Source organism: Nocardioides sp. Z38_18 (genome assembly GCF_058215695.1).
The window spans coordinates 615,504-730,846 of record NZ_JBZAJE010000001.1 but is presented as its reverse complement, the minus strand read 5'-3'; the positions used below and the strand labels follow the sequence as shown (position 1 = coordinate 730,846).

The 115,343-nt window shown below is 71.2% G+C and carries 97 protein-coding genes and 1 tRNA gene (2 of these 98 cut by a window edge); 38 read left to right on the top strand and 60 right to left on the bottom strand.

Annotation, left to right across the window (positions count from 1 at the left end; all coding sequences use genetic code 11):
- A protein-coding gene (locus tag AC4BGC_RS03525) for a vWA domain-containing protein (protein WP_490554339.1) crosses the window boundary here: on the top strand, positions 1-1,205 show its 3' portion. The gene continues 709 nt to the left of window position 1, outside the view; only the last 1,205 of its 1,914 coding nucleotides appear in the window; its start codon lies beyond the left edge, outside the window; its stop codon occupies positions 1,203-1,205.
- A 6-nt stretch (positions 1,206-1,211) separates the two neighbouring features.
- On the opposite strand, the gene AC4BGC_RS03520 is transcribed toward AC4BGC_RS03525, so the two are convergent.
- From AC4BGC_RS03520 to AC4BGC_RS03495, 6 genes are all read right to left on the bottom strand, one after another.
- Positions 1,212-1,910 carry a GNAT family N-acetyltransferase gene (locus AC4BGC_RS03520; RefSeq protein WP_490554338.1) on the bottom strand — a complete coding sequence of 233 codons (699 nt, stop codon included), beginning with the start codon at positions 1,908-1,910 and terminating at the stop codon, positions 1,212-1,214.
- Between the two features lie 17 nt (positions 1,911-1,927).
- Positions 1,928-2,509 (bottom strand): regulatory protein RecX, encoded by a 582-nt coding sequence (locus AC4BGC_RS03515; RefSeq protein ID WP_490554337.1) that lies wholly within the window; start codon positions 2,507-2,509, stop codon positions 1,928-1,930.
- A gap of 153 nt (positions 2,510-2,662) precedes the next feature.
- Positions 2,663-3,745 (bottom strand): recombinase RecA, encoded by a 1,083-nt coding sequence (recA, locus tag AC4BGC_RS03510; protein ID WP_490546097.1) that lies wholly within the window; start codon positions 3,743-3,745, stop codon positions 2,663-2,665.
- A gap of 186 nt (positions 3,746-3,931) precedes the next feature.
- The gene (locus AC4BGC_RS03505; protein ID WP_490554336.1) at positions 3,932-5,857 is read right to left on the bottom strand and encodes a bifunctional metallophosphatase/5'-nucleotidase; all 1,926 of its coding nucleotides are present in this window, start codon (positions 5,855-5,857) and stop codon (positions 3,932-3,934) included.
- A 101-nt stretch (positions 5,858-5,958) separates the two neighbouring features.
- Positions 5,959-6,153: a DUF3046 domain-containing protein gene (locus AC4BGC_RS03500; RefSeq protein WP_490546099.1), complete on the bottom strand. Its 195-nt coding sequence runs from the start codon at positions 6,151-6,153 to the stop codon at positions 5,959-5,961.
- Entirely contained in the window at positions 6,150-6,725 is a 576-nt protein-coding gene (locus AC4BGC_RS03495) for a DinB family protein (RefSeq protein ID WP_490554335.1), read from the bottom strand. Before AC4BGC_RS03495 ends, AC4BGC_RS03500 begins: the two co-directional genes overlap by 4 nt.
- A 168-nt stretch (positions 6,726-6,893) precedes the next feature.
- On the opposite strand from AC4BGC_RS03495, the gene AC4BGC_RS03490 reads away from it, so the two are divergent.
- On the top strand, positions 6,894-7,250 hold the full coding sequence (locus tag AC4BGC_RS03490) for a hypothetical protein (protein WP_490546103.1): 357 nt from the start codon (positions 6,894-6,896) through the stop codon (positions 7,248-7,250).
- Here AC4BGC_RS03490 and AC4BGC_RS03485 read toward each other — a convergent pair.
- The 5 genes from AC4BGC_RS03485 to AC4BGC_RS03465 are packed head-to-tail and all read right to left on the bottom strand — an operon-like array spanning position 7,236 to position 10,816.
- Positions 7,236-7,670: a hypothetical protein gene (locus AC4BGC_RS03485; RefSeq protein WP_490554334.1), complete on the bottom strand. Its 435-nt coding sequence runs from the start codon at positions 7,668-7,670 to the stop codon at positions 7,236-7,238. The two genes, AC4BGC_RS03490 and AC4BGC_RS03485, sit on opposite strands and share 15 nt — an antisense overlap.
- Complete coding sequence (locus AC4BGC_RS03480; RefSeq protein ID WP_490554332.1) at positions 7,667-8,833, bottom strand: molybdopterin-dependent oxidoreductase; 1,167 nt, start codon at positions 8,831-8,833, stop codon at positions 7,667-7,669. The genes AC4BGC_RS03485 and AC4BGC_RS03480 overlap by 4 nt, the downstream gene beginning before the upstream one ends.
- Positions 8,830-9,507 carry a class I SAM-dependent DNA methyltransferase gene (locus AC4BGC_RS03475; RefSeq protein WP_490554331.1) on the bottom strand — a complete coding sequence of 226 codons (678 nt, stop codon included), beginning with the start codon at positions 9,505-9,507 and terminating at the stop codon, positions 8,830-8,832. The genes AC4BGC_RS03480 and AC4BGC_RS03475 overlap by 4 nt, the downstream gene beginning before the upstream one ends.
- The gene (locus AC4BGC_RS03470) at positions 9,504-10,157 is read right to left on the bottom strand and encodes a TIGR04282 family arsenosugar biosynthesis glycosyltransferase (protein WP_490554330.1); all 654 of its coding nucleotides are present in this window, start codon (positions 10,155-10,157) and stop codon (positions 9,504-9,506) included. The genes AC4BGC_RS03475 and AC4BGC_RS03470 overlap by 4 nt, the downstream gene beginning before the upstream one ends.
- A complete protein-coding gene (locus AC4BGC_RS03465) occupies positions 10,154-10,816 on the bottom strand; it encodes a glycosyltransferase family 2 protein (protein ID WP_490554328.1) in 663 nt (220 codons plus the stop codon). The genes AC4BGC_RS03470 and AC4BGC_RS03465 overlap by 4 nt, the downstream gene beginning before the upstream one ends.
- Positions 10,817-10,897: 81 nt before the next feature.
- On the opposite strand from AC4BGC_RS03465, the gene AC4BGC_RS03460 reads away from it, so the two are divergent.
- The gene (locus tag AC4BGC_RS03460) at positions 10,898-12,253 is read left to right on the top strand and encodes a hypothetical protein (RefSeq protein WP_490554327.1); all 1,356 of its coding nucleotides are present in this window, start codon (positions 10,898-10,900) and stop codon (positions 12,251-12,253) included.
- Between the two features lie 12 nt (positions 12,254-12,265).
- Here AC4BGC_RS03460 and AC4BGC_RS03455 read toward each other — a convergent pair whose 3' ends face one another.
- Positions 12,266-13,318, bottom strand: a complete 1,053-nt coding sequence (locus tag AC4BGC_RS03455; RefSeq protein ID WP_490554325.1) for an NAD-dependent epimerase/dehydratase family protein — start codon at positions 13,316-13,318, stop codon at positions 12,266-12,268.
- Positions 13,315-14,184 carry an S-methyl-5'-thioadenosine phosphorylase gene (locus tag AC4BGC_RS03450; protein WP_490554324.1) on the bottom strand — a complete coding sequence of 290 codons (870 nt, stop codon included), beginning with the start codon at positions 14,182-14,184 and terminating at the stop codon, positions 13,315-13,317. Before AC4BGC_RS03450 ends, AC4BGC_RS03455 begins: the two co-directional genes overlap by 4 nt.
- A gap of 48 nt (positions 14,185-14,232) precedes the next feature.
- Between AC4BGC_RS03450 and AC4BGC_RS03445 the strand changes: the two genes are divergently transcribed.
- From AC4BGC_RS03445 to AC4BGC_RS03435, 3 genes are read left to right on the top strand one after another with little or no spacing between them, the layout of a single operon-like run.
- On the top strand, positions 14,233-15,129 hold the full coding sequence (locus tag AC4BGC_RS03445; protein WP_490554323.1) for a sterol desaturase family protein: 897 nt from the start codon (positions 14,233-14,235) through the stop codon (positions 15,127-15,129).
- A gap of 52 nt (positions 15,130-15,181) precedes the next feature.
- Positions 15,182-19,843, top strand: a complete 4,662-nt coding sequence (locus AC4BGC_RS03440; protein WP_490554322.1) for an Lhr family helicase — start codon at positions 15,182-15,184, stop codon at positions 19,841-19,843.
- A complete protein-coding gene (locus AC4BGC_RS03435) occupies positions 19,843-20,628 on the top strand; it encodes an Fpg/Nei family DNA glycosylase (RefSeq protein ID WP_490554321.1) in 786 nt (261 codons plus the stop codon). Before AC4BGC_RS03440 ends, AC4BGC_RS03435 begins: the two co-directional genes overlap by 1 nt.
- Before the next feature lie 72 nt (positions 20,629-20,700).
- Here the strand turns inward: AC4BGC_RS03435 and AC4BGC_RS03430 are convergent, their stop codons facing one another.
- On the bottom strand, positions 20,701-21,714 hold the full coding sequence (locus AC4BGC_RS03430) for a helix-turn-helix transcriptional regulator (protein WP_490554320.1): 1,014 nt from the start codon (positions 21,712-21,714) through the stop codon (positions 20,701-20,703).
- A 103-nt stretch (positions 21,715-21,817) separates the two neighbouring features.
- Here AC4BGC_RS03430 and AC4BGC_RS03425 point away from each other — a divergent pair, with 103 nt between their 5' ends.
- The 3 genes from AC4BGC_RS03425 (at position 21,818) to AC4BGC_RS03415 (ending at position 24,868) form a co-directional block, all read left to right on the top strand.
- Positions 21,818-22,249, top strand: a complete 432-nt coding sequence (locus AC4BGC_RS03425) for a VOC family protein (protein ID WP_490554319.1) — start codon at positions 21,818-21,820, stop codon at positions 22,247-22,249.
- Between the two features lie 87 nt (positions 22,250-22,336).
- Positions 22,337-23,851 carry a spermidine synthase gene (locus AC4BGC_RS03420; RefSeq protein WP_490554318.1) on the top strand — a complete coding sequence of 505 codons (1,515 nt, stop codon included), beginning with the start codon at positions 22,337-22,339 and terminating at the stop codon, positions 23,849-23,851.
- Between the two features lie 24 nt (positions 23,852-23,875).
- Entirely contained in the window at positions 23,876-24,868 is a 993-nt protein-coding gene (locus AC4BGC_RS03415) for a hypothetical protein (protein ID WP_490554317.1), read from the top strand.
- 33 nt (positions 24,869-24,901) lie between these two features.
- Here AC4BGC_RS03415 and AC4BGC_RS03410 read toward each other — a convergent pair whose 3' ends face one another.
- Both AC4BGC_RS03410 and AC4BGC_RS03405 read right to left on the bottom strand, forming a co-directional pair.
- On the bottom strand, positions 24,902-25,561 hold the full coding sequence (locus AC4BGC_RS03410; protein WP_490554316.1) for a LuxR C-terminal-related transcriptional regulator: 660 nt from the start codon (positions 25,559-25,561) through the stop codon (positions 24,902-24,904).
- Entirely contained in the window at positions 25,558-26,886 is a 1,329-nt protein-coding gene (locus AC4BGC_RS03405; RefSeq protein ID WP_490546132.1) for an ATP-binding protein, read from the bottom strand. Before AC4BGC_RS03405 ends, AC4BGC_RS03410 begins: the two co-directional genes overlap by 4 nt.
- Before the next feature lie 124 nt (positions 26,887-27,010).
- Between AC4BGC_RS03405 and AC4BGC_RS03400 the strand changes: the two genes are divergently transcribed.
- Genes AC4BGC_RS03400 through AC4BGC_RS03390 form a run of 3 tightly spaced genes read left to right on the top strand, consistent with a single transcriptional unit; the run spans position 27,011 to position 29,021 of the window.
- Complete coding sequence (locus tag AC4BGC_RS03400; RefSeq protein ID WP_490554315.1) at positions 27,011-28,357, top strand: PspC domain-containing protein; 1,347 nt, start codon at positions 27,011-27,013, stop codon at positions 28,355-28,357.
- A gap of 56 nt (positions 28,358-28,413) precedes the next feature.
- Positions 28,414-28,764: a hypothetical protein gene (locus AC4BGC_RS03395; protein WP_490554313.1), complete on the top strand. Its 351-nt coding sequence runs from the start codon at positions 28,414-28,416 to the stop codon at positions 28,762-28,764.
- Positions 28,761-29,021, top strand: coding sequence for a PspC domain-containing protein (locus AC4BGC_RS03390; protein ID WP_490554312.1), 261 nt, complete (start codon positions 28,761-28,763; stop codon positions 29,019-29,021). The genes AC4BGC_RS03395 and AC4BGC_RS03390 overlap by 4 nt, the downstream gene beginning before the upstream one ends.
- A gap of 6 nt (positions 29,022-29,027) precedes the next feature.
- Here AC4BGC_RS03390 and AC4BGC_RS03385 read toward each other — a convergent pair whose 3' ends face one another.
- On the bottom strand, positions 29,028-29,792 hold the full coding sequence (locus AC4BGC_RS03385) for a MerR family transcriptional regulator (protein WP_490546139.1): 765 nt from the start codon (positions 29,790-29,792) through the stop codon (positions 29,028-29,030).
- 142 nt (positions 29,793-29,934) lie between these two features.
- Here AC4BGC_RS03385 and AC4BGC_RS03380 point away from each other — a divergent pair, with 142 nt between their 5' ends.
- The 4 genes from AC4BGC_RS03380 (at position 29,935) to AC4BGC_RS03365 (ending at position 35,204) form a co-directional block, all read left to right on the top strand.
- A complete protein-coding gene (locus AC4BGC_RS03380; RefSeq protein ID WP_490546141.1) occupies positions 29,935-31,074 on the top strand; it encodes an acyl-CoA dehydrogenase family protein in 1,140 nt (379 codons plus the stop codon).
- Between the two features lie 3 nt (positions 31,075-31,077).
- Complete coding sequence (locus tag AC4BGC_RS03375) at positions 31,078-32,256, top strand: acyl-CoA dehydrogenase family protein (RefSeq protein ID WP_490546142.1); 1,179 nt, start codon at positions 31,078-31,080, stop codon at positions 32,254-32,256.
- Positions 32,257-32,306: 50 nt separating this feature from the next.
- Positions 32,307-34,160, top strand: a complete 1,854-nt coding sequence (locus AC4BGC_RS03370) for an AMP-dependent synthetase/ligase (RefSeq protein WP_490554311.1) — start codon at positions 32,307-32,309, stop codon at positions 34,158-34,160.
- 222 nt (positions 34,161-34,382) lie between these two features.
- Entirely contained in the window at positions 34,383-35,204 is an 822-nt protein-coding gene (locus tag AC4BGC_RS03365; protein WP_490554310.1) for a sigma-70 family RNA polymerase sigma factor, read from the top strand.
- Positions 35,205-35,250: 46 nt separating this feature from the next.
- On the opposite strand, the gene AC4BGC_RS03360 is transcribed toward AC4BGC_RS03365, so the two are convergent.
- Positions 35,251-36,138, bottom strand: a complete 888-nt coding sequence (locus tag AC4BGC_RS03360; protein WP_490554309.1) for a glycerophosphodiester phosphodiesterase family protein — start codon at positions 36,136-36,138, stop codon at positions 35,251-35,253.
- Positions 36,139-36,247: 109 nt separating this feature from the next.
- Between AC4BGC_RS03360 and AC4BGC_RS03355 the strand changes: the two genes are divergently transcribed.
- The 7 genes from AC4BGC_RS03355 (at position 36,248) to AC4BGC_RS03325 (ending at position 46,535) form a co-directional block, all read left to right on the top strand.
- Positions 36,248-36,796: a YbaK/EbsC family protein gene (locus AC4BGC_RS03355; protein ID WP_490554308.1), complete on the top strand. Its 549-nt coding sequence runs from the start codon at positions 36,248-36,250 to the stop codon at positions 36,794-36,796.
- Between the two features lie 102 nt (positions 36,797-36,898).
- Entirely contained in the window at positions 36,899-39,025 is a 2,127-nt protein-coding gene (locus tag AC4BGC_RS03350; protein ID WP_490554307.1) for an MMPL family transporter, read from the top strand.
- Positions 39,026-39,078: 53 nt separating this feature from the next.
- Entirely contained in the window at positions 39,079-40,110 is a 1,032-nt protein-coding gene (locus AC4BGC_RS03345) for an LLM class F420-dependent oxidoreductase (protein ID WP_490546149.1), read from the top strand.
- Between the two features lie 85 nt (positions 40,111-40,195).
- Positions 40,196-42,742, top strand: coding sequence for a bifunctional FO biosynthesis protein CofGH (locus tag AC4BGC_RS03340; protein ID WP_490554306.1), 2,547 nt, complete (start codon positions 40,196-40,198; stop codon positions 42,740-42,742).
- 51 nt (positions 42,743-42,793) lie between these two features.
- Complete coding sequence (gene xylB / locus AC4BGC_RS03335) at positions 42,794-44,203, top strand: xylulokinase (RefSeq protein WP_490554305.1); 1,410 nt, start codon at positions 42,794-42,796, stop codon at positions 44,201-44,203.
- Positions 44,200-45,363: a xylose isomerase gene (gene xylA, locus AC4BGC_RS03330; RefSeq protein WP_490554304.1), complete on the top strand. Its 1,164-nt coding sequence runs from the start codon at positions 44,200-44,202 to the stop codon at positions 45,361-45,363. Before xylB ends, xylA begins: the two co-directional genes overlap by 4 nt.
- A 2-nt stretch (positions 45,364-45,365) precedes the next feature.
- A complete protein-coding gene (locus tag AC4BGC_RS03325; RefSeq protein WP_490554303.1) occupies positions 45,366-46,535 on the top strand; it encodes an ROK family protein in 1,170 nt (389 codons plus the stop codon).
- Positions 46,536-46,864: 329 nt separating this feature from the next.
- On the opposite strand, the gene AC4BGC_RS03320 is transcribed toward AC4BGC_RS03325, so the two are convergent.
- The 10 genes from AC4BGC_RS03320 to AC4BGC_RS03275 form a co-directional block, all read right to left on the bottom strand.
- Positions 46,865-48,097 (bottom strand): ROK family protein, encoded by a 1,233-nt coding sequence (locus AC4BGC_RS03320; protein WP_490554302.1) that lies wholly within the window; start codon positions 48,095-48,097, stop codon positions 46,865-46,867.
- Positions 48,098-48,099: 2 nt separating this feature from the next.
- On the bottom strand, positions 48,100-49,389 hold the full coding sequence (locus tag AC4BGC_RS03315) for a sugar ABC transporter permease (protein ID WP_490546155.1): 1,290 nt from the start codon (positions 49,387-49,389) through the stop codon (positions 48,100-48,102).
- A gap of 7 nt (positions 49,390-49,396) precedes the next feature.
- Entirely contained in the window at positions 49,397-50,176 is a 780-nt protein-coding gene (locus AC4BGC_RS03310; protein WP_490546156.1) for an ATP-binding cassette domain-containing protein, read from the bottom strand.
- A 108-nt stretch (positions 50,177-50,284) separates the two neighbouring features.
- Complete coding sequence (locus tag AC4BGC_RS03305) at positions 50,285-51,400, bottom strand: sugar ABC transporter substrate-binding protein (RefSeq protein WP_490554301.1); 1,116 nt, start codon at positions 51,398-51,400, stop codon at positions 50,285-50,287.
- Between the two features lie 158 nt (positions 51,401-51,558).
- A complete protein-coding gene (locus AC4BGC_RS03300) occupies positions 51,559-52,581 on the bottom strand; it encodes a zinc-dependent alcohol dehydrogenase family protein (protein ID WP_490554299.1) in 1,023 nt (340 codons plus the stop codon).
- Positions 52,581-53,450: a sugar phosphate isomerase/epimerase family protein gene (locus AC4BGC_RS03295; RefSeq protein ID WP_490554297.1), complete on the bottom strand. Its 870-nt coding sequence runs from the start codon at positions 53,448-53,450 to the stop codon at positions 52,581-52,583. The genes AC4BGC_RS03300 and AC4BGC_RS03295 overlap by 1 nt, the downstream gene beginning before the upstream one ends.
- Before the next feature lie 32 nt (positions 53,451-53,482).
- Positions 53,483-54,469: an NAD(P)-dependent alcohol dehydrogenase gene (locus AC4BGC_RS03290; RefSeq protein WP_490554296.1), complete on the bottom strand. Its 987-nt coding sequence runs from the start codon at positions 54,467-54,469 to the stop codon at positions 53,483-53,485.
- A gap of 59 nt (positions 54,470-54,528) precedes the next feature.
- Entirely contained in the window at positions 54,529-55,770 is a 1,242-nt protein-coding gene (locus AC4BGC_RS03285; protein ID WP_490546161.1) for a sugar ABC transporter permease, read from the bottom strand.
- Positions 55,767-56,600: an ATP-binding cassette domain-containing protein gene (locus AC4BGC_RS03280; RefSeq protein WP_490554294.1), complete on the bottom strand. Its 834-nt coding sequence runs from the start codon at positions 56,598-56,600 to the stop codon at positions 55,767-55,769. Before AC4BGC_RS03280 ends, AC4BGC_RS03285 begins: the two co-directional genes overlap by 4 nt.
- A 76-nt stretch (positions 56,601-56,676) precedes the next feature.
- On the bottom strand, positions 56,677-57,753 hold the full coding sequence (locus AC4BGC_RS03275) for an ABC transporter substrate-binding protein (RefSeq protein WP_490554292.1): 1,077 nt from the start codon (positions 57,751-57,753) through the stop codon (positions 56,677-56,679).
- 148 nt (positions 57,754-57,901) lie between these two features.
- On the opposite strand from AC4BGC_RS03275, the gene AC4BGC_RS03270 reads away from it, so the two are divergent.
- On the top strand, positions 57,902-58,951 hold the full coding sequence (locus AC4BGC_RS03270; protein WP_490554290.1) for a LacI family DNA-binding transcriptional regulator: 1,050 nt from the start codon (positions 57,902-57,904) through the stop codon (positions 58,949-58,951).
- Positions 58,948-60,450 (top strand): FGGY-family carbohydrate kinase, encoded by a 1,503-nt coding sequence (locus AC4BGC_RS03265; protein ID WP_490554288.1) that lies wholly within the window; start codon positions 58,948-58,950, stop codon positions 60,448-60,450. Before AC4BGC_RS03270 ends, AC4BGC_RS03265 begins: the two co-directional genes overlap by 4 nt.
- 22 nt (positions 60,451-60,472) lie before the next feature.
- Here AC4BGC_RS03265 and AC4BGC_RS03260 read toward each other — a convergent pair whose 3' ends face one another.
- The 4 genes from AC4BGC_RS03260 to AC4BGC_RS03245 all read right to left on the bottom strand — a co-directional run bounded on the left by AC4BGC_RS03260 (position 60,473) and on the right by AC4BGC_RS03245 (position 67,023).
- Complete coding sequence (locus AC4BGC_RS03260) at positions 60,473-61,744, bottom strand: cytochrome P450 (RefSeq protein ID WP_490546166.1); 1,272 nt, start codon at positions 61,742-61,744, stop codon at positions 60,473-60,475.
- Positions 61,745-61,870: 126 nt separating this feature from the next.
- On the bottom strand, positions 61,871-63,442 hold the full coding sequence (guaA, locus tag AC4BGC_RS03255; protein ID WP_490554287.1) for a glutamine-hydrolyzing GMP synthase: 1,572 nt from the start codon (positions 63,440-63,442) through the stop codon (positions 61,871-61,873).
- A gap of 234 nt (positions 63,443-63,676) precedes the next feature.
- Positions 63,677-65,407, bottom strand: a complete 1,731-nt coding sequence (locus AC4BGC_RS03250) for a GMC family oxidoreductase N-terminal domain-containing protein (protein ID WP_490554286.1) — start codon at positions 65,405-65,407, stop codon at positions 63,677-63,679.
- Positions 65,404-67,023 (bottom strand): succinic semialdehyde dehydrogenase, encoded by a 1,620-nt coding sequence (locus AC4BGC_RS03245; protein ID WP_490554285.1) that lies wholly within the window; start codon positions 67,021-67,023, stop codon positions 65,404-65,406. The genes AC4BGC_RS03250 and AC4BGC_RS03245 overlap by 4 nt, the downstream gene beginning before the upstream one ends.
- Before the next feature lie 184 nt (positions 67,024-67,207).
- Here AC4BGC_RS03245 and AC4BGC_RS03240 point away from each other — a divergent pair, with 184 nt between their 5' ends.
- Both AC4BGC_RS03240 and AC4BGC_RS03235 read left to right on the top strand, forming a co-directional pair.
- On the top strand, positions 67,208-70,108 hold the full coding sequence (locus tag AC4BGC_RS03240; RefSeq protein ID WP_490554283.1) for a metallophosphoesterase: 2,901 nt from the start codon (positions 67,208-67,210) through the stop codon (positions 70,106-70,108).
- Between the two features lie 159 nt (positions 70,109-70,267).
- Positions 70,268-71,824: a glycoside hydrolase family 16 protein gene (locus tag AC4BGC_RS03235; protein WP_490554282.1), complete on the top strand. Its 1,557-nt coding sequence runs from the start codon at positions 70,268-70,270 to the stop codon at positions 71,822-71,824.
- A 10-nt stretch (positions 71,825-71,834) separates the two neighbouring features.
- Here AC4BGC_RS03235 and AC4BGC_RS03230 read toward each other — a convergent pair whose 3' ends face one another.
- From AC4BGC_RS03230 to AC4BGC_RS03220, 3 genes are read right to left on the bottom strand one after another with little or no spacing between them, the layout of a single operon-like run.
- Positions 71,835-72,731, bottom strand: coding sequence for a hypothetical protein (locus tag AC4BGC_RS03230; protein WP_490546172.1), 897 nt, complete (start codon positions 72,729-72,731; stop codon positions 71,835-71,837).
- The gene (locus tag AC4BGC_RS03225; RefSeq protein WP_490554280.1) at positions 72,728-73,897 is read right to left on the bottom strand and encodes a Gfo/Idh/MocA family protein; all 1,170 of its coding nucleotides are present in this window, start codon (positions 73,895-73,897) and stop codon (positions 72,728-72,730) included. Before AC4BGC_RS03225 ends, AC4BGC_RS03230 begins: the two co-directional genes overlap by 4 nt.
- Positions 73,894-74,610 carry a Wzz/FepE/Etk N-terminal domain-containing protein gene (locus tag AC4BGC_RS03220; protein WP_490554278.1) on the bottom strand — a complete coding sequence of 239 codons (717 nt, stop codon included), beginning with the start codon at positions 74,608-74,610 and terminating at the stop codon, positions 73,894-73,896. The genes AC4BGC_RS03225 and AC4BGC_RS03220 overlap by 4 nt, the downstream gene beginning before the upstream one ends.
- A gap of 108 nt (positions 74,611-74,718) precedes the next feature.
- On the opposite strand from AC4BGC_RS03220, the gene AC4BGC_RS03215 reads away from it, so the two are divergent.
- From AC4BGC_RS03215 to AC4BGC_RS03200, 4 genes are read left to right on the top strand one after another with little or no spacing between them, the layout of a single operon-like run.
- Complete coding sequence (locus tag AC4BGC_RS03215; RefSeq protein ID WP_490554276.1) at positions 74,719-75,633, top strand: glycosyltransferase family 2 protein; 915 nt, start codon at positions 74,719-74,721, stop codon at positions 75,631-75,633.
- Positions 75,634-76,083 carry a UDP-N-acetylglucosamine--LPS N-acetylglucosamine transferase gene (locus AC4BGC_RS03210; RefSeq protein WP_490546176.1) on the top strand — a complete coding sequence of 150 codons (450 nt, stop codon included), beginning with the start codon at positions 75,634-75,636 and terminating at the stop codon, positions 76,081-76,083. It begins immediately after the preceding gene.
- Positions 76,080-76,658, top strand: coding sequence for a glycosyltransferase (locus AC4BGC_RS03205; RefSeq protein ID WP_490554274.1), 579 nt, complete (start codon positions 76,080-76,082; stop codon positions 76,656-76,658). The genes AC4BGC_RS03210 and AC4BGC_RS03205 overlap by 4 nt, the downstream gene beginning before the upstream one ends.
- 7 nt (positions 76,659-76,665) lie before the next feature.
- On the top strand, positions 76,666-78,006 hold the full coding sequence (locus AC4BGC_RS03200; RefSeq protein ID WP_490554272.1) for a phenylacetate--CoA ligase family protein: 1,341 nt from the start codon (positions 76,666-76,668) through the stop codon (positions 78,004-78,006).
- Here AC4BGC_RS03200 and AC4BGC_RS03195 read toward each other — a convergent pair.
- From AC4BGC_RS03195 to AC4BGC_RS03175, 5 genes are all read right to left on the bottom strand, one after another.
- On the bottom strand, positions 77,992-79,515 hold the full coding sequence (locus tag AC4BGC_RS03195; RefSeq protein ID WP_490554271.1) for a lipopolysaccharide biosynthesis protein: 1,524 nt from the start codon (positions 79,513-79,515) through the stop codon (positions 77,992-77,994). The two genes, AC4BGC_RS03200 and AC4BGC_RS03195, sit on opposite strands and share 15 nt — an antisense overlap.
- A complete protein-coding gene (locus AC4BGC_RS03190; protein ID WP_490554270.1) occupies positions 79,512-80,879 on the bottom strand; it encodes an O-antigen ligase family protein in 1,368 nt (455 codons plus the stop codon). Before AC4BGC_RS03190 ends, AC4BGC_RS03195 begins: the two co-directional genes overlap by 4 nt.
- Positions 80,876-81,652 carry a CDP-alcohol phosphatidyltransferase family protein gene (locus AC4BGC_RS03185; protein WP_490554269.1) on the bottom strand — a complete coding sequence of 259 codons (777 nt, stop codon included), beginning with the start codon at positions 81,650-81,652 and terminating at the stop codon, positions 80,876-80,878. The genes AC4BGC_RS03190 and AC4BGC_RS03185 overlap by 4 nt, the downstream gene beginning before the upstream one ends.
- A gap of 65 nt (positions 81,653-81,717) precedes the next feature.
- Positions 81,718-84,762, bottom strand: a complete 3,045-nt coding sequence (locus AC4BGC_RS03180; protein ID WP_490554268.1) for a fibrinogen-like YCDxxxxGGGW domain-containing protein — start codon at positions 84,760-84,762, stop codon at positions 81,718-81,720.
- A gap of 178 nt (positions 84,763-84,940) precedes the next feature.
- Complete coding sequence (locus AC4BGC_RS03175) at positions 84,941-85,636, bottom strand: hypothetical protein (RefSeq protein WP_490546183.1); 696 nt, start codon at positions 85,634-85,636, stop codon at positions 84,941-84,943.
- Between the two features lie 326 nt (positions 85,637-85,962).
- Between AC4BGC_RS03175 and AC4BGC_RS03170 the strand changes: the two genes are divergently transcribed.
- Entirely contained in the window at positions 85,963-86,400 is a 438-nt protein-coding gene (locus tag AC4BGC_RS03170; protein ID WP_490546184.1) for an FAD synthase family protein, read from the top strand.
- A 19-nt stretch (positions 86,401-86,419) separates the two neighbouring features.
- Here the strand turns inward: AC4BGC_RS03170 and ligD are convergent, their stop codons facing one another.
- The 8 genes from ligD to AC4BGC_RS03130 all read right to left on the bottom strand — a co-directional run bounded on the left by ligD (position 86,420) and on the right by AC4BGC_RS03130 (position 93,886).
- On the bottom strand, positions 86,420-87,376 hold the full coding sequence (gene ligD, locus AC4BGC_RS03165) for a non-homologous end-joining DNA ligase (protein ID WP_490554267.1): 957 nt from the start codon (positions 87,374-87,376) through the stop codon (positions 86,420-86,422).
- A gap of 10 nt (positions 87,377-87,386) precedes the next feature.
- The gene (locus AC4BGC_RS03160) at positions 87,387-88,172 is read right to left on the bottom strand and encodes a 3'(2'),5'-bisphosphate nucleotidase CysQ (RefSeq protein WP_490554266.1); all 786 of its coding nucleotides are present in this window, start codon (positions 88,170-88,172) and stop codon (positions 87,387-87,389) included.
- A 42-nt stretch (positions 88,173-88,214) separates the two neighbouring features.
- The gene (pth, locus tag AC4BGC_RS03155; RefSeq protein WP_490546187.1) at positions 88,215-88,826 is read right to left on the bottom strand and encodes an aminoacyl-tRNA hydrolase; all 612 of its coding nucleotides are present in this window, start codon (positions 88,824-88,826) and stop codon (positions 88,215-88,217) included.
- 10 nt (positions 88,827-88,836) lie between these two features.
- Positions 88,837-89,529 (bottom strand): 50S ribosomal protein L25/general stress protein Ctc, encoded by a 693-nt coding sequence (locus AC4BGC_RS03150; RefSeq protein WP_490546188.1) that lies wholly within the window; start codon positions 89,527-89,529, stop codon positions 88,837-88,839.
- A 206-nt stretch (positions 89,530-89,735) separates the two neighbouring features.
- Entirely contained in the window at positions 89,736-90,707 is a 972-nt protein-coding gene (locus tag AC4BGC_RS03145) for a ribose-phosphate diphosphokinase (protein ID WP_490546798.1), read from the bottom strand.
- Between the two features lie 91 nt (positions 90,708-90,798).
- Entirely contained in the window at positions 90,799-92,256 is a 1,458-nt protein-coding gene (gene glmU / locus AC4BGC_RS03140; protein ID WP_490554265.1) for a bifunctional UDP-N-acetylglucosamine diphosphorylase/glucosamine-1-phosphate N-acetyltransferase GlmU, read from the bottom strand.
- A gap of 1 nt (position 92,257) precedes the next feature.
- Positions 92,258-92,336: transfer RNA gene (locus AC4BGC_RS03135), tRNA-Gln, on the bottom strand.
- 68 nt (positions 92,337-92,404) lie between these two features.
- Positions 92,405-93,886 (bottom strand): sensor histidine kinase, encoded by a 1,482-nt coding sequence (locus AC4BGC_RS03130; RefSeq protein WP_490554262.1) that lies wholly within the window; start codon positions 93,884-93,886, stop codon positions 92,405-92,407.
- A 163-nt stretch (positions 93,887-94,049) separates the two neighbouring features.
- Between AC4BGC_RS03130 and AC4BGC_RS03125 the strand changes: the two genes are divergently transcribed.
- On the top strand, positions 94,050-94,538 hold the full coding sequence (locus AC4BGC_RS03125) for a MarR family winged helix-turn-helix transcriptional regulator (protein WP_490546191.1): 489 nt from the start codon (positions 94,050-94,052) through the stop codon (positions 94,536-94,538).
- A 20-nt stretch (positions 94,539-94,558) separates the two neighbouring features.
- Here AC4BGC_RS03125 and AC4BGC_RS03120 read toward each other — a convergent pair whose 3' ends face one another.
- The 7 genes from AC4BGC_RS03120 to rsmI all read right to left on the bottom strand — a co-directional run bounded on the left by AC4BGC_RS03120 (position 94,559) and on the right by rsmI (position 102,144).
- Positions 94,559-95,407 (bottom strand): acyl-CoA thioesterase domain-containing protein, encoded by an 849-nt coding sequence (locus AC4BGC_RS03120; RefSeq protein WP_490546192.1) that lies wholly within the window; start codon positions 95,405-95,407, stop codon positions 94,559-94,561.
- A 29-nt stretch (positions 95,408-95,436) separates the two neighbouring features.
- Positions 95,437-97,260, bottom strand: coding sequence for an ABC-F family ATP-binding cassette domain-containing protein (locus tag AC4BGC_RS03115; protein WP_490554261.1), 1,824 nt, complete (start codon positions 97,258-97,260; stop codon positions 95,437-95,439).
- Positions 97,260-98,171, bottom strand: a complete 912-nt coding sequence (locus AC4BGC_RS03110; protein WP_490546194.1) for a 4-(cytidine 5'-diphospho)-2-C-methyl-D-erythritol kinase — start codon at positions 98,169-98,171, stop codon at positions 97,260-97,262. The genes AC4BGC_RS03115 and AC4BGC_RS03110 overlap by 1 nt, the downstream gene beginning before the upstream one ends.
- A complete protein-coding gene (rsmA, locus tag AC4BGC_RS03105) occupies positions 98,168-99,055 on the bottom strand; it encodes a 16S rRNA (adenine(1518)-N(6)/adenine(1519)-N(6))-dimethyltransferase RsmA (protein WP_490554260.1) in 888 nt (295 codons plus the stop codon). Before rsmA ends, AC4BGC_RS03110 begins: the two co-directional genes overlap by 4 nt.
- A 22-nt stretch (positions 99,056-99,077) precedes the next feature.
- Positions 99,078-100,181 (bottom strand): resuscitation-promoting factor, encoded by a 1,104-nt coding sequence (locus tag AC4BGC_RS03100; RefSeq protein ID WP_490554258.1) that lies wholly within the window; start codon positions 100,179-100,181, stop codon positions 99,078-99,080.
- 266 nt (positions 100,182-100,447) lie between these two features.
- Entirely contained in the window at positions 100,448-101,326 is an 879-nt protein-coding gene (locus tag AC4BGC_RS03095) for a TatD family hydrolase (RefSeq protein WP_490554257.1), read from the bottom strand.
- On the bottom strand, positions 101,323-102,144 hold the full coding sequence (rsmI, locus tag AC4BGC_RS03090; RefSeq protein WP_490555709.1) for a 16S rRNA (cytidine(1402)-2'-O)-methyltransferase: 822 nt from the start codon (positions 102,142-102,144) through the stop codon (positions 101,323-101,325). The genes AC4BGC_RS03095 and rsmI overlap by 4 nt, the downstream gene beginning before the upstream one ends.
- Before the next feature lie 111 nt (positions 102,145-102,255).
- On the opposite strand from rsmI, the gene AC4BGC_RS03085 reads away from it, so the two are divergent.
- Complete coding sequence (locus tag AC4BGC_RS03085) at positions 102,256-103,911, top strand: dolichyl-phosphate-mannose--protein mannosyltransferase (protein ID WP_490554255.1); 1,656 nt, start codon at positions 102,256-102,258, stop codon at positions 103,909-103,911.
- Between the two features lie 14 nt (positions 103,912-103,925).
- Here the strand turns inward: AC4BGC_RS03085 and AC4BGC_RS03080 are convergent, their stop codons facing one another.
- Positions 103,926-104,084 (bottom strand): hypothetical protein, encoded by a 159-nt coding sequence (locus AC4BGC_RS03080; protein WP_490546199.1) that lies wholly within the window; start codon positions 104,082-104,084, stop codon positions 103,926-103,928.
- A 364-nt stretch (positions 104,085-104,448) separates the two neighbouring features.
- Between AC4BGC_RS03080 and AC4BGC_RS03075 the strand changes: the two genes are divergently transcribed.
- The gene (locus AC4BGC_RS03075) at positions 104,449-106,599 is read left to right on the top strand and encodes an MMPL family transporter (RefSeq protein WP_490554254.1); all 2,151 of its coding nucleotides are present in this window, start codon (positions 104,449-104,451) and stop codon (positions 106,597-106,599) included.
- Between the two features lie 19 nt (positions 106,600-106,618).
- Here AC4BGC_RS03075 and AC4BGC_RS03070 read toward each other — a convergent pair whose 3' ends face one another.
- Together AC4BGC_RS03070 and AC4BGC_RS03065 are read right to left on the bottom strand one after the other, a co-directional pair.
- Positions 106,619-108,052 (bottom strand): sugar porter family MFS transporter, encoded by a 1,434-nt coding sequence (locus AC4BGC_RS03070; protein WP_490554253.1) that lies wholly within the window; start codon positions 108,050-108,052, stop codon positions 106,619-106,621.
- Between the two features lie 73 nt (positions 108,053-108,125).
- On the bottom strand, positions 108,126-108,596 hold the full coding sequence (locus tag AC4BGC_RS03065; protein ID WP_490554251.1) for an SRPBCC family protein: 471 nt from the start codon (positions 108,594-108,596) through the stop codon (positions 108,126-108,128).
- A 92-nt stretch (positions 108,597-108,688) separates the two neighbouring features.
- On the opposite strand from AC4BGC_RS03065, the gene AC4BGC_RS03060 reads away from it, so the two are divergent.
- Entirely contained in the window at positions 108,689-109,279 is a 591-nt protein-coding gene (locus AC4BGC_RS03060) for a TetR family transcriptional regulator (RefSeq protein WP_490546203.1), read from the top strand.
- A gap of 66 nt (positions 109,280-109,345) precedes the next feature.
- Positions 109,346-111,670, top strand: a complete 2,325-nt coding sequence (locus AC4BGC_RS03055; RefSeq protein ID WP_490554250.1) for an MMPL family transporter — start codon at positions 109,346-109,348, stop codon at positions 111,668-111,670.
- Here AC4BGC_RS03055 and AC4BGC_RS03050 read toward each other — a convergent pair.
- Positions 111,660-113,618: a S9 family peptidase gene (locus tag AC4BGC_RS03050; protein WP_490554249.1), complete on the bottom strand. Its 1,959-nt coding sequence runs from the start codon at positions 113,616-113,618 to the stop codon at positions 111,660-111,662. The genes AC4BGC_RS03055 and AC4BGC_RS03050 overlap by 11 nt on opposite strands.
- 245 nt (positions 113,619-113,863) lie before the next feature.
- On the opposite strand from AC4BGC_RS03050, the gene AC4BGC_RS03045 reads away from it, so the two are divergent.
- Positions 113,864-115,096, top strand: a complete 1,233-nt coding sequence (locus AC4BGC_RS03045) for a TerC family protein (protein ID WP_490546206.1) — start codon at positions 113,864-113,866, stop codon at positions 115,094-115,096.
- A 50-nt stretch (positions 115,097-115,146) separates the two neighbouring features.
- Here the strand turns inward: AC4BGC_RS03045 and AC4BGC_RS03040 are convergent, their stop codons facing one another.
- On the bottom strand, positions 115,147-115,343 hold the 3' portion of the coding sequence (locus tag AC4BGC_RS03040) for a glycosyltransferase family 2 protein (protein WP_490554248.1). Its footprint extends 1,711 nt past the window's final position; the window shows 197 of its 1,908 coding nt (coding positions 1,712-1,908); the start codon falls outside the window, past its right edge; it ends in the stop codon at positions 115,147-115,149.

Sequence of the window (115,343 nt, the reverse complement as noted above, 5' to 3'; positions counted from 1 at the left end):
TCGTCGGTGGGACCAGCACCGCCGACCCTGCCGAGGTCGAGCCCGGCGACTACGTGGACACCACCCTGGCCGACAAGGCCCCGAAGTACTACCTCGTCGACGTGCCCGAGAAGGGCGCTGTCAGCGCCTCGATGGTGGCCCGCCCGGAGAACGGCAGCACGGTCGACTCCGGCACGGTGACCCTGATGACCCCGGACGGGACCCGGTGCAGCTACGGCATGGGGCAGAAGGCGAACGTCCTGGGCCTGCGCTCGATCATGGGGATGACCGCCTACTACGGCGCGGCCACCGACCGCACCACCAGCAAACCCTGCGCGGAGGCCGAGCAGATGCTCGTCTCGGTGAGCTTCAACGGCCCGCCGAGCCCGTTCTCGCTGCGGGTGCGGACCTATCCGGAGATCGAGAACTTCGAGGAGCTGCCGGGACCGGTCGACTCGAAGGACGAGGACACCTGGCAGCGCCCGGTCGCGCTCACCGGCACCGGCACCCCGGTGACCGGCGGTGCGAGCTTCGAGGACGCGCCCACCCTCGAGCCCGGCACCACCTACTCCGACACGCTGCGGCCCCGCGAGCAGCTGATCTACAAGGTGCCCGTCGGTTGGGGCCAGTCCCCGCGGTTCACCGCGCGCCTCGAGACCGACCCCACCGCCGACAAGCTCCAGGGCATCATCGGCATCCAGGTGACCTCGACCGCGTTCAACCCGCTGGGCCACGAGCTGCAGAAGACCTTCAACACCGACACCGGCATGGTGCCGTCCGGGCGCTACAACGGCTCCGAGCCGATCACGGTGGGCGCGGCGTACCCGCCGGTGCGGCTGCGCAACCTCGAGCCCTACGACCACGAGGTGAACCAGAACTCCCAGGCAGGCGACTACTACTTCACCCTGGAGATGGGTGGCGACCCGAACCGCGCCGACGAGCAGTTCGCCGCACCGGTTCGGCTGGCGGTCGCCGTGGACGGTGAGGTGTCCGGGGAGCCGAAGTACGCCGGCGAGGTCGAGGGCGCCCCTGAGGAGGCCGAGCCGGCCGAGGACTCCGAGACCTCGAAGGCGGCGGACGCAGCCGAGGACGCGAAGGCGGTGGACTCCAGCGCCGGCCTCGTGGTGGCGCCGTGGATGCTGGTGGTCGGCGGCGTCCTCGTGCTCGCCCTGGTGGCCGCCGCGGTGCTGGCCGGGCTCAGGGCCGGTCGCCGCCGGGCTGGCTGAGCCGGCTCACCCGGCGTGGCCGCGGAGCACCGTGGCGACGTCGATGCTGCACCCGATCACGGTGTCGACCCGGCCACCGGCCTGCGGTTCGTCGAACCACAGCCCCTGGGTGGCGCCCAGCTTCTCCAGCACCCTCAGCGAGCGCGCGTTTCGGTGATCGGGTGCCGCGAACAGCTCGCCCACTCCTTCTCCGGCCCCGTCGTACGCCGGGACCACGATGTCGCGCAGGAAGGTCCACAGCAGGCTGGTGCCGAGCCCGCGGTCGACGAAGGCAGCTTCCCCGATCACGTAGTCGAACCCGACCGCGTCGGGACGCCCGCACAGCAGCGCGAACTCGGGGTGGTCGGCGATCCGGTAGTCCTGGCAGAACCCGACCGAGCGGCCGTTGACCTCCCAGACCCAGTAGCGCACCGCGTCCTCCCCGCGGATCCCTGGCCCGTAGTTGGCGGCCACCTGCTCCGGTGAGCGGTTCTCGTCCCACCAGCGCGCCACGTGCGGGGCGTTCACCCAGCGGGTGACGTCGCCGAGGTCCCCCATGGTCATAGGGCGCACGGCGAACCGGTCGTGCTCGGGGACCCGGAACCGAAGCGGGTCACCGGAAAGGTCGACGGCGAGCACCGGCCCCCGACCACCTGCACGTCGGTCCGCCGCCTGTGCCCACGACTCCCCCGGCAACACCTCGGAGCGGGGGACCTCGATCTGCACGACCCCATTGTGAGGGATCAGCCGAGGTCCTCGTGTAGCTCCAGGTCGGACTGGAGATCGGCTTGGAGCTCCTCCTTGACCACGCGGAAGGCCACCGAGCTGGAGTGACCCTTGCGGGCCAGCATCCCGACGAGGCGGCGCACCGCCTTGTCCTGGTCGAGGTTGCGGACCGAGCGCAGCTTGGCCTGCACCAGCCTCCGGGCGGCCTCGACCTCGTCGTCGGGATCGATCTCGTCGATCACTTCCTTGGCGAGCTCGTCGTCGATGCCCTTGCGGCGCAGCTCCTGGGCCAGCGCCCGCGAGGCCAGCCCGCGACCGGACTGGCGCTGGGCCACCCACTCGCGGGCGAACCCGGCGTCGTCGATCAGGCCGACCTCCTCGAACCGGTCGAGCAGCCGGGTGGCGACCTCGTCCGGGACGTCGCGGGAGGCCAGCTTGTCGGCCAGCTCGGAGCGGGTCCGCGCCCGCCCGGTCAGCTGGTCCAGCAGGATCTTGCGGGCCACCGACTCCGGATCGGCGTCAGGCCCCGTGTCCAGCCCCTCGGCCGGCTCCGCAGCCTTCGGCGCGGGCCAGCGGCTGCGCCCCCGCGTCACATGCACCCCGCGTTCACTCGCATCGACCCACTCACAGCCACGCGCCGTGTCGCGTCAAACCGCGGTAGTGGCAAGGCGAAGGAGGGAAGGCGGCCTTTGAGCGAAGCGGGCCGTCGACCGACGACAACGCCGCCAATGCCGTGGTTTCACGCGTCACGGTCAGAAGTCGATGCCGTCGGGGTCAATGCCGGGAGCATCGGCTGCGAAGCCGTCGGCCGGCTTGTCGACCTCCGGGCCGATGCCGAGCTTCTCCAGGATCCGCTTCTCCAGCTCGTTGGCGAGGTCGGGGTTGTCCCGCAGGAAGGTGCGGGCGTTCTCCTTGCCCTGGCCGAGCTGGTCGCCCTCGTAGGTGTACCAAGCACCGGCCTTGCGGACCAGACCGGCCTCGACGCCGACGTCGATCAGGCCACCCTCGCGGCTGATCCCGAGGCCGTACATGATGTCGAACTCGGCCTGCTTGAACGGCGGCGCGACCTTGTTCTTGACCACCTTGACGCGGGTGCGGTTGCCGACCATCTCGGTGCCGTCCTTGAGCGTCTCGATCCGGCGCACGTCGAGCCGCACGGAGGAGTAGAACTTCAGCGCCTTGCCACCGGTGGTGGTCTCGGGCGAGCCGAACATCACGCCGATCTTCTCGCGCAGCTGGTTGATGAAGATCGCGGTGGTGCGGGAGTTGCTCAGCGCACCGGTCATCTTGCGCAGCGCCTGGCTCATCAGCCGGGCCTGGAGGCCGACGTGGCTGTCGCCCATCTCGCCCTCGATCTCCGCGCGCGGCACCAGGGCGGCGACGGAGTCGATCACGATCAGGTCCAGGGCGCCGGAGCGGATCAGCATGTCCGCGATCTCGAGGGCCTGCTCACCGGAGTCGGGCTGGGAGACCAGGAGCGCGTCGGTGTCGACACCGAGCCGCGCGGCGTAGTCGGGGTCCAGCGCGTGCTCGGCGTCGATGAAGGCAACGATGCCGCCGGCCGCCTGGGCGTTGGCCACCGCGTGCAGCGCCACGGTCGTCTTTCCGGAGGACTCCGGACCGTAGATCTCCACGACCCGGCCGCGCGGCAGGCCGCCGAGGCCCAGGGCGATGTCCAGGGAGATCGCTCCCGTCGGGATCACCTCGAGCGGGACGCGGACCTCGTCACCGAGGCGCATCACCGAGCCCTTGCCGAACTGCTTGTCGATGTTGGCGAGCGCTACGTCGAGCGCCTTGTCCCGGTTGTTCTCGCGGTTGTTCCCGGCTGAAGCCATGGTCTTGGTCCCTCACGTCTCTGGTGCGCCTGACTGGTGTCTGGTCAGACGTTAGGTGTCGGCACCGACAACCACTCCGGCTGCGCTCCCCGCCTGTGGAGAACCCGGTGTCGACCCCTGCCTGTGCACCCGACGGTAGTACGAACACCTGTTCGATGCGAACCCCGACACGCCGGGCCCCGGGGACTACCGGGTGATCCGGTCCTGCGGCCCCGGCGTGTACGGCGAGGAATTGGTCAGGAACGTGGTGAAGGCATCGATGTCCAGACCACCGAAGTACCTCGCCGTGCCGCTCGTGAACGCGGGGAAGCTGTCCCCGCCGTCGGCGAGGAAGTTGTTGGTCACGATCCGGTAGCTGGCGGCCTTGTCGATCGGGGCGCCGTTGAGCTGCACGCTGCCGTCGACCGGGCCGGTGGCCCCGAGCCGGTAGCTGAACCCCTCGGAGACCTGCAGCACCTTGGGCGCGGCCGCGTTCGGCCCGGTCACCTGCTGGGTGAGCACGTCGTAGATCTGCTGGCCGGTGAGGTTCATGGAGACGAGGTAGTTGTTGAACGGCTGGACGGTGAAGGCCTCCTCGTAGGTGATCTCCCCCGGGGCCTCGCCGTACGCCGAGCTGGCGAAGCTGAGGTCGGCGCGGATCCCGCCCGGGTTCATGAACGCGATCACCGGGATCTGGCCGCCGGTCACCACCGAGGGGTCGGCCAGCTGTGCGTCGGCCACGAGGTCACCGAGCGGGGTCTCGCCGGCCGGGTTGGCGTCGCGGGTGACGTCGGAGGTGACGCGTCCCACGACCTTGCTCGCGATCGGGCGCACCAGCTCCTTGTAGGAGTCGATCAGCGCGGTCTGGGCGCGGTCGGGCACCACGTTGCGCGTCACCTGGACGTTGGAGCCCTTGACCGAGCTGCGGACGATGTCGCGGGTGCGCCGGTCGTAGGTCAGGTGGGTCTCGGTGAACAGCCGGCCGAAGGAGGACGCCGAGGTCAGCAGCCGGGAGCGGCCCGCCGGGTCCTTGACGTCGCACACGTAGGGCTGGTGGGTGTGCCCCGAGACCACCATGTCGATGGCCGGGTCGAGGTTGGCCGCGATCGGGAGGATCGGCGAGCTCGCCGGGATCAGGCTGCCGCCCCCGCCGCAGGTGTAGTCGTAGCGCGGGTTGACCGCGTAGGCCTTGCCGGTGGCCGGGTCCGTCCACTGCTCCTTGTCGGAGTTGCCGCCCTGGTGGATGAGCACGACGATCGCGTTGACGCCCTCGCGCCGCAGCTCGGGCACGAGCGCGTTCGCGGTCTGCACCTCGTCGGCGAAGTCGAGCCCGGCCACGCCGCTGGCGGTGACGATGCTCGGGGTGTCCTTCAGGGTCATCCCGATGAAGCCGATCCGGGCACCGTTGAGGTTCTTGATCGAGTACGACGGCAGGATCGACTGCTTGGTGCCGGCGTAGCGCACGTTGGCGGCGAGGTAGTCGAACTTCGCGCCGCGGAAGGTGTGCGCTGCGCAGGAGTTCTGGTTGTCCGCCCCGTCGCCGTCCTCGATGCAGCCGCCGTCGGCCATCCGCTGGAGCTCCTTGTAGCCCTCGTCGAACTCGTGGTTGCCCACCGAGGCGACGTCGAGGCCGAGCTTGTTCATCGACTCGATGCTGGGCTCGTCGTGGAAGGCGGCCGAGAGCAGCGGCGAGGCGCCGATCAGGTCACCCGCGGCCACGGTGAGGGTGTTGCGGTGGCCCTTGCGGGCCTGCGCGAGGTGGGTGGCGAGGTAGGCGGCGCCGCCGGCGTCGGCGGTCACGTCGGCCGGCAGGCCCGTCGCGGGGTCGATGCGGTGCCCGACCACGTTGCGGCCCGAGGAACCGCTGGGCGGCTCGAGGTTGCCGTGGAAGTCGTTGAACGACAGCAGCTGGACGGGCATCAGCGGGCCGTGCCTGTCCTTGGGCCGGTGCTTCTTGGGCCCGTTCTTAGACCCGTGCACCTGGCTGAGGTCGGGACGCTGGCCCGGCTTGAGGCCCGCCCGGTCGTCGGGGGCGGCGGTGGCGGGCGCGATCGCGGTCGCACCGGTGGTGACCAGCGCCACTGCGCAGGCGGCGGCACCGAGGAGAAGGGCGGGGCGCTTCTTCGAGTGCATGGCTGCTCCAGATCCTCCGAGTCGGATCACGGCAGGCTAGTACGGCTCACGGCAGGTCCGATACCCGTCGAAGGTCACTATCGGGTGACGAACCGGAACAATCACCGTTCGCGTGCAGGCAGGCCGAGCTCGGCCCAGACCGCGCGCCACACGGTCTTCGGCGCCTCGCCGTCCTCCAGCGACTCCTCGACCGTGCGCTCCCCCAGCGACCCGAGCACGTGCTGCTGGGCCCACATCCGGGCGTACGCCGGGCCGAGGGCCTGCTCCATCCGCACCCAGAACTCGGTGTGCCTCACCCGGCGACTCCCTGACCGTCCGCCTGGTCGTCCTCGTTGACCGGTCCCGAGGGAGTGACGCTCACGTCCCACAGGTGGTGCACCACGTCGTGCAGGTGGTAGCGACCCAGGGTCTCCACGGTGAAGCGCGACCCGTTGCTGCGGTGCCCGGGCCGCTGCCACTGCTCACCGGAGACGCCGGCGTAGAGCGCCGCGACCTGTGCGGCGTTCTCGACGAGGTCGGCCCCGACGTCACCGGCGTCCTGCAGGCCGTACTCCTCCTGCTCGGCGGTCGCGTCCTGGTCCCAGTTCTCGAAGGCGGGGTCGTCCTGCTCCAGCAGCAGCCGGACCCGCTCGGCGAAGATGCGGTGGACGTCGCGGACGTGGCAGGCGTACTCCAGCCGCGACCACACGTGCGGCGCCGGCCGGACGGCGAAGTCGGCGTCGAGGAGCACGTCGTACCAGCCCCGGGTGTTCTCGTGGAGCCGGTCGGGGAGCTCCTCGGGCCGCACCTCGCGGGGGTCGAACCCACACGCCTCGCAGGGCTCCTCGACGACCCAGGTCCAGTCCTTGGTGTCCGGCTCGATGCTCACGTGGCGATTGTGCCCACCTCCTGCGCATGCATGCGAATCGGCGTCTCGCCGGCCGCGCGGCCCCTCTCCCGGACCGGCGTCGAGACCACGATGCGACGCGACTGGCACGAATCGTGTAAACGTAGGCACGCCGACCCACCCCGGGCGGCGATGACAAGAAGGCTCCCCATGTCCTTGGGCTCGATCCTGCTGTTCGCACTGGCCGTGGTCCTGGGGGTCTCTGCGGCCCTGCTGGCGCGCGCCAGCAGCCGCGCGCCCTGGCCGGCGATCGTGGTCGCGGCCCTGACCTCCGCGGTCTGCTACACCGTCGGCGGCGAGTCCAGCATGGACTCCGCCGGCCCGAGCATCGCCACCGTGACCGGATCGATCGCCGGGCTGCTCAGCGTGGTCGCTGCGATCATGACGCTGGTGCCCTCGCGGTCCCGCTCCGAGGACGGGGAGGCCTCGCGCACTCCCATCCTGCTCAGCAGCGGTGGCATCGCGATCGGCGCCGTCGGCCTGCTGATCACCTCAGTGATCAGCTGACCCGGGCCCTCCCCGGCCCCGGACCCGCCAGAGGCCGGCTGCCACCCCGGCCAGCACGCCCACCGCGACAAGGACCACCAGCACCAGCCAGCCGCCCACGTAGTCACGGTCCAGGAGCGTGGGGTTGTCGGGGCGCGCCCCGAAGCTGCCGAGCACGGGGATCGCGCTGACGGTGACGGTCCCCAGCACCACCAGCACGACCAGCGCGGCGGTCCGCAGCCGCGTGGGCAGCACCCGGCCCAGCAGCACACCCACAGCGACGGTCAGCGGGGCGAGGACCGCGTCGTGCAGGATCACGCCGCCGGCGAGCCAGGCCGCCGCGTCCACCAGGTCGGGACGGTCGAGCTGGAGCAGGCGGAGCACGCCGTAGCCCGCGGCCAGGGTCCCGATCGCGCCGAGGAGCAGGCGGGCCACCCTCATCTGCGCACCTCCAGCCGCGTGACCCACTTGGTCTGGAAGACGCCGGGCCGGTTGGGGGCGATCAGGCGGCACGGGAAGCCGTGGTCGAGGGAGAGCTCCTCGCCGTTGAGCCGCAGCGCGAGCAGGGTCAGCGGGTCGTGGGCGAACGGGGCGGGGATCTCGGTCACCGCGAACGCCCCCCGGCGCTGCATCGAGCGCACGCGTACGGCGGCGTCGCGGGGTGCGTCGACAAGTGCGAGCAGGTCCCCGAGGCGTACGCCGGTCCAGCGGCCGCTGGCGCTCCAGCCTTCGACGCAGGCGATCGGCAGCCGGTGGGTGCGCTGGGTCATCGTCTCGAGGTCCGAGCGGCTCAGCACCACCTCCCGGTCGCCGTCGGCCACGGTGAGCCGGAACGCGTCACCGGTGACGGCCGTGGTGACCCCCGCCGCGACCGCCGACCGGTTGATCGGCACACCCTGGGGCCCCTCTCCGGTGCGTACGGCGAGCACGGAGACCTTGCGCAGGAACGGCACCGTCCCGCCGGCGACGGCGAGCACCGCGACCCCCGAGGACAGCAGCGCGGTGCGCAGGACGGCCCGGCGGTCTGGGCCGACGGCCTCGAGGGGTTCGGCTCCGGTCGCGGATGCGGGCCCGGTCAGCGGTTCGGCGTACGCCCTCCTGATCACCGGGAGCTTGACCGCGACGTGCACCACCAGCGCACCGATGGCGATCCACGCGACGGCGTAGTGGGTCGGCCGGAAGGAGAACGCCCACGGGTACCACTGCGCGGAGTTGGCCAGGCCGGTGGCGAGCTGGAAGATCGACGCCGCGACGAGCACGGCGATCGAGACCTTCTCGGCTGCGGCGAGGAGAAGCGCACGCAGGTTGCCGAACGGGATCGTGGCGAACAGCCGCGGGTAGACGCTCCAGAGCTTGACCAGCAGCAGCGGCACCGCCGCGGTGCCCGCGAGGACGTGCAGGCCCTGGGTGACCCGGTAGCCCCAGACGGGACGGACCGGCGGGAGGATCGGCACGTCGTCGAGGTAGTACCAGTGGCTGACCATGCCGGTGGCGAAGCAGATCGCGAAGGCGACGCCGACCCACGAGCCGATCCTCGCCGTGAGCGTGGCGTCGCGCAGCGGCGAGGTGAACGACGCCTCGGTGGGGACCGGGAGGCGTCTCATCGGGTCAGGACCGCGAAGCAGCGCCGGCGACTCTCCCCGAGGTGCTCCACGCGCAGGCCGGCCTCCGCCGCGAGCGCGCCGATCGCGTCCGGACCGACGCGGGCCCAGGGGAAGGTGGGCGACCTCCGCCGGTGCGAGACCAGTCGGGCGGCGTGGACCCGGAGCCCGGTCCCGGGCTCGTCGAGGTCGCACACCACCCGGCCTCCGTCCTCCACCAGCTCGGCGGCGCGGGCGAGCAGCGCGCCCGGGGCGCCGCCGATGCCGATGTTGCCGTCGGCGAGCAGCACCGTGTCCCAGGACCCCTCGCCGGGCACCGGGTCGAAGACGTTGCGGCGCAGGGCGGGCACCCCTCGTCGACGGGTCTGCTCGACGGCCTCCTGCACCACGTCGACCCCGAGCACGAGGTGTCCGTGCAGGGCGAGGTGCGCGCTCATCCGTCCCGGGCCGCAGCCCACGTCGAGGGTGGCGCCCCGGCAGTGGTCGAGCAGCAGCCGGTCGGAGTGGCTGGCCGGTCGCAGCCACTCCCCCATCGGCATCGGCTGGTCCTCGGCGCCGAGCCCGCGCACCGAGACCGGGACCCCGCGCAGCGCGTCGCTGAAGAGCTCGGTGAAGGACCCGTGCAGTGACTCGCGGACCCGGTCGTCGAAGGCGCCGGCGAACTCGGCCGTGCTCATCGCCAGCTCCTCGCGAACCGGGTCCCGGGAGCGGCCGCGGCGACGAGCTCCGCGTCGGCCACCTCGTCGACGTCGCGCAGGGGGGCCACGTCGCTGACCACGGCGCCGGCACGGACCAGCGCCGCACGGGTCAGCTCCCCGGTCGCGGGCGTGGACATCGGCACTTCGCGCAGGTGGGCGAGCAGGTGCGGTCCCCCGACTCCGACGAGCCACCAGCCGCCGTCGTACGCCGGGCCGAGCACCGCGGAGTCCCGCGTGGTCAGGAGCCCTGCGGCCTCGACCAGGGCCTGCGCCGGCAGGTGCGGGGTATCCATCCCGACCTGCACGACCGGTGCCCCGGAGAACGCCGCGGCGTCCTCGTGGGCGTGGACCAGCCGGTCGGCGAAGTCCAGCCCGCGCTGGGGGTGCACCGTCCACGCGGCGGTCGCCTCCAGCAGCTCGTCGGCGCGCTCACCGTGGGCGAGGACGCCGTCGAGCGACAGGTGACAGCGGGCCGGGCCGTACGCCGCCGCGCAGGCCGCCACCGTATCGAGCAGGGCGGCCGCGGCCAGGTCGGCGGCGCGACGCATCCCCACCTCGCGACCCAGCCTGGTCTTCACCCGGCCCGGGACCGGCGACTTCGCCACGACCAGGACGACCGCCGGTCTCACGAGAGCACCCGGGCGAAGTCGCGGGCCGCGCGGATCGTGCCGATCATCGAGCCCGAGACCTTGGACCTCGTCCCGGCGGCTCGCGGGTGGTAGCCGATGTCGCGCTCGACCAGGCGCCACCGGGCCGCCGTCGCGCGTTGGAGCAGCTCGACCGGGTACCCGAAGCGCCGGTCCTCCACGCCGAGGGCCAGGAGGTCCGCCCGGCGGGCGACCCGCATCGGGGCGATGTCGTGCAGCGTCATCCCGATCCGGCGTCGCAGCCACCACAGCACCACCGCGTTCCCGGCGCGGGCGTGCCAGGGCCACACCCCCCGGGCGCTGGGCCGGCGGCGGCCCACGGCGAGGTCGCCACGCCCGGAACTCACGTCCTCGAGCAGCGGCACCAGCTCGGTGGGGTCCATCGAGCCGTCGCCGTCCATCACCGCGACGTACTGCGCCGTGGCCGCCTCCAGGCCTGCGTGCACGGCCGCGCCGTAGCCGGCACGGGGCTCGCTGACCACGGTGGCGCCGAGGCGCCGGGCGACGTCGGCGGTGGCGTCGCGGGAACCGTTGTCCACCACGATCGCGTGGAAGCCCTCGGGCAGCCTGGCCAGCAGGTCCGGCAGCGCGGGTGCCTCGTCGCGGCAGGGGATCACCACCTCGCACCTGGTCGCCGCCATCCCACCACCGGGGGACCCGCCGGGGCCGGGAGGTGTCGCTTCGGTCGAGAAACGGATGTGAACTCCTACTGTGGGGGGCCCATGAGACTCTCCGGACGCCCGCGTGCAGCGCCCTTCATCGGGTTGTTCGTCGCCGTGGGGCTCGCCGGATTGGCGATGGCCCTTCCCGCGGTGGCCGACTGGGACGTCCATGTCCGGTCCTTCCCGCCGCTGCACGCGGAATGGGACCCGCGGATCGGGATCGGCACCCTCCCCGCGGTGCTCCTCGGCGGGCTCGGGGCGTGGTTCTCCGTGGGCCTGGCCCAGCGGCTGTCCTGGCGCGCGCTGCTCCTCTCGACGTACGCCGCGGGGGTGGCCTGGCTGTTCGCCCTCGCGCTCGTCGACGGCGCGAAGCTGGGGATCGGCACGATCCTCGACGACGAGTACGAGTACATGCGGACCGCGCGCGCCACCGACGACCTCCCAGCCACGCTGCGCGAGTACGTCTCCCGGATCCCCTACGACGGCCTCCCGGACGACATCGCGAACGCGAACTGGCCGGTGCACATCGCCGGCCACCCGCCGGGGGCGCTGAGCTTCTTCGTGCTGCTGGACCGGATCGGCCTCGGCAGCGGGATGCAGGCGGGGGTCGTCGTCGTCCTGGTCGCGGCCTCCACCGCCGTGGCGGTGCTGGTCACCCTGCGGCTGCTGGGCGCGGAGCCGGTCGCCCGCCGGGCCGCGCCGTTCCTGGTCCTCGGGCCGGCGGCGATCTGGCAGGCGGTGAGCGCGGACGCCATGTTCGCCGCCGTCGCCGCGTGGGGCATCACCGCGCTGGCCGCGGCCGCCGTACGCCGTAGCCCGGTGTGGTCCGTCGTCTGGGCCGTGGTCGCGGGGCTGCTCCTGGGGTACGCCGTGATGCTCTCCTACGGGCTCCCCCTGCTCGGGCTGCTTGCCGTCGCGGTGCTGGTGGTCGCCCGCAACTGGCGGCCGCTGCCGTGGGCAGTCCTCGCGGCGCTGGCCGTGGTGCTGACCTACGCCGCGCTCGGGTTCCGGTGGTGGGAGGCGCTGCCGGTGCTCCAGGAGCGCTACTGGGACGGGGTGGCCCGCAACCGCCCCAAGGAGTACTGGATGTGGGGCAACCTCGCCGCCCTGGTGTTCTGCGCCGGGCCGATGATCGGCGCCGGACTGACCACGCTGTGGCAGCGGGCGCGTGACCTCGAGGTCGGCGCGGACGCGGCCCGGGCAGCGAGGTGGCTGGTCGGTGCGGGCTTGGCGATGGTGCTCGTCGCCGACCTCTCCCAGATGAGCAAGGCCGAGGTGGAACGGATCTGGCTGCCGTTCGTGCCGTGGCTGCTGGTCTCCTGCGCGCTGCTGCCCGGACGTTGGCGCCGGGCCGGGGTCGCGGTCCAGGTGGTGTCGGCGCTGGTGGTCCAGCACCTGCTGTTCACGGGCTGGTGAGCCTCGGCGTGCTCAGCGCACGGAGTCACGCAGTGGAGCCGTCGCGAACGCCGCGACGCCGCGCTCGGGAGGGATCTGCGCGGTGAACCCGAGCTCCGAGGTCGCCAGTGCCGGCGAGGCCACGACGTGGCGCACGTCGCCGACGCGGTAGTCCCCGGTCACCTCGGGGACCGGCCCGCCGGCGGCCTGCGAGAGGAGCTCGGCGACCCGCAGGATCGGCACCGGCGAGCCCGAGCAGACGTTGTACGCCGACCACGACTCGGCGGGACGGTCCGAGACGGCGTCGATCGCCAGCACGTTGGCGCGGGCGACGTCGTGGACGTGCACGAAGTCGCGCATCTGGCCCCCGTCCTCGAAGACCCGCGGTGCCCTCCCTGCCTCCAGGGAGGAGCGGAAGATCGCCGCCACCCCGGAGTACGGGGTGTCGCGCGGCATCCCGGGACCGTAGACGTTGTGGTACCTCAGCCCGATCGCCCGACCCGGCGCCTGCCGGGCCCACGCCAGCGCGTAGTGCTCCTGGGCCAGCTTGCTCGCGGCATAGCTGCTGCGCGGGTCCAGCCGCGCGCCCTCGGGCACCAGCTCCCACTGCAGCGGCCCTGCGCAGCGGGGGCAGTGGTTCTCGAAGTCGCCGCTTTCCAGGGCGGTGCGGCTGCGAGCCGGCGGGGCCTGCTCGCCGTGCTCCGCGCATGCGTAGCGGCCCTCGCCGTAGACGACCATCGAGCTGGCCAGCACGAGTGCGTCCACGCCGCGGGTGTGCATCGCGGCGAGGAGCACGGCGGTGCCCAGGTCGTTGTGCCCGGCGTACGACGGGAGGTCGGCCACCGTGACGCCCGCCCCGACCATCGCCGCCTGGTGGCAGACCACGTCGACACCGTCGAGCAGGTCGGCCCACTGGTCGGCGGCGCGCACGTCGAGCAGGTGCAGGTCCGGGTCGGCGTAGCGGTGGGGTCCGTGGGCCTCGGGGATCAGCGCGTCCACCCGGACGACCTCGTCGCCGCGGGCGGCGAGCTGCTCGGCGATCTGGGTCCCGATGAAACCGGCGGCGCCGGTCAGCAGGACCTTCACGCGGGCGCCGTGCTCGGCCCGGGGAGCACGAAGGGCAGGGTCACGTCGGCGTGCCAGTCGGCGCAGCCACAGGGTCTCGACTGGGCTCGACCACCATCGGACTGGGCTCGACCACCTTCGGGCCTCAGCCCCGCGACCACCTGCGCCAGCAGCTCCTTGAGCCGGCCGATGTGCTTCTCGAACAGCGCGAAGACCTGTGCCTGGTCGACCGAGTCCTCGGCGCTGACGCCGGCGTCGAGGTCGGTGACCAGGGCGATCGTGGCGTAGCAGAGGCCGAGCTCGCGGGCGAGGACCGCCTCGGGGTGACCGGTCATGTTCACCACGGTCCAGCCGGCCTGCGCATAGCTCTGCGACTCGGCGCGGGTGGAGAACCGCGGCCCCTCGATCACGACCATCGTCCCGCCGTCGATCGTCCCCTCGCCTGCGGCGCCGAGGAGCGCCGCGCGCAGGTCGGGGCAGTAGGGATCCGCGAACGGCGCGTGCACCGCCCCGGAGTCGATGAAGGTCTGCGTCCGGCCGTAGGTGCGGTCCACCACCTGGTCGGGCACCACCAGCGTTCCCGGCTGGGTCTCCGGCTGCAGGCCGCCCACCGCGCAGGGGGCGAGCACCTGCTGCACCCCGAGGCTGCGCAGGGCCCAGATGTTCGCCTGGTAGGGGATCAGGTGCGGCGGGTACCGGTGACCCTTGCCGTGCCGCGGCAGGAACGCCACCGGCGTACCCCCGACCTCGCCGACGGAGATCGGCGCCGAGGGCTCGCCGTAGGGGGTGGACACGAACACCTCGCGCGGGTCGTCGAGGAACTCATAGAAGCCGCTGCCGCCGATCACGGCGACGCGCGGGTGCTCGGCGCCGGGGAGGTCCGTCATGCAGGCAGTCTGCCAGCGCCCCGGCCGTGGGTCCTCTATCGTCCGCCCATGCAGATGCTCGCCGACCTCTGGAACGCCGTTCCCGAGCCGTTGCAGGACCCGGTGGCGCTGGCCATCCCGGTGTTCCTGGTGATGCTGGCGCTGGAGTCGACCGCGGCCGTGGTCCTGGAGGAGCACGAGTCCCGCCCCGGCAGGGGTGCCTACGAGCGCCGCGACGCCCTCGCGAGCATCTCGATGGGCCTGGTCTCGATCCTGACGATGACCGCCTGGAAGCTCGGGGCACTGGTCGGGTACGCCGCGCTGTTCGCCTACGTCGCGCCCTGGCAGCTCGACCCGCGCCACTGGACGACCTGGGTGATCGCGATCGTGGGCGTGGACCTGCTGTTCTACGCCGCCCACCGCCTCGCCCACCGGGTCCGGATCGTCTGGGCGACCCACCAGGCGCACCACTCCAGCGAGTACTTCAACTTCGCCACCGCCCTGCGACAGAAGTGGAACAACTCCGCCGAGATCGTGATGTGGCTGCCGCTGCCCCTGCTCGGGGTGCCGCCGTGGATGGTGTTCACCGGGTTCTCGATCAGCCTCGTCTACCAGTTCTTCGTGCACACCGAGCGGGTCGACAAGCTGTGGCGGCCGATCGAGCTGGTCTTCAACACCCCCTCGCACCACCGGGTGCACCACGGCTCGGACCCGGAGTACCTCGACAGGAACTACGGCGGCATCCTGATCGTCTGGGACCGGATGTTCGGGAGCTTCCAGCCCGAGCTGCACCGCCCGACGTACGGCCTGACCCAGCCGGTGGGCACCCACAACATCGTCCGGCTGCAGACCCACGAGTACGCCGCGATCGCCCGCGACGTACGCCGTGCGCCCGACCTCCGCACCCTGTTGGGCCACCTGTTCGGCCCGCCCGGCTGGCGGCCGCCCGCGCCCGGGACCGACTGAGGTCCCCTCCCACCGGCCCGGACCTGTCGGTGCCGTCGGGCAGGATGTTGCGGTGCACCAGTTCAGTGAGGCCACGCGCACGTGGTTCGCCGCTGCGTTCGCCGAGCCCACGCCGGCCCAGGTGGGTGCCTGGGACGCGATCGCGGCCGGCCGGCACGCCCTGGTGGTGGCCCCGACTGGCTCGGGCAAGACCCTCTCGGCGTTCCTGTGGTCCATCGACCAGCTCGCCACCCAGCCGGTGCCGGAGAAGACCAAGCGCTGCCGGGTGCTCTACGTCTCCCCGCTCAAGGCGCTTGCCGTGGACGTGGAGCGCAACCTGCGGGCGCCGCTGGTCGGGATCCGCCAGACGGCCGAGCGGCTCGGCACCGCGGTGCCCGAGATCCGGGTCGGGGTGCGCTCCGGGGACACCACGCCCCAGGAGCGGCGCCGGATCCAGAGCACCCCGCCCGACATCTTGATCACCACCCCCGAGTCGCTGTTCCTGATGCTCACCTCGCGCGCCCGGGAGTCCCTGGCCGGGGTGGACACCGTGATCATCGACGAGGTGCACGCGGTCGCCGGGACCAAGCGGGGCGCCCACCTCGCGCTCTCCCTGGAGCGGCTCGACGAGCTGCTGGACCGGCCGGCCCAGCGGATCGGCCTCTCCGCCACGGTGCGACCCGTCGACGAGGTCGCGCGCTTCCTCGGCGGCTCCGCGCCGGTGGAGGTGGTCTCGCCGCCCTCGGAGAAGGAGTGGGACCTCAAGGTCGTGGTCCCGGTCGAGGACATGACCGAGCTCGGCGAGGAGGGCGACGACGGTCCCCGCGCTGGTTCGATGTGGCCCCACGTGGAGAGCCGCGTCCTCGACCTGATCGAGCAGCACCGCTCCACCATCGTGTTCGCCAACTCCCGCCGTCTCGCCGAGCGCCTCACCGCGAGACTGAACGAGCTGGCCGGGGAGCGGCTGGCGCTGGCTGAGGGATCCGCGACCGAAGTGAGCGGCCCACCCGGCGGTCGAGCAGCGAACGAACTGAGCGGCCCACCCGGCGGTCGAGCAGCGAACGAACTGAGCGGCCCACCCGGCGGTCGAGCAGCGAACGAAGTGAGCGGTCAGTCGAGACTCCCCTCGGAGATGGCCGGGCAGAGCGGCACCGCCGAAGGAGCCGCCCCCGTGGTTGCCAGAGCCCATCACGGTTCGGTCTCCAAGGAGCAGCGATCCGTGATCGAGGACGACCTCAAGCGGGGCCGGCTGCCCTGCGTGGTCGCGACCAGCAGCCTCGAGCTGGGCATCGACATGGGTGCGGTCGACCTGGTCATCCAGATCGAGTCACCGCCGTCGGTGGCCAGCGCGCTGCAGCGGGTCGGGCGCGCCGGTCACCAGGTCGGGGAGGTCTCCCGCGGCGTGCTGTTCCCCAAGCACCGCGGCGACCTGGTCCCCTCGGCGGTCACGGTCGAACGGATGCGCACCGGCGGCATCGAGGCGCTGCACGTGCCGGCCAGCCCCCTCGATGTCCTCGCCCAGCACGTCGTGGCGGCCACCTCGATGGACGCGTGGAACGCCGAGGCGCTCTTCGACGTCGTACGCCGCTCGGCACCCTTCGCCACCCTGCCCCGCAGCGCCTACGACGCCACGCTCGACCTGCTCGCCGGCCGCTACCCCAGCGACGAGTTCGCAGAGCTGCGGCCCCGGCTGGTCTGGGACCGCGTCTCCGGCGAGCTCACCGGGCGCCCGGGGGCCCAGCGGCTCGCGGTCACCAGCGGCGGCACCATCCCCGACCGTGGCCTGTTCGGGGTGTTCCTCGTCGGCGAGAAGCAATCCCGGGTGGGCGAGCTCGACGAGGAGATGGTCTACGAGTCCCGCGTCGGGGACGTGTTCACCCTCGGCACCACCAGCTGGCGGATCGAGGACATCACCCACGACCGCGTCCTGGTCTCGCCGGCCCCCGGCCAGCCCGGCCGGCTGCCGTTCTGGACCGGCGACACCCTCGGACGGCCCGCGGAGCTCGGCGCCGCGATCGGGAAGTTCACCCGCGAGATCGCGGCGATGACCCACGACCAGGCCATCGCCCGGGCCACCGGCGCCGGGCTCGACGAGTGGGCGGCGCGCAACCTGGTCGGGCTCGTCGAGGAGCAGCGCGAGGCGACCCAGGCAGTGCCCAACGACCAGCAGCTGGTGGTCGAGCGGTTCCGCGACGAGCTCGGCGACTGGCGGATCGTGGTGCACTCCCCCTTCGGCACCCCGGTGCACTCGCCGTGGGCGCTGGCGATCAACGCCCGGCTGCGCGAGCGCTACGGCGTGGACGCCCAGGCGATGGCCACCGACGACGGCATCGTGCTGCGGATCCCCGAGACCGACCAGGACCCGCCGGGCGCCGAGCTGATCGCCTTCGAGCCCGACGAGCTCGAGCAGATCGTCACCACCGAGGTGGGCGGATCCGCGCTGTTCGCGTCGCGGTTCCGGGAGTGCGCCGCGCGCGCACTGCTGCTACCCCGCCGCGACCCCGGCCGCCGGGCTCCGCTGTGGCAGCAGCGGCAGCGGTCGGCGCAGCTGCTCGAGGTGGCGGCGCGCTACCCCTCGTTCCCGATCATCCTGGAGACGGTGCGCGAGGTCCTCCAGGACGTCTACGACCTCCCCGCCCTGGTGGCGCTGCACCGCAGGATCTCCGAGCGGCGGCTCCGCCTGCTCGACGTGAGCACCCAGCGGCCGTCCCCGTTCGCGCAGTCGCTGCTGTTCGGCTACGTCGCGGCGTTCATGTACGAGGGCGACTCCCCCATCGCCGAGCGCCGCGCCGCCGCCCTGACCCTCGACCAGGGCCTGCTCGCCGAGCTGCTCGGCCGCGCCGAGCTGCGCGAACTGCTCGACCCCGACGTGCTCGCCGAGGTGGAGTCCGAGCTGCAGCGGCTGGCCGAGGACCGGCGGGTGCGCGACAGCGAGGGGATCGCGGACCTGCTGCGGCTACTGGGTCCGCTGTCGGCCGAGGAGGTCCAGGCGCGGTGCGTCAGCCCCGACGAGGTCCCCGGCTGGCTCGCGCTGCTCACCGACTCGCGCCGGGTCGTGCCGGTCTTGATGAGCGGCATCGAGCGCTGGGCGGTGGTCGAGGACGTCGCCCGGCTCCGCGACGGGCTGGGCGTGCCCGTGCCTCCCGGCGTCCCGGACGTGTTCACCGAGCCGGTCGAGGACCCGCTCGGGGACCTCGTGGGTCGCTACGCCCGCACCCACGGGCCGTTCCTGGCCGCGGAGGTCGCCGACCGGCTCGGGCTCGGCGTCGCCGTGGTGCAGCAGACCCTGTCCCGGCTCGGGGCCCAGGGCCGTGTCCTCGAGGGTGAGTTCCGGCCGCAGGGATCGGGCTCGGAGTGGTGCGACGCCGAGGTGCTGCGCTCGCTGCGCCGGCGCTCGCTCGCCCGGCTGCGGCACGAGGTCGAGCCGGTCGAGCCGGTGGCCCTGGGACGGTTCCTGCCGGCGTGGCAGAACGTGACTCCCTCCGGCAGTGGGGCGCGAGCCCGTCTCCGCGGCGTGGACGGGGTCCTCACCGTGGTCGAGCAGCTCGCCGGGTGCGCCGTACCCGCCTCGGCGCTGGAGACCCTCGTGCTCCCCTGCCGGGTCGGGGACTACGCGCCCGCCATGCTCGACGAGCTCACCGCGGGCGGTGAGGTCCTCTGGGCCGGCCACGGGGGGCTGCCCGGCTCCGACGGGTGGGTCTCGCTGCACCTGGCCGACACGGCACCCCTCACCTTGCCCGAGCACGGCGAGCTGGAGCTCTCCGTCGACCACCAGGCGGTGCTCGACGCACTGGCCGGTGGCGGCGCCTACTTCTTCCGCCAGCTCGCCACCTCCGCGGGGACGCGCGACGACAAGGCCCTCTCGGCGGCCCTGTGGGACCTCGCCTGGTCCGGCCGCGTGGGCAACGACACCCTGGCTCCGCTGCGCGCCCTGACCCGCACCGGACGCAGCGCGCACCGCGTCAAGCGGGGACCGACGCGCGTGCGCAGCGCCCGGCCGCGGTTGACCGGGGCGGCACTGCGCGGGTCGCCCCCCGACGTGGCCGGGCGCTGGTTCCTGCTCCCGGAGCGGGAGAAGGACCCGACCAAGCGCGCGCACGCCACGGCCGAGAGCCTGCTCGAGCGGCACGGCGTGGTCACCCGTGGAGCGGTGGTCAGCGAGCGCACGCCGGGCGGGTTCGCCGCGACGTACCGCGTGCTGGCCGCGTTCGAGGAGACCGGGCGCTGCCGGCGCGGCTACTTCATCGAGGGCCTCGGGGCCGCCCAGTTCGGCACCTCGGGGGCCGTCGACCGGTTGCGCACCTTCCAGCAGCCGGTGCCGCAGGGCCGCGGTGAGGGCGACCAGGTCGCGGTCGCCCTGGCAGCGACGGACCCGGCGAACCCCTACGGCGCGGCCCTGCCGTGGCCCACCTCGACCGGGTCCGACGGCACCGGCCACCGTCCCGGTCGCAAGGCCGGCGCCATCGTCGCGCTCGTCGACGGGGAGCTCGTGCTCTACGTGGAGCGCGGCGGCAAGACGCTGCTCACCTTCACCGACGACGAGAACTGCCTCGCGACCGGCATCGACGCCCTGGGCCGCGTCGTGCGCGAGGGCGCGCTCGGCCGGCTCACCGTGGAGAAGGCCGACGGCACCAGCATCCTGGGCGAGGACTCCGAGGTGCTCCGGCGCGCGATGGAGTCCGCCGGGTTCGTGGCCACCCCGAGGGGGCTGCGCCTGCGGCAGGGGGTGAGCTAGTGCCCGAGGGCGACACCGTGCACCGCACGGCCCGCAGGCTGGACCGGGCGCTGACCGGGCAGACCCTGGTCGCCAGCGACTTCCGGATCCCCTCGCTCGCGACCAGCGACCTCGCCGGCGCCTCCGTGCTGGGCACCGTCGCACGCGGCAAGCACCTGCTCACCCGCTTCGACACCGGCGCGACGCTGCACACCCACCTGAAGATGGAGGGCAGCTGGTCGGTGCACCCGGTCGGCACCAGGTGGAACAAGCCCTGGCACACCGCCCGGGTCGTGCTGCGCACGGCGACCACCGAGGCGGTCGGCTTCCAGGTGGTGCTCGACCTCGTCCGCACCGACCAGGAGGAGACCCTGGTCGGGCACCTCGGCCCCGACCTGCTCGGCCCCGACTGGGACCCCGACGAGGCACTGGCCCGGCTCCTGTCCCGACCGGAGGTCCCCATCGGCGACGCCCTGCTGGAGCAGCGCAACCTCGCCGGGGTCGGCAACGTGTTCAAGTCCGAGCTCTGCTTCATCGGCCGCGTCGACCCGCTCACCCCCGTCGGCGAGGTCCCCGACCTCCCCGCGATGGTCGCCAAGGCCAAGCAGCTCCTCGAGGTGAACAAGGACCGCCCCACCCGGATCACCACCGCCGACACCCGCCGCGGCTACCAGCTGTGGGTCTACGGCCGCCGGGGCCCCTGCCTGCGCTGCGGCACCCGGATCGCCAAGGCCGACCAGGGTCCCCCCGGCCAGGAGCGCCCCACCTACTGGTGCCCTCGCTGCCAGGTCCGGTTTCCCAGGTGATGAACCCGTACTGCCTCTTCACACACCTCACGCCGTGTGTGAAGAGGCAATTCGGCGGGTGAGGTCGCCGCGTCAGGCAGGACGTACGCCGCCTGCTCGGCCGGCTCGTCGCGCCAGAACAGCGAACGCCTCGCTGAGCTCCGGAGGCCCGACCACCTCGACGTCGGCGTCGAACCGGCACAAGGAGGCGGCCAGCGCCGGCCAGGACCACGACCCCTGGACCAACCTGGTCCGGCTGGGCCCCACCGGCTCGGCGATCCCGTCGCCGGCGAAGGGACGCACCTCGTCCAGGGGAAGGTCGAGCACCACCTCCCCTGTGCACGGCCACCCGCCAGCACCCTCGGAGCCGCGGAACCGCCCCGCGACGAACGCGGCGGCGTCGCCACCGGGGAGCTCCCGGCGTGTGAACCGGGGTCCAGCCGGGATGCGGGGAGTGATCCGGTCGGCCCGGAGGGTGCGCCAGTCGCCCCGGTCGAGGTCCCAGGCGAGGAGGTACCAGCGGCCGCCCCGAAGGACCAGCTCGTGGGGCTCGACCTTGCGCGGCGCAACCGGGTCGCGCCCGGGACCGTTCTCGAAGCCGTCTCCGTGCTCGCTCGCGTAGTCAAGGCGCAGCACCTCGCGGGCGTGGACTGCCGCACCGAGGGAACGGAGCAGGTCGGGTGCGACCTCGGTCTGCCCCGTCCCCGATCGTTCCACCACGGTCACGGACATCCGGTCGAGTCGGTGGCGCAGCCGCGACGGCAGCACCTGCCGGACGGTGGTGAGGGCGCGCACCGCCGCCTCGCCCACCGACGGCGCGAGGCCGAGCCCGTTCCCGGCGGCGACCTGGAGGGCCACGGCCAGGGCGACCGCCTGGTCGTCGTCGAAGAGCAGCGGCGGAAGGTCGGTACCGGCGTCCAGGCGGTAGCCGCCGTCGGGGCCCTTGAACGTGGCGATGCGGTATCCGAGCTCGCGCAGCCGGTCGATGTCGCGGCGTACGGTCCGCGGGCTCACGGCCAGGCGTTGCGCCAGCACCTCTCCCGGCCAGTCCCGGCGCGACTGCAACAAGGACAGCAGTGTCAGCAGGCGGCCGGAAGTGGTGGGCATGCGCTCCATCATGCCCGAGTAGAGGACACTTCCTGTCCTCTATCTGTTCGAGACTGGGCGAGCGGCCGCCGGCCGACGTCTGTCCACAGAACAGAGGAGAACCATGTCCATCACCACCGTCACCCATGTCAACCTGCGCGGGACCGCACGCGAAGCGCTCGAGTTCTATCGCTCGGTCTTCGGCGGCGAGGTCACCGCCGTCACCTACCGCGACGCCCACAGCGTCACCGACGAGACCGAGGCCGACCAGGTGATGTGGGGCCAGGTCGCCTCCCCGGACGGCTTCCACGTGATGGCGTACGACGTGCCCGCCACCCGGCCGCTGGAGTCCGGCATCGCGCCGTACTTCGTCTCGGTCCGTGGCAGCGACACCGAGGAGATCAGTGGCTACTGGGAGAGGCTGACCGCCGTGTCCGCCGGCACCACCACCGTGATCCCGCTCGGCCCCGCCGGCTGGGCTCCGCTCTACGGCATGGCCACCGACCGATTCGGGGTGACCTGGGTCCTCGACGTCCTCCCGCCCTACAGCGGTTGAGCTCTGCGTCGCCTGCCACGTACGCCGCAGCACCCCTCCCGATGACCGCCCATGGGCCGTTCTTGGGGGTCCCTATATGTTTCCGGCGTGACTGCACCTGTACGGGATCGTCCCCGCTACCTGCTCGAGCTCGTTGTCTTCGCTGTCGGCATGTCCAGCCTGGGGGCCGAGATCGCGGCGGCCCGGCTGCTGGCGCCGTGGTTCGGGGACAGCACCATCGTGTGGGCCAACACGATCGCCACGGTTCTGGTGGCGCTCTCGATCGGCTACGCGATCGGCGGCCGGCTGGCCGACCGCAACCCCACGATGGCGGGGATGGCGCGCTGGGTGCTCGCGGCCGCGGCGCTGCTCGCGCTGGTGCCGTTCGTCGCCGGCCCGTTCCTGCGCCTGTCGACCAAGGCGTTCGCCGACCTGTCCGGTGGGCTGTTCGTCGGGTCGCTGGTCGGCGTGGGCGTGATGATCGCGGTGCCCGTGCTGCTGCTCGGCATCGTCTCGCCGTACGCCGTGCGGCTGAAGGTGGACATCGTCGAGGACGCCGGCCGGGTCGCCGGCCGGCTCTACGCGATCGGCACGCTCGGCTCGCTCGCCGGCACCTTCGGCGCCTCGCTGCTGCTGATCCCGCTGGTCGGCAGCCGCCGCACGTTCCTGATCTTCGCGCTGATGTTGGCGATCTCGGTGATCCCCGCGTTCGGCCGCAAGTGGGTCGTCGGCGCCGCGGTGGCCGCCGTGATCGCCGTGCTGATCGCCCTGCCGGTGGGGTCCACCAAGACCGTGACCAGCGGCGGCAAGGTGATCTGGGAGAAGGACACGGAGTACCAGTACGCGCGGGTCATCGAGGACGCTGACGGCGATCGCGTCCTGGAGCTCAACGAGGGCCAGGCCGTGCACTCGGTCTACCGCCCGGGCGAGTACCTCATGGGCGGGTACTGGGACTCGATGCTCACCCTGTCGTTCGCCGGTGAGCGCGAGCCCGAGCACATCGTCAACCTCGGCAGCGCTGCCGGCACGGTGGCCCGCGGGCTGACCCACTACTTCCCCGACATGAAGATCGACGCCGTCGAGCTGGACCCGGAGGTGACCAAGGTCGGCCAGGAGCTCTTCGACTACACCGGCGAGAACATCACCACGCACACCGCCGACGCCCGTCCCTGGCTGCAGTCGCGCGAGGACAAGTTCGACTCAATCCTGGTCGACGCCTACCGACAGCCCTACATCCCGTTCTACCTGACCACCAAGGAGTTCTTCGAGGTCGCGCTGGACCGGCTCTCCCCCGGCGGCACCGTCTCGGTCAACGTGGGTCACGTGCCCGGCAACGACGACCTGGAGAAGGTGCTCACCGCCACGATGCGCTCGGTCTTCGGCGAGGGCCGCGTCTGGCGCGACCCGGTGGACGAGACCAACACCGTGCTGCTGGCCACCAAGGGCGACTTCGACCCCAGGGTCAACCTGCGCAACGCCGAGATGCCGGCAGAGGTGCGGGCGGTGGCCGACGAGGCCGCTGACCGCCTCGAGCCCGGCCTGCGCGGCGGCAAGGTCTACACCGACGACCGCGCCCCGGTGGAGTGGCTGATCGACGCCTCGCTCGCGAAGGTGGCCGAGTAGCCCTCCGCGGTTCACAATGGCTCGATGCTGCCAGACGCCCTGCCCGACCCCGAGGAGCTGTGGTGGTCCTGGGTCGTGCTCGCGGCCTCGCACCGCGCTGCGGGCGACGACCGGTGCTGGTATGACGCCCGGCAGGGCACCTTGTGCCTCGAGCTCGACTCCGGTGAGTGGCTGCGGATGCAGCGAGTGCGCGGCACCCGCTTCTCGCTGTGGGGCCGGTCCCGCGTGGCGCCGAGCACCGCGCCGGACCCTCGGCAGCTCGCCCCTGAGTGGGCGGTGACCGAGGCGACCCTGGAGGACCACCCCTCCTTCGTCGGCTGGCACGCCCACGGGGAGTGGGACACCAGCTCTCCGGGCACCGACGAGGGCGCCCCGCACCTGATCCGTCCGCTGCTCACCGTCGACCCGCGGGCAGTGACCGCGGTTCGTGAGGGGCGCACCGACCCCCAGACGCTCTCCACCTGGATCAACGGCGAGGACCTCACGGGGGCGGTCGACGTGGTGCTGCTCGCCACCGGAGCCGCCCCGGCCGCCGCGACCACGGGAGCGGTGAGCGCCCGGTTGCGCGCCCAGGTTCACGACCAGATGCACGATGCCGCCGAGCGCGAACGGCCCGTGGTCCAGCGGCCACCGGCCCTGGTGCGGTGGCTGCGCGTCAACACACCCCCCATCCCCTTCGAGTACGCCGTGATGGCGCGCCGTGAGCAGCTGCTCCCCGCCCCGCGGAACACCCCGCTCACCGAGCCGGCCCGGCGGAGCCTGACCAACGTGCTCGCGACCCTCCACCGCGACGAGGCCAACGAGGAGTCCGGCGCCTGGCTCTTCGCCCGGGTCACCTCCAGCGACGGGGTCAACGTGCGCTTCCAGCGCGCCTTCGACAGCTGGCCCGCGTGGTACCGGCTGCACGCCGGCGAAGCGGCCCCCACGCTGGAGGACCTCGCCTGGGAGATGCACCAGCGCATCCCCGCCTGGCGTCCACTGTGGGCCAGCCTGCTGCCGGCGGTCCCCCCGACCTGAGCGGCGCCTCGGCAGTGTCCGGCGCTCCTGCCCTCAGAGCAGCCTGCGGTCCGATGCCCAGCGGGTCAGCTCGTGACGCGAGGAGAGCTGCAGCTTGCGCAGCACCGAGGACATGTGGGTCTCCACGGTCTTGATCGAGATGAACAGCTCGGCCCCCACCTCCCGGTAGGAGTAGCCGCGCGCGATCAGCCGCATCACCTCGCGCTCGCGCTCGGTGAGCCGGTCGAGGTCCTCGTCGACCGCTGCCACCTCGACGGTCCCGGCGAACGCGTCCAGCACGAAGCCGGCCAGGCGCGGGGAGAACACCGCGTCGCCCGAGGCCACCCGGTCGATGGCCGCCACCAGCTCGGGGCCGGTGATCGTCTTGGTGACGTAGCCGCGAGCCCCGGCCCGGATGGTCCCGATCACGTCCTCGGCCGCGTCGGAGACCGACAGCGCCAGGAACTGGGTCGGTGGGCCCTGGGTCTCCCGCCGCGGGGAGGCGGCCACCCGGCGCATCACCTCGGCCCCGCCACCGCCGGGCAGGTGCACGTCGAGCAGCACCACCTCGGGCTGGTGCGCGAGGACGGCGGCGACCGCCTCGTCGACGTCGGCCGCCTCCCCCACCACGTCCACGGCCGAGCCGAGCTCGGCCCGGACCCCGGTACGGAACATCGCGTGGTCGTCGACGATGACGACGGTGTGCAGGCTCATGGGCTGGACTCCTTGTTGCGTTGGCCGTGCGGCATGGACAGGCGGACCTCGGTGCCGGAACCCGGCACGCTGCGCACCGACGCGGTGCCGCCGTGGCGCTCCATCCGGCCGATGATGCTGCTGCGCACGCCCTGACGGTCGGGGGCGACCTGCGCCGGGTCGAAGCCGGTTCCGCGGTCGCGGACGAACACCTCGACGCCGGCCGGGGTGGCCTCGCCGTACACGTCGACGGCGCCGGCCCCGGAGTGCAGCGCCGCGTTCGCGATCGCCTCCCGGGTGGCGAGCACCAGCGGACGGTCACCCTCGGCGAGGGTCGCGTCGCCCACGCAGACCACCTCGACCGGTACGCCGAGACTGTCCTCCACCTCCGCAGCCACGCCCCTGAGCGCGTCGGCGAACGTGGCCGGCCCGGCGGTGTCGGGGTCAAAGAGCCACGAGCGGAGGTCTCGCTCCTGCGCGCGGGCGAGGCGGGAGACCGTCGCGGGATCACCGGCGGAGCGCTGGATCAGCGCCAGGGTCTGCAGCACCGAGTCGTGCAGGTGCGCGGCCACGTCCGCGCGCTCCTGGGACCTGACCCGGGCCTCGCGCTCCTCGCTGAGGTCCGAGGAGAGCCGCAGCAGCCACGGCCCGACCATGAACCCGAGCCCCACGATCCCGAAGGCGGCGGCCAGCCCGACGTTGAGCGCGACGGTGAGGTTGCCCGAGCGCAGCGAGAACAAGGTGACGGCGGCGATCAGCAGGAGCAGGCCGACGCCGATGCGCAGGTAGGACCGCCAGCCGCCCTCGCCCACGAGCGCTCCCACGGGACCCAGCCGGCCCCCGGGGTTGCGCCACCGGCCCTGCTGGGCCTCGTCGGCCTGGTGCCAGAGCAGCGCCACCCCGCAGCCCGCGAGCAGCAGCGGCCCCTGGGCCAGGGTCTGGCCGGTGACCATGGCGAGGGCGATCAGGATCCCGATCGCGATGGCGCCGACCGCGACCAGCGGCCCGTAGTCGGCCAGCCGTTGCTGCGGTCGCGCGCCGCGTCGGCCCTGCCGGGTGGCGGCGTCCAGGCCGGGTGAGCGCGACTCGGTGTGGCGTTGGGCGGGCAGGAACATCCACAGGGCGCCGTAGAGCACCACACCGAAGCCGCCGAACGCGACCAGGGCCAGCATGGCCATCCGCACCCACAGCACCGGCAGCCCGAGGTGCTCCGCGAGGCCCGATGCGACACCGCCGATCCAGCGGTCGTCGGTGGAGCGGAACGCGCGCCGGGGCCCGTCCGGGGCGGCGCCGGGCGGCACCGGGCCTGGGCCGGCGGGCAGTGGAGGGGGCAGGGGGCGGCTCATTTCCAGGTCATCGTGTCACCGCGCACCCCCGAGCCACATCAGGTATGACCCCTGAGCCGGTGCGCCGGGGTTTCAGGGTCGTCCCCGATGGTGCCGCTCGCCAGGCACCGCCACGATGGATGACATGAACCAGTACGGCGCCACCACCGACCCCTCCGGCACCTCGCCGGGTGACTCCCCGGACAACTCTCTGGGATCCGAGGAGTCCGGGCAGCACGGCGGTCCCCGCGTCACCGCCGAGCAGCTGCGCGACATCGACCGCCTGCGCCGCAGCACCAGCGACCGCTACATCGCAGGTGTCGCGGGCGGACTGGGCCGCTACCTCGACGTCGACCCCACCGTGATCCGCGTGGTCCTCGGGGTGCTCACCTTCTTCGGCGGGGCAGGTGTCCTGTTCTACGCCGTGGCCTGGCTCGTCCTTCCCGAGGATGGACAGCAGCAGGCCACCGTCGACCTGCCTCCCGACGTACGCCGGGTGGTCCTGCTCGTGGTCGGGGTGGTGGCCCTCGCGGCCGTCCTCGGCACCCCGTTCATCGGCGACAACTGGGGCACGAACTTCCCGTTCCCCCTGGTCGCACTCGCCCTGGTCGCCGTGGCCCTGTTCGCCACCCGCGGCCGCCGCCGGGCCGACCGCGTCCCGCCGGCCCCCTGGGGCAGCGTCCCCACATCCCCCGCCCCGACCCCCGACCCGAGAGGCACCACCATGTCGTCCACCCAGAGCGCGCCCGTCGAGGAGACCCGCCCGATCCACGCGCCCGGCACCGAGGCGGGTTGGATGCCGCCGCAGAACCCCCCGCAGCACCCGGCCCAGGGCCCGCCGCCGGCTTACCTGCCGCCGCTCCCGCCCCGGCCACGGCGCACCGGGATGGTGCTGTTCTGGCCCACGCTGGCGCTGATCGCGATCGCCCTGGGCACCCTGGGCATCTTCGACGTCTCGGCGACGGTGAGCCCCTCGGCGTACTTCGCCCTCGCCCTGGCCGTGACGGGCGTGATGCTCCTGGTCGGCGCCTTCGTGGGCCGGCCCGGCGGCCTGATCGCCCTGGGACTGATGACCAGCCTCGCCCTGGGCGTGGCGAGCACCATCGAGGCCACCACCGACTGGGAGACCAGCGGTGAATCGATGCGCGCCCAGCCGACCAGCGCCCAGGCGGTCCAGGACAGCTACCGGGTCCCCAACGGCTCGATCGACCTCGACCTCACCGGCGTCCGCGACCTCGCGGCCCTGGACGGCCGCACCATCGAGGTCGGCCTCAACGCCGGCGACATCACGGTGGTCCTCCCCCGCGGCCTGAACGCGATCGTCGACGCCGACCTGCGCTTCGTCGGGAACATCACCATCGGCAGCAGCAGTCGCGGGGGCTTCGAGCAGTCACTCACCCGGACGCTCACCGGATCGACCGATCCGACGGCTCCCACGATCACCCTGGACATCGACGCCCGCGCAGCCGGCATCGACGTCCAGCAGGAGTGATCCCCCGGTGACCACACGCCCGTCCCCGACACGTCCCCCGACTTCAAGGAGCACCAATGTCCGCCCCCCAGCCCCCCGCTGAGCGCCGCGTCAAGATCCCCCACCTCGTCTTCGCCCTGCTCTTCCTCGGCCTCGTCGTCATCTGGTCCCTGGGTACCAGCGGGGTGCTGCGAGGCGAGTCCCTGACCATCCTGGGCCCCGCCGTGCTCGTCGCCGCCGGCGTCATCGGGCTCGGCGCCAGCCTCGCCGGCAGCCGCAGCCGCAACCGCGACGCCACCCTTGCCGAGCCCTTTACCGAGCCCTTTACTGGGCTCTCTTCCGAGGGCGAGGAAGCAGGTCGTTACGGGTACGACCACGATGAGTACGACCAGCCCGTGCCGTCCGACGACACCGAGGAGCTCCGATGACCGACCAGCCGAACGATCCCTACATGCAGCCCCCCGGGCAGCCGCCCGTGCAGCCCCCGCCGCCGCCGCGGCCGGTCAAGCGGCTCACCCGCAGCTCGGTGGACTCCCCGGTGAGCGGGGTCTGCGGCGGCATCGCGGAGTACGTCGGGATCGACGCCACCGTCGTCCGCGTGCTCGCGGTCCTCGCGATGGTGTTCACGTTCCCGGTGGGCCCGCTGGTCTACGTCGTGCTGTGGGCGATCATCCCCAAGCAGTGAGACGCCTCAGTCCCGCGAGGAGTCCGAGAGCGACCGGGTGATCACCTGGTTGGAGGCCCGCTGGAAGCCGCCGACGACCGCCTCGAGCGTGAGCTGGCGCAGCTGCGAGACCTTCTGCTCGAACGCGGCCTTGTCGGCCTCGCTGTGCGGCTGGCCCCGGAACGGGGCGAGGACCCGCGTGCGCAGGATGTGGGTGAGCTCGTCGGCCAGCGCGTCCATGTGCCGGGTGATCGCCTCGGCGGCCTCCTCCACGGAGTCGACCGGGATGTCGAGCTCGACCAGCTTCAGCGCGGAGTCGAAGGACGGCAGCGGCTCGTAGCGGTCGCCGTCGACGCGGACCGCGTAGATCCTCACCAGCCGGTCGATGTCCTCGTCGTCGAGGGTGCGCCCGGCGCGGCTCTCCAGCTCGCGCCGGGTCACCGACTCCCGCGGCCCCGCGCTCCACGAGGTGAGCAGCGCACGCTGCAGGGTGAGGTCCTCCACGGAGGCGTCGGCCGGGACCCGGGCGAGGTACTTCTCGATCGCGGCCAGGGTGAAGCCGTGGTCCTGCAGGGCCCGGATCAGGTCGAGGCGGGCGCGGTGCGCCGGGGTGTAGTACGCCATCCGCCCGCGGCGCGCCGGCGGTGGCAACAGCCCTAGGCCCGCGTAGTAGCGGGTGGTGCGCACCGTCATCCCGCTGGCTGCGGCGAGCTCGTCCACGGTGTAGAGCTGCTCCCCGGGCCCGGCTCCGGCCCCGGGTCCAACTGCGGGTGACCCTGGCTCGTCCGACACCCCTCGACCGTAACAGTCCTACTGGCACAGTGCCGCCTCCGCGTCTCATTGGCAGGCGGGTGCAGCCGCGTCGGCCTTGAAGCGTGACAGTTTTGCTGTAACAGTGAGAACGTCATCCTCACCCTGCCGACTGGAGCCCTTCATGCCCGACCTGTACACCGCTGAGCACGAGGACTTCCGGAAGAGCGCCCGGACCTTCTACGAGCGCGAGGTCGTGCCGTTCCACGACCAGTGGGAGCAGGACGGGATCGTGCCGCGCGAGCTGTGGCTCAAGGCCGGCGAGGCCGGGCTGCTGTGCTTCGACGTGCCCGAGGAGTACGACGGCCCCGGCGTCGACGACTTCCGCTACAACGTGATCGTCTCCGAGGAGCAGACCCGCGCAGGAGTCAGCGGCCCCGGGTTCTCGGTGCACACCGACATCATCGTTCCCTACATCACCAGCCTCGGGACCGAGGAGCAGAAGCAGCGCTGGCTGCCCGGCACCGTCTCGGGCGAGATCGTCACCGCGATCGCGATGACCGAGCCGGGCGCGGGCAGCGACCTGCAGGGCATCCGGACCACCGCGGTCGACAAGGGTGACCACTACCTGCTCAACGGCTCCAAGACCTTCATCAGCAACGGCATCCACGCCGACCTCGTGATCGTGGTCGCCCGGACCGACCCCGAGGCCGGCCACAAGGGGATCAGCCTGCTGGTCGTCGAGCGCGGCATGGAGGGCTTCGAGCGTGGTCGCAACCTCGACAAGATCGGGCTGCACGCGCAGGACACCTCCGAGCTGTCCTTCACCGACGTCGTGGTGCCCAAGGAGAACCTCCTCGGCGAGGAGGGACAGGGCTTCATCTACCTGATGATGAACCTCCCCCAGGAGCGGCTGATCATCGCGGCCCAGGCCGTCGCCGCCGCCGAGGCAGTCGTGGAGATGTGCATCGACTACGCCAAGACCCGCGAGGCGTTCGGCAAGCCGATCGGCAAGTTCCAGCACAACCGGTTCCTGGTCGCCGAGATGGCCACCGAGGTCCGGGTCGCCCGCGCGTTCCTCAACGAGTGCCTCACCAAGCACCTCGCGGGCGAGCTCACCGCTGTGGACGCGTCGATGGCGAAGTACTACTGCACCGAGCTGCAGAACAAGCTGGTCAACCAGGGCGTCCAGCTCCACGGCGGCTACGGCTACATGATGGAGTACCCCATCGCCAAGGCCTACCTGGACAGCCGGATCTCCACGATCTACGGGGGCACGACGGAGATCCAGAAGGAGATCATCGGCCGGAGCCTGGGTCTCTAGGCGATGGACTTCGACCTTCCCGAGTCCGCCGTCGCCGTACGCGCGGGTGTCGCTGCCGTCGCAGCGAAGTACGACCACGCCTACTGGTCGCGGTGCGAGGAGAACCACCGCTATCCCGAGGAGCTCTACCGAGACCTCGCCGACGGCGGCTGGCTCGGCCTCAGCGTCCCCGAGGAGTACGGCGGCGGCGGGCAGGGACTGCTCGAGACGGCGATCGCCTGCGAGACCCTGTGCGCCTCCGGGGGCACGGCGGGCTCGTTCATCTACGTGCTCAACCCGGGCTTCGGCGTCACGACGCTGGCCCGGCACGGCACCCAGGAGCAGAAGCAGGAGATCCTCCCGGGCCTGGCCACCGGCGACCTCCAGTTCAGCTTCGGGCTCACCGAGCCCGACGCCGGCTCCAACGCCATCGAGATCACCACCAGCGCCCGCCCCGACGGGGACGACTTCCTGATCAAGGGCCAGAAGGTGTGGATCTCCAACGTCGAGCGGGCCGACTGGATGGTCGTGGTCACCCGTACGATCCCGGCCGCCGAGGCGAGGCCGCGCACGTCCGGCTTCACGCTGTTCCTCCTCGACGTCAAGGAGGCGCTGGCCGCCGGGACGTTGAGCTACACCCCGATCCCGAAGATGGGGTCGAACATCCTGCACTCCAGCCAGGTCTTCCTTGACGACGTCCGGGTCCCCGCCCACCGGGTGCTCGGCGAGGTCGACGAGGGCTTCCGGGTGCTGTGGGACGTGCTCAACCCGGAGCGGATCATCGCTGCTGCCGGTGCCGTGGGCGGTGCCGACGCCGCACTGGACGTCGCCTCCGACTACGCCCGTGAGCGCCAGGTCTTCGGGCGCCCGATCGGGTCGAACCAGTCGATCCAGTTCCCACTGGCCCAGATCAAGGCGAAGGCCGAGCTGGCCCGGCTGATGACCTACAAGGCCGCCTGGCTCTTCGACCGGGGCAGGCCGTGCGGGAGCGAGGCGAACGTCGCCAAGCTGACCGCGGCCCAGGCCTCGTGGGAGGCCGCGGACCAGGCGTTCCAGACCCTCGGCGGGATGGCGTACTCCAAGGAGTACCCGGTGGAGCGGATGTTCCGCGACGCCCGCATCGCCAAGAACATCCCGGTCTCGGAGCAGATGGTGCTCGCCCACATCGGCACCTCGATGCTGAACCTGCCGAAGAGCTATTGACGCTCCCCCGGACTGCGGAGAGACTCCAGACCCCCGACCAGGAGACTCACATGACCGATGTCCTCGCAGACCGGCAGCAGATCGAGGCCCTGATCGCGGGGAGGTCGATCGTGCAGGCGTTCGCGGACACCGTGGCCGAGCAGGGCGACGCCCCGGCGTACTCCGACAAGATCGGGGTCGAGGACCCGGCCGGCTGGCGCACGCTGTCCTGGCGCGAGCTGCGCGAGACCGCCCTGGACGTGGCCGCGGCGCTGGTCGACCTCGGCGTGCAGCCCGGTGACCGGGTCGCGATCATGGCCTCGAACCGGATCGAGCACGTGGTCGCCGACATCGGGGCCCTGCACGCCGGCGCGACGCCGATGTCCATCTACAACACCCTCTCCCCCAGCCAGGTCGGCTACATCGCCGGCCACGCCGCCCCCGCGGTCGTGGTGCTCGAGAGCGCCGACCACCTCGCCCGCTGGGCCGACGCACTGGCCGCCGGCGAGGTCCGGCAGGTCGTGGTGCTCGACCCGGCCGCCGTACAGGGCGGGGCGATCACCTGGGACCAGCTGCTCGAGCGCGGCCGCGCCACCAGGGAGCAGCACGCCGCGGAGGTCGACCGTCGCTGGCAGGCCATCGACCCCGACCAGCCGGCGACGATCCTCTACACCTCCGGCACGACCGGCAACCCCAAGGGCGTGGTGATCACCCACCGCAACGTGCTCTTCGAGGTGGAGAGCAGCACCCGGACCGCCGGGCTCGAGGGCGAGGAGAACATCGGGGTCTCCTACCTGCCCTACGCCCACATCGCCGAGCGGGTGCTGGGCATCTACCTGCCGATGGCCCAGGGCGCCCACCTGCACCTGATCGGTGACCCGGCCCAGCTGGTCGGCGCGCTCGGCCAGGTCCGCCCGACGCGGTTCTTCGGGGTTCCCCGGGTCTGGGAGAAGATCCAGACCGGCATCGGCGGGCTGCTCGCGATGGAGACCGACGCGGCGAAGAAGCAGGCTGTCGCCGACGCGATGGCGGTCGGACTGGAGTACGTCGAGTCGCTGCAGGTCGGTCACCAGACCAGCCCCGAGCTCCAGGCGCGGTACGACGCCGTCGACCAGGCCGTGCTCACCCCGATGAAGTCGATGCTCGGCCTGGAGCGGGTGGCCTGGGCCGGCTCCGCGTCGGCCCCGATGCCGCTGGAGACCGCGCGGTTCTTCGCCGGCCTCGGGTTCGCCATCTTCGACATCTACGGGATGACCGAGACGACCGGCTCGGTCACCGCCTGCGGGCCCGGCCGGTTCAAGCTCGGCACCGTCGGCCAGGCCCAGCCCGGCATCGAGATCGCGATCGCCGAGGACGGCGAGATCCTCACCCGGGGCCCGGTGAACACCTCCGGCTACCTCCAGAACCCCGAGGCCACCGCCGACCTCGTCGACGAGGACGGCTGGGTGCACACCGGCGACATCGGCGAGCTCGACGAGGACGGGTTCTTGAAGGTCGTCGACCGCAAGAAGGAAATGATCATCACCTCGCAGGGCAAGAACATCGCACCCTCGAACATCGAGAACCTCCTCAAGGAGAGCCCCCTGGTCGGGCACGCGCTCGCCTACGGCGACTCCAAGCCCTACGTGGTCGCCATCATGACCCTCGACCCGGACGTCGCACCGGTGGTCGCCGCCAAGCTGGGCCTGGAGTACGCCGACCTCGCCGGCCTCGCGCAGGCACCCGAGATCCTCGCCATGGTGGAGGACGCGGTGGCGAAGGCCAACGAGCGGCTCTCCCGCCCCGAGCAGGTCAAGAAGTGGACCCTGCTGCCGGTGGAGTGGACCGCCGAGACCGCGGAGCTGACCCCGACGCTGAAGGTGAAGCGTCGCGTCGTGCACGCGAATTACGCGGACGCGCTCCAGGGTCTCTACGCCCAGTCGTGAGGCTGGACGCGGGCCTGCCACCCGGGCCCCTTACTTTGTAAACTTTTTGCCCTCGCACCCTTTGTGATGCTCATCTCGTCGGCTACTGTGAAACGACGCGCCGCGCAGATGCGGCGGGCATCTCGTTGAAGCCAACCGGCCGGATGCCGCAGTGCTGTAGGGGAATGGCACTCCTTCCCTCAGCTCTCCCTCGGGGAGCGATTCACAGGTCGGTGAGCACACATGCCTGCACTAGCCCAACCCCAAACGGCCGGTCACCTGGCCCACGAACAGACCCGTCCCGAGAACGCCCGGGCCACCCGGACGCGCGAGCTCTTCACCCTCGCCGGGTGCGCCGGCACGGCCGAGGAGCGACGCGCGCTCCTCGACACCGTGATCGAGATGCACCTCGACCTCGCCCACGCCGAGGCCGGCCGCTACCGCTCGCGGGGCATCCCCGTCGACGACCTGCGCCAGGTCGCCGCTCTCGCGCTGACCAAGGCCACCCGGGGCTACGACGTCGCCACCGGCCACGACTTCCTCTCCTACGCCGTGCCCACCATCCGCGGCGAGCTGCGCAAGTACTTCCGCGACCACGGCTGGATGATCCGGCCGCCTCGCCGGATCCAGGAGCTGCAGGCCCGGATCAACGCCGCCGAGGCCGTGCTGTCCCACCGGCTCGGCCGGTCCCCGCAGCCGGCCGAGATCGCCGAGCACCTCGACGAGCCCCGGGAGTCGGTGATCGAGGCGCTGGCCAGCGACGGCTGCTTCGCGCCGGCCTCCCTGGACCACCCTGCCGGTGGCGACGGGTCCACGACCCTGGGCGAGCTGCTGCCGCTCGACGACGCCGAGCACCGCGCGGCCGACGCGCGGCTGATGCTCAGCCCGGTGCTGAACACGCTCGGCAAGCGCGACCGGCTGATCCTCGACATGCGCTTCCACCAGGGGATGACCCAGCGCGAGATCGCCGCCTGCATCGGGGTCACCCAGATGCAGGTCTCCCGGCTGCTGACCCGCATCCTGGGCCAGCTGCGCAACAGTGTCGGCGAGGTTCACGCGTCCTGAGCCGGGCCGATCCTGAGCCGGGCCGAGGCAGACGGGTCGTCGGCCGCTAGGACGCTGCCACGCCTCGCCCGGAGACCCAGCGGTCCCTGACCGTGACCGTTGCCGCGGGGAAGTCGGTGAGCAGCCCGTCCACCCCGAGGTCGAGCAGCCGGACGATGTCGTCGGGCGTCTCCTTCCTCAGGGTCCACACGAGGACACCGAGGCCCGCCCTCCTGGCCACCTCTACCGTGCGGGCGACGGCGTGCCGCTTGTGCACCCCGATCGAGTTCGCATACCTCGCCTCTCGGTGCAGCATCCGGCGCTTGACCGGCTCCAGGGGCCCCACCAGGCGGACCAGCTCGTTGTCCACGCGGTGCCGCAGCGCCCGCAGCACCGAGGAGTCGAACGACATCACGCTGACCGGTGACAGCGCGCCGGTCAGGCTGCGCCGCCGCAGCAGGTCGAGCAGCGGCTCGTGCATCGGCATCCCGAGACCGGCGAAGACCTCGGGGTGCTTGAGCTCGACGTGCACCCCGAGCCGGCGGCCGGACCGGGCCGACTCGGCCTCCCGCAGGTCGAGCAGCTCCTCGAGGGTGAGCACGTGCCCCTGGCCGTCGTACATCGCGCTGGTGGGTCGCTTGCGCGGCCAGCGCTCGCGCGCCCGGAGCCGCCGCAGCTCGGCGAGGTCGAAGTCCTGCACGAACCAGCCGTGCTGCACCAGGCCGTCGACCACCAGCCGGCGGCGGCGGTGCGCGAACTCGGCATGCTGGGCCACGTCGGTGGTCCTGGCCAGGTCGAGGTCGTGGCGGCAGACCAGCACCCCGTCGCGGGTGCAGACCACATCGGGCTCGACCGACTCGGCGCCCATGCGCCAGGCCAGCCGGTAGGCCATCGAGGTGTGCTCGGGGCGATGACCGCTGGCACCGCGGTGCCCGATCACGAGGGTTCTGGTCACACCCGCGACGCTCCCCGCCGCGAGTGACGGACCGGTGACGTACGCCCCAACGGAGGGCGAGCGTCTGGGGCCGTCTGCGGCCGATCCGGGGTCCCCGTACCTTTCTCGCATGCAGATCGACTCGTTCGGCTCCTTGTCGCTCCGACCGGCCCTCGACCACCCCGAGCTCCTCGCCGCCCCGGTGCGCGAGGCGCTCGCCTCCTGGGAGCACGCGGGCGAGGTCGCCGTGGCCGTGATCGACCCCGAGCTGGCCGACACCGCCGCGATGACCGAGGCGTACGGCGTCTCGCTGGAGGCCAGCGCGAACTGCGTCGTGGTCTCGGGCCGGCGCGACGGCCAGGAGCGCTCGGCGGCCTGCGTGGTGCGCGCGGACACCAAGGCCGACGTCAACGGCGTCATCAAGCGCACCCTCGACGTGCGCAAGGCCTCCTTCCTCAACCACGACCGTGCCGTGACCGAGACCGCCATGGAGTACGGCGGGATCACGCCGGTCGGCATCCCCTCGGACTGGCGCCTGCTCCTCGACCCACGCGTGGTCGAAATCGAGACCGCCATCATCGGCAGCGGCATCCGTGGGTCCAAGCTCGTCCTGCCGGGCCGGCTACTGGTCCAGCTCCCCCGGGCCGAGGTGGTTCCGGAGATGGCTCGCCAGGTCTAGTCTCGAAAACTTGGGGTGGACGATGAGTTCTGGACGCTCCCGGGGTCTGCCTCAGGTCAGTGAGGTGACTCGCGCCTCGCGCCCGTCCCCTGGAGTGGACCCATGCATCGTCAGATCGCCGGAAGGCTGACCGGCCGCGTCACCAAGTGGATCGTGCTCGCCCTGTGGCTGGTCGCCTTCGGCGTCATGGGCAGCTTCGCGGGCAAGCTCACCGACGTACAGAACAACGAGGCCGCCTCCTGGCTGCCGGGGAACGCGGAGTCCACGCGCGCCCTGGACAAGCTGGGGCCGTTCCAGGACCCGAACGCGATCCCGACGACCGTGGTCTACGAGAAGGACTCCGGGTTCACCGCGGCCGACCTCGCCACCCTGCAGAAGCAGGCCGGCGAGCTGCAGGCGATGGACGACGTCGAGGGCAAGGTGATCGGGCCGATCCCCTCCAGGGACGGCAAGGCGGTCCAGACAACCGTGACGTTCGACCTCGGGTCCAACGGGTGGAACCTGATGCCCGACATCGCGAAGGACATCAAGGACATCACGGCGCTCGACGGCACCGAGGTCTACATCGCCGGGGCGGGCGGCTCGGCCGTGGACTCCTTCGAGTCCTTCGAGGGGCTCGACAGCAGCCTGCTGGTCGCGGCCCTCGGCGTGGTCATCGTGCTGCTGTTGCTCACCTACCGCAGCCCGATCCTGTGGATCCTGCCGATCTTCTCCGTGGTGGTCGCGCTGGTCACCTCCCTGGGGGTGATCTACTTCCTGGCGAAGTACGCCGACCTGACCGTCAACGGGCAGAGCCAGGCGATCGTGTCGATCCTGGTGATCGGGGCCGGGACCGACTACGCGTTGCTGCTCGTCGCGCGGTACCGAGAAGAGCTCCGTCGTCACGACGACCGGCACGAGGCGATGGCGGTCGCGCTGCACCGGGCCACCCCGGCCATCATCGCCAGCGGGAGCACGGTGATCGTGGGCATGCTGTGCCTGCTGCTCGCCGAGATGAACTCGACCGCGGGGCTGGGGCCGGTGTGCGCGATCGGCGTGGGGGTCGCGCTGCTGGCGATGATCACGCTGCTGCCCGCCCTGCTGGTGATCTTCGGCCGGTGGATGTTCTGGCCCAAGCGCCCGACGTTCGGCTCCGAGGAGCCGACCAGCCGCGGGCTGTGGGCGCGGGTGGGCCAGTTCATCGCCCCGCGGCCGCGCAGGGTCTGGGTGGTCACCGCGGCCTGCCTCGGGGCCGCAGCGCTCGGCGTACTCACCCTGAACACCAACGGGCTCTCCGCCGAGGACACCTACACCCAGGAGTTCGAGTCGGTCACCGGCCAGCAGGTGCTCACCGAGCACGGCCTCGCGGACGCCTCCACACCGCTGCAGGTGGTCGCAAACGCGGACCGGGCCGACGCAGTGGCGCAGGCCCTGCGCGGCGTGGAGAACCTCGAGCCGCCGAGCCGACCGGTGGTCCAGGACGGGGTCGCGTTCATCAGCTCGAACCTGACCGTCGACTCCACCTCCGACGCAGCCTTCGACACGGTCGACGAGGCACGCGCAGCGGTGCACGGGGTCGACGGGGCGGACGCACTGGTGGGCGGCAGCTCCGCGATCCTCGCCGACATGCTGGAGGCGAACGCCCGGGACTCCCAGGTGATCATCCCGGTGACGCTGCTCGTGGTGCTGCTGATCCTGATGGTGCTGCTCCGAGCCGTCGCCTCGCCGCTGATCCTGATCGCCACGGTGGTGCTCTCCTTCGGCGCCGCCCTCGGCTTGAGCGCCCTGGCGTTCACCTACCTGTTCGACTACCCCGGCGTGGATCCCAGCTTCCCGCTGTTCGTCTTCGTCTTCCTGGTCTCCCTGGGCATCGACTACAACATCTTCTTGATGACCCGGGTGCGCGAGGAGACGATGACCCGCGGGACCCGGGCCGGGTCGCTGGTGGCGCTCTCGGCCACCGGCGGGGTGATCACCTCGGCCGGGCTGGTGCTCGCCGCGACGTTCGCGGTGCTGGCGTCCCTGCCACTGGTGTTCCTGGTCGAGCTCGGCTTCGCGGTCGCGCTCGGGGTCATCCTGGACACGATCATCGTCCGCTCGGTGCTCGTGACCGCGATCAACCTCGACCTCGGCGCGAAGATCTGGTGGCCCAGCGGGCTCGACCGCGCCGGTGGGCACGGCGGGGCGGGGGCGGTCCCCGGCCGATCGTCGGAGCAGAGCGAGCGCAGCGACGTACGCGTGCGGACCTGAGGAGGGCGGCCCCGAGGTGGCGCCACGACCCTGACACCAATACTGTCAGCGTCATGAAGCTCTCCACGATGTTGATGTACGACGGAAACCCGCGCTCCGCCGCCGACCAGGTCGTCGGGCTGGAGAAGGCCGGAATCGACACGGTCTGGGTGGCCGAGGCCTACGGCTTCGACTCCCCCACGCTGATGGGCTACCTGGCCGCCGTGACCGAGACCGTCGAGATCGGCGCCGCGATCCTCAACGTCTACTCGCGCACGCCGACGCTGCTCGCGCAGACCGCCGCTGGCCTCGACAACGTCTCCGGCGGGCGCGCCATCCTCGGCCTCGGCGCCTCGGGCCCGCAGGTCATCGAGGGCTGGCACGGGATGCCGTACAGCAAGCCCCTGGGACGCACCAAGGAGGCGATCGAGATCATCCGCGCCGCCCTGCGCCGCGAGGTGATCGAGTACGACGGGAAGAGCTTCCACCTCCCCCTGCCGCAGGGTGAGGGCACCGGGCTCGGCAAGCCGCTGAAGATGCTGACCCGCCCCGAGCGCAGCAGCGTCCCGATCTACATCGCCGCCCTCGGGCCGAAGTCGGTCGAGGGCGCCGCGGAGTACGCCGACGGCTGGCTGCCGTTCATGTACAGCCCCGAGGGCGCCGCCCAGGTCTGGGGCGACGCGATCGCCGCCGGCACCGCCAAGCGCAGCGAGGACCTGGCGCCACTGGAGATCTCCGCGGGCGGGCTCGTCGCGATCGGCGACGACGTCAAGGGCTTCCTCGACTTCGCCCGCCCGATGGCCGCGCTCTACATCGGCGGCATGGGTGCCCGGGGCAAGAACTTCTACAACGAGCTCGCCTGCAAGTACGGCTACGAGGCCGAGGCCAAGGAGATCCAGGACCTCTACCTCGACGGCAAGAAGAAGGAGGCCGAGGCGGCAGTGCCGCTCGAGCTGCTCGAGCGCACCAACCTCGTCGGCCCCGAGGGCTACATCAAGGAGCGGATCGCGGCCTTCCGCGAGTCCGGCGTGACCAACCTCCAGGTGGCCCCGGCCAGCGACGACCCGGCCGGGCTGGTGCGCCAGCTCAAGGAATGGGTCAGCTGAACCGGCGCCGGTTCGCCGCGCGCGGGCGGGGTCCGACAGCGGGCCCTGCCCGCGTGGGCCCGGCACGCGGCTAGCCTGAAGCACGATGAGCGACCAGCCGGCCACCAGGCCCACCCCCCAGCAGACTCGCCGGGCGATCGCACGCGCCGAGCGCGGCGCCGCCCTGGACCTCGCCGAGGCCGCGGTGCTGCTGGAGGCGCGCGGCGAGGACCTCCAGCGACTGGCCGCCGTGGCCGCACGAGTCCGGGACGCGGGCCTGGTCACCGCGGGCCGGCCGGGGACCGTGACCTACTCCCCGAAGGTGTTCATCCCGGTCACCCGGCTGTGCCGCGACCGCTGCCACTACTGCACGTTCGTCACCACGCCGGGGCACCTCGAGCGCGCCGGCGAGGCGCCCTACCTCTCCCCCGACGAGATCCTCGAGATCGCCCGCCAGGGTGCCGAGCTCGGCTGCGCGGAGGCGCTGTTCACCCTCGGTGACCGGCCCGAGGACCGCTGGCCCGAGGCACAGGCCTGGCTGGACGCGGAGGGTTACGACTCCACCCTGGCCTACGTGCGCGCGATGGCCGTGCGCGTGCTGGAGGAGACCGGGCTGCTGCCCCACCTCAACCCCGGGGTGATGTCGTGGGAGGAGATGAACCGGCTCAAGCCGGTCTCCCCCTCGATGGGGATGATGCTCGAGACCACCTCGCGACGCCTGTTCGAGGTCAAGGGCGAGGCCCACCACGGCTCCCCCGACAAGGACCCGGCCGTGCGCGTGCGCGTGCTCGAGGACGCCGGCCGGCTCGGCGTACCGTTCACGACCGGGCTGCTGATCGGCATCGGCGAGACCGTGACCGAGCGCGCGGAGTCGCTCTTCGAGCTGCGCCGCGTGGCCCGGCAGTACGGCAACGTCCAGGAAGTCATCATCCAGAACTTCCGCGCCAAGCCCGACACCGCGATGCGGCACACCGACGACCTCGCCCTCGAGGAGTACCTCGCCGCGATCGCCGTCTCCCGGATCGTGCTCGGCCCCAAGGTCCGGCTGCAGGCTCCCCCCAACCTCGTCGACCTCGAGGAGTGCACTGCCCTGCTCGGGGCCGGCGTCGACGACTGGGGCGGCGTCTCCCCGCTCACCCCCGACCACGTGAACCCCGAGCGTCCCTGGCCCTCCCTGGAGCGGCTGCGCTCGATCACCGAGTCCGCCGGGTTCACCCTGCGCGGGCGTCTCACCGCGCACCCGGAGTACGTCCTGGCCGGCGAGCCGTGGATCGACCCCCGCGTCTCGGCCCACGTGGCCGCCCTCGCCGACGACGACGGCCTGCTGCGAGACGGCGTACGCCCGGTCGGCCACCCCTGGCAGGAGCCCGACGGCGGCTTCGCGGTCGCCGGCTCCGGCAAGGGCCGCACCGACCTGCACGCCAGCGTCGACACCGAGGGCCGCACCAACGACCGCCGCTCCGACTTCGACGAGATCTACGGGGACTGGGACTCGCTCAAGGAGGGGATAGTCCGAGACAGTCCCGTCGCGGAATCGGTCAGTTCGGGACGGAAACGTCGCGGACTATCCGGTACGGCGGCACTCAAGGCAGCCGAGCGCGATCCCGGCAACCTCAGCGACGAGCACGCGCTCACCCTGATGACTGCCGAGGGCGAGCTGCTCGACCAGGTGTGCAAGCTGGCCGACGACCTGCGGCGGGAGACCGTCGGCGACGACGTCACCTACGTGGTCAACCGGAACATCAACTTCACCAACGTCTGCTACGTCGGCTGCCGGTTCTGCGCGTTCGCGCAGCGGCGTACCGACGCCGATGCCTACTCGCTCTCGCTGAGCCAGGTCGCGGACCGGGCCGAGGAGGCCTGGAACCTCGGCGCCACCGAGGTCTGCATGCAGGGCGGGATCGACCCCGAGCTCCCCGGTACGGCGTACTTCGACCTCGCCGCCGCCGTGAAGCAGCGGGTGCCGCAGATGCACGTACACGCGTTCTCGCCGATGGAGATCGTCAACGGCTCCAGCCGCACCGGGCTGTCCTTCGAGGACTTCCTGATCAAGGCCCGCGAGTCCGGCCTCGACACCATCCCGGGCACCGCGGCCGAGATCCTCGACGACGAGGTCCGCTGGGTGCTCACCAAGGGCAAGCTGCCCACCGCCACCTGGATCGACGTGGTCAGCACCGCACACCGCGTGGGGGTGCGGTCGAGCTCGACGATGATGTACGGGCACGTGGACAACCCGCGGCACTGGGTGCAGCACCTGCGGGTGCTCTCCCGGATCCAGGACGAGACCGGCGGGTTCACCGAGTTCGTGCCGCTGCCGTTCGTGCACACCTCCTCGCCGATCTACCTCGCCGGCGTCGCCCGGCCGGGCCCGAGCCTGCGCGACAACCTCGCGGTGCACGCGATGGCCCGGATCCTGCTGCACGGCCGGATCTCCAACATCCAGACCAGCTGGGTCAAGCTCGGTGTCGAGGGCACCCGGGCGATGCTCCAGGCCGGCGCCAACGACGTCGGCGGCACCCTGATGGAGGAGACGATCTCCCGGATGGCGGGCTCCGAGCACGGGTCGGCCAAGACGGTCGCGGAGCTGGTGGAGATCGGCGCCGGCATCGACCGGCCGGTCGTCGAGCGCACCACGACGTACGCCGCCCGCTAGTCCGCCGCCGCAGGCCCTTGACTTAGTTCAAGAGTCGTATAAAAGTAAGGGATGGCCGACTCACCCCTCGTCCTCGGCATCGACTCCTCGACCCAGTCGACCAAGGCCCTCCTCGTGGACGCCTCCGACGGCACCGTCGTGGAGCAGCGCTCCGCCGCGCACCCGCCCGGCACCTCCGTGGACCCGCGGGCCTGGATCGCGGCGCTGGAGGAGGCCGCGGGACCGCTGCTCCCCCGCGCGGCAGCGGTGGCGGTGGGAGGCCAGCAGCACGGCGCGGTGATGCTCGACGAGTCCGGCGAACCGGTGCGGGACGCACTGCTGTGGAACGACCTCCGCAGTTCCGCGGCCGGCGAGGAGCTGGTCGCGGAGCTCGGCGGCCCCGACGCCTGCGCCGAGCTGACCGGGAGCGTGCTCACCGGCTCCTTCACGGTGACCAAGCTGCGCTGGCTGCGCGACCACGAGCCCGACGCCGCTGCGCGGGTGGACCGGGTGCTGCTCCCCCACGACTACCTCACCTGGCACCTCGCCGGGAGACCCGAGGAAGCGACGACCGACCGCGGGGACGCCTCCGGGACCGGGTACTTCTCCACCCGCGAGGACATCTGGCTCCCCGACGTGCTCGAGCGCGCCCTGGGCCGCGGCGTACGCCTGCCCCGGGTCGCCGCCCCTGCCGAGGTGGTGGCCACCCGGGACGGGGCCGTGATCGCGCCGGGCACCGGCGACAACATGGCCGCGGCTCTCGGCCTGGAGCTGGGTCAGGGCGACGTCGCGGTCTCGATCGGCACCTCCGGCGTCGCCTCCGCGGTGACCACCGAGGCGGTCGCCGACGGCACCGGGCAGGTCTCCGGGTTCGCCGACGCCACCGGGCGGTTCCTGCCGCTCGCGTGCACGATCAACGCCGCCCGCATCCTCGAGCTCGCCGCCCGGCTCCTCGACGTCGACCACGACGGCCTCGCGGAGCTGGCGATGCAGTCCGAGCCCGGCGCCCACGGCCTGACCCTGCTGCCCTACCTCGACGGCGAACGTACGCCGAACCGGCCCGACGCCACCGGCACCCTGCACGGGCTGACCACCGCGACCACGCGCGCCGACCTCGCCCGCGCCCACGTGGAGGGGCTGCTGTTCAGCCTGGCCGACGCGGTGGACGCCCTCGCGGCGGTCTCGGGGGCGACCGCCGAGCGCCTGCTGCTGATCGGCGGGGCGGCGCGCAACCCGGCCGTGCTCGCGTTGGCCCCCCTGGTCCTCGGCGAGCCCGTCGTGGTCCCGGCCCCCGGGGAGTACGTCGCCCTGGGCGCGGCCCGCCAGGCCGCCTGGGCCCTCTCGGGCGCGCCGACACCACCCGTCTGGAAGGTGTCCACCACCGAGCTGCCCACCGGTCGCACCGTCGCCGGTCTCCGCGAGAACTACCACCTGCTGCGCGAACGCACCGCCAACTGGAAACCACGAGAGGCACAGCCATGAGCGACTTCACCCCCACCCCGGAAGACAAGTTCTCCTTCGGTCTCTGGACCGTCCAGTACGGCGGCCGCGACCCGTTCGGGGAGCCCACCCGGCCCCCGATGGACCCGGTACGCGCCGTGCAGAAGCTGGCGGAGATCGGCGCCTACGGGATCAACTTCCACGACGACGACGTGGTCCCCTTCGGCTCCGACGACGCCACCCGCGAGCGGATCCTCGACGGACTGCGCAAGGCCCTCGCCGAGACCGGCCTGGTGGTCACCACCGCCACCACGAACCTGTTCTCCCACCCGGTGTTCAAGGACGGAGCGTTCACCTCCAACAACCGGGAGGTGCGCCGGTTCGCCCTGAAGAAGGTGATGCGCAACATCGACCTCGCCGCCGAGCTCGGCGCCAAGGTCTACGTGGCCTGGGGCGGCCGCGAGGGCGCGGAGTCGGGTGCCTCCAAGGACGTGATCACTGCGCTGGACCGCTACCGCGAGGCGTTCAACATCCTCGGCGACTTCGTCACCGACCGCGGCTACGACCTCCGGTTCGCGATCGAGCCCAAGCCCAACGAGCCCCGTGGCGACATCCTGCTGCCGACCGCCGGGCACGCGATGGCGTTCATCGAGACCCTCGACCGGCCCGAGATGGTCGGGGTCAACCCCGAGGTCGGCCACGAGGAGATGGCCGGGCTCAACGCCGCGGCGGGGTACGCGCAGGCGCTGTGGCAGGGCAAGCTCTTCCACATCGACCTCAACGGCCAGAACGGGCCGAGGTACGACCAGGACCTGCGCTTCGGTGCCGGCAACGTGCGCGGAGCCTTCTGGGTGGTCGACACCCTGCTCGCCGGCGGGTACGACGGCCCGGTGCACTTCGACTTCAAGACCCCCCGCACCGAGGACGACAACGGGGTCTGGGTCGCCGCGCAGGCGTGCATGCGCAACTACCTGATCCTGCGCGAGAAGGCCCTCGCGTTCCGCGCCGACCCGGAGGTGCAGGACGCCCTCAAGCAGGCCCAGCTGCCCGAGCTCGCCGTACCCACCCTGGCCGAGGGCGAGAGCTGGAGCGACCTGGAGGCCGCGGACGTGCCCGACGTCGATGCGCTCGGGGCCCGTGACACGTCCTTCGAGCGGCTCGACCAGCTGGCGCTCGAGCACCTCTACGGGCTGCGCCCCTGAGCGTGCAGGCCGACGCTGGTCCCGCGGCCACCGACGAGGTACGCCGCCGCAACACCGCGCTCGTGCTGCGGCTGCTGCGCGAGGCCGGCTCGTTGAGCCGGGCGGACCTGGCGCGGCGCTCGGGGCTCGCGAAGGCCACGGTCGGGACGATCGTCACGCAGCTCGAGCGTGCCGGGGCGGTGAGCGCGGGCGAGAGCGAGTCGACCGGGCGGGGCCGTCCCAGCACTCCCCTGGCGCTGGCCGGGCGCAACCTGGCCGGGCTCGGGATCGAGGTGAACGTCGACTACATGACCGCCACCGCGCTCGACCTGGCCGGTCGCGAGCTGTTCTTCGAGGAGCGCCCGGTCGAGCCCGGGGCCGCCCGGCTCGGCGACGTGCTGGGGATCGTGCGCGAGCACGTGGAGCGCCTCGCGACCGACGGAGTCTCGCTGCTCGGCCTGACCATCGCGGTCCCGGGGCTGATCGACCACGACCGCGGCGTGGTCGTCGCCGCCCCCAACCTCGGCTGGACCGAGGTCGCGCTCGCCGACGCCGTCCGCGCCGACCTCGGGCCGGGCATCCGCGTCGCCGTCGACAACGACGCGAACTGCGCGGCCCGCGCCGAGCGGGTGCACGGGGTCGCGGCGGGCATCGACGACTTCGTCTACCTGACCGGCACGGTGGGCCTCGGCGCCGGGGTGTTCAGCGGAGGCCGGGTGCTGCGCGGATCCCGCGGACTGGCCGGGGAGGTCGGGCACCTCCGCGTCGGGGACGACCAGCACGTCTGCGCGTGCGGGCGCACCGGCTGCTGGGAGGCTCTCGTCGGTCAGCGCGCACTCGCCCAGGCGACCGGGGTGCCGGTCCGGCCGGGCGAGGACCCGGTGTCTTACGCCGACCGGCTCGTCGCCGCGCCTGATGCCGTCGACGGCCTCGCCGTGGTCGCCGACGCGCTCGGCCGCGGGGTGGCCCAGCTGGCCCTCACCCTGGACCCGCGGATGGTGGTCCTCGGCGGAGCGTTCGTACCGCTCGGCGAGCTCCTGGTCCCCGCAGTCGAGGCCGCCCTGGACGCGAGCTTCACCGGCGCCGGCTGCACCGTCACCCTGAGCACCCTCGGCCTGCATGCCGCCTCCACAGGCGCAGCAGTCGACGCCCTGGACGAGGTCTACGCCGGCACCCGCCCCCTGCCCGCCTGAGGCTGGGGGCACCACAAGGTGGTCGAGCAGCGAGCGGTGGGGCGAGACCACGTGGAGAGCCGGGCGGCGGGCCTACGCCGGGGCACGCGCCCGAAAGGTGGTCGAGCAGCGAGCGCCAGCGAGCGGATAGTCGAGACCACTCAGGGTGACCCGACAAGCAGCCGTACGCCGAAGCACGCGACCACATGGTGGTCGAGCAGCCTGGGTCGCGCGCCCCGGCGTACACCCGCCCCTCGGGGTACTTCTAGCTCCCGGCTCACCTGACGTGGTCTCGACTATCCGCTCGCTTCGCTCGCTGCTCGACCACCTTGGGTCTCGCCCCCAGCCCGTCAGCCGAGGATCTCGGCCACTGCTCCCTGGGAGCGCTCCAGGGACTCGGCCGGGTTGGCGAGGAGGTCGGTGAAGGCGAGCTCGGCGGCTCCGATGATCACGGAGTCGCCGCCCAGCCAGGGGAGGACGATCTGGACCTGTTCGGCGGGCGCGCGCAGGGCCCACTCGTCGAGTGCCTCCAGGACGTCCTCGCGGACCAGGGGGAAGACCCAGCGGAGCACGCCGCCGAGGATGACCATCTCGGGGTTGAACACGTTCACCAGGCCGCCGAGGCCCAGGCCGAGCGAGCGGCCCAGCCGCCGCAGCTCGGGGGACACTCCCGGTCCGGGCTGCAGGTAGTCGGCCAGCCGGTGGATCGCCTCGGGCGGGCAGCCGACCGCCTCGGCGACCGCGTGCGAGCCGATCTCCACCTCCCAGCAGCCGACGTTGCCGCAGCGGCAGGTGTGCCCGCGGGGGTTGAAGGGCTGGTGGCCGATCTCGCCGGCGTACCCGCTGGCTCCCCGCATCGGTGATCCCCCGACGATCACACCGCCACCGACGCCGACGTCGCAGGAGATGAAGATCAGGTCGGACTTGTGCCGCCCGACGCCACGCGTGTGCTCGGAAAGCGCCCCCATCTCGGCGTCGTTGCCCAGGTGTACCGGCACCCGGCCGCCGAGCCTGCTGGAGATCATCGAGCTCAGCGCCACGTCGGTCCAGCCGAGGTTGGGCGCGAACCGGACCAGGCCGACGCGGTCGGTCACCACGGCGGGTACGGCGATGCCGACGCCCACCAGGCGCCCGTCCGGACCCGCGCTCCTCAACGTGGAGCGCATCATCTCCACGAGCGAGTCGAACAGCTCGTCGGGATCGGGATCACTCGGCGTCGCCATGGACACCCGGTCCAGGGGCAGCCCGCCGAGGCCGACCCTGGCGACGTCGACCGTGTCCACGCCCAGCTCGGCGGCCAGCACGAAGACGCCTTCCGGGTTCGGGTTCACGTCGATCGACGGCCGGCCGGCTCCGGCGCGCGGCCCCGCTCCGACGAGCGGGATCGACTGGCGTACGGCGTCGAGGTCCTCGAGCTCGCGGACGAGGTCGGCGATCGTGGACCGGTTCAGCCCCATCCGCTCGGTCAGCTGCGCGCGCGAGATGCCTCCCGAGCGGTGGACATGGCCGAGCAGCGTGCCGAGGTTGTGGCGTCGTACGGCGCCCTGGTTGGTGCCCGCGCCACGACGGGCCCGGTCGGCCACCGTCACGTCCCCGTGGCGGACCGGCGTCGGCGCGTGATCGCGTCGACCGATGCGGCGAGGAGGAGGACGCTGCCGGTGATGATGTAGTTGATGTACGCCGACTGGTTCAGCAGGCCGAGGCCGTTGTCGATCGTGGCGATCACCAGACCGCCGATCACCGCGTCGCGGATCTTGCCCTTGCCGCCGAAGAGGCTGGTTCCGCCGATGACCGCGGCAGCCACGGCGTAGAGGAGCACGTTGCCCCCGCCCGACCCGGGTGAGACCTTTCCGGTGTACGACGCGCTGATGATGCCGCTGAGCACCGCCATGCTCGAGCAGATCACGAACGCGGAGACCTTCAGCCGGTCCACCGGGATGCCGGCTCGCCGCGCCGCCTCGGTGTTGCCGCCGACGGCGTAGATGTGCCGACCGTAAGGGGTACGACTGAAGACCAGCGTCCAGAAGATCAGCAGGGCGCCCACGACGAACACGGCGTACGGGATGCCCTCGATGACGAAGGTCGGGACCCGGCTCCGGTTCTTGCTCAGGACGAACGTCATCCCGAGCAGGACGACGCACAGGGCCACGAACTTGAACGCCACCAGCGAGTTCGGCGGGCGGTGCAGGTTCTTGCTCGCCAGCCGCGCCTGCCGCCAGAACAGCAACGCACCATAGGCCGCCAGCAGTGCGACCATCACGATCCAGCCGGTGAGGACGGGCATCGACTTGATCGTGATTGCTCGCAGCACCTCGTCGCGCACCGGGATCGTGCCGCCGAGCCCGATCAGCTTCAGGATCACACCCTGCAGACCGAGGTAGAACGCGAGGGTCACCACGAACGAGGGGATCCCCAGCTTGGCGACCAGCACCCCGATGGCGAGCCCTACGAGAGCGCCGACGAGGAGCCCGATCAGCACCGCGACCGGCCAGCCGAGGTCGTGCCGGTCGATGGCCACCGCCGTGAAGCCAGCCGCCATGCCACCGGCGACGCCTGCGGACAGGTCGATCTCCCCGAGCAGCAGGACCGGGACCAGCCCCATGGCGAGCACGGAGATGGCGGATGCCTGAACCAGCAGGTTGGCGATGTTCAGGGTGCTGGTGAAGGTGTCCGGGCGCAGGGCGGAGAACACGATGAACAGCACTACCAGGCCCAGGATCGCCGGAAGCATCCCCATGTCGCCGCCGCGGAGCCGGTCACGGTAGGCCCGGAACGAGTCGCTGAGGGAAGCGCTGGCCTGGTCGTCGGCGAAATCCGCCGCGGCGAGGCTCGGCGCGGCGCCGGTGGACGCGGTGTCCTTCGGAGTGGTCGTCACGTCGCTCCTAGGCCGACTCGGCCGCGGTGGCGGCCGAGATGCCGATGTCTCCGGACCGCCCGGCTGTGATCAGCTCGACGATCTGGCTGTGGTTGGTCTCGCTCGTCTTCAGGTCCGCCGCGACCCGGCCCAGGAACAGGGCGGTGACCCGGTCGGAGACCTCGATGACGTCGAGCATGTTGTGGGAGATCAGCACGACGCCGAGCCCGTTGTCCGCGAGGCGCCGGACCAGGTCGAGAACCTGCCGGGTCTGTGCCACTCCCAGCGCCGCGGTCGGCTCGTCGAGGAGCACCACCTTGGAGTTCCACAGCACTGCCTTGGCAATGGCCACGGTCTGGCGCTGGCCGCCGGAGAGCGATGCGACGCTCTGCCGCACCGACTTCACCGTGCGGACCGAGAGCGAGGCCAGGGTGCTGCGCGCGCGATCCTCCATGGTCAGCTCGTCGAGCAGGACTCCCCCGGTCAGGGTCTCGCGACCCAGGAACATGTTCTGGACGATGTCGAGGTTGTCGCACAGCGCGAGGTCCTGGTAGACGACCTCGACACCGAGAGCGGCAGCGTCCTTCGGAGTGTGCAGAGTGACCGGCTTGCCCTCGAAGAGGAACTCACCGGAGTCCGCGCGGTTGATGCCTGCCACGGTCTTGACCAGGGTCGACTTGCCGGCCCCGTTGTCACCCACCAGAGCGGTCACCTGGCCGGGATAGACCTTCAGGCTCACGTCGTGGAGCACCTGGACAGCGCCGAAGCTCTTGTTCACTCCACGCAGTTCGAGCAGGGGTTGGGTCATGACGCCTCCGAGGTCGGTCGGGACGAGAGGTGCGGGAAAGGAGGTCGAGCCACGAGGGCCCGGTCCCGGTGAGGAAGACCGGACCCGACGTGGTGATCGTCTGCCGGGTCAGGAGATCCCGGCCGCCTCGCACTCCTTCTCGAAGCCCTTGCAGACGTCGGCGGCCTTCTGTCCACCGTCGTCGATCACGGCCTTCACGTTCTCCTTGGTCACCGCGACCGGGTCGAGCAGGACCGAGGGGACCTCGCGCTTGCCCTCCGGGTCCTGCGAGGTGCCGTTGGTGTCGCCCTTCTCGCCCTTGGTCAGGCCGATGGCCAGGTCCGCGAGTGCTCCGGACTCTTCCTTGGCGGACTTGTAGACGGTCATGCACTGGGTGCCCCCGAGCACGTCCTGGAGACCCTGGACCGTCGCGTCCTGACCGGTGACCGGGACCTTGCCGGCGACACCGTTCTTCTCCAGGATCGCGATGGCCGAGCCTCCGAGCCCGTCGTTGGCGGCGAGCACGCCGTCGATCTTCCCCTTGTTCTGGGTGAACATCTGCTCGAAGATGTTGCCGGCCTCCTCGTTGTCCCAGCCGGGGACGGCCTGCTCGGCAACCTTCGTGTAGTTCTTGTTCGCGTCCAGCACCGAGTGCGCGCCCTTGGAGAACGAGGTCGCGTTGGAGTCGTCGGGCGAGCCGTTGAGGAAGACGATGTTGGCCTTGGTGTCCTGGCCGAGGCACTTCTGCAGCCCCTCCCCCTGGAGCTGGCCCACCTTCTCGTTGTCGAAGGAGACGTAGTACGCCGCGGAGCCGCCCAGGGTGAGCCGGTCGTAGTCGATCGTCGCGATGCCCTGGTTCTTGGCCTTCTCCTGGATCGCGGCGCCGGAGGCGTTGTCGAGGTTGACGATGGCCAGCACGGTGACGCCGCTGGAGATCATCGAGTCGGCGATCTGGGCCATCTTGTCGGCGTCGCCCTGCGCGTTCTGGATGTCGTAGTCGACGCCGGCCTCCTTGAACGCCGCCTCGAGGGCCGGACGGTCGGCGGTCTCCCAGCGCACCGAGGACTCGGTGTCGGGGAGGATCACCCCGACCTTGGCCTCGGACGCGCCGCTGCTGTCGCCGCTGTCGCTCTTCTTCTCGCTGTCACTGCCGCACGCGCTCAGGGTCAGGGAGAGCCCCAACGCACCAGCGACGAGTAGAACCGGGATCCGCTTCACGCAGATCGCCTCCTTTTGTGAGGTCACCGGCCCACTGCCCATGGTTCCCGTGCGGGTCGGAGAGGTAATAGTTGGTCGCGCCAACGTAACCTTCGTCACATTCCCGGTCTAGTGGTCTCGAACAACAAATGCCCGACGCCTACACCGGTCTAGACAGGTGTGAGGCGCCGGGCATCGCTGTTGAGTCACCGCTGCGGGTCGACGACCGCCTTCAGGCAGGTGGGGTCCGAGGACAGCGCGTCCAGGGCCGCGGCGTACTCCTCGAGCCCGAACCGGTGGGTGACCAGGCCGTCGGTGCGCACTCGTCCCGAGCGCAGCATCGCCAGCGATCGGTCCATGCAGTTCACCTGGGCGAAGGAGCCCTTGACCGCGAGCTGGCGACGGAAGATGTCGTAGGGGCGCCACTGCACCCGGTCCTCCTCCTCGCACATCCCGTAGACGAACACGGTGCCGTTGGCCCGCACGAGATCGGGCAGCAGCTGCACCACCGAGGACGCGCCCGTCACGTCGATCGCGACGTCGAACCCGTCCGGCTGCAGCGCATGCAGGGTCTCGAAGGTGGCCTCGGCGTCGCGGGTGATCTGCACGACCCGGTCCACGCCGTACGACGAGGCCAGCACGAGCTTGAACTCGGTGGGAGCCGCGACCGTTACGCGGCCCGCTCCCCCGTGGACGAGCAGCTGTGCCAGCAGCAGCCCGGTCGTGCCGGACCCGATCATCAGCACGTCGGCACCGGGCTCGAGGCCCAGCACGTCCATCCCGTGCACCGCGCAGGCGAGCGGCTCGGCGAACACCGCGACCTCGTCGGGCAGGTCGTCGATCGGGTAGACCTTGTGCGCCGGGCTGACCAGCGAGTCGGCGAAACCGCCGGGAGCGTTGACGCCCAGGGACAGGAAGCTCTCGCAGAACAGGTGCTGGCCGCGCGAGCACTCAGGACAGCGCCCGCACGCCGAGGCGTTGTCGACCGCGACCCGCTGCCCGGGGACGAGGTGATCCACCCCGGCGCCGACCTCGCGGACGACGCCGACGCTCTCGTGCCCCGGCGTCAGCGGGAACTCCGCGAAGAACCCGCCGGCGTGCAGGTGCAGGTCGGTGCCGCAGACCCCGGCCAGGGTGACGTCGACGACGACCTCACCGGCACCCGCGCGAGGCGTCGGGACCTCCTCGAGGGCGAACTCGCGCGGTGCCGAGTAGACCAAGGCGCGCATCAGTGCAGCTGGACCGAGGCGACGGCGGCGAGCTGGTTGCGGATGTAGGAGTTCGCGTGCCGACCGAGGTCGTCACCGTCCTGCCACAGGTTGCGCCAGATCCCGAGCATGTTGCTCAGGTCCTCGTGCACGACGGCGGAGGAGAACGACTCGAACACGACCGGGCCGTCGAACCCGATCGTGGCGAGGCCACGGAAGAAGCCGTCGAAGTCGACTGTCCCCGAGCCCAGGTAGCCGCGGTGGCTCTCCCCGATGTGCACGTAGCCCAGCCGATCGCCGGCGGCGAGGACCGGGGTGATCATGTCCGGCTCCTCGATGTTCATGTGGTAGGTGTCCAGGTGCACCGAGAGGTTCGAGGAGCCGGTCTCCTCGACGAAGCGCAGCGCCTGCCTGCTGGTGTTCAGCAGGTTCGACTCGTAGCGGTTGACCACCTCGACCCCGACCTTGATCCCCAGGGTGGCGGCGCGCTCGGCGATCCGGCCGATCGCCTCCTGGCTGTGCCGGCGGTTGAGGTCGGTCGCGGGCGCCATGTACTTGCGCATCGCGCTGTAGATCACGCCGACGAGGTGGGTGCCGCCCACCTCGGCGAGGAACTCCAGGCAGCGGCCGAGGAGGTCCTCCCCGGCGGCCACGATCTCCGGATCCTCGCTGGAGAGGTCGGTAAGCTCGGAGAGTCCCAGGGAGGCGGTCGCGGCGAGGCCTGAGTCGGCCAGCACCTTGCGGACCGAGGCCGCGTCGGCCTTGTCCGGATCCATCAACGGGATCTCGATGAGGTCGAAGCCCGCCGCGGCGGTCTTCTCGACCGCGAGCCGCAGGCCCGCGTCGTCGAAGGTTCCAGTCCACACGGAGGCGTGGCACCCGATCTGCATGGTCGTCCTTTCGAGGCCCCGAGAGGGACCGGTCAGAGCTGGGGGTGGATGACGGCCTTGACCGAGTCGGCAACGCGGCTGCCCAGCGTGAGGGCGTCCGCGGTCTCCGCGAGCGGGAAGTGGTGGGTCACCAGCGGCGCGACGTCGATGCGCCCCGAGGAGACCAGCTCGATCGCGAGCGGCCAGGTGTGGTTGTAGCGGTTGACCAGGCTCAGGGTCAGCTCGTTGACGTTGAGCTGCGAGAGAGGCAGGCCGATCGCCTCCTCCTTGGACATCCCGATCATCGCCGCCCGACCCGCGGGACGCAGCCGGCGCATGGCCTCGCCGAGCACCCCCGGAGCGCCCGAGCACTCGAGGAGCACGTCGAAGCGGTCCTCGGTGGGGGCGTCGCTGCGCTCGGTCTCGAAGCCCATGTCGCGGGCGATCCCGAGCCGGAAGTCGGAGAGGTCGGTGACGGTGACCTTGCCGGCGCCCAGGGCGCGCGCGGACGCGGCGGCCAGCAGCCCGACAGGACCGGCGCCGGTGACGAGCACCTCGTCGCCACCCGCGAGACCGGCGCGCTTGCAGCCCCAGATGCCCACCGACAGCGGCTCGAGGAGCGCGCCCTCCTCGTAGGTCATCTCGTCGGGGATCGGGTAGAGGTTGCGCGAGTCGATCGTCATCTTCTCCAGCAGCGCACCGTCGTAGGGCGGCGTCGCGAGGAAGACCAGGTCGGGGCACAGGTGGTAGCGCCCGGCCATGCACTCGTGGCAGTTGCGGCACGGCGTACCCGGCTCGACCGCGACGCGGTCACCGACGGCGACGTTGGTGACGTCGCTGCCGACCGCGATCACCTGGCCGGAGACCTCGTGGCCCAGGATGATCGGGCCGTCGACGACGTAGTCGCCGATGCGCCCCACCTTGTAGTAGGCGGTGTCGGAGCCGCAGACACCCACGGCCTCCACCCGCACCACTGCCTGCTGGGGGGACGGGTCCAGCTCGGGACGCTCCTCGATGACGATGTTCTCGAGCTCGGTCATGACTGCTGCGCGGTTAGCCACGGTGTTGCCTCTCTTGAGGGACGTGCACGTCGGTTGGGTCAGGCCCGGCCGTGTGAGACACGAGACTTGCGGGCCACGGAGTCGATCGCAACCGCGACGGCCAGGACGAGCCCGGTGATCACGAAGCGGTACGACGAGTCCAGGTTGAGCAGGGTGAGGCCGCTGGCGATCGCCGAGATCACCAGTACCCCGAGCAGGGCGGAGAACGCGCTGCCCCGGCCACCGAAGAGGCTGGTGCCACCGATCACGGCGGCGGCGATGGCGTTCAGGTTCACGTCACCCGTGCCGCTGCTGAGGTTCGCGGACGCCAGCCGGCCGGCGGCGAGGAGACCACCGACGCAGGCGAGCAACGAGCACAGCATGAACGCGCTGAGGTAGACGTTGCGGACGTTGATGCCGGACCGGCGAGCGGCCTCGGCGTTGCCGCCCACCGCGAGCAGCGAGCGTCCCCACCGGGTGCGGGTGATCGCGTAGTTGAGCAGCAGCACCAGACCCACGAAGAACACGACCATCCAGCCGACGCCGCGGTCCTGGTTGAGGTACCAGACCACCAGCCCGAGGACGACGACCAGGGCCACCGACCGCAGCACCAGCGTGCTGACCGAACGCGCGGACAGGTTGGCCTTGCGCCGGCGGGTCATGGTCTCGAACCCGGTGAGGAACAGGGCCAGGCCGGCGAGGACCACCAGCACGTAGGAGAGCCAGTGCGGCACGAACGCCAGCTGGGCGAAGTGCACCAGGGTGGAGTCGAAGGGCAGGTTGACCGAGCCCTTGTCACCGAGGATCGCGAGCTGCAGGCCGAGGAACGCGAGCAGGCCGGACAGGGACGCCACGAAGCTGGGCATGCCGAACTTGGTCAGCAGGATGCCGTAGAGCAGCCCGATCGCCAGGGCCACCAGGCAGGCGACGCCGACGGCCAGGATCCAGTTCCAGTCGTGGCGCACGAACAGCACCGCGACGATGGCGCCGGAGAAGCCGCTCACCGAGCCGACCGAGAGGTCGATCTCACCGACGAGCAGGACGCACACGATGCCGAGCGCGATCACGCCCACCGCGCACATGTCGAGGATGAGGTTGACCATGTTGCCGCTGGAGAGGAACACCGGGTTCAGGATCTGGAAGACCGTCCCGATGAACAGCAGCCCGACGATCACGGGAAGCGCGCCCACGTCGCCGGCCTTGACGCTGCGCCAGAAGGTAGCGAGGGATCCCTTGATCCCCTGGCTCTGGCTGAGGCGCTCGTCGCTCTGGTCGAGGTTGGGCAGCTGCGTGGTGCTCATCGGTTCTCCTCCTCGACGGAGCCGTCGGCGACGGCGGGGTGCTCGGTGCCCTGCAACCGGTCACGACGACGCGTGACCACGTTGTCGCTGGCACCGGTGATGGCGGCGACGACCTCCTCGGAGGAGACGGTGCGCGCGTCGAACTCGCCGTTGTTGCGGCCGAGCCGGAGCACCACCACCCGGTCGGCGACCGCGCGGACGTCCTCCATGTTGTGGCTGATCATGATCACGCCGAGCCCGCGCTCGCGGAGCCGCTCGATCAGGTCGAGGACCTCCGCGGTCTGTGCCACACCGAGAGCCGCCGTGGGCTCGTCGAGGATGATGACGCGCGGGTCGCCGAGGAGCGAGCGGGCGATCGCGACCGTCTGTCGCTGGCCGCCCGAGAGCGAGGCGATCGGGATCCGGACGGTGGGGATCTTCGCCGAGAGCTGGCGCAGCAGCTCCCACGACTTGACCTCCATCGCCACCTCGTCGAGCCGGAACGGCGAGAGCTCCTGGCCGAGGAAGAGGTTCTCGACGACGTTGAGGTTCTCGCACAGGGCGAGGTCCTGGAACACGGTGGCGATGCCGAGGCGGATGGCCGAGCTCGGGTCGGAGATCTGCACCTCCGAGCCGTCGAAGGCGATCGCTCCCGAGTTGGCCTGGTGCACGCCCGCGAGCACCTTGACCAGCGTCGACTTGCCGGCGCCGTTGTCGCCGACGATCGCGACCACCTCGCCGGCTCGTACGTCGAGATCGATGTCGGTCAGTGCGTTGACGGCACCGAACGTCTTGCTGACTCCGCGAAGACTCAGCAGCGCGGTCTGCGGCGTGGCGGGTGCAGCATTCATCGCTTCTCCTCAATCAGGTTGTCTCCCCCGAACCGGTCGCCGGGGCCCGCGTGGGGGACGCGGGCCCCGGCGTGGATCAGGAGATGCCGAGCTTGGCGCAGGCTGCGGCGTACTCCTTGGTGCACAGCTCCTTGGCCGTGTTGATCTTCTTGTCGATGATCTCGGCCTTGAAGTTCTCCGCGGTCACCAGCGTGGGCTCGTAGAGCTTGGTCGGGGAGCCGAACAGCTCCTCGGGAGAATCGGGCTTGTCACCGTTGATGAAGTCGGCGACGACCTCGGCCGCGGCTCCGCCGACGATCTCGCTCGGCTTGCTGATGGTGTTGTACTGGTCACCGGAGATGATCAGCTGCAGGCCCGCGACGGTGGCGTCGTTGCCGCTCACCGGAGGGTTGGGGTTCATCCCGGCGGCCTTGAACGCAGCGATCGTGCCGCCGGCGGTGCCGTCGTTGGCAGCGACCACGCCGACGATCTTCTTGCCGAAGCGAGCGATCTGGCCGGCCACCCACTTCTGGGCGTTCTCGGGCTTCCAGTCGATGGTGTCGTACTCCGCCAGGACCTTCAGGCCGCTGTCGTCGACGCCGTTGTGGATGCCCTTCTTGATCAGGCCGGCGGCCGCGTCGGTGGGCGAGCCGTTGACGATCAGGATCCCGGAGCCGGCCGGGACGGGAGCGGTCTTGACCTTCTCGACCAGCGAGGTGGCGATCTGCTCGCCGAGCGCCTCGTTGTCGAAGGAGACGTAGAAGTCCACCTTCGCGTCCGGGATCGGACGGTCGTAGGCGATCACCTTCACGCCCTTGGCGTGGGCCGCGTTGACCATGGTCACCGCCGCGGCGGAGTCGACCGGGTCGAGCACGATCGCCTTGGCGCCCTGCGCCAGCGCGGAGTTGAACTGCTGCTGCTGCTTGTTGGCGTCGCCGTCAGCGTTGTTGTAGAGCGGGGTGCAGTCGTCGCACAGCTCCTTGAGCCTCTTCTCGAAGCCCGGGCGGTCGTGCAGCTCGTAGCGCGTCGAGCCGGTGTCCGGCATCAGGAAGGCCACCTTGGTGGACCCCGATCCCCCGCTGCCACCGTCGTCGCTGCCGCATGCAGCGGCCGTCCCGGCGAGCAGCAGAACGCCTGCTGCCGCAAGGGCCTTCCGTGCGAAATGCCTTGCCATGGTGAGTCTCCCTCGGTGAGTTGTGCCGGCCTCGCGATCACCTTGACCCCGATTTTGAATCGTGTCAAAACTTGCCGGTCCGGCGATGCTAGGGTCCGGCTTGAAACGTGTCAACCATCACAGCCTCGGCCCACGAACCGGAGATCCCATGGACAGCGAGCGCCGCGTCGGCATCAAGGACGTGGCCCGGCACGCCGGCGTCTCGCAGGGCACCGTCTCCAACGTGCTGAACCATCCCGACCGGGTGAGCGGTCCCCGCCGGGAGGCGGTGGAGCAGGCCATCGAGAAGCTCGGCTACGTCCGCCACGAAGCTGCGCGGCACCTGCGTGCCGGGTCCTCCACCACGATCGGGCTGCTGCTGCTGGACGCCTGGAACCCCGGCTTCATCGACATCGCGCGCGGGGTCGAGGACACCACCACCGACCACGGCTGGACCGTGCTGATCTCCAACAGCGCCCGTGACAGCGAGCGGGAGAACGCCTACCTGCGGCTGTTCTCCGAGCGCCGCGTGGCGGGGTTGATCGTGGTCCCCCACGACCGGTTCGCCGAGGGGCTGCACCAGGTCCGGGCGATCGGCCTGCCGGTCGTGGTGGTGGACCGCGACGAGAGCGGCGAGCCCGGCATGTCGGTCGCCGTGGACGACATCGCGGGCGGGGAGCTCGCCGCGCGGCACCTGATCGAGCTCGGGCACCGGCACCTCGGGTTCGTCGGCGACGAGGAGTCCGCCGGCCCGGTGCACGAGCGGCTGGCCGGAGTCCGCAAGGCGGTCGCCGACTCGGCGTACGACGTGCGGCTCGACGTGCTGCCCGCGGACCTCAGCGCGGACGCCGGACGCGTGGTGGGCGACCAGCTGGCCGCGATGCCACCCCTGGAGCGGCCCACGGCCCTGACCGCGGCGATCGACCTGCTCGCCTTCGGGGTCCTCCAGTCGCTGCTGCAGCACGGCATCCGCGTGCCCGAGGACATCTCGCTGATGGGGTACGACGACATCCCGTTCTCCCGCCAGCTCTCGGTGCCCCTCTCGACCGTGCGCCGACCCCACTACGAGATGGGCGTGGCGGCTGCTGAGATGCTCACCGAGACACTGGCTGGTGACCCGCGCGAGGAGCGGCACGTGGTCTTCGAGCCCGAGCTGGTCGTGCGGGACTCGACCACCAGCCCTGCGACCAGACGACCGGAGACGAGGACGAGACGATGAGCGAGCTGCTGCTGGGGATCGACCTCGGGACCGCGAGCAGCAAGGCCGTGCTGACCACGCCGGACGGCCAGATCGTGGCCACCGCCGTACGCCCCCGTCCGCGCAGCGTGCTGATGCCGTTCCCGGGCCACAACGAGGTCGACGCGGAGGCCGTGTGGTGGGGCGACGTCGTCTCGCTGACCAGGGAGCTGACGCAGGCCGCCGCCGGGCGCAGGATTGCCGCGCTCTGCGTGAGCGGCGTCGGCCCGTGCCTGCTGCTCGGCGACGACGACGCGAACCCGGTGCGCCCCGCGATCCTCTACGGGATCGACTCGCGCGCGACCGCGGAGATCGCGGAGCTCGACCGGCGCCTGGGCAGCGAGGAGGTGCTGCGCCGCTGCGGCACCCCGCTGACCACGCAGGCTGTCGGCCCCAAGGCGCTGTGGCTGCAGCGGCACGAGCCCGACGCCTGGGCCCGGGCCACCCGGTGGTTCAACTCCAGCTCGTTCGTGGTGCAGCGCCTCAGCGGCGAGTACGTCCTGGACCACCACACCGCGAGCCAGTCTGTGCCGCTCTACGACATCGAGGCCAACACCTGGAACGACGACTGGTACGACGAGGTGATGGGCTCGATGGCGCGCCCCCGTCTCGTCTGGTCCACGGAGATCGTGGGCTCGGTGACCGAGGCCGCCGCGGCCGAGACCGGTCTCGCCGCGGGCACGCCGGTGTGCGCCGGCACCGTGGACGCCTGGGCCGAGGCGTTCAGCGGCGGGGTGCGGTCTCCGGGTGACCTGATGCTGATGTACGGCTCCACGATGTTCTTCGTCCAGGAGCTCGCCGACTTCGCCCGGCACCCCCAGCTGTGGAACACGATGGGGGTCGCCCCGGGCAGCAAGTGCCTGGCAGCGGGCATGTCCACCTCGGGAAGCCTCACCGGGTGGGTGCAGAGCCTGGTCGGCGACGTCCCGTTCGGGACCCTGGTGGAGGAGGCGGCCGCCGTACCCGCCGGGTCCGACGGGCTGCTCCTGCTGCCCTACTTCGCGGGCGAGCGGACCCCGATCTTCGACCACCACGCTCGCGGCGTGCTCGCCGGGCTCACCCTGCGCCACCAGCGCGGGCACATCTTCCGCGCGGTCTACGAGGGCATCGCCTTCGGAATCCGGCAGATCCTCGAGCTGCTCGACACCGAGACCAACCCGGTCACCCGGCTGGTCGCCGTCGGCGGCGGCACCCAGGGCCGGTTGTGGACCCAGGTGGTCAGCGACATCACCGGCCGCGAGCAGGAGGTCCCGGAGCAGACTATCGGCGCCAGCTACGGCGACGCCCTGATGGCCGCGATCGGCAGCGGCCTCGTGCCCGCGGAGACCGACTGGGCCAGGGTGGCCGACGTGATCGAGCCCGACCCGGCGGTCAAGCCGCTCTACGACGAGCTCTACGGCCTGTACTCCTCGCTGTACCCCGCCACCCGCGAGCACGCCCACGCACTGGCGAGGATCCAGGAGCTCGGCTCCCAGAAGTGACCGGAGCTGGGCTCCCAGGGGGTCAGCCGAGCAGCACCGGCACCGACTCCACGCCGTAGACGATGCTGAGCATCCGGTAGTCGAGGTCCTCGGAGGGGACCGCGAGCCGCATGTCCGGGAACCGCTTCGCCAGCGCGGGGAAGGCCATCTTCAGCTCCATCCGGGCGAGCTCGGCGCCCACGCAGCGGTGGAAGCCGTAGCCGAACGCGAGGTGGGAGGTGGTGGCCCGGTCGAGGTCGATGTGGTCGCCCGTCGTCGACCGGGGATCGCGGTTGGCGGCCGGGAGCGAGCAGACGATGACCGACCCCTCGGTGATGCGCTTGCCGCCGATCTCCACGTCACGCTTGACGAAGCGCGGGAACGCGACCTGGACCACGGAGAGCTGGCGCAGCAGCTCGTCCACGATCGGGCCGACGCTGGTGGGGTCGTCGACGAGGCTCTTCCACAGCTCGCGGTTCTCCAGCAGCACGGCGGTGCCGAGCGCCAGCATCGAGGCGCTGGTCTCCAGTCCCCCGGTGAACACCCCGTCGGCCAGGCCCCCGAGGTCGAAGTCGTTGATCTCGTCGCCGTGCTCGCGCACGATCTGGCCGATCAGGCCCGGGCCGGGGTTGAGCCGCTGGCGGCTCGCCTCCGCCAGGAGGAACTCGCGGGAGCCGCCGATCGCACCGATCGAGCTCTGCGCGCCCTTGGAGATGTCGAAGCGTGCCGTTGCCAGCCTGCTGAACGTCTCCCGCTCCTCGTCGGGCAGGCCGAGGAGGTCGCAGATCACCAGGAACGGGATCGGGAACGCGAACGTCGGGACGAGGTCGACCTGACGTCCCTGCTCCCCCGCCGTCTCGATCTCGGAGACCTGCCTCTCCACGATGGAGGCGATGCCCGGCCGGATCCGCTCGAGGCGGCGCATCGTGAACTCCGGGGTGAGCAGGCGACGCAGCCGGGTGTGGTCCGGGGGGTCGGTGAAGCCGAGGCCACCGAAGTCCCCGTCGGTCACGGACCCGCGCCGGCCCATGTAGGGCCGGATGTCCGTGGAGTACGACGTGGCGTCGGAGAGCACCTCGCGGGACTCGGCGTCCCCGGTGACCAGCCACACGTCGAGCCCCATCACGGAGACGAGCTTCTGGACCGGGTCCTCGTCGCGCATGGCACTCAGCCGCGGGCTCGGGGACATCACGTCGCGGCGCAGCGGCCACGACAACGAGTCCGGGACCTTCTCCATCCGGGACAGGTCGATCCCTCCGGCGCGTGCGACCAGCCGCTGGCGCACGGCCTTCTTCACCGACATCATCAAGCTCATCCCACACCCCCTCGCACCAGACGTCTGACTGTGAAGTCTACGAAGTCCCCGGCTCGGCAGCCATCAGGAACACCCCCGTGGACCCTCCTGGTCCTGGCCGGGGAGGGGCCGGGGTCCACCCCGGCGCTACTCCCACTCGATGGTGCCCGGGGGCTTGCTGGTGATGTCCAGGGTGACCCGGTTGACCTCGCGGACCTCGTTGGTGATCCGCGTCGAGATCGTCTCGAGCACCTCGTAGGGCACCCGCGCCCAGTCGGCGGTCATCGCGTCCTCGGAGGTCACCGGGCGCAGCACGATCGGGTGGCCGTAGGTGCGTCCGTCACCCTGTACGCCGACCGAGCGGATGTCGGCGAGGAGCACCACCGGGAACTGCCAGATGTCGCGGTCCAGTCCGGAGCGGGTCAGCTCCTCGCGCGCGATCGCGTCGGCCTCGCGGAGGATGTCGAGCCGCTCGCGGTCGACCGATCCGATGATCCGGATGGCCAGGCCCGGCCCGGGGAACGGGTGCCGCCAGACGATCTCCGCCGGGAGCCCCAGCTGCTCACCGACGAGGCGGACCTCGTCCTTGAACAGCGTGCGCAGGGGCTCGACGAGCTCGAACTCCAGGTCGTCGGGCAGTCCGCCCACGTTGTGGTGCGACTTGATGTTGGAGGTGCCCGCGCCACCGCCGGACTCGACGACGTCGGGGTACAAGGTGCCCTGGACCAGGTAGGCGACCTTGGTCCCCTCCTCGGCCATCGACTTCGCGAGCACGTCGGCCTCGGCGGCCTCGAAGACCCGGATGAACTCCCGGCCGATGATCTTGCGCTTCTCCTCGGGGTCGCTGACCCCTTCGAGCGCGTCGAGGAAGCGCTTCTCCGCGTCCACGACGTGGAGGTCCACGCCGGTCGCGGCCACGAAGTCGCGCTCGACCTGCTCGGCCTCGCCCTTGCGCAGCAGCCCGTGGTCGACGAACACACAGGTCAGCCGGTCCCCGATCGCACGCTGTACGACGGCCGCGGCCACCGCGGAGTCGACCCCGCCGGACAGGCCGCAGATCGCCCGGCCGGAGTCGCCGATCTGCTCGCGGATCCGCTCGATCTGCTCCTCGACGATGTTGACCATCGTCCAGGTCGGCCGGCAGCCGGCGATGTCGAGCAGGAAGTGCTCGAGCACCCGCTGGCCGTGCTCGGAGTGCAGCACCTCGGGGTGCCACTGGACGCCGGCAAGGCGTCGCTCGGTGTTCTCGAACGCCGCGACCGGGGTGGCCGCGGTCTGCGCGAGCACCTCGAAGCCCTCGGGTGCGCGTCGCACGGAGTCGCCGTGCGACATCCAGACGCGGTGCTGGGCCGGGATGTCGGCGAGCAGGGTGCCGGGAGTGGTGACCTCCACCGGCGTACGCCCGAACTCGGAGACGCCGGTGCGGGCGACCTCGCCGCCGAGCACCTGGGCCATCGCCTGGAAGCCGTAGCACATGCCGAACACCGGGACCTCGGCCTCGAAGAGGTCGGCGTCCACGTGGGGGGCGCCCGGTGAGTACACGGAGGAGGGCCCGCCGGAGAGGATGATCGCGGCGGGCCTGCGGGCCAGCATCTCCGCGACGGGCATGGAGTGCGGGACGATCTCGGAGTAGACCTTGGCCTCACGTACCCGGCGAGCGATCAGCTGGGCGTACTGGGCTCCGAAGTCGACGACGAGAACGAGGTCGTGGTCGCTCAAGTTGGGCCCTTTCAGCGGAGATTTTCGTTCCTCTGAGTCTGTCAGAGAAAAATCTGGGATTCCGCGCGGGGGCGCATAACCCGATCGGGCAGGTGTCGTTGGTCCGAGCAGATCCGGTGTGACTGCTCCCTCCCAGGCCGGGTCGAACTGGTCCGCCCCCGCGTGGATCTCCCAGGGTCCGACCACCTCCCTCCCCGGTCGGGCCCTGGGTTCGTTCCGGCTGCTGGAGCCGCGTCAGCTCACGCTCACGATCGGGAGCCGCAGCGCCGCAGGAGCCGTCTCGGGAACCGCCGGGTGGTTCGGGGCGACCGGGGTGAGCCGCTCGTAGTCCTCACCGATGGCCGGGCGCGGGTCCGGCTCGCCCTTGTTCGGCCACAGCGACATCGCCCGCTCGGCCTGCGCGGTGATCGTCAGCGACGGGTTCACCCCGAGGTTGGCCGAGATCGCGGAACCGTCCGCGATGTGCAGCCCCTCGTAGCCGTAGATCCGCTGGTAGGGGTCGACGACGCCGTTCTCGGGGCTGGTGCCGATCACGCAGCCACCGATGAAGTGGGCGGTCATCGGCATGTTGAACGGCTCGCCGATGGAGCCGCCCGCCGTACCGCCCATGATCGAGGCCATCTTGCGGACCACCTGGTTGGCGATCGGGATCCAGGTCGGGTTGGGGGTGCCGTGGCCCTGGCGCGAGGTCAGCCGCCACTTCTTGGTGCCCGGGATCGGCTTGGCGTAGGTGGTGATCGAGTTGTCCAGGGTCTGCATCACCAACGCGATGATCGTGCGCTCGGACCAGTGCTTGACGTCGTAGAGGTTGGCGACGTTCCTGCGTTCGCGCCACAGCTCCTTGAGCCAGGTCTGCCACCGAGGGGTGGGGCCGTCGCCGTCGGTGAGCACCGTCTGGATCAGGGCCATGAAGTTGCTGCCCTTGCCGTAGCGCACCGGCTCCACGTGGGTGTCCCCGTCGGGGTGGAACGAGGAGGTGATCGCGATGCCGTAGCTGTAGTCGATCGAGGTGTCCGGCGCGATCGCCCCGAGGATCGACTCGGAGTTGGTCCGCGACAGGAACCCCAGCCGGTCCGAGAGCTTCGGCAGGTGCCCCTCGGCCTTCATCCGGTGCAGCAGCTTCTGGGTGCCGATGGCCGCGGCGGCGAAGACGACCTGCTCGGCAGTGATGGTCTTCGTCGAGCCCGGGGTGGAGCGCTTGGCCTTGGTGAACTTCAGGTCGAGCTCGTAGCCACCCTCGGCGCCCGGCCGGACCCGCCTGACCGTGGTCAGCGGCATCACCTTCGCCCCGCGCTGCTCGGCGAGGTAGAGGTAGTTCTTCACCAGGGTGTTCTTGGCGTTGTACTTGCACCCGACCATGCAGTCGCCGCAGGCGATACAGGTGTTGCGGTCCGGGCCCTCACCACCGAAGTAGGGGTCGGCCACCCGCTCGCCCCGGCGAGAGTCGGGCTCGCCGAAGAACACCCCGACCGGGGTGGGGTGGAAGGTGTCGCCCACGCCGAGATCGTTGGCGACCTTCTCCATCACGTCGTCGGCGGGGGTGCGCAGCGGGTTCTCCACCACTCCCAGCATCCGCTTCGCCTGGTCGTAGTACGGCGCCAGCTCGGCCTTCCAGTCGGTGATGTCGCGCCACTGGGCGTCGTTGTAGAACTGCTCGAGCGGCTCGTAGAGCGTGTTCGCGTAGACCAGCGACCCACCGCCGACCCCGGCGCCGGCCATGATCAGCGAGTCCCGGACGGCCTCGATGCGCTGGATCCCGTAGCAGCCGATCTCGGGCCGGAACAGGTACTTCTTCACCTCGAAGGAGGTCTTGGCGTAGTCCTCGTCCTCGAAGCGGGCACCGGCCTCGATCACCGCGACCTTGTAGCCCTTCTCGACCAGGCGCAGCGCGCTGACCGATCCCCCGAACCCGGATCCGACGATGACGACGTCGTAGTCGAACCCTGATCCCGTGTCGGTGCTCATGCGCGTCCCAGCTTCTTCATGAGGCGCAGGTTAGCGTTCATCACCTTCGCGTAGGCCTGGTCGTTCATCCCCAGCATCGGGCCGAACCTGATCAGCTTCTGCACCGCCACCGACTGGGTCTCGGTGTAGCGCAGGATGCCCTCGGCGCCCTGTCGCCGGCCCATGCCGGACTTGCGCATCCCACCCATCGGGGCGTCGATGCTCGCGAAGGTGGCTCCGAAGGCCTCGTTGATGTTCACGGTGCCGCACTTGACCTGCCTGGCGATGATCCGCGCACGCCGGGTGTCGCGGCTGTAGATGGAGGCGTTCAGGCCGTACTCACCCGCGTTCGCGCGCGAGATGGCGTCGGCCTCGTCGTGGAACCGGTAGAGCGCGATCACGGGACCGAAGGTCTCGTCCCCGAAGCAGGTCATCTCCGGGGTCACGCCCTCGAGGATGGTGGGCTCGTAGAAGTAGGGCCCGAGGTCGGGTCGCGCCCGCCCACCGGCGAGCACCGTGGCGCCCTTGGCCACGGCGTCCTCGACGTGGGCGGTGACGGTGTCGAGCTGGTCCTGGCTGATCAGCGATCCCATGTCGGAGCCCCACTCGAGGCCGGGGCGCAGTGTCATCGCGCGCACGCGCTCGACGAACTTGTCGCGGAACCGGTCGTAGACCTGGTCGGCCACGAACATCCGCTCCATGGAGACACACAGCTGGCCGGCGTTGGAGAAGCTGGCCCGCACCGCACCCTCGGCAGCCCGGTCGAGGTCCGCGTCGCGCAGCACCAGGATCGGGTTCTTGCCGCCGAGCTCCAGCGAGCAGCCGATCAGCTGCTCGGCGCACTGCTGGGCGATGATCTTGCCCGTGGCCGTCGAGCCGGTGAAGCAGATGTAGTCGGAGCGCTCGATCATCGGTCCACCGAGCTCACGCCCGGGACCCGCGACGACGTTCCACAGCCCTGCCGGGAACCCGGCCTCCTCCAACAGTTGCGCGGCCAGCAGCGCGCTCAGCATCGTCTGGGCGTCAGGCTTGGTGACCACCGCGTTGCCCGCGAGCAGCGCGGGAAGGCCGTCACACAGCGCCATCGTGAACGGGTAGTTCCACGGCGAGATGATCCCCACGACGCCCTTGGGCACGTGGTTGACCTCGACGCGGGTCAGCCCGGGGACCACGCCGAGCTTGCGCTCGGTGCCGAGGTGCTGGTCGGCGGTGCGTGCGTAGTAGCGCGCGGTGAGCGCGATGTGCAGCGGCTCGTCGAAGGCGTGCTTGCGGGCCTTGCCCGACTCCCAGCAGATCAGGTCGATGATCTCGTCCTGGCGGTCCAGGACGAGGTCGTGGAGCCGCAGGAGCAGGGCGGAGCGGTGCTCCAGGCTGGTGCGTGCCCAGGCCTGCTGGGCGATCCTGGCCCGGTCGTAGGCCGCGCGCACGTCCGCCTCGCTGGACTGCGGGATCATCGCCAGCGGCTGCCCGGTCACCGGCGAGTACGCCGGGACGGTCTCCCCCGTGGTGGACACGACCCGCTGGGTCAGGCTCCGGGCGTACCCGGGGTCCAGGGCGTACGACGCCGTGGGGTCGTGCTCGGGATCGGCGGGGCCGACCTGCTGGCGGGCGGACGAGGGCTCGGGCTGGGCAGTCATGCCGGGCAGCCTAGACTCGGCAGTAACTTTACACAATGGCTTGCGATGTAAAGACCGCCGCTTGGACCGCTAGACCACCTCCCCCACCTCCCTTCCGCCCGGCGCCCCCCGGTGTCAGACTCCGGGTTCTCCAGGGGGGTCCTCATTGCGTGCAGCCTGCTTCACCCTTGCGCTCGGATGCCTCGTGGCGACCGGCCTCACCAGCCCCGGCACCTCGGTGGCCGCGCCTCCGGCGGCCTCGGTGTCCCCGGCACTGGCGGACCAACAGGAACCCGCAGCCCCCTTCACGCTCGCCGTCATCCCCGACACCCAGGGCTACACCGTCGACGACACCCGGGCCGCGACCATGCGCGCACAGACGCAGTGGGTGGTCGACCACTCGGAGGAGCTGGGCATCGAGTTCACGGTGCAGCTCGGCGATCTGGTGGAGACCTGGAACGACACGACCATGTGGCGCAGGGTGAGCTCGGCGTTCGAGACCCTCGACCAGAACGCGATCCCCTACTCCGTGCTCCCGGGCAACCACGACCTCAACGCGAGCACCGGCCTCGCCCAGTACTACGACCAGTTCTTCCCACCCTCGAGGTTCAGCGGCGCCTCCTGGAACACCGCCGAGAAGCGGTACGGCGGCTACCTGGGCTCGAACACCTTCGGCCCGGACCCCGCGGACCGCCGCAACATGAACAACTTCTCGCTGTTCAGCGCCGGCGGCCTCGACTGGGTCGTGATCAACCTCGAGTTCGAGTCCCCGACCGACAGCCTGCAGTGGGCCCAGCGGGTCCTCGACGCCCACCCGGACCGCAGGGCCATCCTGGTCACCCACGGCTTCGTGGACACCGTAGGTGCGCGCAACAACCTCAAGGTGCGGACCGGCGCCGAGATCTCGTCATCGAACCGCGTCTGGAACGACCTGGTCCACAAGAACTGCAACGTGGCACTGGTGATCAACGGCCACTACCACGACGGCGATCTCGGCGAGGCCCGTCGCAGTGACCCGAACGCCTGCGGGACACCCGTCCACCAGCTCCTCTCGGACTACCAGAGCCGGCCCAACGGAGGGGACGGCTGGCTGCGGTACTACACCTTCGACCCCGCCCACGACCGGATCGACGCCTTCACCTACTCACCGACCAGGCGGGAGTTCGAGACCGACGCGTCCAGCCGCTTCTCCCTCGACTACGACATGACGCCGGACCCCGACACGCGCACCGAGGTCGTGGTCCCGGGCGGAACCCCCTGGCGCTACCGCAACGCGACGGGCGCCTGGCCCAAGGACTGGGACCAGCCGGCGTACGACGACTCCTCCTGGCCCTCGGCGCGGGGACCGCTGGGCTTCAACGCGGGCATGCTGGCCACCAGCATCGACCTGGGCCCTCCGACCTCGAACCGGGCACGCGGCATGCTCTTCCGGCGAGGCTTCGCGCTCGACCGGCCCGAGGAGGTGACCAGCCTGCGACTGGTGACGAAGGCCGACGACGGCCTGGTCGTCCGGGTCAACGGACAGGAGGTCGGTCGCGCGAACATGCCTGCCGGTGCGGTGGACGCCACCACCTACGCCAGCGCCGCGCCACGCTCGATGGCCGCCACGACGGCCACCTACGAGGTCCCACTCGCGCTCCTGCGCCCGAGCGGCAACGTGATCGCGGCCTCCACCCACCTCAACTACCTCGGCACCACCGACGCCCACTTCGACCTGGTCGCGGTCGCGCGACGCGGGAGCGTCGCGGCGCCACCCACGACACCGCAACCGCAACCGCAACCGGTCACCTTGGTCGATGGCAGCGGCACCTGGCGATGGCGGTTCAGCCCAGACCCCTGGCCGGCCTCGTGGACCACGCCCACCCTCGACGACTCGAGCTGGCGAACGGGAGCGGCCCCCCTGGGCTTCGGCACCCCGGTCGCCACGAACATCGACGTGCCCGCCCCCACCAGCAACCGGCCGCGCAGCGCCCTGTTCCGCCGGACCTTCGTCATCGACGACCCCGCGCTGTACTCCGGTCTTCGACTGAGGAGCCGGGCTGACGACGGGGTGGCGATCTGGGTCAACGGCACCGAGGTCAACCGCACCAGGCTGCCCGCGGGTGCGTTGTCCAACGCCAGCTACGCGACGGCCGCGGTGTCCACGGCCGCCGCGGTCGGCACCCCCGTGGACGTGAGCGTCCCGGCCTCCCTGCTGCGCGCAGGGACCAACGTCGTCACCGCCGCCACCGTACTGAACTACCGGGGCACGCCGAACGCGTCCTTCACCGCGGAGCTCACCGCACTGCGGACACCCCCGCCGACAGCCCCTCTCGTTCCGGCCAGGCCGCAGGTGAGCGTGCGCGCCACGACGGCAGGCTCCGTGACCCTGGACTGGGCTCCCGGGGACGCCGTCCCGGTCACGGGGTGGGTGCTGCAGCGAACCGGGGCACCGGCGCTGGAGCTTCCCGGAGGCGCCAGGAGCCACGCGGACTCCGGGCTGGCTGCCCAGACGACGTACTCCTACACCCTGACGGCACGCAACGGCACCGCCTCCTCACCCCCGGTCACGGTCACGGCCACCACCCCCCGACCGGCCACGGCGACACCGGTGACCCTGGTGCCCACCGGTTCGCCCTGGAGACATCTCTACTCCTCGACCTGGCCGGCCGGATGGACCGCCACCGGCTTCGACGACACCGCCTGGGGCCGCGGCACGGCACCGCTGGGCTTCGGGTCCCCGACCATCGCCACGAACGTGGACGTTCCCGCGCCCACCTCGAACCGTCCGCGCAGCGTCCTGCTGCGGCACAGCTTCGAGGTCACCGACCCCGAGAAGCTCTCCGGGTCCCGGATCAGCACCCGGGCCGACGACGGCGTGGTGGTCTTCGTCAACGGCGTCGAGCTCGGCCGGAGCAACGTCGCCGCGGGCGCCGTCGGTCCCACGACGTACGCGACCGCCGCTCCGAGCACCAGCCGGGCGTTGGGCGCCGAGGTACGTTGGGAAGTGCCCCCCACGATGTTGCGAGTGGGCACCAACACGATCGCCGCACTTGTCCTGGTGAACTACCGAGCGACACCCGATCTGAGTTTCGACCTGTCGCTGACCGCCCAGTCGGTCAACTGAACCGTTCCGGAGTGCGGGATCTTTAGTCCCGGTATGTCCGTTTTGCCTACTTCTAGGTGAATTAGACATTATTGTCACTTCATGACGACTTCGCCCCCCGCAGGTGGCTCGGCTTCCGCCCGACCCCACTCGGCGCTCTCGCGTCTACGAGTGGGCGTCGTGCTCGCTCTGCCCCTGGTCCTCGTGCCCGTGGCCCTCCAGGGCCCCGCGCCCGCCAACGCGAGCGCCAGCACCTCGACCGTCTACTCGGCCACACGCATGGTGCAGACCGTCGCCCAGCGCAACGGGACCTTCGAGCGCGGCGCCCAGGGCTGGGCCGCGACGAAGACCCGACCCAAGCGGCTGGTCGCCGCCCGGGTCGGCGTCGCGCGCAGTCGCGCCGCGGTGCTCAAGGTGACCCCGCGCCGGGGAACCGTGCTGTCCAACAACCCGAACGCGGCGCAGGGCGTCCGGAGCAGCGACGTCTACCACGTCTCGGCCTGGGTCCGCACGACCCGGCCCGGGATCGGCGTACGCCTCTCGGCACGCCAGGTCAGCGGCAAGGGCACGCTCGTCTCGCGCACTGCCGGTCACCGGTCGGCCAACCGTTCCTGGCGCCTGCTCCGGACGACCCTGGCCGCCGCCCCCGGCGGTGGCTCGATCGACGTCCGTGTCCACGCACTGCCCGGGCCCCGCGGCCGCGTGGTCGTCGACAACATCAACCTCGTGCGGTCGCGCGCCGTGACCCAGGCCGTGTACGTGCCGGTCAGGCCGCCCACCCCGGCGCCGACCACCCCGCCCGGCTCCGGTCCGGTGAAGCCGCCGACCACACCGCCGGTCAAGCCGCCCACGACCCCGGCACCGACCACGCCGCCCGTGACCCCTCCGGTCACCCCGCCGCCGACCACGCCGCCGTCGTCGGCACCGGCGAGCTGGGGCGAGCCCACCTGGCGCGACGAGTTCAACGGGACCGCGATCGACCCCAAGAAGTGGAACGTCCGCACGCAGAGCAACCTCGGCCTGACCATCGACAGCGCCATCCCCGACGCCGGCCAGGTCGACGTCGAGGGAGGCCTGCTGCACCTGCGGGGCGACTGGCTGCCGAACGCGCCCCAGACACGTGCCGCCTCCGCGACCGGGGTCAAGATCCTCACCCACAAGACCGGTTACATCGACCAGCGCGGACTCCGCTCCGGGGACGTGTCCCTCGCACAGCGGTACGGCCGCTGGGAGATCCGCGCCAAGACGCCGACCGGCACCAACACCCTGGGCGCCCTGGCCGCGTTCTGGCTGCGCAACGGCAACAGCGGCGAGATCGACATGATGGAGGCCTGGGGCTACGGCACCGACTTCCCCAGCTCCGGCAAGGCGCTGAAGGACACCGCCAAGACGACCGTGTTCACCAACACCAACACGACGTCCTCCCTGGTCGCACAGGTGCGGCACCGGGAGTTCGGGGTGACCAGCAAGCCCTGGGAGGGGTTCCACAACTACGCCTTCGAGCTGCTGCCCGACAGCGCGGCGATGTACGTCGACGGCAAGAAGATCTGGAGCGTCACCCCCGCCACGCTGCCCGCCCTGTGGGGCCCGTCGTTCCAGACTCCACTGCACATGCGCCTGAACCTGCACGTGGGGCCCTCGGCCGCCTACTGGGGACTGCCCGACGCGGCCAACAAGCACCTGACGAAGCCGCTGGACTTCCAGGTCGACTACGTCCGGGTCTACGGAGCCAGCTGATCGCTCGGGTTCAGCCGCGAGCGGCCGAGGCCTCCGGCCAGGCCGCCGCGGCGACCTCGACGGTGTTGGCGATGTTCGCCCGGCTCGAGGCGCCGAAGACGACGCTGCGGATGTTCGGGAAGCCGGCGACCCACTCGAAGGCCTCCTGCGGTCGCACCGCGCCCGAGGCGTAGACCGACATGGCGATGGCCCTGAACTCGCGGTTCGCCAGCGCGTCGCGGTAGGCCTCGAAGCCGCCGCTCATCCGGAACCCGATCTTGTTCATGTTGGCGCACACGATCGGGTTCTCGATGCCGACCTGGTCGAGCTTGTCCAGCAGGAGCGGCAGGTTCATCGTGATGAAACCCGGCTCCGCGTCGTACTTCTCGCGCACGTGGCGGGCGAAGACGCTGAAGGCCTCGTCGAAGCCGAGCCCGAGCAGCAGGTCGACGACGACGTTCTGCAGGAAGACGACTGGCGTGGAGACGCCCTCGAACATGCTCATCTCGGCGTCGATCAGCATCGTCATCAGCTGGGAGACGTCCTTGGAGGCGAGCGCGGCGCCGCCCTTGAGGGCAGTGCCCACCAGGCTCGTCTCCGGCAGGAAGGCACGCACCGCACCGATCATCCCGAGCTCGGTCACCGCGTTCGCGTACTTGTGGGCGTAGGGCATGCACGGGTAGAAGCGGAAGTCGGCGTAGCGCGCCGGCTCGGCCCGCACCCGGTCCACGACCTCGGCGATCCGCTCGTGGGTGGTGCACATGAAGGTGCGCACGCCCTCGTCGTACGCCGCGTCGATCACGCTCATGATCGCGTCGGTGTCCTGGAAGCGCATCGACTGGGCGCGTGCCTTCTCCTCGGACATGTGGTTCACGCCGAAGAACTGGTTGTCCCCGAACAGGAGGCGGTCCATCTGGTGCTCGCTCATCGTGCCCGTCCCTTCACGCGGTGGCGGAGTTGGCGCAACGACGAGACCAGCCGTCGTGCGGCCGAGCCTCGAGACGTCGCTCGCAGGGGCGGCTGTGGCCCCTGGGAGCCCGGCTGGAGCGAGGTGCCCGGAGCCTGGGAGTCGGTCAGCATCAGGTCCATCACCCGGTCGGTGATGGAGGCGGACGCGAAGGTGTTCAGGCCCGGGGGCCGGGTCTCGGGCAGCGTGCCGCGGGCCGACTGCACAAAGTAGTCGATCTCGGCGGAGTACTCCTCGCCGCGCAGGTAGAACCAGACCGGTTCGGTGAGGTCCGTGGTGTAGCGGACGTTCCAGCCCTGCCGGTAGCCGTCGGGGACCTCGGCTGCCTCGGTGAGGTAGACCTGGCACTCCTGGCGGTCGACGGTGATGCGGCCGTGCGTGCCCCACAGGGTCACCTTTGTCGACATCTTGCGGTAGGACTCGTCGGACCAGTTCACCGAGAGCTGGGCGCTGCACCCGTCGGCGTAGTCGATGGTCGAGTAGACGGCGTCCTCGGTGTCGGCGGAGAAGATGTGGGCCAGCACTGTGCCGCGGACCGACGTGGGCTCGCCGAGGTACCACGCGAGCAGGTCCAGCGGGTGGGCCGCGTAGTCGTAGAGCGCACCCCCACCCTGGTCGCGACGGGTCCTCCACGTGCTGCCCTTGGGTCGCAGCACGACCGGGCCGTAGGCCTCCGCCAGAGCGTGGGTGACCTTGCCGATCGCGCCCAGGTCGAGGAGGCGCCGGGCCTCGGCGAACGCGGCGACGAAGCGGTTGTGGTAGCCGACCTGGGTGCACAGGCCACGTTCGGCCGCCAAGGCGGCCAGCTCCTCGGACTCGGCGCCGCTGAGCGTGAGGGGCTTCTCGCAGAACACGTGCTTGCCCTGCTCGAGGGCCGCCTTGACCATGGAGAAGTGCGCCGTGGTCGGCGTCGCGATCACGAGGGCGTCGACCTCCGGGTCGGAGACCAGCTTCGCGTAGTCGCCGAGCCCGCGGATCCCGGTGTACTTGCCGAGGATGTCGAGCAGGTAGCCGTTGGAGTCGCACATGGCCGCGAGCTCCACGTCGGGGTGGGCCCCCAGCAGGGACAGGTGGGACAGGCCCATCTTGCCGACGCCGACGACGCCGACTCTCAGCTTTGCGCTCATGCTCGTCGACCGAACCGCAAGCGCACGGTGGCTGCGTAGAACCCGATCAGCGCTCCCGCTGCCAGGCCTCCGGCCACCCACACGAGGAGCCCGGGGGTGGAGGGGCTCGACGGCGCCTCCGCCTCGGACAGCACCCGGCCCGGCGACCCCAGGGTCTCGCGAGCGTCGTCATAGGAGGCGTTCAGGCTGGCGAGCCGCGCCTCGAGGACGGTCCGGTCGGCCGGGACCGTGGTCTCGGCGACCTCCTTCTTGAGGTCGGCGATCTCGGTGGACAGGAGCGCGACCTCGCGCTGCTGGCGACCACCGTTCTCGTTGGCCCGGTCCTCGAGGTAGGCCTTGGCGACGGCGTTCGCCGCGGCGGCGGCACGGTCCGCGTCGTCGGCGCTGACGCTGACCTGCAGCACGTCCGCACCCCGCGGGACGTTGACCGAGACCGAGTCCTTGAGCTCGCTGAGCTTCCAGCGGGACAGGTCCTTGACGGCCTCACGCAGCACTCCGGTGGAGCGCGCGATCGTCGCCTGGGTCTCCATGTTCGGCGAGCTCGAGTCGTCCAGGGTCGCGACCTCGACCGTCGTCGTGGCCTCGTAGGTGGTGGGCAGCAGGAAGCCGATCGCCGCCGCGACCAGGGCGCAGGCTGCGGCAGAAATCGCGATCAGGGTCCATCCGCCCCGCAGCACGCGCAGGAGGTTGACGAACGGCGCGTCCTCGGACAAACGGACTCCTATGTCATGGAACAAATCAAAAGGGCCGCTCCAAGAGCCGACCCAAGGCACACTAGGATAAACGACCCCGGCGCCGGATATTGAACAAAGGGCCATTACGTGACGCTTCATCCGGCTGTTTCAGCCGTTGTCCCGACTCACAACCGTCCCGAGCTGATGCGTCGCGCCGTCGAGAGTGTCCTGAACCAGGACTACCCCGGCCCGATCGAGGTCGTCATCGTCTTCGACGCGTGCCCCGAGGTCGCCCCCGACGTCGAGATCCCCGAGGGGCGCACGCTGCGCACCGTGACCAACCAACGCAGCCGCGGCCTCGCCGGCGCCCGCAACACCGGCATCGAGACCGCGAGCCACGACTTCGTCGCCTTCCTCGACGACGACGACTACTGGCTGCCCGGCAAGCTCGAGGCGCAGATGGCCAGGTTCGCCGAGTCGCCCCAGCCGGTGCTCGTCGGCACCGCGATGATGGTCGACGACGGCACCCGCCAGTACGAGCGGCTCGTGCCGCTGGAGGACATCCGGCACGCGGACCTGCTGCGCGACCGGATGGCCGGGCTGCACTCGAGCACGTTCGTCTTCCCCAAGCAGACGCTGTACGACATCGGCCTCGTCGACGAGCAGCTGCCCGGCAGCTACGGCGAGGACTTCGACCTGCTGCTGCGTACGGCGAAGCTCGGCCGGATCGCGGTGGTCAACCGACCGCTGGTCAACGTCACGTGGGGCGGCCAGTCCTACTTCTTCGGCAAGTGGTCGCTCTACGCCGACGGCCTGACCTACCTGCTCGAGACGCACCCCGAGTTCCGCCAGGACCGGACGGCGTACGCCAAGATCCAGTCGCAGATCGCGTTCTCCCGGGTGGCCGCGGAGGAACGCCGGACCGGTCGCACCTGGGCGCTCAAGGCGCTTCGGACCGACCCGCGACAGATCAGGGCATGGCTGGCCCTGGGCATCAGCCTGCGGCTGCTGTCCACCGGCTGGGTCGTGCGGACCGTGCAGCGGATGGGCAAGGGCATCTGAATGCGGCTGCTGATCACCTGCTCCGGGGGCGGACACCTCGCCCAGGCCTGGGCGCTGCGGCCGTGGTGGGAGCAGTTCGAGCGCACCTGGGTGACCTTCCCGACCGAGGACGCCCGCACCCGGTTGCGCGGTGAGCACGTGATCGAGTGCCACTACCCCACGGTGCGGCACCTGCCGAACCTCGTCCGCAACACCAGGCTCGCCAGGAAGGTCCTCGACGAGGTGCGCCCGGACCTGGTCCTGAGCACCGGCGCGGCGATCTCGGTCCCGTTCTTCGCCCAGGCCCGGCACTTCGGCGCCCGCACCGCCCACCTCGAGCCGATCGACCGGATCAACAACCCCTCGCTCAGCGGCCGGCTGCTGTACCCGTTCGCGGACCTGTTCATGGTGCAGTGGGACACGATGCAGTCGCTGCTTCCCGACGCCACCGACGTGGGCGTGGTGCTGTGAGCTTCTCGATCGTCGTCAGCGCCGGCACCTACCACTTCGGCTTCGACAGGCTGATGGGCTGGACCGAGTCGTGGCTGCGCCTGCACCCCGAGGTCGAGGCGACGGTCCAGCACGGCCAGAGCCGGCCTGTCGAGGGGGCCACGAACCACGAGATCATCGCCCACCCCGACCTGCTCGACCTCTACCGGGCCGCCTCCGTCGTGGTCCTCCAGGGCGGAGCCGGCGGCGTGATGGACGCACGGGAGCTCGACATCGTGCCGATCGTGGTGCCCCGGATCCCCGTGGACAACGAGGTCGTCGACGACCACCAGATCGTCTTCGCCACCCGCTTGCGCGACCTCGGCATGGTCCACCTGGCCCAGTCGGAGGAAGAGCTGCACGCCGCCCTGGACCAGGCCCTGGCCGGCACGCTGCGGGTGCGCCCCGAGAAGTCCGACCCCTCCCCCGGCCCGGCAGCCGCCGCAGCGGCGCTGGACTCGCTGCTGGCCTCCCCCGTGCCCGCGGGTTCCTCGAGGCGCCGTCTGCGCCGGCTGACCACCCTGGTCGGGCGCCCCTCCTCGCGAGGCAGGAAGTAGGTCCGCGATGGCCTCACGCACGGCCAGGGTCGCCTTCGACCTGAAGACCCGCGCGGCGATGCGGTCGCAGCGCCGCGTGGCTGCCGCGCTCGAGGTCTCGGAGCGCTTGGACCCGGCCCTGCTGGTCCGGCAGCAGGCCAGTGAGTCGATGGCCCTGGCGCGGCACGCGTTCGACACCACCGAGCACTACCGAGCCGCCATCACCGCAGCGGGCCTCGAGGCCGGTGACCTGACCGATCCCGGCAACTGGTGCCACCTCCCGGTCCTGGACAAGGCGACCCTGCGCACGGCGGGCCGCAGCCTCGTCTCCAGCGAGTGCCGGGACAAGGACCTGCTCCCCTCGGTGACCGGGGGCAGCACCGGTGAGCCGCTGACCGTGTACAACGACGCCCGGTCACCGGTCGCGCCGATGTGGTGGCGTCCCTACCGGTGGTGGGGCGTCTCCCCCGCCGACCACAGCGCCCTGATCTACCGGATGAAGCACTCCCGCCGCCAGGAGCTGCGCGAGCGGCTGGAGTGGTGGCCGACCCGGACGATCAAGCTCGACGCCCGCGGGACCACCCCCGAGGCGATGGATGCGTTCCTCGAGCGGTGGCGACAGGTGCGCCCACGCCTGCTCAACGGGTACGTCGGCGCGGTCCACGAGCTCGCCGCCCACGTCGCGGCCAGAGGCATCCAGGTCCCGCCGCCCGTGGCGATCGCGGTGACCGCCTCGATGCTGCACGCCACCCAGCGGCGCGAGATCGAGGAGGCGCTCGGCGCCCCTGTGCATGACTGCTACCGCTCGGCCGAGGTTCCCTGGATGGCCGCCCAGTGCGGCGAGCGCGACGGGCTGCACGTGATGGCGGACCTGCGCCGCATCGAGGTGCTCGACGCCCGGGGCGAGCCCGTCGCCCCGGGGACGACCGGCGACGTGGTGGTGACCGACCTGACCAACCACGCGTTCCCGATCATCCGCTACCGGATCGGCGACCGGGGGCGGCTCCGCGAGGATCTCTGCGCCTGCGGCAGGACCCTGCCCCTGATGGACCCCGTCGAGGGACGTGTCGCGGACGTGCTGCGCACTCCCTCGGGCCGGACGGTCTCAGGTGGCCTGAGCCCACTGCTCATCCCCTGGTCGGGCACCCTGCGCAAGTTCCAGCTGCACCAGGCCGCGGACTTCAGCGTCGAGCTGCACTTCGTGGCGGCCCCGGAGGCCGGCAGCGATGCTGTGGCCGCTGCCTGCGCCGAGGTGGTCGCCCAGCTGCGCGGGATGCTGGCGGACGAGGTGCCGGTGCAGGCCCGCCAGGTCGACGACATCGTGCACCAGGGCGGCAAGGTCCGCCTCGTCGTCTCAGCCCTTGCCTGACCCGGCGAGCACCTTGGCGCCCCTGAACTCGAGCCAGAAGGCCTCGAGTCCCAGCCGCGCGCGCAGCACCCACGCCAGCGCCAGGTACACCGGTCCCAGCACCGCCAGGTAGACCACGAGGTCCAGCACCTCGGTGCCCAGGACGAAGCGGAGCAACGCCCCGGCCACCCCGAACACGGCCAGGGGAAGCAGGCCTGCCCCGAGGAGCCGGTGCGGCGCGAGATGCACCCCCATCCGCCCGTGCACCAGCCAGGCAGCGACGCAGGTGTCGAAGGCCACCACGAGGGCCCAGGTGACAGCGGCCCCGACGAGACCGAACCTCGGCACCAGCAGCAGGTTGCCGGCCAGGCTCAGCGCCAGGGCCGCGCCCTTGTTGTAGACCTGCCAGGTGCTGTTGCCGCCCATCAGCAGGATCGACTGCAGCATGCCGGTGCTGACCACGACCATCATCACCGCGCCGAGAAGCCCCACGACGAAGGCACCTTCGCGGAACCCCGGCCCGAACAGCCCCATCACCGCGGGGCCCATCACCACGAGCATCAGGTAGAACGGCCAGCTGATCAGCACCGCCGCCCGGGTGACCAGGGTGTGCAGCTCGCTCGCCTCACGCAGCTCCCCTCGGGCCAGGAGGTGGGCGAGCGTGGGTGCGGCGGCCACCCGGACCGCACGGTCGACGACCCGACCGGCCTGAACGACCCGCGAGGCGACGGCATAGATGCCGGCCTCGCTGGGCGAGCGCACCGCCGCGACGATCAGCACGTCCACCCAGTCCAGGCCGAACTCGATGGCCACGCCCAGGGCCCGTGGAGCGGAGTACCCCCAGAACTCCCGCGCCGTCGGCCCGGCGTCCTCGCCCTCGCGGTCCCTGGTCCTCTTCAGGTCGCGGCGCAGCGGCACCACCAACCAGGCGAGCGTCACCAGCAGCCACAGCGGCACCGAGGCCACCCAGGCGGCCAGCGTGACGTAGGTGCCCGCACCCAGCATGACCGCAAGGGATACGCCGGCGAGGCGACTGGCAGGCACCGCGACGTCCTGGAGCAGGCTGAACGAGACGACACCACGCATCACCCGCACGGCGGTGTGCAGCACCCCCATCACGGCGGCCGCCGGCAGGAACCACGCGAGCAGCCGCAGGATGCGCTCCAACGCGGCGGGGCTTCCCCCGGACATGACCTCGGCGATCGGTCCGGCCGCGAGGTGGAGCACGATCGCCAGGACGACGGAGATCACCAGCACGGGCGCCACGGCCGTGCGGACCAACCGGCTCTCCCCGCCGACCTGTCCCACGGCACGCCTGCGCGACAGCGCCCAGATCAGCCCGCTGCTGGTCCCCAGCCGCAGCACCGCGACCAGGATGGAGAAGACCGCGACGGCCTGGAAGAACAGGCCGGTCCCGCTGGTCCCCAACCCGCGGCCCACCACCACTGCGACGAGCAGGGCGCTGGCCGCCGAGACGCTGGAGCCGACCAGGCTGACCGCCCCGGCCTTGAGGACACTCTCCCGGCTCACCCGCCCGGTCCACCCGGTCGAGCCTTCGCATCGCCCGCGTAGCGGTCGCGCAGCAGCACCGCCACCAGGATCCCGAAGGGGACCAGCATCCGGTCCAGCCCGTAGTAGAGCGACATCACGCAGGTCGAGACCAGGGCCGCGCTGAGCCACACCTCAGCGCTCGAGCGCAGCTTCCAGGTGCGTACGACGGCCCCGACCAGGAACCAGGCGAACAGCGCCATCCCCACGAACCCGAAGCAGAACATCATCGACCAGATGGCGCCCTGGGTCCCGACCGTGATCTCGCTGCTGAAGGACTCCCGGGGTGCGCCGTACCCCAGCACCGGCGACCCCAGCGCTCGTTGGAAGGTCTCCTGGTAGAGCTGCATCCGGCCCTGGGAGGAGTTGCCGGTGGCCTCCCGCTCGAGGACGCTGGTCAGCAGCCCCATCCTGACCATGGCCACGGCCGAGACCAGGCCGAGACCGAGCACCGCGGCCGCGACGCGTGGCCGCCCGTTCGCGGCCGAACGCACCACCACCACGACCAGTGCCGTGCCGAGCGCGAGGATCATTCCCCGGTTGTTGGCTGCCACCGCGGGGGGGATGGTCAGCGCCAGCCCGACGAAGGTCAGGATCCGCGTCCTGCGGCTCCCGCTGTCGATCGCGGCCGCGATCGCGATCGGGATGAGCATCGACATCGCGGCGCCCCAGCCGTTGGTGAAGGAGAACGGTGCCGAGGGGCGCAGGAAGGGAGCGGCCGCCCCGTAGGGCGTCTGGACCTCTGCGAACTGGGGGAAGAACAGGCTGCGGACGTAGGGGTGCGAGGCCATGTCGGCGGGGAGCAGGTTCCCGACGGTGACCTTGAGCCGGCCGTAGGGCAGCAGCAGTCCCAGGTAGCCGCCCGCCAGCACCGCCACCCACATCGCGCTGAGTCCCTTGAGCAGCCGGGCCCGGGGAAGGTTCTCCGGAGCGTTCACCACGTAGACCATCAGCACGCCGACCGAGGCGAACTGCGAGAGCCGGACGACGTAGCCAAGCTCGTCGCCGGGCTCGAGCATCACGGCGCACGCCACCATCCAGGCCACCAGGGCCAGGAACGGCAGCACCCCGGGAACCACGTTGAGCGACCGGCGCAGCGTCAGGTAGAAGAGCAGCACGGGCATCAGCACGACCGAGCTCAACGGGAACAGCCCGGTCAGCCACCACAGCGGGACACCCCACAGCAGGCACAGGACGGGCCACGCCGGCAGGACGACCTCCGGCGTCGGCAGCAGGTCCTTGCCCCGTGGCGCCAGCAGCGGCCGGCGGTGCTTGGGAGCGCGCCGGGCCGGCGGCCCGGATGCTCCCCCGGCGATCGGCACGGACGTGCCGGTGTCCACCGTCATCGATCAGCCTGCGAGGGGGCAGGGACCTTCCCGGGGCGACCGAGAGCACGCAGGGCGTCGTACTTGCGCCACAGCGAGAGGCAGGCGACGGCCACGGTGAACAGCAGCAGCGCGACGTAGGCGGAGACGAACACCGGCGCCCAGGGCAGGAGCAGCACCAGGAGGTAGAGGAACCCGACGTCGTAGGGGATCTTCACGAACGAGACCCAGGCCGGAGCCGAGGCGCCGGGCGCCGCGACCTGCTTGGGCAGCAGCCCGTCGGCGAGGATCTGGCCGAAGAACCACACCGAGGAGACGGTCGCGAACACGATCGCCGCGACGGGGGGCCAGGACTGCCCGAGGTCGCTGTGGAAGTACAGCGATGCCGCGATCGCCAGGTGGGTGAGCGGCTGGCGGATCGCGTCGACGACGTGGTCCAGGAACTCCCCCGAGGGACCCGAGGAACCCGAGAGCCGGGCCAGCTGCCCGTCCGCGGAGTCCAGGGCGTAGCCGAGCAGCAGGGCCAGCGAGCACCCGACGGCGACGGCCGGTGTGGGCGTTGCCAGGGCGATCACGCCCAGCCCGATCGCCGAGACCAGTCCGCCCAGCAGCGTGACCTGGTTGGGCGTCATGCCGGCGACGTAGGCCAGGGCCGCGAGACGTCGCCCGAGTCCCCGGTTGACCCAGCGGAGGTACGCCGGGACACCGGCCCCACTCTTCTGCGCCGCGGCCAGACGCGCTACAGCATCGCTGTAGCGGCTGGCCGCAGCGGCCTGTGCACCGCTCGAATCCATGCAGGTTCCCTCCCGACCTGCACGAGCCTAGATCACCAGGCCGTGCAGGACGGGAGAACCACTCACTAGCCCGCCGACTCCAGGACCGCCCGGAACAGCGTGTCCGGTGTCGCCCGGTAGTTCAGGTGCGTCTGCGCCGCGATCACGTTGGTCCCGTTCACCAGGGCCGAGGCAGGCACCGAGACCACGACGGGCGCTGCGTTCGTCTTCGTGCTGCGCGGGGCCGCGGTGGCGTAGGTGTTCGGGCCGATCGTGCCGGCGGGGAGGTTGACCCGCTGCGCCTCGACACCGTTCACGTAGACCACGACACCGTCGTCGGCCACGAACGTGAGCCGCTGGGGACCTGCCGCGCTCGCGTCGGCCACCTGGAAGGTGGTCCTGAACTGTGCCGAGAGCGGACGCGAGGTGGGTGCCCCCACGCTGATGTCGGTGGTCACCAGGTTGCTGCCGAACCCGAAGGTGCCGGTCCCGGTCCCCCACGACGCGTCGTTGAAGCCCGCCGTGGTCCAGCCGGCCTCCGGCCCTGTCGCCGCGTAGCGCCAGCGCCACTGCGTGGTGGGCCCGACCAGGATCTTGGGCGCCGTGGTGGTCACCGAGACCTCCCCGGACGTCGCCTCCTGGCCGTACTGGTCCCTGGCGGTCACCTTGTAGGTGTACGCCGTCCCTGCGCTCAGCTCGGTGTCGTCGTAGCGCGTCGCACCGGCAGCCAGGGTCGCCACCGTGGCGTTGCCCCGGGTGACGATGAACGAGCTGCCCGCCTGTGCCGGCCAGGTGAGCCTGATCGCCGTCGTCGACACGGCCTGGCCCGTGACAGCCGGAGCCGGCGGGGGCGCCGGCAGGTTGTCGGGGTCGGCGGAGGTGATCGACAGGGCCGAGGTGCTCGCCGAGCGGTTGCCGTTGGCGTCCACGGCGCGTACGAAGTAGCGCCGGGTGCCACCGAGCCGGCTGATCACCGTGCTGGTCGAGGTGGTCGTGGCGATGACCCGGTTCTCCTCGAGGACCTCGTAGGTGAGCGCACCGGAGGAGTCGTTGCTGCCGTTCCAGCTCAGCCGCACGTTGAGTGCGTCCACGTTGGCCTGGGACAGGCCGGAGGGACTGGTGGGCGCCTGGTTGTCGCGCGGGGCGTACTTCATGAAGCCGCCCGACCACTGGTTGATGTAACCCTTGCGGATGGAGGTCGCGTAGTCACCGCCCACCCACAGCGCACCGCCGGAGTCCACGAACGTCCCCCAGGCACCGTAGCCCTCGCGACCCTTCACGATCGGGTTGAAGCCGGGCACGTAGTTGCCGGTCGCGGAGTCCCAGGCGCCGACGGTGCCGATGGAGTCGGCCTGGGTCCAGGTGGTTCCCGGGTCGCTCCAGGTGTAGGCGTCCTGGTAGGTGTAGTCGCCGCAGTGGCACCCTCCGAAGACGGTGTCGGAGTTGGCGGCGAGCGTCTGGAAGTCGCCACCGGCCATGGTGATGCTGCCGGACCTCCGGGTCATCGTGTCGCGGTCGTAGCCGATGATCTGGTGCTGGGCGCCACCGTGGTAGAACCGGTCGCCGACCTCCTGGACGTCGAACTGCCAGGGCTCGGAGTTGAAGGCGCTGAAGTGAGCCCGCCATCCGGGGATGGCCTGGGGCGCGTCGGTCGTCGGCTGCACCGCGGTCACCTTGGGCTGGTCCTGGCCCTTCACGGTGGTGAAGTAGCCGGAGAAGTAGACCCGGTCTCCCTTGGTCGACGCGTTCACGCCGACGGTGGTGCCGTTGATGGCCGGGTTCCAGCGGATGTCCGGGCGCCCGTTGGACAGGTTGATCCGGCCGCCGTCCCACGAGGACGCGGCGTACGGCGCCTGGACGAGGTGGGTGAACGCGCCGGCGACGTAGAGGTAGCCACCGAAGACGTCGAGGCCGCGGACCGCCGGGACTCCGCCGGAGTTGCGGTGCTCCACCTGGACCTGGGGTCCGGTGAGCGCACCCGTGGCGGGGTCGAGGAAGGCGAGGCCGGTCTGGGGCTGCCCGTTCACCTGGGTGAACGCACCGCCGACAGCGAGCCGGCCGTCCGGCAGCGCCTTGAGGGCCTTGACCTGGCCGTTCAGCGTCGGCTTGAAGCCGGAGACGAACTCCCGGGTGTTCACGTTGAACCCGGCCAGGTTGGACTGCTCGACCCGGCCGGTGCCTGCGGCGTCACGCTGGACGTACTTGAAGTTGCCGCCGGCGAAGACGGTGGTGCCGATCTGGGCGAACGACTGGACCTCGACGTTGAGCTCGTTGTTGATGCCGTTGGCGAGTCCGTTCACGCCCCAGACGGTGGGCTGGGCGTCGCTCTCGGGCAGGGCACGCAGCTCCTGCTTCGCGGTCCCGTCATTGGAGACCGTCGCGGTGAACACGGCGTCGCGCTGCAGCCGGGGACGCAGGAACATCTGGGTGAACGGGCGGCCGGCGCCCGCGTTGGCGACGTTGGACCAGATGTAGGAGTCGGCGGCGGTCGAGCCGCGCACGTTCGCGCCGTAGGCGAAGCCCCACAAGTAGCCCTGCGCCTGGGGGGCGTTGGTGTCCACGCGACGCAGCGAGGTGTCCTGGCCGAAGCTGGAGGTCATGCCGCCACTGGATCCCGAGCCGTCGAAGGAGAAGCTCCCGACCGGGTGCCGGGCGCCGAAGGTCCAGGTCCAGCGGGTGCGCCGAGGCATCTGGAACCGCACCTCCTGCCAGCTCGTGCCGGCCTGGTTCGTGGCACGGCGCAGCCGCACCCCCTCGGCCAGGGCGTTCACGTTGCCGCCGTTGAGGAGGCCGTCGATCGTCTCGGCGGGCAGCTGCGCGGGACTGAACGCAGCCGTGCCGGTGACGTTGTTGCGCACGTCCGCAGGCGAGCGGAGGCCCTGGTAGTGGGTCTTCCAGCCCTGCCGGCCCCGGCCCACGAGGACCCAGCCACCGCCGTCGGTGACCTGGTCGCAGTAGAACTGCTGCGGCGCCTGGAGCTGTGGGGTCACCAGCCAGTAGACGCCGCTGGGTGCGGCGGGCGTCTTCTGCTTGATCTCCCAGCACGAGGCTGCCGCGGACTCCTGGGTCAGGCCGTCGACCGGTCGCGTGGTCGCGGCCTGGCTCGGGGCTCCGGCCAGCAGCACGGGCACGCTGGCTCCTACGAGGATCGTGATGACCGCGCGGGCCACACGTGAGCGGGACGACATCATGTGCATTGCTCCATCTGAAGGGTGAAGAGGAAGTCCGACGTGCTGCGGTGCGGGGTCGATGGGCGGTGCGACGGGGCCGGAGGGGCCGCTGTGATCGCACCGGTGCGAATCCGGAAGCTCATGAGCCGGTCCCGGGGCACGCGGAGTTCGACGGGATCGAGTGGTCGACCACCCGCCACTTCCCGCCGATCTCGTGGACGCGGTAGATGTTCAGGACGCGCACCTCGGAGGGGCGCCGGTCCTTGGTCAGGTTGCGGCCCCGGGCGTCGCGCACGATCACCGGGCTGTTGTCCAGGCAGGCCGCGAGCACGACCGTCGGCGGCTTGGCGTCGAGGTCGACCGACCGGGTCGTCACGGAGAGCACCTTGGGGGCGCCCTCGATGGTCTGCTCCTCGAGCTCGTACTGCTGGGCGAGCGCCTCCATCTCGCCGAGCGCCGGGCCGGCGGCGTAGCTGCTCAACCCGGTGACCTTGCCCGGGTTCTCGGCGAGCTGCTCGGACGAGGCCTTGAGGAACCCACGCAGCCGGTCGTCGGCCGCCCGAGCCGTGCTCTGCTGCTTCGCGCTCAGGCCCTTGACCGCCGGGGCGGTGTCCCAGCCCTTCGGGGCGGGGGGCACGCTGGGGTCCGCCGGGCGGGGCGAGCCCGGTGAGGGCGTCGCGGTGGCCGCGGCGGAGGGGTCGCCCGGTGTGGAGCGAGCGGCCTCCTGGTCGTCGCCCCCGAGGACCCAGGTGAGCCCGAGCGCGGCCACCAGGACCACTGCGCAGGCAGCCACCAGGGCGGTGCGCCAGTTGCTCCGGATGAATCGTGGCGACATCAGCTGTGCTTCCCCCCAAGCCAGTCAGTGCGCCCAGTCGGAGCACCGCGATCATTGTGGGGTTGAGGTGGCAAATCGCCCAAGGACGACGATTTCGCGGCCTAGTCCACATAAATCTTCCGCCAGCCGTTCCCACGCTCATCTGGGTCCGCGCTCCGCGGATCGTCCTCGCCGGCCGCCGGGATCGCCTACCCTGAGGGCACTGGATCGAGGTCGGGACGACGGGGGGCGGGCATGCGCGAGTACGCATGGCCACAGATTCAAGGTGTGAGCGGGTACGGCGCGGACTCCTGCGCGCACCCCACGCAGCTGCCGGAAGGCGCGTCGTGACCGCGGCCGAGCGCTTCCGGGTCGGCTACGCCAGCGGCGTCTTCGACATGTTCCACGTCGGCCACCTCAACATCCTGCGCCGCGCCCGCCAGCACTGCCAGACGCTGGTGGTGGGCGTCGCCTCCGACGAGTACGTCGAGGCACTCAAGGGCAGGAGCCCGGTCGTGCCCCTGGTGGAGCGACTCGACATCATCTCGGCGCTCAGCATCGTGGACGAGGTGATCATCGACCACTCAGAGGACAAGACCCTCGCGTGGGAGGAACGCAACTTCGACGCGATCTTCAAGGGCGACGACTGGAAGGGCTCCCCCAAGGGACAGCGCCTCGAGCAGGCGATGCGTCCGCTCGGGGTCGAGGTCGTCTACTTCCCCTACACGCTGAACACCTCGAGCACGCTGCTGCGCGCGCACCTCACCCGTTCCGAAGCGGTCTGAGCAACCGACCGGGTCCTGCTCAGTCCTCGTCGGGTTCGGCGGGCGGTTCCGCGCCGGCCTCTTCATCGCGCTCGGCCCACTCGAGCAGCGGGGCGAGGTCGAAGACCGCCTCGTCGATGCCGGCGTGCAGGTCGCCGAGCTCGGCGTACCTCGCCGGCATCGTCTCGATCGTGAAGTCGTCGGGACGGCAGGTGTCGACCTCCTCCCAGCGGATCGGTGCGGACACTGTCCCGATCGGGTTGCCCCGCACGGAGTACGCCGCCGCGATGGTGTGGTCGCGGGCGTTCTGGTTGTAGTCGACGAAGAGCTGGGCGGGGTCGCGGTCCTTTCGCCACCACGTCGTGGTGACCTCGTCGGTACGCCGCTCGACCTCCCGGGCGAAGGCGAGGGCGGCACGGCGTACGTCCTTGAAGCCGTGGTCGGGCGAGATCCGCACGTAGATGTGCATCCCGTTGCCCCCGCTGGTCTTCGGGAAGCCGGTGGCACCGAGGTCGTCGAGCACCTCGTGCGCGACGTGCGCCACCTGCTGCACCGTCTCCCAGGGGCACTCGGGTCCGGGGTCGAGGTCGATGCGCCACTCGTCGGGCTTCTCGGTGTCCGCGCGGCGGCTGTTCCAGGGATGGAACTCCACCGTGCTCATCTGCACCGCCCAGATCACCTGGGCCAGCTCGGTGACACAGAGCTCGTCGGCGGTGCGGTTCCAGCGAGGGAAGTGCACCCGGACCGTCTCCATCCACGGCGGCGCTCCCTTGGGCAGCCGCTTCTGGTGCACCTTCTCCCCCGTCACCCCGGTCGGGAACCGGTGCAGCATGCAGGGCCGCTCCCGCAGCGCGTTGACGATTCCGTCCCCGACGCCGAGGTAGTACTGCACCAGGTCGAGCTTGGTCTCGCCCCGCGCCGGGAAGTAGACCCGGTCCGGATTGGAGACCCGGACCACCCTGTCGTCGATCTCCACCTCGGTGGCCGGGGAGGGCATCGGGACGCCCTCAGTCGGTGCCGTGGGCGCGGACGAAGTCCAGGATCACCTCGGCGAGCTCGGGGCGGCAGATCACCAGGTCCGGCAAGGAGACGTCCTCGCGGTTGTAGACCAGGGGGCTGCCGTCGACCCGGCTGGTGAACAGGCCCGCGGCCCGGGCCACCGCGACGGGGGCCGCGGAGTCCCACTCGTACTGGCCGCCCGCGTGGACGTAGGCGTCGCTGACGTCACGGATCACCGACATCGCCTTGGCCCCGGCCGATCCCATCGGCACCAGCTCGGCGTCGATCTCCTCGGCGAGCGCCTGGACGAACGCGGGCGGGCGGGTGCGCGAGACGACCAGTCGCGGACGGGCCGAGGTCGAGGGAGGTACGACGGGCGGGTGGCCGGTGTCGTAGGTGGTCCCGAGCGCAGGCAGGGCCACTGCACCCGCGACGAGCTCGCCGCGCTCCCACAGGGCGACGTGCACCGCCCAGTCCTCGCGGGGCGGCTCGGAGAACTCGCGGGTCCCGTCGAGGGGGTCGATGATCCAGACCCGGTCGGCGTCCAGGCGAGCCTTGTCGTCGGTGCCCTCCTCGCTGAGCACCACGTCGTCGGGACGGGCCTCGCCGAGCAGGCGCAGCAGGAGCTCGTGCGCCGACAGGTCACCCGCGTCCTTGAGCGAGGCGCCCACCAGGCCCTGCTGCCTGATCCACAGGAGCTGCTCGCCTGCCTGCGTCGCTGCCCAGGCAGCCACTGCGTGGTCGTCGGCGCCGGGGGGCAGCTGGTTCTCGGGTGTCGGTGCGGATTCACTCACGCAGTCGACCCTAGTGCCCGCGACCTGACCAGCTCCGGAGCCTCAGCGGTTGTAGCGCTGCTGCGTGGCCTCGAGCCCGTCGGTGATCAGCGACTCGACGGCGTCGGCGGCGCTGTCGACCTGGAACGGAAGCTCCTTGCGCTCCGCCGCGGTGTAGCCGGAGAGCACGAAGTCGGCCGGGCTCTGCCGCCCCGGGGGACGCCCGATGCCGGCCCGCACCCGGTAGAAGTCACCGGACCCCAGGGAGGCGCGCATCGACTTCAATCCGTTGTGCCCGTTGTCCCCGCCACCGAGCTTGGTGCGCAGGGTGCCGAAGTCGATGTCGAGCTCGTCGTGGATCGCGATGATCCTCTCCACCGGCACCTTGTAGAACGAGGCCAGCGCCTTGACCGGCCCGCCCGACTCGTTCATGTAGGAGCGCGGACGCGCCAGCACCACCCGCGCCGAGGTGGTGCCGGGCGCGCCCAGGCGTCCTTCGACGACCTGGGCGCGGCTCGCCTTGTGGGTGCGCCAGCCGCTGCCGAGGCGTCGGGCCAGCTCGTCGGTGACGAAGTAGCCGATGTTGTGCCGGGTCCCGGCGTACTCCGGGCCGGGGTTGCCGAGACCGACCACGAGCCACACCTCCGAGCCCGGGGACGGGGTCGAGTCGGTCACGGCAGGAGCGTCAGCTCTCGGAGCCGGAGTCACCCTCGGCGGAGGCGGCCTCGCCTGCCTCGGCCTCGGCTGCGATGTCCTCGTCGGACTCGTCGCGCTCGATGCCGACCTCGGCCTCGGCCTCCTCGAGCTCGGCCTCGACCTCGGCTGCCGTCGGCGCGTGCACGACGTTGACGACCAGCGCCTCGTCGTCGGTGAGCAGCAGCGAGCCCGTGGGCAGCGTGAGGTCCTTGGCCAGCACCTGGAAGCCGGCTGCGGCGTCCTCGACGGAGACCTCGATGAACTCGGGGATGTGGGTGGCCTCGGCCTCGACCGAGACGGTGTTCAGGTCGGTGACGACCATGGCGTCGGACTTGGCCTCGCCCACGACGTGGATCGGGATCTCGACGGTGACCTTCTCGCCCTTCCGCACCTCGACGAAGTCGACGTGCTCGAGGAAGCCCTTGATCGGGTCGGCCTGGACCTGCTTGGTCAGCGCGATGGTGGTGGTGCCCTCGACCTCGATGTAGAGCAGCGCGTTGGAGCCGCCGCGCTTGAGCGCCATCATCGTGTCGTGGCCCGGGAGGGTGATGTGCTTGGGGTCGTTGCCGTGGCCGTAGATGACCGCGGGCACCTTGTCGGCGCGACGGATGCGGCGGGCAGCGCCCTTGCCGAACTCGGTGCGGGTCTCGGCGGTGATCTTCTCTTCGGGCTTGTCAGCCATGGTCTGGTGCTCCTCGTGAGGTCAGGGGGGTACGTCGGCAGCGGCTGTCTCGGGGCCGGGACGAGTGATGCACCGCACTCCAGACGGGACGGTGCATGGCGAACCACGTTCCGGCCACGTCGATCACGGAGGTCAGTCCCTCGCCGAGGCAACTGGGCGATCCTACGCGACCCGGGCCGAGGGAGGCCAATCGGCAGCGGCCAGGTTCAGGCGTGGCCGTCGAACATCGAGGTGACCGAGCCGTCCTCGAAGACCTCCTTGATCGCCCGCGAGATCAGCGGCGCGATCGAGAGGCAGGTGAGCTTGTCGAACTCGTTGCCCGGGGCCAGCGGCAACGTGTTGGTGACGATGATCTCGGTCGCCGGTGAGTTCTTCAGCCGGTCCACGGCCGGGTCGGAGAGGATCGCGTGCGTGGCGGCGATGACCACGCCGGCCGCGCCGTCGGCCATCAGGGCCTCGGCGGCGTTCACGATGGTGCCGCCGGTGTCGATCATGTCGTCGACCAGGACGCACATCCGGCCGGCCACGTCGCCGACGACCCGGTTGGCGACGGTCTCGTTGGGGCGGTCGATGCGTCGCGACTTGTGGATGAAGGCCAGCGGCGCGCCACCGAGGCGCGAGGACCACCGCTCCGCGACCTTGATCCGGCCGGCGTCGGGCGAGACCACGGCCAGCTTCTGCCCGGAGTACTTCTCCTTGACGTAGTCGGCCAGGATCGGCAGCGCCATCAGGTGGTCGACGGGACCGTCGAAGAAGCCCTGGATCTGGTCGGCGTGCAGGTCCACGGCGATCAGCCGGTCGGCGCCGGCGGTCTTGAACAGGTCGGCCATCAGGCGCGCGGAGATCGGCTCACGACCGCGGTGCTTCTTGTCCTGGCGCGCGTAGCCGTAGAACGGCAGCACCACGGTGATCCTCTTGGCCGACGCGCGCTTGAGCGCGTCCACCATGATCAGGTGCTCCATGATCCACTCGTTGACCGGAGCCGTGTGGCTCTGGATCACGAACGCGTCGGAGCCGCGCACGGACTCCTCGTAGCGGACGTAGATCTCGGAGTTCGCGAACTCGTAGGCGGAGGTCGGCACCAGCCCGGTGCCGAGGTCCTCGACGACCTCCGCAGCCAGCTCGGGGTGTGCCCTTCCGGTGAAGACCATCAGGTTCTTCTCCGTGGTCTTCTTCATTCCGCTCACGCTTGGCGCTCCTCGGTCGGGCGGGACATGCCGGTCAATCGATTGTGACGCACCGGCGGTCGGTTGACGAAACCGCGGGGGGTCACTGGCCGGATTCGACGGCGTTCTGCGCCGCCTCCGCCTGCCGGGTCCCGGCGCGGCGGCGCGCGACCCATCCCTCGATGTTGCGCTGCTGACCTGCGGTGACCGCCAGCGTGCCGGGGGGCACGTCCTCGCGGATCACGCTGCCGGCCCCGGTCGCCGCGCCGTCGCCGATCTCGACCGGCGCCACGAACGTGTTGTTGCTCGCAGTGCGGGCGTGGCGGCCGACGACCGTGCGGTGCTTGTTCACTCCGTCGTAGTTGGCGAAGATCGTGCCCGCACCGATGTTGGTGCCCTCGCCGATCTCCGCGTCTCCGACGTAGGACAGGTGCGGCACCTTGGCGCCGTCGCCGATCTTGGCGTTCTTGGTCTCCACGAACCCGCCGATCTTGCCGTCGGCGCCGAGCTCGGTGCCGGGGCGCAGGTAGGAGAACGGGCCGACGTTGGCGCCGGCGCCGATCACGGCGAGCTCGGCGTGCGTGCGTACGACGTGCGCGCCGGCCCCGACCTCGACGTCCTTGAGGGTGGAGTCCGGCCCCACGACGGCGTCCTCGGCGACCACCGTGGCGCCGAGCAGCTGTACGCCGGGCAGGATCGTCACGTCCTGCTCGAGCTTGACGTCCACGTCGATCCAGGTGGTGGCCGGGTCGACGATGGTGACCCCGTCGCGCATCCACCGGTCGAGGATCCGCCGGTTCTTCTCCCTGGCGAGCACGGCGAGCTGGGCCCGGTCGTTGGCCCCCTCGGTCTGCACCACGTCCTCGATGGCGAACGCCCCGACGGCGAGCCCGTCCTCGCGGGCGAGGCGCACGGTGTCGGTCAGGTAGTACTCGCCATTGGCGTTCTCGTTGGTCAGCCGCGGCAGCGCGCTGTCGAGGAAGTCCGCGTCGAAGGCGAGGATCCCGCTGTTGATCTCCGCCACGGCGGCCTCGGCCTCGGTGGCGTCCTTCTGCTCGACGATGCCGGTGACCTGGCCCGTCTCGTCGCGCAGCACCCGGCCGTAGCCGTGCGGGTTCGGCACCACTCCGGACAGGATGCTCACGCCGCGTCCGGCTGCGACGTGGTCGGCCACGAACGCGCGCAGGGTCTCGCCCTCCAGGAGCGGCGTGTCGCCGTACGCCACCAGCACCGTGCCCGCGCGCTCCTCCTCGGCCAGTGCCTCCCAGGCCATCCGGACGGCGTGACCGGTGCCGTCCTGGGTGTCCTGCACCGCGAGGACCGCGCTGGGCAGCAGCTGCTGGATGTGGGGACCGACCTGCTCGCGCTGGTTGCCCACCACCGCCACCACCCGGTCCGGGGCCAGCGAGGCCACCGCCTCCAGCACGTGCCCGATCATGCTGCGCCCGGAGATGGGGTGCAGGACCTTCATGGTCTTGGACTTCATCCGTGTGCCGCCACCCGCCGCGAGGACGATGACGGTGACGGACCCTGGGGTCGTGGTTTGCCTCGTGGTGCTCACGCTCCCCGGGTAGGAGTCGAACCTACGTCGCTAGTCCTGATTCAAAGTCAGGCGGGCCCTGCCGGCAGACCAACCGGGGATGGTGGAACGAGGCTACTTGCCCGGGGCGGGCCGGCCTCCTCGGCCCGTCCGGTTTCGCCGGGATTCCTCACCCCGGGACGTGCGGCAGGGTGACCCGGAAGGTGCTGCCCAGGCCCACCTCGCTCTCCAGCGCCACCGCCCCGCCGTGGGCGGCCACGATCGAGCTGACGATGTCGAGCCCGAGCCCGGTGCCGGGAATGTGCCGCTCCAGCGCGTCGCCTCCGCGGAAGAACCGCCCGAAGACGTGCTCGGCCTCGTGCGCGGCGATGCCGATCCCGTCGTCGCAGACCTCGATCTCCACCCCCTCCGCGCACTCCCGGAGCGAGACCCTCACCGAGCCCCGGGGCCGGCCGTACTTGATGGCGTTGGAGAGCAGGTTGTCGAGCACCTGGCGGATGCGCTGCTCGTCGACGAACGCGCACAGGCGATCGCCCGGGCCGGTCTCCAGCTCGAGGTGCGTCTCGGACTTCTCGGCGACCGGACGCGCGGCCTCCACGGCCTCATCGACCAGGGCGGTCAGGTCGGTCGGAGCCCGGTAGAGCTGCAACCGGGCCTCGCCGACCTGGCCGACGTGCAGCAGGTCGGAGAGCAGCGCGGCCAGGCGCTGCGCGTTGCGCTGGACCACCTGGAGCTGCTCGCTCACCTGCGCAGGCAGCTCGTCGTGCTCGCAGAGGATCTCGAGGTGCCCGAGGACCGAGGTGAGCGGTGTGCGCAGCTCGTGGGACACCGAGGACACGAACTCGTCCTGGACCTGCATCGCACGCATCAGGTCGGTGATCTCCTGGTAGGCGAGCGCGGCACCGAGCCGCTCCCCGTCGGGGCCCCGCACCTGGCGCGCCGACGCGGAGAACGCCGTACGCGTCCGGGGGTCGCTCCCGACCCAGTACGTGTACTCGTCGAACTCCTCGCCCCGCACCGCCCGGGACGACGGGAGGTCCTCCTCGGCCATCCTGGTGCCGTCGAGGTGGTGGAGCTGGTCGGGCTGCCCGGTCGCGCCTGCGTCGTCCGCGAGGACCGGGGCCTTGATGATCTCCCGGTAGCTGCGGTTGGTGCGTTCGTAGTGCCCGTCCCTGCCGATCAGCAGCAGTCCCACGCTGACGGCGTCGAAGACGGCCTCCAGTGTCTGGTGCTCCCGCTCGAGCGCCGCCCGGGCGGCCTCGATGCGCGCCTCGGTGTCGCGCTGCTCGGTCACGTCGAGGATCTGCGAGATGAAGTGCATCGGCGACCCGTCCGGTCCGCGCACCAGCGCCACCGAGAGGTCGCCCAGGACCACGTGGCCGTCGGCGCGCAGGTAGCGCTTGCGCAGCCGGTAGGAGTCGATCTCACCGGCGAGCGCCTGCCCGAAGAGGTCGAGGTCGGTCCCGAGGTCGTCGGGGTGGGTGATCTCCTGGAACCCCAGGGACATCAGCTCCTCGGCCTCGTGGCCGAGCAGGTCGCACAGGGCCCGGTTGACCATCAGCAGCCGGCCGTCGAGGCCGACCAGGGTCATGCCGATCGGCGAGTGCTGCAGGGTCAGGCGCCACAGGTCGCTGCCTGCTCCCTCGCCCATCGCACCTCCTGCGCTTCTGCGCGCACCGGACGCGGCGTCCGAGAGTGGCGCGGGGCCAATCTATCCACGGAATCACCCAAAACGTCCAGTTTTGACCACCAAGTGGCACTCGACCTGCCGCACTATCTCGATGTCAAGAATCTTTTTGAGTTAGAATCTCGGCATGGAGCAGGACGAGGTGGACGAGCTGGTCGAGGCATGGACCCGCGAGCGCGACGACCTCGATCTGGCACCCGTGGAGGTGTTCAGCCGGATCAGCCGGCTCTCGCGCCTGCTCGACAAGGCTCGCCGGGCCGCGTTCGCCGCCCACCAGGTCGAGCCGTGGGAGTTCGACGTCCTGGCCGCGCTACGCCGTGCCGGGCGCCCCTACCAGCTCACCCCGGGCGCCCTGCTCAAGCAGACGATGGTCACCAGCGGCACGATGACCAACCGGGTGGACCGGCTGGCCCAGCGCGGCTTCGTGGAGCGCTCCCCCGACCCGAGCGACCGTCGCGGGGTGCTGGTCCGCCTCACTCCTGCGGGCAAGCGCCGGGTGGACGCCGCCTTCGAGGCCCTGCTCGACAGCGAGCGCGCCCTGCTGGACCGCCTGCCGGCCGAGGACCGGACCCGGCTCGCCGCCCTGCTCAAGCAGCTGATGGTCCCGCTGCGCTGACCGGACCCCGGCTCGCGGCCTCAGGCCCCGGAGTTGCGGGGGTTGCGGGGGTCGTCGGCGAAGTCGTGGACCTCGAAGTCCACGCTGCGCTTGGCGTTGGCGATCGAGGTGACGACCGCGGTGCCCAGCCTGCCCTGGCGGTCGAAGACCGTGGCGGTGCCGACCGCGATCCCGTCGGAGCTGACCCGGTCGGTGGCGTGCAGGCCGATCTCGCGGCCGACCGGCAGCCGCGCCAGGGTCAGGGTGATGTCGGTGTTGATCTGCTCGACGCCGTTGCTGCCCCAGTTGGTGACCATGCTGGTGGAGTCCGCGACGCTGGCCGCCACCACGAAGCCCGAGGGGATCTCCTCGGGCACCACGGCGACGCCGACCTGCCAGGTGGACTTGCGCCGGCCGTTCTGGTGGGCCTTGAACGAGGGGTCCCACCCGAGGCCCTCGCTGGAGAACATCGGCACGTGCGGGTCGTCGGTGGGCGGGGCGACCTCGTGCGGCGGCGGCTGGGGCGACTCCGTCGGCTCCCACACGTCGCCGGTGGCAGGGTCGCTGACCTTGAGGAACAGCCCGCTGGCACGCGCCACCGGGACCCCGCCCTGCTCCACGACGGCGTCGACCAGGCACAGCCGGCGTCCCTCGCGCACCACCGTGGTGGTGGTGCGGCACAGCTCCATCGCGGCGGGACGGAACAGGTCCACGGTGTAGCGGGCCGGGCGGAGGTCGTCGCGTCCCAGCTCCGCGACCTGTCCCTCCAGTGCCCGGGCCAGGGCGCCGCTGAGCGCCACGCCGTGCATCTGGTTCTCGCTCCACAGGCTGCGCGCGAGGTCGGTGGGAGCCAGTGCGTCGCCGCTGGTGGTGAAGAACGAGAGCGTCATGGGTGCATTCTGACCCACGCCTGCTCCGCTCAATCCAGCAGTGCGACCGCCTCGAGCCATTCCGCCTCGAGCTCGCTCTTCTGGGCGGCGATCTGGTGCGCCTCGGTGGAGAGGGCTGCGAGCCTGCCGGTGTCGGAGGAGTGCTTGGCCATCTCGTCGGTGATCTCGGCCTCCCGCGCGGCCAGCCGGGCGATCTGCTTGTCCAGGCGCGAGACGGTCTTGCGGGCCGCGCGCTCCTGGGCGCCGCCGACCTTCGCCTTGGTCGACGGGGGCCCGGCGGGTGCGGCGTCGGTCTCGACGGGCGTCGTCCCTGAGGCTGCCGAGGCGGGTGCCGGCGGGCGCGCGTCGCCCCGCTTCCGGGCGGCGAGGTACTGGTCGACCCCGTTGGGCAGCATCGAGATCTGGCCGTCGCCCATCAGCGCCCACACGGAGTCGGTGACGCGCTCGAGGAAGTAACGGTCGTGCGAGACCACCACCAGGGTCCCGGGCCAGCCGTCGAGGAAGTCCTCGAGGACGTTGAGGGTGTCGATGTCGAGGTCGTTGGTGGGCTCGTCGAGCAGCAGCACGTTCGGCTCAGCGAGCAGCAGCTTGAGCAGCTGGAACCGGCGCCGCTCCCCACCGGAGAGGTCCCCGATCCGGGCGGTGAGCTTGTCGCCGGTGAAGCCGAACCGCTCCAGCATCGAGCTCGCCGAGATCTCCTGGCCGGTCGCGGTACGGGTCACCCGGCGGATGTCCTCGATGCTCGGCAGCACCCGAGCGTCCGGGTCCTCGGCCGGGACCTGCTGGAACAGGTGGGCCAGCGCGATCGTGCGACCGTGCTTGACCGTCCCCGCGTCGGGCTGCAGCGATCCACCGATCAGCTGGAGCACCGAGCTCTTCCCGGCACCGTTGACGCCGACGATGCCGACCCGGTCGCCGGGACCGAGCCGCCACGTGGCGTCGTGCAGCAGCTGCTTCTCACCGCGGCTCAGGTCCACGTGCTCGAGGTCGACGACCTGCTTGCCGAGGCGCTGGGTGGCGAACTTCTGCAGCTCGATCCGGTCGCGCGGCGGAGGCACGTCCTGGATCAGCTCGTTGGCGGCGTCGATGCGGAACTTCGGCTTCGAGGTCCGTGCGGGAGCACCGCGCTGCAACCACGCGAGCTCCTTGCGGAGCAGGTTCTGCCGGCGCGACTCCGAGGCCGAGGCCTGGCGGTGCCGCTCGGCGCGAGCGAGCACGAAGGCGGCGTACCCGCCCTCGTAGGAGTCCACGACCCCCGCGCCCTGCGGGCCGGGGTGCACCTCCCAGGTGCGTTCGGAGACCGCGTCGAGGAACCAGCGGTCGTGGGTCACCACCACCAGCGCGGACGTACGACGGACCAGGTGCTCGGCCAGCCAGGCGACCGCTTCCACGTCGAGGTGGTTGGTCGGCTCGTCGAGGATCAGGAGGTCGACGTCGTCGAGCAGCAGCCGGGCCAGGGAGCAGCGGCGGCGCTCGCCACCGGAGAGGCCGTGCACGGAGCGGTCCAGGGACACGTCCGCGAGCAGCACCTCCACCACCTCGCGGGTGCGGCTGTCGCCGGCCCACTCGTGGTCCTCCTTGCCAGCGAGCACGACCTCGCGCACCGTGTGGGTGTCGTCGAGCAGGTCGCGCTGGTCGAGGTAGCCGATGTGCAGGCCGCGCGTGAGCGAGACCCGTCCGGAGTCGGGCTCCTCACGCCCGGCCATCAGGTTGAGCAGGGTGGTCTTGCCGTCACCGTTGCGGCCCACGATGCCGATCCGCTCGCCCTCGGCCACGCCGAGGCTGACCTCGTCGAGCAGGATCCGGACGCCGTAGGACTTGGTGACCTTCTCGAGGTTCAGGAGGTTTGCCATCAGGAGTACTCCACCACGTGGGTTCCGGAGACCGGACCGAGGGCGACCAGCACCCGCGGATGACCGGCGTCGAGCAGGGTGGTGCGCACCCGGTCGGCGGAGCCGCGGTCGGCGCACAGGAACAGGCAGGTCGGTCCCGAGCCGGAGATGATGCCGCGCAGCGCGCCGGCCCGCTCCCCCGCGTCGATCAGGTCGCCGAGCTCGGGACGAAGGTCGATCGCCGCCGACTCGAGGTCGTTGCCCAGCGCGGCGGCGAGGACCCGGTTGTCGGAGTCCGCGAGCGCACCGAGCAGCGCGGGCGGCACCGTGACCTTCTCCGGCGCGTCGGGGCACAGCTCGTCGAAGTGCCGGTAGACGGCCGGGGTGGAGAGCCCGACCCGTGCCGGCACCGCCACCCACCACCGCGTGGCCTCGTCGAGCAGCGGGGTGACGATCTCGCCGCGGCCCCCGCCGTGGGCGGTGCCGCCCAGCAGGGCGAAGGGGACGTCGCTGCCCAGCTGGGCCCCGAGCGCCAGGAGGTCCTCGTCGGTGGTCTGCAGGTCCCAGAGCCGGTCCAGCGCCACCAGGGCGGCAGCCGCGTCCGCGCTGCCCCCGGCCAGGCCGCCGGCGATCGGGATGGACTTGCGCACGGTGAGCTCGGCGGCCCGGTCCACGCCGGCATGTGCCGCGAGCAGGCGTCCGGCGCGCACCACGATGTTGTCCTCGCCCAGCGGGAAGCCGTCGCGGTCGATGTCGTCCTCGGCCACGAGGTTCACCGACCAGCTCGAGGCGGTCACGGCGGTGACGTCGTCATGCAGGCTCAGCGTCTGGTAGACGGTGGCCAGTGGGTGGTAGCCGTCGGGGCGCGGCCGCCCCACCCCGAGATGGAGGTTGACCTTGGCGGCCGCCCGCACGGTCACGGAGTCGGTCATCGCCGGTCCCCCTCCTGCTCCTGGGCGAGTGCCTCCGCGATGCGCACGAACTCGGGCAGCCGGAGCTCCTCACCGCGACGCATCGGGTCGATCCCGGCGGCGAGCAGGGCGCGCTCGGAGGCCTCCGCGGACCCGGCCAGCTCACGCAGGGACGGTCGCAGGGCCTTGCGCCGGTGCGCGAACGCCGCGTCGATCACCGCGAAGACCTGGTCCCGGCTCACCGCGGTGCTCGGTGGCTCCCGGCGCGTCCAGGCCACGAGCCCGGAGTCCACGTTGGGCGCCGGCCAGAACACGTTGCGCCCCACCGACCCCGCCCGGCGTACGTCGGCGAACCAGGCGGCCTTTACCGACGGGATTCCGTACACCTTCGAGCCGGGCTCGGCCGCGAGCCGGTCCGCGACCTCGGACTGCACCATCACCAGCCCGCGCTCGAGCGAGGGCAGCAGGGCGAGCAGGTGCAGCAGCACCGGCACCGAGACGTTGTAGGGAAGGTTCGCCACCAGCGCGGTCGGAGCAGGCCCGGGCACCGAGGTGACCCGCATCGCGTCGGCGAGCACCACCTCGAACCGGTCGGCGTGGCCCGGGGCCCGGTCGGCCACCGTGGCGGGGAGCAGCCCGGCCAGTGCCGGGTCGATCTCGATCGCGACCACCCGGGCGGCGACGTCGAGCAGCGCCAGGGTCAGGGAGCCCAGGCCGGGACCCACCTCGAGCACCACGTCGGCGGGCCCGATCCCGGAGTCACGGACGATGCGACGCACCGTGTTGGGGTCGATCACGAAGTTCTGCCCGCGCTGCTTGGTGGGGCGCAGGTCGAGCGATGCTGCCAGTGAACGCACCTCCGCCGGCCCGAGCAGTGCCGGGCCGGCGGAGGCGATGTCGTTCACAAGATGGAGCGTAGTCAGGCCCTCAGCCGAACTTCGCACCGCAGTGCGGCCAGGCGCCGTAGCCACCCTCGGCGGCCGCCACGCGTTCCGCGACGGCGATCTGCTGCTCGCGGCTGTTCTGGTGCGGCATCCCGGAGCCGCCGTAGGCGCGGAAGGTGCTCGGCAGGAACTGCAGGCCGCCGTAGTACCCGTTGCCGGTGTTCGCGGACCAGTTGCCGCCGGACTCGCAGGCGGCGATCGCGTCCCAGACACCCGTGTTCACGGTCTTCGTGCCGACCTTGACGATGCCGGCGACGGGCTGGCTCACGACTGCCTGCTTGACGACGGTGCGCTTGACGACCTTGCCGTTGCGGAACCGCACCTGGTAGGTCACGTCGCGGGCGCCGTCACGTCCCTGGCGGACGGTCTTCGTCTCGCCGGACATCATCGAGGAGTCCTTCTGCTTGCGGACCGGGGCGGGGATGGCCTCGCGCGGCACGCGCTTGGTCTTGACGCCGATCTTGGTGACCACGACGCGGGTCCCGTTGGTCAGCTCGGCGCTGCGCGAGGGGCGGACGATGTCGTTGCGGTCCACGTTGGCGCCCACCTCGTCGAGCAGCTCGCCGACGGTGGCTGCGGGCACGTTGTGCCGCGAGGCCTTGGCGTCCGCGACCTGCACGGAGACGCGCTTGGGGGTGACGACCTCCAGCGCGAGCCCGGAGCGGTCGATCGAGGCGCTACGGCTGACCGAGAGCTGCGCGGCGGTGCCGATGCGCATCCCGATCTGGTCGAGCGCGGCCGACACCTTGGTGGCGGTGGTCCAGAAGGTCTTCTTCTCGCCGTCCACGGTGAGGTCCAGCGGGCGGGCGAGACGTACGGCGATCCGGGAACCGTCCTTCACCGGCGACCCGACGGCCGGGACGATGACGTCGTGCTTGCCGGGCTCGATGCCCTCGTCGGCAAGGACGTCGCCGACGTCCTTGGCGAAGGTGCGGACCTGCTGTTCCTTGCCGTCGACCGAGAGGGTGACGGTCCGGCTCATCGCGCTGTAGGCGGTGGCAGTGCCCGCGAGGGCGAGGACGGTCGCTGCGACCAGTCCGAGTAGAAGGGGTTTGTTCCGGCCGAGGTGCGTGAGTGAAGCGCGCACGGTTCTCCGATGTTCGCGATTTCCGGGCCGCAGGAGGCGGTGCCTGGCAACGAACGCGGTGATGGTCGCGACGCGGCTCCTAAGTGGCACCACCGGGTGTAGATAGAGCCTGCTCCCGGCCAACAGCCCACGACACTAGGTATGTAGCTCCCGGTTAGCAAGGTTGCTAGCAAGACGTGTGGGAGTGCTCACATTGGCATCCCGGGCGTGTCTGGGCGTGTCTGCGCGTGTCGCACCCGGGCCGATGCGACTGGTCGGGCCCCGGGTCAGCCCCAGGGCCCTCCGAAGGCAGCGTCGGTGTTCGCCTCGATGGCGCGGCACAGCAGCCCCAGCTCCTCCTCGGTCTGCAGGCCCCGGGTCGCGGCCATCGAGCGCACCGTGAGCGGGACCAGGAATGAGGCATTGGTGCGCCCCCGGTGCGGCATCGGGGTGAGGTACGGCGCGTCGGTCTCCACCAGCACCCGGTCCAGAGGGGTGATCCGCAGGGCCTCGCGCAACGGCTCCGCGTTCTTGAAGGTGACCGTCCCCGCGAAGGACAGGTAGGCCCCGCGGTCCAGGCACCGCCGGGCGAAGTCGGCATCGCCGGAGAAGCAGTGCATCACCCATCGTTGCGGCGCCCCGACCTCGTCGAGCACGCGCAGCACGTCGTCGTGGGCGTCGCGGTCGTGGATCACCAGGGTCTTGTCCAGGGAGGTGGCCATCCCTACGTGGGCGCGGAACGACTCGTGCTGGGCCGCGACGCCCTCCGGGCCGGTGCGGAAGTAGTCGAGGCCGGTCTCGCCGATCGCGCGGACCCGCTCGCTGCTGCGCGCCAGCGTCTCGATCTCAGCCAGCGCCTCCCCCAGCCGCCCCTGCTCCGCGAGACGCGGGGCCTCGTTGGGGTGCAGGGCCACGCCCGCGACCAGCCGGTCGTGCCGTTCGGCGGCCTCCACGGCCCAGCGGGCGCCGGGGAGGTCGCACCCGATCTGCACGATGCGCGCCACCCCCACCGATGCGGCGAGCGCGAGCGCCTCGGTCACCGGCAGCGCGGGCGACTCGCCCCGGCCCAGGTCGAGGTGGCAGTGGTTGTCGACCACCGGGTGGGGCAACGGCTCCGGCACGCCGGGGAGGTCGGAGCCGGCGGACGTGGGCGATCCGGGGCTCACGGGCGGTGCACCGCGTCGTAGACGACCCGCTTGGGGACCCCCGAGCGCCGGGCGACGTCGAGGATGGCCTCCTTGCGCGTGGCGCCGAGCTCCTCCTCCTCGGCGACCAGCGCGGCCAGGGCGAGCGGGTCGGTCACCGCCTCGGGCGCGGCCGCACCCTCCACGACGATCGTCACCTCACCCCGGACGCCGCCCGCGGCCCACTCGACGAGCTCGGCCAGCGGGCCGCGGCGTACCTCCTCGTGGGTCTTGGTCAGCTCCCGGCACACGGCCCCGCGGCGGCTCGCGCCGAACGTCTCCGCCATCGAGCCGAGCGTCGCGGCCGTGCGGTGCGGGGCCTCGAAGAACACCAGCGTGCGCTGCTCGTCGGCCAGCGCGGCCAGCCGCCGCGTCCGCTCCCCCGGCTTGCGAGGCAGGAACCCCTCGAAGCAGAACCGGTCGACCGGGAGGCCCGAGACCGCGAGCGCGGTGAGCACGGCGGAGGGGCCGGGGATGCCGGTGATCTGCACGCCGCGCTCCACGGCGGCGGCGACGAGCCGGTAGCCGGGGTCCGAGACGCTCGGCATCCCCGCATCGGTGACGAGCACGACCCGGTCGCCGGCGAGCAGCGACTCCACCAGCGAGTCGGTGCGCAGGTGCTCGTTGCCCTCGAAGTAGGACACCACCCGGCCGGAGATCTCGACGCCGAGGTCGCTGGTCAGGCGCCGCAGCCGGCGCGTGTCCTCGGCCGCGACCACGTCGGCGCCGCGCAGCTCGGCCGCCAGCCGCGGCGAGGCGTCGTCGGGCCGGCCGATCGGGGTCGCGGCCAGCACGAGCACGCCCGGACCGCGTCCGTCTCCCTGCGGGCCGGCCGGATCGGTGATCCGGTCGGCGTGGTGCTCGGCCGGTTGCGTCATGGCCCGATCATCGCAGCCGTAGCATCGTCCGACGTGACCCTCCCCGCCCCGCTCGAGCGCACGGTCGGGCTCAGCCGCACGGCAGCGGGAGACGTCGTGCCCAGTGCCTCGGTCCGGGCACGCCTGCGGGCCGTCGACACCGATCCGGTGCTCGCGTGGGTCGGCACCGCCGCGGTCACCCTCCTCGCCGCGTTCCTGCGGCTGTGGGACCTGGGCAAGCCCCGCGCGTTCCTCTTCGACGAGACCTACTACGCCAAGGACGCGTGGTCGCTGCTCCACCACGGCTACGCACAGGGCTACGTCGACAACGCGGACGTGCAGCTCCTCGCGGGCCAGACCGAGGGGCTGTGGAACGGGACCCCGAACATGGTGGTGCACCCCGAGGTCGGCAAGTGGCTGATCGCCCTGGGCGAGAGCGTCTTCGGGATGACCCCGTTCGGCTGGCGGGTGGCCTCGGCGGTCGTGGGCGCCCTGATGGTGCTGGTGATGATCCGGCTCGCGCGCCGCGTCACCCGGTCCACCCTGCTCGGGCTGGTCGCGGGCCTCCTGATGTGCTTCGACGGCCTCCAGCTGGTGCTCTCGCGGCTGGCGCTGCTGGACCTGTTCCTCGCGTTCTTCGTGCTGTGCGCGGTCAGCTGCATGGTGGCCGACCGCGACTGGGTGCGCGGCCGGCTGGCCCGCGCGGTCCCCGAGGGCTCCCGGCTGTCGCCGGAGTCGTGGGGACCGCTGCTGCTGTGGCGGCCGTGGCGGTTGGCCACCGGTGTCTGCTGGGGGCTGGCCGTCGGCACGAAGTGGTCGGCACTGTTCCCGCTCGCCGCCTTCGGCCTGCTGATGTGGGCCTGGGACGCGGGCGCGCGGCGCTCCTTCGGCGTACGTCGTGCGTGGGTGAAGTCAGCGCTGATCGACGCGGCCCCGGCGGTGGTCTACGTGGTCGTGGTCCCGTTCCTGATCTACCTCGTGTCGTGGACCGGCTGGCTGCTGCACGCCGCCGAGTACGAACGGGCGCTCTCGAACACCCAGTACGGCCCCTACTGGGGCCGCTACCTGGAGAAGGACGCCCAGGGTTTCTTCCCCGAGCTGTGGCAGTCGCTGCGCTCGCTGTGGCACTACCACCACGACGTCTACTCCTTCCACACCGGCTTCCTCAACGAGAGCACCCACGTCTACCAGTCCAACCCGTGGGGATGGCTCACGCTGAACCGGCCGGTGGGGGTCGACGCCCAGCTCAACATCGCGCCCGGCCAGCAGGGCTGCGAGGCGGCGGCGGGATCGACCTGCCTGCGCCAGGTGCTGCTGCTCGGCAACCCGGTCGTGTGGTGGTTCGGCACGATCGCTGCACTGTGGGCGGTGGTGGCGTGGGTGGCCCGCCGCGACTGGCGCTACGGGCTGGTGCTGGTGGGCATCGCCTCGACCTGGCTGCCGTGGTTCCGGTACGACGAGCGGCCGATCTTCAGCTACTACGCGGTGACGATCCTGCCGTTCCTGGTGCTGGGCGCGACCCTGCTCCTGGGAGAGATCCTCGGCCGGCCGGACGCGTCGAGGAGACGACGCAGCATCGGGGCCGTGGCGGCCGGGAGCGTCCTGGTGGCGACGCTGCTCGCGTTCGCCTGGTTCTGGCCGATCTGGACCGACCAGCTGGTCACCCACCGCGAGTGGGTGCAGCGCATGTGGTTCAAGCGCTGGATCTAGCGGGACCCGGCAGGTCAGACGCCCGAGTCGGCGAAGGCGCGGGGGGTGGGCTCGCGCAGCGCGGGACGCTGGACCTGGCGCTCGAGCATGGTCATCCGGGCGACCGCGAACGCGATCACGAACATGCCGAAGATCCCGATCAGGATCACGGATGCCGGTGCGATGGTCAGCATGGCGTCCCTCCCTGGTGCTCGATGTGGACTAGACCGACAACATACCCTAAAACGACGAAAGCGGACATAGTTTGCTAAAGACTGATTTTTGGGCGTATAGCGACGTGGCGTAGCTCACTGTCGCGGGGCCATTGTGCAGCGCGGGGCCACCGGCCGGAAGCGTCGTCGCTCCGGGCCGTACCACCGCACCTGCAGGGCCCACGATCCGACCCTACGACGCGAACTCGCGCCGCGCCCGCATAACGCCGGAGAACTCGCGGGTCAAGTCCGGCGTCCAGTCAGGGTCCAGTCGAGTGCAAGCCAGGCGCCAGAGCGCCGTCACAAGGTGTGCGGCACCGGTCACCGACGACGCGAAGGACCTCCCATGTCACGCCTGCTGCACCGCCTCGGCCACGACACCGCCGCCCACCCGTGGCGCACGATCTCCGCCTGGCTCGTCCTCGCGGCCGCCGTCATCGCCCTCGCGGGGGCCTTCGGCGGGACCCCGCACGACGACTGGGACATCCCGGGGGCCCGGGCCCAGCGGGGCATCGACCTGCTCCGCGCCCACCTCCCCGAGGCCGGCAACGCGAGCGCCAGGGTCGTCGTGCACACCCGCGACGGGGCACCGGTGGCTGGAGCCGAGCTCGATGCGCTGAGCGACCGGCTGCGGGCGATGGACCACGTCCTCGGCGTCTCCGCCCCACGGATCAGTGCCGACCAGGACACCGCCCTGCTGACCGTGCACTACGACGTGCCGGTCACGGACCCCGACCTGATGGGCGAGCTGGGCCCGCTCGAGGCGGCCGTCGCGCCGACGAGGGCGGCCACCGACGGCGGCGTACGACGTGCCGAGCCGCCGCGCCTGTTCCAGGTCGAGCTCGGCGGGGAGCTCCCGGACACGGCGGCGGCGCCGATGTCGGGCCGTGGCGAGCTGATCGGCGTGGTGCTCGCCCTGCTGGTCCTGGTGCTGGTCTTCGGCTCCGTCGTGGGCGCCGGCCTGCCGGTGGCGGTGGCGCTGGTCGGGCTGGGAGTCGGCTCGGCGGGGATCACCCTGCTGGCCGCGGTGACCGACGTGAGCAACTCGGCCCCCACCGTCGCCTCGATGGTGGGCCTCGGGGTCGGCATCGACTACGCCCTGCTCCTGGTGACCCGGCACGTGGAGTTCCTCCGGGCGGGACAGGACGCTCGCCGGGCGGCCGGCAGCGCCGTGGCCACCGCCGGGCGCTCGGTCGTGTTCGCCTCGGCGACGGTGTTGGTCTCCCTGCTCGGCCTCAAGCTCGCCGGCCTGCCCACCTACGACTCCTTCGGCTACACCACCGCGATCGCGGTGGTCGCGGTCGCGTCGGCTTCGCTGACGCTGGTCCCCGCCCTGTGCGGCCTCGCCGGACAGCGCCTGCTGCCTCGGCGGGTGCGGGCCGGGCGCCGGCCCACCGGCAGGCAGGTGACCGCCCGCTGGGCGGGCGTCGTCACCCGCCGGCCACTGGCGTGGGCCCTGGCCGCGACGGTGCTGCTGCTGGCGCTGGCGGCCCCTGCCCTGGGGATGCGGACCTGGCCGCAGGACTCGTCGTCGTCCTCGACCGACCTGACCACGCGCAAGGCGCACGACCTGGTGGCCGCGGAGTTCGGCGCCGGCGCCAACGGCCCTGTCGCGTTCGTGACCCGGGGCAGCCCCGAGGACGCAGCGGTCCACGCCCGGGAGGTGGAACGGCGAGCCGACATCGCCGGAGTCTCCCCCGTGCGCACCTCCCCCGACGGCGCGGTGAACGTCTTCGAGGCCGAGCCCACCTTCGGTCCCACCGACGAGCGGACCCAGGCCCTGGTCGCCGACCTGCGCGAGCAGGCACCGCCGGGTGTCGAGGTCACCGGCACCACGGCCCTGTTCGCCGACATCGCCGACCAGCTCTCCACCCGGCTGTGGCTGGTGGTCGGGTTCGTGGTCGCCGTCTCGATGCTGCTGCTCGCGATGATGTTCCGCTCCGTGGTGGTGCCGGTGAAGGCGGCCGCGATGAACCTGCTCTCGATCGCGGCGGCGTACGGCGTGCTCACCGCGGTCTTCCAGTGGGGCTGGGGCGTGGACCTCGTGGGGCTCGACCACGCGATGCCGATCTCGAGCTGGGTGCCGATCCTGCTGTTCGCGGTCCTGTTCGGCCTCTCGATGGACTACGAGGTGTTCCTGCTGTCCCGGGTCCGCGAGGACTGGCTGGACAGCGGTGACGCGCACGGCAGCGTGGTGCGCGGCCTGTCCTCGACGGCACGGGTGATCTCGGCCGCCGCCTCGATCATGGTCGCCGTGTTCTGGGGGTTCGCCACCGAGGTCGACGTCGTGGTCAAGCAGCTCGGGGTCGGGATGGCGGTGGCGATCACCCTCGACGCCACCCTGGTCCGGATGGTGCTGGTGCCCGCCACGATGACCCTGCTCGGGCGCTGGAGCTGGTGGATGCCCACCTGGCTGGAGCGGGTGGTGCCCGTCCTCGAGGACGGGAGCAGCGCCACCCTCCCCGCGGCCACACCCCGCACGCCCGCCGGCGTGTGAGCCCTGCCTGGACATCACGCTAGGCGGGCGCCACCTTGTCCTCGGCGAAGTCCTGCGGGCGGAACTCGCCGTCCTGCAGGTGCTGCTCGATGTTCTCCAGGCTGTGCCCGGTGAGCTCCGGCAGCAGCCGCCACACGAAGACCCACGCCGCCACGTTGAAGAGCCCGTAGAGCCAGAAGACCTGGCCCACCCCGAACGTGTCGATCATGGTCAACAGCGTCAGGGTGATCAGCAGGTTGGTGCCCCACAGGCTGGCCGACTGCGCGGCCGTGCCGGCACCACGCACGGCGAGCGGGTAGATCTCGGACCCGGTGAGCCAGCCCATCAGCTGCAGGCCGCCGGCGTTGAAGAACATGAACACGATCAGGCAGGCGATGATGAAGCCGATGTTGTCGCGACCGGCGTTGTCGGTGACGAAGAAGGCACCGAGCACGAACAGGCTGATCGCCGCACCGGGCACCATCACCAGGGTCAGCCGGCGACGACCGACCCGGTCCACGATGGCGAGGCCGACGATCATCATCACCAGGTAGGTCACGCCGAGCGCGACGCTGACCCGGAGCGCCTCGGTGGTGGAGAACCCGTTGTCGGTCAGGATCGTCGGGGCGTAGTAGATGATCATCTCGATCCCGGACAGCTGGGTGAACGCGGCGATGCCGCAGCCCACGACCAGCGCCGGGCGGACCCAGGGCTGGCGCAGGCCGCTCCAGCCCCGGTTGCTCTTCTTGGTCTCCTGCTTGCGCTCCTCCACCTCGACGATCTCCCCCAGCTCGGTGGAGACGTCGAAGCCCTTGGGGCGAACCCGCTCCAGGACCGCCTGTGCGTCGTCTCGGCGGCCTTGCTTGACCAGCCAGCGGGGACTCTCGGGCAGGCGCAGCTGGAGCACGAGCATGATCAGGGCGGGTACGGCGGCCGCACCGATGGAGATCCGCCAGTCCACGGACTCCGAGGCCCCGACCAGGGTCGAGATCACGATGCCGACGCCGATCGCGAGCTGGAAGCACAGCACCAGCCGTCCCCGCAGGCCCGCGGGCGCCATCTCGGCGACGTACATCGGCACCGTCTGGGTGGCCCCGCCGACCGCGAAGCCGAGCAGCACCCGCGCCCCGGCCAGGCTCAGCGCGTCCGGCGCCACCGAGCAGGCGAGGCTGCCGGCGATGAAGATCCCGCAGATCAGCAGGATGGTCCGGTGCCGGCCCCACCTCTCGGAGAGCAGGCTGCACACGAGGGCACCGATGACCGCGCCGAGCAGGATGCCGGCGGCGATGGACTGCTCCATCCCGTGGCCGGTGTCGAACTCCTCGCCGATCTGGAGCAGGGCGCCGGAGATGATGCCGGTGTCGTAGCCGTAGAGAAGTCCGCTGACCGCCGAGACCACGGCCACCGCGAGCATCAGCCCGTTGAGGGTCCCCGGAGCAGCGGCCGGGTCGTCCTGCTTCGTCGTCTGGCTCATGGACCCCTCCAAAGGATGTGGCGACAACCATGGCCGTCGTACCCCCGGGTAGCGCCGCCCACACCTCGGGCGGTCAGGACACGAGCAGCCGCTCGATGTTGTCGAAGGCCTGGCGTGCGTAGCCGCGCCACATCCGGCCGAAGGCCGGCATCGCCAGCGAGCCGAGCCGGCCCGCGGGATGCACGGTCCACGACCAGGTGATGCGTACGCCGGTGCCGGCTGGCTCGAAGGTCCACGCACCGTCGATCGAGGCGACCAGCAGCTTCATCGGCCCGGTGATCTCGCTGATCCGGTAACCGAACCGGCGCGGCCCGTCGACCTCCACCAGCTCCTCACGCATCGTGCCGCCGTCGGCGAGCGCGATCGTCCGCGTCTGACCGGCGGTGGCCCAGGGGCCGTCCTGGTCGCGGGTCGCCCTGATCGGCGGGATCGCGGCGTACCGCCGGTCGAAGAGGCGGCTCAGCTCGTAGGGCAGCAGCTCCTCGAACGCGCGTCCAGGTTCCGCCGGGTAGGTGCGGCTGTGGCTCAGCTCGGTTGGTGTCATCCGGTGACCCTAGTCCCGGAGTCGTCCCCCGGTGGGCGAGATCACACCACGATCAGATGCACTCCTTGGGGCAGAGTGCAAGACTGCACTACGTGACTGAAAGTGCAACCTCCAGGGCCGGACGACGTCAGGAGACGTCGCTGCGGATCTCCAGGTGCGCCCAGGCGCTCGTCGACGAGCGCGGTCTCGACGGCTTCACGATGGACGAGCTCGCCGAGGCGGCCGGCGTCTCCCGCAGGACCCTGTTCAACTACTTCCCCGGCAAGCTCGACGCCGTCCTGGGCGACTCCCCCGAGCCCTCGGAGGAGGCCCTGGCGAGATTCCGTGCACGCGGGGCCGGCAGCAACCTCGTCGACGACCTGCGTGCCCTCGGGATCGACCTGCTCAGCGTCCCTGACCCGAGCCGTGCCGACCTGCTGCGGTTCCGCCGGATCGTGCACGAGCATCCACGGCTCCTCGCGGCCGCCTACGCACGCTTCCAGGTCCTGACCGGCCGCATCGTCGACGAGATCCGCCTGCGCGAGGGTGCGTCGTTCGACGCACAGCGGGCGCAGGTGGCGATCCGGCTCCTGTGCGGGCTCTTCGAATCCGCCTTCGAGCTGTTCCTCGACGACCCCGAGGAACGACCGATCACCACTGCCTTCGACGAGGTCCTCCAGGCAGCGCGTCACCTGCTCGCCTGACCTTCCTCCCTTCCTCCCTTCCCCCCTTCCCCGCTTCCACTCGATCACCCCCCAGGAGAACCACCCATGGCCACCCTTCTGTACCGCCTCGGCAAGACCGCCTTCCGGCGGTGGCCGTTCTTCCTGGCCGGCTGGCTGATCGCGATGATCGCGGTCGGCAGCGTCGCGGCCACGCTCTCCAAGCCGATGAGCGACTCGTTCTCGATCCCCGGCATCCCCTCCGAACGCGCGGCGGACATGCAGGCCGAGCTCTTCCCCGGCGCCCAGGATGCCTTCGACCAGGCCTCGGTGAAGGTGGTCGTCGCGGCCCCGAAGGGCGAGACCCTGGCCGACCACAAGGCCGAGGTCGACGCCCTCGTGGAGGACCTCGCCGCACTGCCGCAGATGCCCGACGGCAAGGACCCGGAGGCACCGGGACCGGTGAACCCGGTGGTCGCTGCCCAGGCGCAGGAGCAGATGCTCCTCAAGTCCGCGGAGCAGTCCGGCCAGCCGGCAGCCGTCGCCAAGGCCAACGCCGAGGCACTCTCGCCGCTGTCGAAGGACGGCCGGGTCGGGACCATCACCTGGGACTTCGACGTGGACACCGTGGCCGACGTCGAGCCCGGCACCATCGAGGCTCTCAACGACACCATGGCGCAGGCCCGCGACCAGGGGCTCACCGTCGAGGCGAACGGGTCCGGCACCAGCGGCGTGCTCGAGATCGGAGGCACCTCCGAGCTGATCGGCATCGCGGTCGCCGTGCTCGTCCTGATCCTCACCTTCGGCTCCCTGGTCGCCGCCGGTCTGCCCGTGGTCACGGCCCTGTTCGGTGTCGGGCTGGGCATCACCGGCATCACCGCCCTGACGGCGGTCATGGAGATCGGCTCCACCACCCCGATGCTGGCCACGATGATCGGCCTCGGCGTCGGAATCGACTACGCGCTGTTCATCCTGGCGCGCTACCGCAGCGAGCTCGACCACACCGACGACCGCGAGGAAGCCACTGGCATCGCCGTGGGCACCGCCGGCTCCGCCGTGGTCTTCGCCGGGCTCACCGTCCTGATCGCCCTCGCCGCGCTCGGTGTGGCCAGGATCCCGTTCCTGACCACGATGGGTATCGCAGCGGCGGCAACGGTCTTCATCGCCGTGCTGGTGGCGCTGACCCTGCTCCCGGCCGTGCTCGGGATGATGAAGTCCAAGGCCTTCGCCGGCCAGGTGCGCAGCCCTCACCCCAAGCGCGACGCGAGCGGCAAGGTGCTGAACAACGGTGTCCGCTGGGCACGCCTGATCGGGCGACGCCCGGTCGCCGTGGTCCTGCTGGTGGTCGTGGCGCTCGGCTCCCTGGCCATCCCGCTCAAGGAGCTCCACCTCGCGTTCCCCAACGACAGCACCGCCTCCACCGACACCACCCAGCGAAAGGCCTCGGACCTGATCGCCGACGCCTTCGGGCCGGGTCGCGACGCGCCGCTGGTGCTGGTCGTCGACGGTCGTGACGTCGCCGAGAAGGACCGCCCCACGGCGTACGGCGAGATCGTGGAGTGGGCCAACGCACAGCCCGGCGTCGTCAACGCCCAGGTCGTGATGCAGAACGAGGAGGGCACCGGCGCCCAGGTGCTGGTGACCCCGTCGGCCGCCGGTGACGACACCGAGACCGAGGACCTGCTCGTGGACCTGCGCACCAACCAGTCCGACATCGAGGAGCAGACCGGCACCGAGATCGGGGTGACCGGCCTGACCGCGATCACCGCCGACGTCTCGGAGCGGCTCGCGGACGCGCTGCCGATCTACCTCGCGGTGGTCATCGGCCTGGCGTTCCTGCTGCTGACGCTCGTCTTCCGCTCGCTGCTGGTGCCGCTGACCGCGACCTTCGGGTTCCTGCTCTCCGTGCTGGCCACCCTGGGCGCCACCGTGGCGGTCTTCCAGGAGGGCGCCTTCGGGCTGATGGAGGGCTCGCCGATCGTGAGCTTCATGCCGATCTTCCTGATCGGCCTGGTCTTCGGCCTCGCGATGGACTACCAGGTCTTCCTGGTGACCCGGATGCGGGAGGCACACGTGCACGGCGCCACGACCAGCGAGGCGGTGATCGACGGGTTCCGCAACAGTGCCCGGGTGGTCGCTGCGGCCGCGGTGATCATGATCTCGGTGTTCGCCGCGTTCATCCTGATCGACGAGCCGATCATCAAGTCGATGGGCTTCGCGCTCGCGATCGCGGTGTTCTTCGACGCCTTCGTGGTGCGGATGGCGCTGATCCCGGCGCTGATGTACCTGCTCGGCGAGAAGGCGTGGTACCTGCCGAAGTGGATCGACCGGATCCTGCCGAACATCGACGTCGAGGGTGAGCAGCTCGACCGCCCGCACATGAGCGAGCTGCACGGCAGCCCGGCCGAGGACGAGGAGCTGGTCAGGGTCTGAGGTTCTCCACCTCGAGGACCGGGATCTCCTCCTGCACCGGGAGCTCGAACCCGAGCACCTGGGAGTAGAAGGAGAGCTCGGCCCCGAGGGAGTCCTTGATGTTCGCCGCCTTGCGGAAGCCGTGCTGCTCCCCCTCGTAGAGCCGGTAGGCGACAGGAAGTCCCTTCGCGCGCAGTGCCGAGACGATCATCTCGGACTGCGCCGGGGGGACGACCTTGTCCTCGGAGCCCTGCAGCACGATCAGCGGCGAGGTCAGCGAGTCGAGGTGCGAGAGCGGCGAGCGCTCCACGTAGACCTCGCGACCCTCCGGGTACGGCGCGATCAGCCCGTCGAGGTAGCGGGACTCGAACTTGTGCGTCTCCTCGGCGAGGGCCTCGGTGTCCGCGACGCCGAAGTAGTCGGCTCCCGCTGCGAACACGTCTGAGACCGCCAGCGCCATCAGCACCGTGAAGCCGCCGGCCGACCCGCCGCGGATCAGCGCGCGGTCAGGGTCGACCCGGCTCTGCTCCACCAGCCATCGCACGACGCCCACGCAGTCGCCCACGTCGAGCACCCCCCACTGGCCCTGGAGCCGTTCGCGGTAGGCACGTCCGTAGCCGGTGGAGCCGCCGTAGTCGACGTCGACGACCGCGAAGCCACGGCTGGTCCAGAACTGGGTCCCGAGGGCGAGAGCCGCCTTCGCGTTCGAGGTGGGGCCACCGTGGATCATCACGAGCACCGGCGGCAGCTCACCCTCGAGCGGGCGGGTCTCCGGGTTCGTCGGTGGGTAGAAGTTGGCGTACGTCGCACGGCCGTCCCCGCCCGGGAACTCGATGTGCTCGGGCACGGCGAACCACTCCGGGTCGATGCCCAGCTCGCGCACGGCGCTGAGCGTCTGCACCCGATCCGGGGCGCCGGCCTCGAAGGCCAGCACCGCAGGCTCCTGCACGGGTGAGGCGCCGACCAGCACGACCCGGCTCCCCGAGGCCGCCAGGTCCGCGACATGGGTCACCTCGGTGGGCAGCCGGTTCGCCGTACCGTCGGGAGCGACCAGCCACAAGGTGTCGACGCCCTGGTGCAGCGCGGCGAGGACGACGCGGCCGTCGCCGAGGAAGCCGTAGCGCCGCTGCGCGAAGGACCACTTGGGAGCACCGACGTCACCGGGCTCCTCGAACATCCGCTGGACCCCGCCCTCGGGCGTCCAGCGGTAGAGCGACCACCAGTCCGCGCGGTCGGAGCAGAACCACAGGGAACCGTCCGGCGCCCACTGTGGATGGCAGATCCCCTCGGCGGGCTCGTCGACCCCGCCCGCGACGGTCTGCGCCCCCATCGGGGTCTGCACCTTCAGCGTCGAGGCGTCCCAGGGCATCGAGGGGTGGTTCCACTCCAGCCAGGCCAGGGAGCTCCCGTCGGGCGACCAGCGCGGGTCGGAGACGAAGTCCGGACCCGAGACCACGGTGTCCTGCGATCCCGCGGCATCGATCACGACGATCTCGTTGACCACGTCCACCGCGCGGCTCGTTCCCACCGGGTGGGTCTCGCGGACCACGGCCACCCGGCCGTCCACCGGGTGCACGTCGCCGTCGGCCCAGCGCACCGAGCCACCCTCGGGCGACGCAGGCGTCACGGCGACCGGCGCGGCGCCGGGGTCGACCCTCCGAAGCCGCTGGTCGGCCCAGTCGACGTACCAGACGACGCCGTCGCGGACCCACCACGCGCCCCCGCCGTACTCGTGGACGGCGGTGCGCGCATTGGCCGTCTCGTCCAGGACGTCCACGGGATCGGCACCCGGGGCCTGCCGCACGATCACCGTGCGACCGCCCTCGTGGGGCCGCATCTCGGACCAGTAGACGTCCGCGGCATCCAGTGCCACGGCGCCGACGGCGCTGGCCTGCTGCACCACGACGTCCGCGGTGACGGGGGTGGACCAGGAACCGCAGGGACGTCGTACGGGAGCGTCGTGAGTCATCCTCCGACCCTAGTCATCGGGCTTCGCGCCGCCACAAGTCGTGCCCGCATCGATGTTTAGCCACCTCGCCGACCGGACAGGCTCACAGTGCTCTTCAGGGAGCAGACCACCCGCGGTTCCCCTTCCCCCCGATGGGGGTCCGCGGGTGGTTCTCTGGTTCTGGGTCCGCCCCGACCAGCAGGTTTGGTCGGCCTCCTTACGCTGTCAGCGCCCGCGTCGATCCCCGGTATAGGAGTAACAGCTCGATGGATGTTTCGGCTCTCGTCTGGGGGCTGACGATCGTCGCGATCCTCGGCCTCCTGGCCTTCGACTTCGTCTTCCACGTCCGCAAGGCCCACGTCCCGACCCTGCGCGAGGCTGCACTGTGGTCCGCGCTGTACGTCGGCATGGCGGTGCTCTTCGGCCTCGGCGTGCTGGTGTTCGGCGGGACCGGGCCCGGCTCGGAGTACTTCGCCGGCTACGTCACGGAGAAGGCGCTCTCGGTCGACAACCTGTTCGTCTTCCTGATCATCATGAGCAGCTTCCGGGTGCCGCGCGAGGACCAGCAGAAGGTGCTGCTGTTCGGGATCGTGTTCGCGCTGATCGCCCGGACGGGATTCATCTTCCTCGGCGCCGCGCTGATCAACTCCTTCGCCTGGATCTTCTATCTCTTCGGCCTGATCCTGCTGCTCACCGCGGGCAACATGCTCAAGCCCGAGGGCGAGGAGTCGCACTCGGCCGACAACTTCATCATCCGGCTCGCCCGCAAGGTCTTCCACACCACCGAGCACTACGACGGCGACAGGCTCTTCACCGTCGAGAACGGCAAGCGCGTGATGACGCCGATGCTGCTGGTGATGGTGGCCATCGGCGGCACCGACATCCTGTTCGCGCTCGACTCGATCCCCGCGATCTTCGGCCTCACCCAGAACACGTTCATCGTGTTCACCGCCACCGCCTTCTCCCTGCTCGGGCTGCGCCAGCTCTACTTCCTCATCGACGGCCTGCTGGACCGGCTGATCTACCTCTCCTACGGCCTGGCGGCGATCCTGGGATTCATCGGCGTGAAGCTGATCCTGCACGCCCTGCACGAGAACAACGTGCCGTTCATCAACGACGGTGAGCACGTCAAGGTCGTCGAGATCAGCACCGGGCTCTCCCTGAGCGTGATCCTGGGTGTCCTGGTCGTGACGGTCGCGGCCTCCTTGCTGAGCCCTGCCGGAAAGGCGCAGAACGCGATCGCCAACGCCCGCCGGCACGCGACCAACTACCTGGACTCGGAGTACACCGCCGACCCGGCCGAGCGCGAGCGGATCTTCAAGCTGCTGCTCGAGGAGCGTGACCAGATCGTCGACCTCGGGGCGAAGTACCGCCAGAAGGTACGCGACGAACCCGCGCTGATGGCCCTGCTGGAACGGGCGCGCGCGAGCCACGAGGCCGCGGTCGAGCGGGGCGAGGCGGACCCCGCCGGTCCGTCGAAGATCATCGGGTCCCCGTAGCCGCCACACGGCTTGTCACGCGGGGTCCACGCTGCTGAACAGCGACCGGGTCAGCGTGAGGTGCGACCGGGGCGGGAATCGGGCTCGTCCGGTGCCGGCCTCCCCCGGGCGCGATACCACTGCCACGGGGACTCAATCGGGGGGAACCGCATCGTGAGCAGCGAGGACAGGGTGAGGTAGCTGCGGATCATCCGGAACACGAGGTACTCGGGCAGATAGAGCAGGGCCCTCGGCCGACCCAGCAGCA

Bases quoted from the DNA above. Each gene is read 5' to 3' on its own strand.
- recA (WP_490546097.1), bottom strand. From the start codon at position 3,745: ATGGCTTCAGCCGGGAACAACCGCGAGAACAACCGGGACAAGGCGCTC.
- AC4BGC_RS03505 (WP_490554336.1), bottom strand. From the start codon at position 5,857: ATGCACTCGAAGAAGCGCCCCGCCCTTCTCCTCGGTGCCGCCGCCTGC.
- AC4BGC_RS03490 (WP_490546103.1), top strand. From the start codon at position 6,894: ATGTCCTTGGGCTCGATCCTGCTGTTCGCACTGGCCGTGGTCCTGGGG.
- AC4BGC_RS03485 (WP_490554334.1), bottom strand. From the start codon at position 7,670: ATGAGGGTGGCCCGCCTGCTCCTCGGCGCGATCGGGACCCTGGCCGCG.
- AC4BGC_RS03480 (WP_490554332.1), bottom strand. From the start codon at position 8,833: ATGAGACGCCTCCCGGTCCCCACCGAGGCGTCGTTCACCTCGCCGCTG.
- AC4BGC_RS03475 (WP_490554331.1), bottom strand. From the start codon at position 9,507: ATGAGCACGGCCGAGTTCGCCGGCGCCTTCGACGACCGGGTCCGCGAG.
- AC4BGC_RS03465 (WP_490554328.1), bottom strand. From the start codon at position 10,816: ATGGCGGCGACCAGGTGCGAGGTGGTGATCCCCTGCCGCGACGAGGCA.
- AC4BGC_RS03460 (WP_490554327.1), top strand. From the start codon at position 10,898: ATGAGACTCTCCGGACGCCCGCGTGCAGCGCCCTTCATCGGGTTGTTC.
- AC4BGC_RS03450 (WP_490554324.1), bottom strand. From the start codon at position 14,184: ATGACGGACCTCCCCGGCGCCGAGCACCCGCGCGTCGCCGTGATCGGC.
- AC4BGC_RS03445 (WP_490554323.1), top strand. From the start codon at position 14,233: ATGCAGATGCTCGCCGACCTCTGGAACGCCGTTCCCGAGCCGTTGCAG.
- AC4BGC_RS03430 (WP_490554320.1), bottom strand. From the start codon at position 21,714: ATGCCCACCACTTCCGGCCGCCTGCTGACACTGCTGTCCTTGTTGCAG.
- AC4BGC_RS03425 (WP_490554319.1), top strand. From the start codon at position 21,818: ATGTCCATCACCACCGTCACCCATGTCAACCTGCGCGGGACCGCACGC.
- AC4BGC_RS03415 (WP_490554317.1), top strand. From the start codon at position 23,876: ATGCTGCCAGACGCCCTGCCCGACCCCGAGGAGCTGTGGTGGTCCTGG.
- AC4BGC_RS03410 (WP_490554316.1), bottom strand. From the start codon at position 25,561: ATGAGCCTGCACACCGTCGTCATCGTCGACGACCACGCGATGTTCCGT.
- AC4BGC_RS03405 (WP_490546132.1), bottom strand. From the start codon at position 26,886: ATGAGCCGCCCCCTGCCCCCTCCACTGCCCGCCGGCCCAGGCCCGGTG.
- AC4BGC_RS03400 (WP_490554315.1), top strand. From the start codon at position 27,011: ATGAACCAGTACGGCGCCACCACCGACCCCTCCGGCACCTCGCCGGGT.
- AC4BGC_RS03395 (WP_490554313.1), top strand. From the start codon at position 28,414: ATGTCCGCCCCCCAGCCCCCCGCTGAGCGCCGCGTCAAGATCCCCCAC.
- AC4BGC_RS03390 (WP_490554312.1), top strand. From the start codon at position 28,761: ATGACCGACCAGCCGAACGATCCCTACATGCAGCCCCCCGGGCAGCCG.
- AC4BGC_RS03380 (WP_490546141.1), top strand. From the start codon at position 29,935: ATGCCCGACCTGTACACCGCTGAGCACGAGGACTTCCGGAAGAGCGCC.
- AC4BGC_RS03375 (WP_490546142.1), top strand. From the start codon at position 31,078: ATGGACTTCGACCTTCCCGAGTCCGCCGTCGCCGTACGCGCGGGTGTC.
- AC4BGC_RS03370 (WP_490554311.1), top strand. From the start codon at position 32,307: ATGACCGATGTCCTCGCAGACCGGCAGCAGATCGAGGCCCTGATCGCG.
- AC4BGC_RS03365 (WP_490554310.1), top strand. From the start codon at position 34,383: ATGCCTGCACTAGCCCAACCCCAAACGGCCGGTCACCTGGCCCACGAA.
- AC4BGC_RS03355 (WP_490554308.1), top strand. From the start codon at position 36,248: ATGCAGATCGACTCGTTCGGCTCCTTGTCGCTCCGACCGGCCCTCGAC.
- AC4BGC_RS03350 (WP_490554307.1), top strand. From the start codon at position 36,899: ATGCATCGTCAGATCGCCGGAAGGCTGACCGGCCGCGTCACCAAGTGG.
- AC4BGC_RS03345 (WP_490546149.1), top strand. From the start codon at position 39,079: ATGAAGCTCTCCACGATGTTGATGTACGACGGAAACCCGCGCTCCGCC.
- AC4BGC_RS03340 (WP_490554306.1), top strand. From the start codon at position 40,196: ATGAGCGACCAGCCGGCCACCAGGCCCACCCCCCAGCAGACTCGCCGG.
- xylB (WP_490554305.1), top strand. From the start codon at position 42,794: ATGGCCGACTCACCCCTCGTCCTCGGCATCGACTCCTCGACCCAGTCG.
- xylA (WP_490554304.1), top strand. From the start codon at position 44,200: ATGAGCGACTTCACCCCCACCCCGGAAGACAAGTTCTCCTTCGGTCTC.
- AC4BGC_RS03310 (WP_490546156.1), bottom strand. From the start codon at position 50,176: ATGACCCAACCCCTGCTCGAACTGCGTGGAGTGAACAAGAGCTTCGGC.
- AC4BGC_RS03300 (WP_490554299.1), bottom strand. From the start codon at position 52,581: ATGCGCGCCTTGGTCTACTCGGCACCGCGCGAGTTCGCCCTCGAGGAG.
- AC4BGC_RS03295 (WP_490554297.1), bottom strand. From the start codon at position 53,450: ATGCAGATCGGGTGCCACGCCTCCGTGTGGACTGGAACCTTCGACGAC.
- AC4BGC_RS03290 (WP_490554296.1), bottom strand. From the start codon at position 54,469: ATGACCGAGCTCGAGAACATCGTCATCGAGGAGCGTCCCGAGCTGGAC.
- AC4BGC_RS03285 (WP_490546161.1), bottom strand. From the start codon at position 55,770: ATGAGCACCACGCAGCTGCCCAACCTCGACCAGAGCGACGAGCGCCTC.
- AC4BGC_RS03280 (WP_490554294.1), bottom strand. From the start codon at position 56,600: ATGAATGCTGCACCCGCCACGCCGCAGACCGCGCTGCTGAGTCTTCGC.
- AC4BGC_RS03275 (WP_490554292.1), bottom strand. From the start codon at position 57,753: ATGGCAAGGCATTTCGCACGGAAGGCCCTTGCGGCAGCAGGCGTTCTG.
- AC4BGC_RS03270 (WP_490554290.1), top strand. From the start codon at position 57,902: ATGGACAGCGAGCGCCGCGTCGGCATCAAGGACGTGGCCCGGCACGCC.
- AC4BGC_RS03265 (WP_490554288.1), top strand. From the start codon at position 58,948: ATGAGCGAGCTGCTGCTGGGGATCGACCTCGGGACCGCGAGCAGCAAG.
- AC4BGC_RS03260 (WP_490546166.1), bottom strand. From the start codon at position 61,744: ATGAGCTTGATGATGTCGGTGAAGAAGGCCGTGCGCCAGCGGCTGGTC.
- AC4BGC_RS03250 (WP_490554286.1), bottom strand. From the start codon at position 65,407: ATGAGCACCGACACGGGATCAGGGTTCGACTACGACGTCGTCATCGTC.
- AC4BGC_RS03245 (WP_490554285.1), bottom strand. From the start codon at position 67,023: ATGACTGCCCAGCCCGAGCCCTCGTCCGCCCGCCAGCAGGTCGGCCCC.
- AC4BGC_RS03230 (WP_490546172.1), bottom strand. From the start codon at position 72,731: ATGAGCGAGCACCAGATGGACCGCCTCCTGTTCGGGGACAACCAGTTC.
- AC4BGC_RS03225 (WP_490554280.1), bottom strand. From the start codon at position 73,897: ATGAGCGCAAAGCTGAGAGTCGGCGTCGTCGGCGTCGGCAAGATGGGC.
- AC4BGC_RS03210 (WP_490546176.1), top strand. From the start codon at position 75,634: ATGCGGCTGCTGATCACCTGCTCCGGGGGCGGACACCTCGCCCAGGCC.
- AC4BGC_RS03200 (WP_490554272.1), top strand. From the start codon at position 76,666: ATGGCCTCACGCACGGCCAGGGTCGCCTTCGACCTGAAGACCCGCGCG.
- AC4BGC_RS03190 (WP_490554270.1), bottom strand. From the start codon at position 80,879: ATGACGGTGGACACCGGCACGTCCGTGCCGATCGCCGGGGGAGCATCC.
- AC4BGC_RS03185 (WP_490554269.1), bottom strand. From the start codon at position 81,652: ATGGATTCGAGCGGTGCACAGGCCGCTGCGGCCAGCCGCTACAGCGAT.
- AC4BGC_RS03175 (WP_490546183.1), bottom strand. From the start codon at position 85,636: ATGTCGCCACGATTCATCCGGAGCAACTGGCGCACCGCCCTGGTGGCT.
- ligD (WP_490554267.1), bottom strand. From the start codon at position 87,376: ATGCCCTCCCCGGCCACCGAGGTGGAGATCGACGACAGGGTGGTCCGG.
- AC4BGC_RS03150 (WP_490546188.1), bottom strand. From the start codon at position 89,529: ATGGCTGACAAGCCCGAAGAGAAGATCACCGCCGAGACCCGCACCGAG.
- AC4BGC_RS03145 (WP_490546798.1), bottom strand. From the start codon at position 90,707: ATGAAGAAGACCACGGAGAAGAACCTGATGGTCTTCACCGGAAGGGCA.
- AC4BGC_RS03130 (WP_490554262.1), bottom strand. From the start codon at position 93,886: ATGGGCGAGGGAGCAGGCAGCGACCTGTGGCGCCTGACCCTGCAGCAC.
- AC4BGC_RS03125 (WP_490546191.1), top strand. From the start codon at position 94,050: ATGGAGCAGGACGAGGTGGACGAGCTGGTCGAGGCATGGACCCGCGAG.
- AC4BGC_RS03120 (WP_490546192.1), bottom strand. From the start codon at position 95,407: ATGACGCTCTCGTTCTTCACCACCAGCGGCGACGCACTGGCTCCCACC.
- AC4BGC_RS03115 (WP_490554261.1), bottom strand. From the start codon at position 97,260: ATGGCAAACCTCCTGAACCTCGAGAAGGTCACCAAGTCCTACGGCGTC.
- AC4BGC_RS03110 (WP_490546194.1), bottom strand. From the start codon at position 98,171: ATGACCGACTCCGTGACCGTGCGGGCGGCCGCCAAGGTCAACCTCCAT.
- AC4BGC_RS03080 (WP_490546199.1), bottom strand. From the start codon at position 104,084: ATGCTGACCATCGCACCGGCATCCGTGATCCTGATCGGGATCTTCGGC.
- AC4BGC_RS03075 (WP_490554254.1), top strand. From the start codon at position 104,449: ATGTCACGCCTGCTGCACCGCCTCGGCCACGACACCGCCGCCCACCCG.
- AC4BGC_RS03070 (WP_490554253.1), bottom strand. From the start codon at position 108,052: ATGAGCCAGACGACGAAGCAGGACGACCCGGCCGCTGCTCCGGGGACC.
- AC4BGC_RS03065 (WP_490554251.1), bottom strand. From the start codon at position 108,596: ATGACACCAACCGAGCTGAGCCACAGCCGCACCTACCCGGCGGAACCT.
- AC4BGC_RS03055 (WP_490554250.1), top strand. From the start codon at position 109,346: ATGGCCACCCTTCTGTACCGCCTCGGCAAGACCGCCTTCCGGCGGTGG.
- AC4BGC_RS03050 (WP_490554249.1), bottom strand. From the start codon at position 113,618: ATGACTCACGACGCTCCCGTACGACGTCCCTGCGGTTCCTGGTCCACC.
- AC4BGC_RS03045 (WP_490546206.1), top strand. From the start codon at position 113,864: ATGGATGTTTCGGCTCTCGTCTGGGGGCTGACGATCGTCGCGATCCTC.